The sequence below is a fragment of the Streptomyces sp. RB17 genome, from assembly GCF_009604455.1.
Taxonomy (GTDB): Bacteria; Actinomycetota; Actinomycetes; order Streptomycetales; family Streptomycetaceae; genus Streptomyces.
The window spans coordinates 57,672-170,785 of sequence record NZ_WEGL01000011.1 but is presented as its reverse complement, the minus strand read 5'-3'; the positions used below and the strand labels follow the sequence as shown (position 1 = coordinate 170,785).

General features: G+C 71.4%; 103 protein-coding genes and 1 pseudogene (2 of these 104 cut by a window edge). 59 read left to right on the top strand and 45 right to left on the bottom strand.

Features of this window, described 5'->3' with window-relative positions; all coding sequences use genetic code 11:
• The 3 genes from SRB17_RS38600 to SRB17_RS38590 all read right to left on the bottom strand — a co-directional run.
• Positions 1–1,308, bottom strand: the 5' portion of a protein-coding gene (locus SRB17_RS38600; protein ID WP_153545862.1) for an ATP-binding SpoIIE family protein phosphatase. Its footprint begins 1,149 nt before the window's first position; only the first 1,308 of its 2,457 coding nucleotides appear in the window; its start codon is at positions 1,306–1,308; the stop codon falls past the left edge of the window.
• A gap of 166 nt (positions 1,309–1,474) precedes the next feature.
• On the bottom strand, positions 1,475–3,898 hold the full coding sequence (locus tag SRB17_RS38595; RefSeq protein ID WP_323377243.1) for an MFS transporter: 2,424 nt from the start codon (positions 3,896–3,898) through the stop codon (positions 1,475–1,477).
• Between the two features lie 161 nt (positions 3,899–4,059).
• On the bottom strand, positions 4,060–4,503 hold the full coding sequence (locus tag SRB17_RS38590; protein ID WP_153545860.1) for an SRPBCC family protein: 444 nt from the start codon (positions 4,501–4,503) through the stop codon (positions 4,060–4,062).
• Positions 4,504–4,664: 161 nt separating this feature from the next.
• On the opposite strand from SRB17_RS38590, the gene SRB17_RS38585 reads away from it, so the two are divergent.
• The 4 genes from SRB17_RS38585 (at position 4,665) to SRB17_RS38570 (ending at position 8,452) form a co-directional block, all read left to right on the top strand.
• Positions 4,665–5,705, top strand: a complete 1,041-nt coding sequence (locus SRB17_RS38585) for an Rv2578c family radical SAM protein (RefSeq protein WP_153545858.1) — start codon at positions 4,665–4,667, stop codon at positions 5,703–5,705.
• 183 nt (positions 5,706–5,888) lie between these two features.
• The gene (locus SRB17_RS38580; RefSeq protein ID WP_153545856.1) at positions 5,889–7,442 is read left to right on the top strand and encodes an alpha/beta hydrolase; all 1,554 of its coding nucleotides are present in this window, start codon (positions 5,889–5,891) and stop codon (positions 7,440–7,442) included.
• Positions 7,443–7,538: 96 nt separating this feature from the next.
• Positions 7,539–7,937, top strand: a complete 399-nt coding sequence (locus SRB17_RS38575; protein ID WP_153545854.1) for a RidA family protein — start codon at positions 7,539–7,541, stop codon at positions 7,935–7,937.
• The gene (locus SRB17_RS38570; protein WP_153545852.1) at positions 7,934–8,452 is read left to right on the top strand and encodes a GNAT family N-acetyltransferase; all 519 of its coding nucleotides are present in this window, start codon (positions 7,934–7,936) and stop codon (positions 8,450–8,452) included. The genes SRB17_RS38575 and SRB17_RS38570 overlap by 4 nt, the downstream gene beginning before the upstream one ends.
• Before the next feature lie 7 nt (positions 8,453–8,459).
• On the opposite strand, the gene SRB17_RS38565 is transcribed toward SRB17_RS38570, so the two are convergent.
• On the bottom strand, positions 8,460–9,044 hold the full coding sequence (locus tag SRB17_RS38565; protein ID WP_323377239.1) for an adenylosuccinate lyase: 585 nt from the start codon (positions 9,042–9,044) through the stop codon (positions 8,460–8,462).
• Positions 9,045–9,438: 394 nt separating this feature from the next.
• Here SRB17_RS38565 and SRB17_RS38560 point away from each other — a divergent pair, with 394 nt between their 5' ends.
• From SRB17_RS38560 to pssA, 9 genes are all read left to right on the top strand, one after another.
• Positions 9,439–11,244, top strand: coding sequence for a 3-hydroxyacyl-CoA dehydrogenase family protein (locus SRB17_RS38560; protein WP_153545848.1), 1,806 nt, complete (start codon positions 9,439–9,441; stop codon positions 11,242–11,244).
• A gap of 154 nt (positions 11,245–11,398) precedes the next feature.
• Positions 11,399–12,217: a TetR family transcriptional regulator gene (locus SRB17_RS38555; protein ID WP_194294265.1), complete on the top strand. Its 819-nt coding sequence runs from the start codon at positions 11,399–11,401 to the stop codon at positions 12,215–12,217.
• Positions 12,218–12,672: 455 nt separating this feature from the next.
• Entirely contained in the window at positions 12,673–14,010 is a 1,338-nt protein-coding gene (gene ccrA / locus SRB17_RS38550) for a crotonyl-CoA carboxylase/reductase (RefSeq protein ID WP_323377296.1), read from the top strand.
• Between the two features lie 9 nt (positions 14,011–14,019).
• A complete protein-coding gene (locus tag SRB17_RS38545; RefSeq protein WP_153545843.1) occupies positions 14,020–16,047 on the top strand; it encodes a protein meaA in 2,028 nt (675 codons plus the stop codon).
• Complete coding sequence (locus tag SRB17_RS38540) at positions 16,044–17,006, top strand: HpcH/HpaI aldolase/citrate lyase family protein (protein ID WP_153545841.1); 963 nt, start codon at positions 16,044–16,046, stop codon at positions 17,004–17,006. The genes SRB17_RS38545 and SRB17_RS38540 overlap by 4 nt, the downstream gene beginning before the upstream one ends.
• Positions 17,007–17,021: 15 nt before the next feature.
• A complete protein-coding gene (locus tag SRB17_RS38535) occupies positions 17,022–17,549 on the top strand; it encodes a MaoC family dehydratase (protein ID WP_067303517.1) in 528 nt (175 codons plus the stop codon).
• A 4-nt stretch (positions 17,550–17,553) separates the two neighbouring features.
• Complete coding sequence (locus SRB17_RS38530) at positions 17,554–18,759, top strand: acyl-CoA dehydrogenase family protein (RefSeq protein ID WP_153545839.1); 1,206 nt, start codon at positions 17,554–17,556, stop codon at positions 18,757–18,759.
• 169 nt (positions 18,760–18,928) lie between these two features.
• A complete protein-coding gene (locus SRB17_RS38525) occupies positions 18,929–19,585 on the top strand; it encodes a phosphatidylserine decarboxylase (RefSeq protein WP_153546089.1) in 657 nt (218 codons plus the stop codon).
• A gap of 22 nt (positions 19,586–19,607) precedes the next feature.
• Positions 19,608–20,429, top strand: a complete 822-nt coding sequence (gene pssA / locus SRB17_RS38520; protein ID WP_323377294.1) for a CDP-diacylglycerol--serine O-phosphatidyltransferase — start codon at positions 19,608–19,610, stop codon at positions 20,427–20,429.
• Between the two features lie 88 nt (positions 20,430–20,517).
• On the opposite strand, the gene SRB17_RS38515 is transcribed toward pssA, so the two are convergent.
• The gene (locus tag SRB17_RS38515; RefSeq protein WP_323377228.1) at positions 20,518–21,654 is read right to left on the bottom strand and encodes a glycerate kinase; all 1,137 of its coding nucleotides are present in this window, start codon (positions 21,652–21,654) and stop codon (positions 20,518–20,520) included.
• A gap of 164 nt (positions 21,655–21,818) precedes the next feature.
• On the opposite strand from SRB17_RS38515, the gene SRB17_RS38510 reads away from it, so the two are divergent.
• On the top strand, positions 21,819–22,913 hold the full coding sequence (locus SRB17_RS38510; RefSeq protein ID WP_153545837.1) for an ADP-ribosylglycohydrolase family protein: 1,095 nt from the start codon (positions 21,819–21,821) through the stop codon (positions 22,911–22,913).
• A 28-nt stretch (positions 22,914–22,941) separates the two neighbouring features.
• Positions 22,942–23,436: an NUDIX domain-containing protein gene (locus tag SRB17_RS38505; RefSeq protein ID WP_153545834.1), complete on the top strand. Its 495-nt coding sequence runs from the start codon at positions 22,942–22,944 to the stop codon at positions 23,434–23,436.
• Positions 23,437–23,457: 21 nt separating this feature from the next.
• Here SRB17_RS38505 and SRB17_RS38500 read toward each other — a convergent pair whose 3' ends face one another.
• On the bottom strand, positions 23,458–23,985 hold the full coding sequence (locus tag SRB17_RS38500) for an ATP-binding protein (protein ID WP_228396509.1): 528 nt from the start codon (positions 23,983–23,985) through the stop codon (positions 23,458–23,460).
• Positions 23,986–24,152: 167 nt separating this feature from the next.
• Between SRB17_RS38500 and SRB17_RS38495 the strand changes: the two genes are divergently transcribed.
• On the top strand, positions 24,153–24,752 hold the full coding sequence (locus SRB17_RS38495) for a TetR/AcrR family transcriptional regulator (RefSeq protein WP_153545832.1): 600 nt from the start codon (positions 24,153–24,155) through the stop codon (positions 24,750–24,752).
• Positions 24,753–24,755: 3 nt separating this feature from the next.
• Here the strand turns inward: SRB17_RS38495 and SRB17_RS38490 are convergent, their stop codons facing one another.
• The gene (locus SRB17_RS38490; RefSeq protein ID WP_194294264.1) at positions 24,756–26,030 is read right to left on the bottom strand and encodes a helix-turn-helix domain-containing protein; all 1,275 of its coding nucleotides are present in this window, start codon (positions 26,028–26,030) and stop codon (positions 24,756–24,758) included.
• A gap of 197 nt (positions 26,031–26,227) precedes the next feature.
• On the opposite strand from SRB17_RS38490, the gene SRB17_RS45640 reads away from it, so the two are divergent.
• Positions 26,228–26,398 (top strand): hypothetical protein, encoded by a 171-nt coding sequence (locus tag SRB17_RS45640; RefSeq protein WP_194294263.1) that lies wholly within the window; start codon positions 26,228–26,230, stop codon positions 26,396–26,398.
• Positions 26,399–26,606: 208 nt separating this feature from the next.
• Positions 26,607–27,344 (top strand): SIR2 family NAD-dependent protein deacylase, encoded by a 738-nt coding sequence (locus tag SRB17_RS38480; protein ID WP_153545828.1) that lies wholly within the window; start codon positions 26,607–26,609, stop codon positions 27,342–27,344.
• Positions 27,345–27,347: 3 nt separating this feature from the next.
• On the opposite strand, the gene SRB17_RS38475 is transcribed toward SRB17_RS38480, so the two are convergent.
• The 3 genes from SRB17_RS38475 to SRB17_RS38465 form a co-directional block, all read right to left on the bottom strand.
• Positions 27,348–27,839 carry a methylated-DNA--[protein]-cysteine S-methyltransferase gene (locus SRB17_RS38475; protein ID WP_323377218.1) on the bottom strand — a complete coding sequence of 164 codons (492 nt, stop codon included), beginning with the start codon at positions 27,837–27,839 and terminating at the stop codon, positions 27,348–27,350.
• Positions 27,840–27,851: 12 nt separating this feature from the next.
• The gene (locus SRB17_RS38470; RefSeq protein ID WP_153545824.1) at positions 27,852–29,330 is read right to left on the bottom strand and encodes an AlkA N-terminal domain-containing protein; all 1,479 of its coding nucleotides are present in this window, start codon (positions 29,328–29,330) and stop codon (positions 27,852–27,854) included.
• A gap of 166 nt (positions 29,331–29,496) precedes the next feature.
• Positions 29,497–30,384: a methylenetetrahydrofolate reductase gene (locus tag SRB17_RS38465; RefSeq protein WP_153545822.1), complete on the bottom strand. Its 888-nt coding sequence runs from the start codon at positions 30,382–30,384 to the stop codon at positions 29,497–29,499.
• Between the two features lie 902 nt (positions 30,385–31,286).
• Between SRB17_RS38465 and SRB17_RS38460 the strand changes: the two genes are divergently transcribed.
• Positions 31,287–31,988, top strand: coding sequence for a B3/4 domain-containing protein (locus SRB17_RS38460; RefSeq protein WP_153545820.1), 702 nt, complete (start codon positions 31,287–31,289; stop codon positions 31,986–31,988).
• 17 nt (positions 31,989–32,005) lie between these two features.
• On the top strand, positions 32,006–33,811 hold the full coding sequence (locus SRB17_RS38455) for a PLP-dependent aminotransferase family protein (RefSeq protein WP_153545818.1): 1,806 nt from the start codon (positions 32,006–32,008) through the stop codon (positions 33,809–33,811).
• Between the two features lie 61 nt (positions 33,812–33,872).
• Here the strand turns inward: SRB17_RS38455 and SRB17_RS38450 are convergent, their stop codons facing one another.
• Positions 33,873–34,235, bottom strand: a complete 363-nt coding sequence (locus tag SRB17_RS38450) for a DUF488 domain-containing protein (RefSeq protein WP_153545816.1) — start codon at positions 34,233–34,235, stop codon at positions 33,873–33,875.
• Positions 34,236–34,630: 395 nt separating this feature from the next.
• On the opposite strand from SRB17_RS38450, the gene SRB17_RS38445 reads away from it, so the two are divergent.
• Together SRB17_RS38445 and SRB17_RS38440 are read left to right on the top strand one after the other, a co-directional pair.
• The gene (locus SRB17_RS38445; protein ID WP_153546082.1) at positions 34,631–35,434 is read left to right on the top strand and encodes a VOC family protein; all 804 of its coding nucleotides are present in this window, start codon (positions 34,631–34,633) and stop codon (positions 35,432–35,434) included.
• Between the two features lie 141 nt (positions 35,435–35,575).
• The gene (locus tag SRB17_RS38440; RefSeq protein WP_153545814.1) at positions 35,576–36,010 is read left to right on the top strand and encodes a DUF2267 domain-containing protein; all 435 of its coding nucleotides are present in this window, start codon (positions 35,576–35,578) and stop codon (positions 36,008–36,010) included.
• Positions 36,011–36,012: 2 nt separating this feature from the next.
• On the opposite strand, the gene SRB17_RS38435 is transcribed toward SRB17_RS38440, so the two are convergent.
• Positions 36,013–38,013, bottom strand: a complete 2,001-nt coding sequence (locus SRB17_RS38435; protein ID WP_323377210.1) for an aconitate hydratase — start codon at positions 38,011–38,013, stop codon at positions 36,013–36,015.
• Positions 38,014–38,561: 548 nt separating this feature from the next.
• Between SRB17_RS38435 and SRB17_RS45635 the strand changes: the two genes are divergently transcribed.
• Both SRB17_RS45635 and SRB17_RS45630 read left to right on the top strand, forming a co-directional pair.
• Positions 38,562–39,410 (top strand): esterase/lipase family protein, encoded by an 849-nt coding sequence (locus tag SRB17_RS45635; RefSeq protein ID WP_194294262.1) that lies wholly within the window; start codon positions 38,562–38,564, stop codon positions 39,408–39,410.
• An 86-nt stretch (positions 39,411–39,496) separates the two neighbouring features.
• Positions 39,497–40,387 (top strand): GNAT family N-acetyltransferase, encoded by an 891-nt coding sequence (locus SRB17_RS45630; RefSeq protein ID WP_228396508.1) that lies wholly within the window; start codon positions 39,497–39,499, stop codon positions 40,385–40,387.
• Positions 40,388–40,511: 124 nt separating this feature from the next.
• Here SRB17_RS45630 and SRB17_RS38425 read toward each other — a convergent pair whose 3' ends face one another.
• From SRB17_RS38425 to SRB17_RS38400, 6 genes are all read right to left on the bottom strand, one after another.
• The gene (locus SRB17_RS38425) at positions 40,512–41,510 is read right to left on the bottom strand and encodes a hypothetical protein (protein WP_153545812.1); all 999 of its coding nucleotides are present in this window, start codon (positions 41,508–41,510) and stop codon (positions 40,512–40,514) included.
• 141 nt (positions 41,511–41,651) lie between these two features.
• Positions 41,652–42,161, bottom strand: coding sequence for an O-acetyl-ADP-ribose deacetylase (locus SRB17_RS38420; protein WP_153545810.1), 510 nt, complete (start codon positions 42,159–42,161; stop codon positions 41,652–41,654).
• Entirely contained in the window at positions 42,158–43,576 is a 1,419-nt protein-coding gene (locus SRB17_RS38415; RefSeq protein ID WP_323377201.1) for an NAD(P)/FAD-dependent oxidoreductase, read from the bottom strand. Before SRB17_RS38415 ends, SRB17_RS38420 begins: the two co-directional genes overlap by 4 nt.
• Positions 43,577–43,995: 419 nt before the next feature.
• Entirely contained in the window at positions 43,996–44,832 is an 837-nt protein-coding gene (locus SRB17_RS38410; protein ID WP_416237121.1) for an inositol monophosphatase family protein, read from the bottom strand.
• Positions 44,833–44,935: 103 nt separating this feature from the next.
• Positions 44,936–46,783, bottom strand: coding sequence for a gamma-glutamyltransferase family protein (locus SRB17_RS38405; protein ID WP_153545804.1), 1,848 nt, complete (start codon positions 46,781–46,783; stop codon positions 44,936–44,938).
• Between the two features lie 461 nt (positions 46,784–47,244).
• Positions 47,245–47,700: a hypothetical protein gene (locus tag SRB17_RS38400; RefSeq protein ID WP_153545802.1), complete on the bottom strand. Its 456-nt coding sequence runs from the start codon at positions 47,698–47,700 to the stop codon at positions 47,245–47,247.
• A 377-nt stretch (positions 47,701–48,077) separates the two neighbouring features.
• Here SRB17_RS38400 and SRB17_RS38395 point away from each other — a divergent pair, with 377 nt between their 5' ends.
• The 3 genes from SRB17_RS38395 to SRB17_RS38385 all read left to right on the top strand — a co-directional run bounded on the left by SRB17_RS38395 (position 48,078) and on the right by SRB17_RS38385 (position 53,181).
• The gene (locus SRB17_RS38395) at positions 48,078–50,462 is read left to right on the top strand and encodes a hypothetical protein (RefSeq protein WP_194294260.1); all 2,385 of its coding nucleotides are present in this window, start codon (positions 48,078–48,080) and stop codon (positions 50,460–50,462) included.
• 93 nt (positions 50,463–50,555) lie between these two features.
• Positions 50,556–52,463 carry a sialidase family protein gene (locus SRB17_RS38390; protein ID WP_153545801.1) on the top strand — a complete coding sequence of 636 codons (1,908 nt, stop codon included), beginning with the start codon at positions 50,556–50,558 and terminating at the stop codon, positions 52,461–52,463.
• Between the two features lie 478 nt (positions 52,464–52,941).
• The gene (locus tag SRB17_RS38385; RefSeq protein WP_153545799.1) at positions 52,942–53,181 is read left to right on the top strand and encodes a hypothetical protein; all 240 of its coding nucleotides are present in this window, start codon (positions 52,942–52,944) and stop codon (positions 53,179–53,181) included.
• Positions 53,182–53,262: 81 nt separating this feature from the next.
• Here the strand turns inward: SRB17_RS38385 and SRB17_RS38380 are convergent, their stop codons facing one another.
• The 5 genes from SRB17_RS38380 to SRB17_RS38360 all read right to left on the bottom strand — a co-directional run bounded on the left by SRB17_RS38380 (position 53,263) and on the right by SRB17_RS38360 (position 60,457).
• Complete coding sequence (locus tag SRB17_RS38380; RefSeq protein ID WP_153545797.1) at positions 53,263–55,965, bottom strand: WD40/YVTN/BNR-like repeat-containing protein; 2,703 nt, start codon at positions 55,963–55,965, stop codon at positions 53,263–53,265.
• A gap of 152 nt (positions 55,966–56,117) precedes the next feature.
• The gene (locus SRB17_RS38375) at positions 56,118–56,660 is read right to left on the bottom strand and encodes a hypothetical protein (RefSeq protein ID WP_153545795.1); all 543 of its coding nucleotides are present in this window, start codon (positions 56,658–56,660) and stop codon (positions 56,118–56,120) included.
• 118 nt (positions 56,661–56,778) lie between these two features.
• Complete coding sequence (locus SRB17_RS38370; protein ID WP_153545793.1) at positions 56,779–59,292, bottom strand: sialidase family protein; 2,514 nt, start codon at positions 59,290–59,292, stop codon at positions 56,779–56,781.
• A gap of 254 nt (positions 59,293–59,546) precedes the next feature.
• The gene (locus tag SRB17_RS38365; protein WP_153545790.1) at positions 59,547–60,272 is read right to left on the bottom strand and encodes a hypothetical protein; all 726 of its coding nucleotides are present in this window, start codon (positions 60,270–60,272) and stop codon (positions 59,547–59,549) included.
• Positions 60,224–60,457: a hypothetical protein gene (locus tag SRB17_RS38360; protein ID WP_153545788.1), complete on the bottom strand. Its 234-nt coding sequence runs from the start codon at positions 60,455–60,457 to the stop codon at positions 60,224–60,226. The genes SRB17_RS38365 and SRB17_RS38360 overlap by 49 nt, the downstream gene beginning before the upstream one ends.
• A 420-nt stretch (positions 60,458–60,877) precedes the next feature.
• Between SRB17_RS38360 and SRB17_RS38355 the strand changes: the two genes are divergently transcribed.
• The 7 genes from SRB17_RS38355 (at position 60,878) to SRB17_RS38325 (ending at position 65,936) form a co-directional block, all read left to right on the top strand.
• Positions 60,878–62,152 carry a S53 family peptidase gene (locus SRB17_RS38355; protein WP_153545786.1) on the top strand — a complete coding sequence of 425 codons (1,275 nt, stop codon included), beginning with the start codon at positions 60,878–60,880 and terminating at the stop codon, positions 62,150–62,152.
• Between the two features lie 225 nt (positions 62,153–62,377).
• Positions 62,378–62,872 (top strand): Fur family transcriptional regulator, encoded by a 495-nt coding sequence (locus SRB17_RS38350; protein WP_153545784.1) that lies wholly within the window; start codon positions 62,378–62,380, stop codon positions 62,870–62,872.
• Between the two features lie 8 nt (positions 62,873–62,880).
• Complete coding sequence (locus SRB17_RS38345; RefSeq protein ID WP_323377184.1) at positions 62,881–63,093, top strand: hypothetical protein; 213 nt, start codon at positions 62,881–62,883, stop codon at positions 63,091–63,093.
• A gap of 9 nt (positions 63,094–63,102) precedes the next feature.
• A complete protein-coding gene (locus tag SRB17_RS38340; protein WP_153545780.1) occupies positions 63,103–64,125 on the top strand; it encodes a CobW family GTP-binding protein in 1,023 nt (340 codons plus the stop codon).
• On the top strand, positions 64,122–65,183 hold the full coding sequence (locus tag SRB17_RS48260; RefSeq protein WP_323377180.1) for a hypothetical protein: 1,062 nt from the start codon (positions 64,122–64,124) through the stop codon (positions 65,181–65,183). Before SRB17_RS38340 ends, SRB17_RS48260 begins: the two co-directional genes overlap by 4 nt.
• Positions 65,180–65,581: a (2Fe-2S) ferredoxin domain-containing protein gene (locus SRB17_RS38330; protein ID WP_323377178.1), complete on the top strand. Its 402-nt coding sequence runs from the start codon at positions 65,180–65,182 to the stop codon at positions 65,579–65,581. The genes SRB17_RS48260 and SRB17_RS38330 overlap by 4 nt, the downstream gene beginning before the upstream one ends.
• Positions 65,568–65,936, top strand: coding sequence for a metalloregulator ArsR/SmtB family transcription factor (locus SRB17_RS38325; protein ID WP_323377174.1), 369 nt, complete (start codon positions 65,568–65,570; stop codon positions 65,934–65,936). Before SRB17_RS38330 ends, SRB17_RS38325 begins: the two co-directional genes overlap by 14 nt.
• On the opposite strand, the gene SRB17_RS38320 is transcribed toward SRB17_RS38325, so the two are convergent.
• On the bottom strand, positions 65,929–66,309 hold the full coding sequence (locus SRB17_RS38320) for a hypothetical protein (RefSeq protein ID WP_153545776.1): 381 nt from the start codon (positions 66,307–66,309) through the stop codon (positions 65,929–65,931). The two genes, SRB17_RS38325 and SRB17_RS38320, sit on opposite strands and share 8 nt — an antisense overlap.
• Positions 66,310–66,476: 167 nt before the next feature.
• Here SRB17_RS38320 and SRB17_RS38315 point away from each other — a divergent pair, with 167 nt between their 5' ends.
• The 7 genes from SRB17_RS38315 to SRB17_RS38285 all read left to right on the top strand — a co-directional run bounded on the left by SRB17_RS38315 (position 66,477) and on the right by SRB17_RS38285 (position 72,230).
• Positions 66,477–67,436: an adenylyl-sulfate kinase gene (locus tag SRB17_RS38315; protein ID WP_153545774.1), complete on the top strand. Its 960-nt coding sequence runs from the start codon at positions 66,477–66,479 to the stop codon at positions 67,434–67,436.
• Positions 67,437–67,489: 53 nt separating this feature from the next.
• The gene (locus SRB17_RS38310) at positions 67,490–67,882 is read left to right on the top strand and encodes an SCO5389 family protein (RefSeq protein WP_153545772.1); all 393 of its coding nucleotides are present in this window, start codon (positions 67,490–67,492) and stop codon (positions 67,880–67,882) included.
• 183 nt (positions 67,883–68,065) lie between these two features.
• A complete protein-coding gene (locus SRB17_RS38305) occupies positions 68,066–69,043 on the top strand; it encodes a metal ABC transporter solute-binding protein, Zn/Mn family (protein WP_153545770.1) in 978 nt (325 codons plus the stop codon).
• Between the two features lie 9 nt (positions 69,044–69,052).
• Positions 69,053–69,994 carry a metal ABC transporter ATP-binding protein gene (locus SRB17_RS38300; RefSeq protein ID WP_153545768.1) on the top strand — a complete coding sequence of 314 codons (942 nt, stop codon included), beginning with the start codon at positions 69,053–69,055 and terminating at the stop codon, positions 69,992–69,994.
• A complete protein-coding gene (locus SRB17_RS38295) occupies positions 69,981–70,892 on the top strand; it encodes a metal ABC transporter permease (RefSeq protein WP_153545764.1) in 912 nt (303 codons plus the stop codon). The genes SRB17_RS38300 and SRB17_RS38295 overlap by 14 nt, the downstream gene beginning before the upstream one ends.
• On the top strand, positions 70,889–71,758 hold the full coding sequence (locus SRB17_RS38290) for a metal ABC transporter permease (protein ID WP_153545762.1): 870 nt from the start codon (positions 70,889–70,891) through the stop codon (positions 71,756–71,758). Before SRB17_RS38295 ends, SRB17_RS38290 begins: the two co-directional genes overlap by 4 nt.
• Positions 71,759–71,771: 13 nt before the next feature.
• A complete protein-coding gene (locus tag SRB17_RS38285; protein WP_153545760.1) occupies positions 71,772–72,230 on the top strand; it encodes a Fur family transcriptional regulator in 459 nt (152 codons plus the stop codon).
• A gap of 35 nt (positions 72,231–72,265) precedes the next feature.
• Here SRB17_RS38285 and SRB17_RS38280 read toward each other — a convergent pair whose 3' ends face one another.
• Positions 72,266–72,988 (bottom strand): cation transporter, encoded by a 723-nt coding sequence (locus tag SRB17_RS38280; RefSeq protein ID WP_153545758.1) that lies wholly within the window; start codon positions 72,986–72,988, stop codon positions 72,266–72,268.
• 2 nt (positions 72,989–72,990) lie between these two features.
• Positions 72,991–73,326 carry a metalloregulator ArsR/SmtB family transcription factor gene (locus SRB17_RS38275; protein ID WP_323377154.1) on the bottom strand — a complete coding sequence of 112 codons (336 nt, stop codon included), beginning with the start codon at positions 73,324–73,326 and terminating at the stop codon, positions 72,991–72,993.
• A 129-nt stretch (positions 73,327–73,455) separates the two neighbouring features.
• Here SRB17_RS38275 and rpmF point away from each other — a divergent pair, with 129 nt between their 5' ends.
• Positions 73,456–73,626: a 50S ribosomal protein L32 gene (gene rpmF / locus SRB17_RS38270; RefSeq protein ID WP_153545756.1), complete on the top strand. Its 171-nt coding sequence runs from the start codon at positions 73,456–73,458 to the stop codon at positions 73,624–73,626.
• A gap of 126 nt (positions 73,627–73,752) precedes the next feature.
• Positions 73,753–74,231, top strand: a pseudogene (locus SRB17_RS38265) (GTP-binding protein); the annotation flags it as partial.
• A gap of 101 nt (positions 74,232–74,332) precedes the next feature.
• On the opposite strand, the gene SRB17_RS38260 reads toward SRB17_RS38265, so the two are convergent.
• The 3 genes from SRB17_RS38260 to rpmG are packed head-to-tail and all read right to left on the bottom strand — an operon-like array spanning position 74,333 to position 75,935.
• On the bottom strand, positions 74,333–75,511 hold the full coding sequence (locus SRB17_RS38260; protein WP_323377150.1) for a GTP-binding protein: 1,179 nt from the start codon (positions 75,509–75,511) through the stop codon (positions 74,333–74,335).
• The gene (locus SRB17_RS38255; protein ID WP_323377144.1) at positions 75,508–75,765 is read right to left on the bottom strand and encodes a type B 50S ribosomal protein L31; all 258 of its coding nucleotides are present in this window, start codon (positions 75,763–75,765) and stop codon (positions 75,508–75,510) included. Before SRB17_RS38255 ends, SRB17_RS38260 begins: the two co-directional genes overlap by 4 nt.
• A gap of 5 nt (positions 75,766–75,770) precedes the next feature.
• Positions 75,771–75,935, bottom strand: coding sequence for a 50S ribosomal protein L33 (gene rpmG, locus SRB17_RS38250; RefSeq protein ID WP_014150502.1), 165 nt, complete (start codon positions 75,933–75,935; stop codon positions 75,771–75,773).
• Between the two features lie 82 nt (positions 75,936–76,017).
• Between rpmG and rpmB the strand changes: the two genes are divergently transcribed.
• Entirely contained in the window at positions 76,018–76,254 is a 237-nt protein-coding gene (gene rpmB / locus SRB17_RS38245; protein ID WP_153545752.1) for a 50S ribosomal protein L28, read from the top strand.
• Positions 76,254–76,559 (top strand): 30S ribosomal protein S14, encoded by a 306-nt coding sequence (gene rpsN, locus SRB17_RS38240; protein WP_153545750.1) that lies wholly within the window; start codon positions 76,254–76,256, stop codon positions 76,557–76,559. The genes rpmB and rpsN overlap by 1 nt, the downstream gene beginning before the upstream one ends.
• 107 nt (positions 76,560–76,666) lie before the next feature.
• Here rpsN and SRB17_RS38235 read toward each other — a convergent pair whose 3' ends face one another.
• A complete protein-coding gene (locus SRB17_RS38235; RefSeq protein WP_153545748.1) occupies positions 76,667–78,733 on the bottom strand; it encodes a putative Ig domain-containing protein in 2,067 nt (688 codons plus the stop codon).
• A gap of 413 nt (positions 78,734–79,146) precedes the next feature.
• On the opposite strand from SRB17_RS38235, the gene SRB17_RS38230 reads away from it, so the two are divergent.
• The 8 genes from SRB17_RS38230 (at position 79,147) to SRB17_RS38195 (ending at position 86,095) form a co-directional block, all read left to right on the top strand.
• Entirely contained in the window at positions 79,147–80,694 is a 1,548-nt protein-coding gene (locus SRB17_RS38230; protein ID WP_416237123.1) for a YibE/F family protein, read from the top strand.
• A gap of 108 nt (positions 80,695–80,802) precedes the next feature.
• Positions 80,803–81,867 carry a biotin/lipoate A/B protein ligase family protein gene (locus SRB17_RS38225; RefSeq protein ID WP_323377137.1) on the top strand — a complete coding sequence of 355 codons (1,065 nt, stop codon included), beginning with the start codon at positions 80,803–80,805 and terminating at the stop codon, positions 81,865–81,867.
• Between the two features lie 422 nt (positions 81,868–82,289).
• Complete coding sequence (locus SRB17_RS38220) at positions 82,290–82,562, top strand: SAV_915 family protein (protein WP_153545744.1); 273 nt, start codon at positions 82,290–82,292, stop codon at positions 82,560–82,562.
• Positions 82,559–82,864, top strand: a complete 306-nt coding sequence (locus SRB17_RS38215) for a DUF6317 family protein (RefSeq protein ID WP_323377134.1) — start codon at positions 82,559–82,561, stop codon at positions 82,862–82,864. The genes SRB17_RS38220 and SRB17_RS38215 overlap by 4 nt, the downstream gene beginning before the upstream one ends.
• Positions 82,864–84,162: a WXG100 family type VII secretion target gene (locus SRB17_RS38210; RefSeq protein ID WP_153545742.1), complete on the top strand. Its 1,299-nt coding sequence runs from the start codon at positions 82,864–82,866 to the stop codon at positions 84,160–84,162. The genes SRB17_RS38215 and SRB17_RS38210 overlap by 1 nt, the downstream gene beginning before the upstream one ends.
• A complete protein-coding gene (locus SRB17_RS38205; RefSeq protein ID WP_194294259.1) occupies positions 84,140–84,676 on the top strand; it encodes a hypothetical protein in 537 nt (178 codons plus the stop codon). Before SRB17_RS38210 ends, SRB17_RS38205 begins: the two co-directional genes overlap by 23 nt.
• A complete protein-coding gene (locus SRB17_RS38200) occupies positions 84,673–85,185 on the top strand; it encodes a hypothetical protein (RefSeq protein ID WP_153545740.1) in 513 nt (170 codons plus the stop codon). Before SRB17_RS38205 ends, SRB17_RS38200 begins: the two co-directional genes overlap by 4 nt.
• Positions 85,186–85,405: 220 nt before the next feature.
• Positions 85,406–86,095, top strand: coding sequence for a hypothetical protein (locus SRB17_RS38195; protein WP_323377128.1), 690 nt, complete (start codon positions 85,406–85,408; stop codon positions 86,093–86,095).
• A gap of 15 nt (positions 86,096–86,110) precedes the next feature.
• Here the strand turns inward: SRB17_RS38195 and SRB17_RS38190 are convergent, their stop codons facing one another.
• From SRB17_RS38190 to SRB17_RS38150, 9 genes are all read right to left on the bottom strand, one after another.
• Positions 86,111–87,637 carry an NCS1 family nucleobase:cation symporter-1 gene (locus SRB17_RS38190; protein WP_153545735.1) on the bottom strand — a complete coding sequence of 509 codons (1,527 nt, stop codon included), beginning with the start codon at positions 87,635–87,637 and terminating at the stop codon, positions 86,111–86,113.
• A gap of 119 nt (positions 87,638–87,756) precedes the next feature.
• Positions 87,757–88,779: a TIGR03842 family LLM class F420-dependent oxidoreductase gene (locus SRB17_RS38185; RefSeq protein WP_153545733.1), complete on the bottom strand. Its 1,023-nt coding sequence runs from the start codon at positions 88,777–88,779 to the stop codon at positions 87,757–87,759.
• 20 nt (positions 88,780–88,799) lie between these two features.
• A complete protein-coding gene (gene hydA, locus SRB17_RS38180) occupies positions 88,800–90,203 on the bottom strand; it encodes a dihydropyrimidinase (RefSeq protein ID WP_153545731.1) in 1,404 nt (467 codons plus the stop codon).
• 28 nt (positions 90,204–90,231) lie between these two features.
• Positions 90,232–91,074, bottom strand: coding sequence for a nitrilase-related carbon-nitrogen hydrolase (locus tag SRB17_RS38175; RefSeq protein ID WP_153545729.1), 843 nt, complete (start codon positions 91,072–91,074; stop codon positions 90,232–90,234).
• A gap of 155 nt (positions 91,075–91,229) precedes the next feature.
• Positions 91,230–92,795, bottom strand: a complete 1,566-nt coding sequence (locus SRB17_RS38170; RefSeq protein WP_153545727.1) for a PucR family transcriptional regulator — start codon at positions 92,793–92,795, stop codon at positions 91,230–91,232.
• Positions 92,796–92,819: 24 nt separating this feature from the next.
• Positions 92,820–94,103 carry an aspartate aminotransferase family protein gene (locus SRB17_RS38165; protein WP_323377118.1) on the bottom strand — a complete coding sequence of 428 codons (1,284 nt, stop codon included), beginning with the start codon at positions 94,101–94,103 and terminating at the stop codon, positions 92,820–92,822.
• Positions 94,100–94,942, bottom strand: a complete 843-nt coding sequence (locus tag SRB17_RS38160) for a nitrilase-related carbon-nitrogen hydrolase (RefSeq protein ID WP_153545725.1) — start codon at positions 94,940–94,942, stop codon at positions 94,100–94,102. The genes SRB17_RS38165 and SRB17_RS38160 overlap by 4 nt, the downstream gene beginning before the upstream one ends.
• Before the next feature lie 206 nt (positions 94,943–95,148).
• Positions 95,149–97,176 carry a hypothetical protein gene (locus SRB17_RS38155; RefSeq protein ID WP_153545723.1) on the bottom strand — a complete coding sequence of 676 codons (2,028 nt, stop codon included), beginning with the start codon at positions 97,174–97,176 and terminating at the stop codon, positions 95,149–95,151.
• A gap of 138 nt (positions 97,177–97,314) precedes the next feature.
• Positions 97,315–97,566 carry a helix-turn-helix domain-containing protein gene (locus SRB17_RS38150; protein WP_153545721.1) on the bottom strand — a complete coding sequence of 84 codons (252 nt, stop codon included), beginning with the start codon at positions 97,564–97,566 and terminating at the stop codon, positions 97,315–97,317.
• 61 nt (positions 97,567–97,627) lie between these two features.
• On the opposite strand from SRB17_RS38150, the gene map reads away from it, so the two are divergent.
• Both map and SRB17_RS38140 read left to right on the top strand, forming a co-directional pair.
• Positions 97,628–98,404, top strand: coding sequence for a type I methionyl aminopeptidase (map, locus tag SRB17_RS38145; RefSeq protein WP_153545719.1), 777 nt, complete (start codon positions 97,628–97,630; stop codon positions 98,402–98,404).
• 197 nt (positions 98,405–98,601) lie between these two features.
• Complete coding sequence (locus SRB17_RS38140) at positions 98,602–101,145, top strand: ATP-dependent Clp protease ATP-binding subunit (protein WP_153545717.1); 2,544 nt, start codon at positions 98,602–98,604, stop codon at positions 101,143–101,145.
• 21 nt (positions 101,146–101,166) lie between these two features.
• Here the strand turns inward: SRB17_RS38140 and ggt are convergent, their stop codons facing one another.
• On the bottom strand, positions 101,167–102,969 hold the full coding sequence (ggt, locus tag SRB17_RS38135; RefSeq protein WP_153545715.1) for a gamma-glutamyltransferase: 1,803 nt from the start codon (positions 102,967–102,969) through the stop codon (positions 101,167–101,169).
• A 163-nt stretch (positions 102,970–103,132) separates the two neighbouring features.
• On the opposite strand from ggt, the gene SRB17_RS38130 reads away from it, so the two are divergent.
• Both SRB17_RS38130 and SRB17_RS38125 read left to right on the top strand, forming a co-directional pair.
• Positions 103,133–103,876 (top strand): hypothetical protein, encoded by a 744-nt coding sequence (locus SRB17_RS38130; RefSeq protein ID WP_153545713.1) that lies wholly within the window; start codon positions 103,133–103,135, stop codon positions 103,874–103,876.
• 108 nt (positions 103,877–103,984) lie between these two features.
• Positions 103,985–105,607 (top strand): CocE/NonD family hydrolase, encoded by a 1,623-nt coding sequence (locus tag SRB17_RS38125; RefSeq protein ID WP_153545711.1) that lies wholly within the window; start codon positions 103,985–103,987, stop codon positions 105,605–105,607.
• Positions 105,608–105,808: 201 nt separating this feature from the next.
• Here SRB17_RS38125 and SRB17_RS38120 read toward each other — a convergent pair whose 3' ends face one another.
• From SRB17_RS38120 to SRB17_RS38100, 5 genes are read right to left on the bottom strand one after another with little or no spacing between them, the layout of a single operon-like run.
• Positions 105,809–106,228, bottom strand: coding sequence for a DUF6278 family protein (locus tag SRB17_RS38120; protein ID WP_153545709.1), 420 nt, complete (start codon positions 106,226–106,228; stop codon positions 105,809–105,811).
• A 15-nt stretch (positions 106,229–106,243) separates the two neighbouring features.
• Entirely contained in the window at positions 106,244–107,023 is a 780-nt protein-coding gene (locus SRB17_RS38115; RefSeq protein WP_153545707.1) for an exodeoxyribonuclease III, read from the bottom strand.
• A gap of 35 nt (positions 107,024–107,058) precedes the next feature.
• Positions 107,059–107,694 carry an MBL fold metallo-hydrolase gene (locus SRB17_RS38110; protein ID WP_153545705.1) on the bottom strand — a complete coding sequence of 212 codons (636 nt, stop codon included), beginning with the start codon at positions 107,692–107,694 and terminating at the stop codon, positions 107,059–107,061.
• A 51-nt stretch (positions 107,695–107,745) separates the two neighbouring features.
• Positions 107,746–109,035 carry a 4-carboxymuconolactone decarboxylase gene (gene pcaC, locus SRB17_RS38105; protein WP_323377116.1) on the bottom strand — a complete coding sequence of 430 codons (1,290 nt, stop codon included), beginning with the start codon at positions 109,033–109,035 and terminating at the stop codon, positions 107,746–107,748.
• 32 nt (positions 109,036–109,067) lie between these two features.
• Entirely contained in the window at positions 109,068–110,096 is a 1,029-nt protein-coding gene (locus SRB17_RS38100) for an IS110 family transposase (protein WP_323377115.1), read from the bottom strand.
• Positions 110,097–111,265: 1,169 nt separating this feature from the next.
• Here SRB17_RS38100 and SRB17_RS38095 point away from each other — a divergent pair.
• Entirely contained in the window at positions 111,266–112,456 is a 1,191-nt protein-coding gene (locus SRB17_RS38095) for an SDR family oxidoreductase (protein ID WP_153545701.1), read from the top strand.
• 87 nt (positions 112,457–112,543) lie between these two features.
• Positions 112,544–113,114 carry the 5' portion of a type I polyketide synthase gene (locus SRB17_RS38090; RefSeq protein WP_228396505.1) on the top strand. The gene runs 6,839 nt beyond the window's last position, so 571 of the gene's 7,410 nt are visible here — the first part of the coding sequence; its start codon is at positions 112,544–112,546; the stop codon falls past the right edge of the window.

Sequence of the window (113,114 nt, the reverse complement as noted above, 5' to 3'; positions counted from 1 at the left end):
TTCGGCGCCGGTGGTGCGGTCCATGTCGTCGAAGGCCGGGCGGTCCGGGCGGCGCATCAGCACCATGAAACCCAGGACGACGTTACGGGCCTTGAGCGGGACGATCAGCAGGGAGCGCCCGCCGATGAGCGGCCTGAGGTCCCGCTTCTCGAACTCGCCGGCGATGCGCTCGCTCAGCTCCTCGGTGACCCTGGGGACGAGGACCGGTTCGCCGGTGACCATGCACTTGTAGAACGGGGTGTGCTCGGGGAAGGCGAAGGCCTCGCCGACGGGCACGGTGTCGTCCCAGCGGCCCGGTTCGTCGTTGTGCTCGACCCACACCCGGAACATCACCGTCTGCGCGTCCGGCGGCCCGTCCGGGAAGCCCTCGCCGGCGAGGACGGCCGCCCGCAGATGGGTGCCGGCGAAGTCCGCGAACCGGGGCACGGCCGCGCTGGTGACCTCGCGGATGGTCTCGCCGAGGTCGAGGGAGGAGCCGATGTCGGAGCTGACCTCGTTGAGGAACTCCAGCCGCTCGCGCACGGCGGCGTACTCCAGGTCCTGCTCGGCGCCCTGCGGGACCACGACGACCGGCGTGGTCCGCTGCTGGGGTACGACGGCCTCGGTCCGCTTGCGTCCGGGGCGGCGGGGCACGCCCCAGTACGGGGTGACGGGCACCCGGTCGAACTGGCTGAACTCCAGGACCGGGTAGCCCAGTTCCAGCATCTGGGAGACGATACGGCCGCTCAGGCCCGGGCCCATGTTGGGCAGGATCTCGGGCAGCCGGCGTTCGAGTTCGTCCGAGGCGGGCAGCTCGGTGTGGCGGGCGAAGCCGGGCGAGATGCGTTCGGCGGTCTCGTCGTCGTAGCCGCGTTCGTCGCGCAGCCGGGTGGCGTCGGCGGCGAGCACGAGCAGCCGGGACGGGCCGGGGCCGACCAGCGGGTAGGCCCACCACAGCACGTCGAGCCGCTCGGCTTCGGGCTCCTGGCCGCCCGGGGCGACGCGGGCGCGGCCCGCGGTGGGGTAGGCGGTGCGGCCGCCGAGCGAGGCCTCCAGGTCGGGGCCGAGCCCGTCGTACCCCTCGTAGGCGTCCGGCATCGCGTCGCCGTGCAGCTCCTCGGGGAGGGCGCCGGAGACGGGCAGCAGGTCGGCCGCGGCACGCCCGACGGCCCCCTCTCTGCCGACGCCGAACAGGCGCCGTGCGCCGCTGCTCCAGTGGGACACCAGGCCGTCGCGGTCGACAACGACCACGGCCAGCGGAATCCGGCCCGCCGGCGCGTCGCCGACGCCGCGCCCGGGAGGTGTGTCCCGCTCGCTGCCACGGTCCATGGCCCCGGCCCTCTCTCCCCACGGCTGTACGCAAACGATCTGTGCCGCCCGCCACTACGGTACGGCGGCGGCCGGTCGCGATGTGTGGCAATCCTGGAATTGGTTTCACCGGATCGCACCGGCGCGCAGCTCAGCGCCCCTGCGGGTGCCCTCGCTCCCGCCCTCTTCAGTCCTCGTGGCCCAGCTGCAGGTCCCGTTCGGTACGGCCGCCGCCCGCGACCTGGAGCACGGTGGCGACCGGCGGGTAACCGGCGGCGATGACGGTGTACTCGCCGGAGGAGAGGTCGACGAACCGGAACGTTCCGTCCGCTCCGGTCGTGAGGGTGTCGACCACGTTGCCGGCGGCGTCGAGCAGCGTCACGCGCGCGTCCTCCACCGGCCGGCCGCCGCTCGCCCGGACCGTGCCCCGCAGCACGGCGCCGCCCGCGAGTTCGACGTCCTGCCGGGTCTCCCGGGCGGCCTGCACGCTGACCGGGAGCGCGGCCGGGCGGAAGGCGGGGGCGCTGGCGGCGAGGGTGTACTCGCCGGCGACCAGTTCGGTGATGACATAGCCGCCCTCGCGGCCGCTGCGGGTGGCGGCGACGACCTCGCCGTGCACGTTGGTGAGGGTGACGGTGGCGTCGCGCACGGGGCTGCCGTCGGCGGTGAGGACGCTGCCGGCGAGACGTCCGGCGCCACCGAGGACGACGTCGAGCTCGACGGGCCGTTCGCCGACGGTGACGGAGACGGCCTGCGGCTGGTGGCCGCCCGCCGCGGCGATCAGCACGTACGACCCCGGGCCGGGCGTGCTGAGCGCGTACCGTCCGTCCTCGCCGCTCGCGCCGCGCCCGATCTGCTGCCCGGAGACGTCGATGAGGGTGAGCGCCGCGCGGGGTACCACGGTGCCGTCGGGGTGCTGGACGGTGCCGCAGACGGGGATGCCGGCGGCATGGGGCGACCGAAGCGAGGTGGGGGTCCCCCCGGCCGGAGGCTGGGGACGGGCCTGCGGAACCGAGGGGTTCACGGGCTCGGGCTCTGTTTCGGCGGTGTGGTGGGACACCAGTGGTTTCTCCTTGAGGAAGAAGGCGATGAGCAGGCCGAGGGCGAGCACCGGGACGAGGTAGAGGAAGATCCGGGGCATCGCGTCGGCGTAGGCGCGGATGTAGGCGTCGCGCAGGGGCGGGGGCAGCGCGTGGACGAGCTGCGGGGTGATGGACTCGGGGTCCGGCAGCGCCGCGCCCGCGCGCGGGGGCAGCTCCTGGCGCAGCGAGGAGGCGAGCCGGTTGGCGAACAGGGTACCGAAGACGGCGGCGCCGACGCTGCCGCCGATCTGCCGGAAGTAGTTGTTGGCGCTGGTGGCGGTGCCGAGGTCGGCGGGCCGTACGGAGTTCTGCACGGCGAGGACGAGGACGGGCATCACCATGCCGATGCCGGCGCCCAGGACGGCCATCCAGATGCTGTAGTGCAGCCGGGGCGTGTCCACTTCGAGCCGGGACAGCAGCCACATGCCGACGGCGGAGACGGCGCCGCCGAGCACGGGATAGATCTTGTAGCGGCCGGTGTGGCTGATGAGCTGCCCGCCGATGATGGAGGCGCCGACGATCCCGGCCATCATCGGCAGCATCAGCAGCCCGGACTCGGTGGCGCTGGCGCCGTCGACCATCTGCAGGAAGGTCGGCAGATAGCTGGCGGCGCCGAACAGGGCGACGCCGATCACGAGGCCCACCAGACCGCTGACGTTGAACACGGAGTCGCGGAACAGCCGCAGCGGGATGAGGGGTTCGGCGGCGAACCGCTCGGCGACGAGGAAGAGGACGACGGCCGCGAACGCGCCGGCGCCGAGGCCGATGATCTGCCGGGAGCCCCAGGCGTACTCGGTGCCGCCCCAACTGGTCAGCAGGACCAGGCAGGTGGAGGCGGCGGCGAGCAGCAGGGCACCGAGGACGTCGAGGCGGCCCCGGCTCTGCGGCTTCGGGAGTTTCAGGACGAGGGTGACGACGGCGAGGGTGACCAGTCCGAAGGGGACGTTGACGTAGAAGCACCAGCGCCACGAGAGATGGTCGGTGAAGTAGCCGCCGAGCAGCGGCCCGGCGACGGAGGCGAGGCCGAAGGCGGCGCCGATCAGGCCCATGTAGCGGCCGCGCTCCCGGGGCGGCACGACGTCGGCGATGATCGCCTGCACGCCGATCATGAGCCCGCCCGCGCCGACGCCCTGGACCGCGCGGAAGGCGATCAGCTGGTCCATGGACTGCGCCCGGCCGGCGAGCGCGGAGCCGACGACGAAGACGGCGATGGCGAACTGGAAGACGCCCTTGCGGCCGAAGAGGTCGCCGAGCTTGCCGTAGAGCGGCAGGCCGATGGTGGAGGTGAGCAGGTACGCGGTGATCGCCCAGGACATCCGGTCCAGGCCGTGCAGTTCGCCGACGATCTTGGGCAGCGCGGTCGCGACGATCATCTGGTCGAGCGCCGCGAGGAGCAGGGCGAGCATCAGCCCGAAGAACACCAACCGCACGCGGGGCGCGCCGAGTTCGGCGCTCTCGGCCGGTGGGGCCGCGGGCGCCCCCGGGGGCGTCGTGAGCGGCTCGTCCCGCACCAGAGTCGTCCCGCTCACGTACCGCTCCCCTCGTCACACCTGTCACATTTCCCGCGTTACGCGTCAACTGTGAACAACTGCGGCGAGTTACGGAATCGTTCCGGAGGAGAGGGACATCCACTCGAACCGGTGAAGGGGGAAACCGGAGGGCAACCCCCCTTCACCGGCGGGTTCTTGGCCTACTTCTCGACCTCGGCGGCGAGCCGGGCGAGGACGGCGTCGTAGATCCGGCCGAGCCCCTTGGGCGCGAAGGTCTTCTCGAAGAAGCCGCCGATGCCGCCGGCACCCTTCCAGGTGGTGGTGACGACGACCCGGGACTTCCCCTCACCGGCGGGGGTGACGCGCCAGGTGGTGACCATGGAGGAGTTGCGGTCCTTCTCGACCAGCTCGCCGTCGGTGGGCTCGCTGACCTCCAGCAGGCAGTCGCGCACCCGCTTGCTGGTGGCCTGGAGCTTCCAGTGGACGAGGGTGCCCTCGCCGTCGCCGCCCTCGCGCACCTCGTACTCGCTGAAGTGCTCGGGCAGCAGCTTCTGCCGCGTGCCGCGGTAGTCGGCGAGGGCGTCGAACACCTTCTCCGCGTCCGCCGCGACGACCCGCTCCGTAGTGGCCTCGACCTGCGCCATTGCGTTCCTCCAGGACCTGGTTTCTCGGGGTTGGGGAAAGCCAACCACCCCGGTGCCCGGCCACCCAAATCGGGGGCCTGCGACAGGGGTCCTCACCTGGAGTCGCACGATCATGGGAACACATGTTCTATTGTGTGCGCAGTGCTAGCGAGGAGGGCGTCATGCGCTGGGAGAACCTCACGGACGAGAGCGAACACAGCCGGGCCGGAACCGCGCTGTTCGGCGCCGACGCCGTCACCACCCGCACCTTCGACACGCCGGAGTTCAGAGGGATCACCTTCCACGAGGTCCGGGCGCGCTCGGTGCTCAACCGGGTGCCGGGGGCCTCGCGCATGCCGTTCGAGTGGACGGTCAACCCGTACCGCGGCTGCTCGCACGCGTGCGTGTACTGTTTTGCGAGGAAGACGCACAGCTATCTGGACCTCGACACCGGCATCGGCTTCGACACCCAGATCGTCGTCAAGGTGAACGCCCCCGAGGTGCTGCGCCGGCAGCTCGCCTCCCGCCGCTGGCAGGGCGATCACGTGGCGATGGGCACGAACGTCGACTGCTATCAGCGCGCGGAGGGCCGTTACCGGCTGATGCCGGGCATCATCTCCGCCCTGACCGAGCACGCCAACCCGTTCTCGATCCTCACCAAGGGCACCCTGATCCTGCGCGACCTGGACCTGCTGGTCCGGGCGGCCGAGGTGACGGACATCGGCATCTCGGTCTCCGTCGGCTTCCTCGACCCCGAGCTGTGGCGCACGGTGGAGCCGGGCACGCCCGCGCCGGAACGCCGTCTGGACGTCGTGCGCGCCCTGGGCGAGCACGGTATCGGCTGCGGGGTGCTGATGGCCCCGGTCATCCCGTTCCTGAGCGACGATCCGGCCCAACTGCGCGCCACGGTACGGGCGATCGCGGCGGCCGGGGCCACCTCCGTCACACCCTTGGTGCTGCATCTGCGGCCCGGGGCGCGGGAGTGGTTCATGGCCTGGCTCGGGCAGCACCATCCGCACCTGGTGCGGCGTTACGAGCGGCTGTACGCGGAGGGCGCCTACGCACCCAAGTGGTACCAGCGCCGGATCACCCGTCAGGTGCACGAGCTGGCACAGGAGTACGGCATCGGGCCGACCCGTCCGGGCCTGGTCCGCCGGATCCACCCGGCCCGGCCGGCCGAGCCCCCGGCCGCGGCCGAACCGACCCAGCTCACCCTCATGTGAGAGCGGCGCCCGCCCCGGGGGTGAGGGCGTTGTCCGGCCGCGGGCGTGGGCGTTGGCGGGCTCCAGGCACCCCAATTGGGTCAACTATGCCTATAACGCGCTCTTCGGAGCGCCGATTCCGGGACGATGCGGCGGAAGATGTGACCCTCGCAATCCGCCGACACCTCCGTCCCGGGAGAACGCATGAGAACACGCGCAGCCGTGCTGTGCGCAGCCGTCGCCGTGCTGGTGGGCTCGGTCACCGCCGTTCCCGCGGGGGCCGCCCCGTCGGCACACCTCAGCTGGAAGAAGTGCGGCTCCGACGACTATCCGACACTGCAATGCGCCTCCCTGAAGGTGCCGTTGGACCACGCGAACCCGTCCGGCCGGCAGATCACGCTCGCCCTCTCGCGCGTCCCGCACACCGCGAAGACCTCCCAGGGACCGCTGCTGGTCGACCCCGGCGGGCCCGGCGGCAGCGGACTGACGCTGGCCGGGTTCGTCGCCTCGGCACTGCCCCGGAGCGTGGCCGCGCAGTACGACGTCGTCGGCTTCGACCCGCGCGGGGTGGGCAGGAGCAGCCCGGCCCTGGACTGCGCGCCGGGCCACTTCAGGACGGTGCGCCCGGACACCCTGCCCGCCACGGCCGCGCTGGAGCGGACCAACCTCGCACGCGCCAAGTCCTTCGCCGCCGCCTGCGACCGCAAGTACGCCGACGTGCTGCCGTACATCGACACCGTCAGCTCCGTACGCGACCTGGACTCCGTCCGCCGGGCGCTGGGCGCGCCGAGGATCAGCTACTTCGGCTACTCCTACGGCACCTATCTCGGCGCGGTCTACGCGAAGCTGTACCCGACGCGGGTCCGTCGCCTGGTGCTGGACTCGGTCGTCGACCCGGCCGGCGTCTGGTACGAGGACAACCTCGGCCAGGACCATGCCTTCAACGACCGCCACCGCGCGCTGATGGCCTGGATCGCGCGGTACGACTCCACCTACCACCTGGGCAAGGATCCCGCGGCGGTCGAGGCCGAGTGGTACGCGATGCGGGCGGCCCTGGCGAAGAAGCCGGCCGACGGCAAGGTGGGCGCCTCCGAGCTGGAGGACACCTTCATCCCCGGCGGTTACTACGACGGTTACTGGCCCTATCTCGCCGAGGCGTTCGCGGCGTACGCGCGCGAGAAGAACACCGGGCCGCTGCTGGAGGCGTACCAGAACTTCGGTGCGGTGGACGGCTCGGGGGACAACGGCTACAGCGTCTACACGGCGGTGCAGTGCCGTGACAGCTCGTGGCCGGGCAGCTGGAACCGGTGGCGCGCGGACACCTGGGAGGTGTACGACAAGGCGCCCTTCATGGCCTGGAACAACGCCTGGTACAACGCGCCGTGCGCGTTCTGGCCGACCGCGAAGCGCAGGCCCGTGAACATCGCCAACGCCAAGCTGCCGCCGGCGCTGCTCTTCCAGGCGACGGACGACGCGGCCACGCCGTACGCGGGCGGCGTCCGGGCCCACCGGCTGCTCGCCCGCTCCAGCCTGGTGGTCGAGGAGGGCGGCGGCAACCACGGCGTCACGCTGAGCGGCAACGCCTGCCTGGACCGGTACCTGGCCGCGTATCTGACGGACGGCACGGTGCCGCGGGGTGCGGGTGTCGCCGACGCGGTGTGTGCGAAGTCGCCGGACCCGAAGCCCCTGGCGGCGAAGGCGGCGTCGACGTCGTCGCGCGGCTCGGCGCTGCACGGCCTGCTGGGCTTCCGTCGATAGGACGGGTCCGGCGGCAGGCGACAGCGACGGGGGCCGGCGGCAGGACGACTCCGCGACCCCGTCGGGGTTGTCAGTGGCGTGCTCCATCATGGAGCCATGACCGAACCGACCCGCATCCCCGCCCCCGACGGCGTGGCCCCCGCGACCCAGTACAGCCACGTCGTCTCGGCGACCGGCCGCCTCGTGGCCGTCTCCGGCCAGCTCGCCCTGGACGAGAACGGCAAGCTGGTCGGCGAGGGCGACCCCGCGGCCCAGGCCCGCCAGGTCTTCGAGAACCTCAGGCGCTGTCTGGCGGCGGCGGGCGCCGGCTTCGAACACGTGGTGAAGCTGACCTACTTCGTCACGGACACGGCCCACCTCCCGGCCGTCCGCGCGGCCCGCGCCGCCCACATACCCGACGACCGGCTCCCGGCGTCCTCCGCGGTCCAGGTGGCCGCGCTGGTGGCCCCGGAGTTCCTGATGGAGATCGAGGCGCTCGCGGTGGTGGCCGAATGACCTCCCTGGTCGTCCGGGAGATGGCCCTCGCCGACTGCGACCGCGTCTCCGAGATCCGGATCCGCGGCTGGCAGCACGCGTATCAGGGGCTGATGCCGCAGTCGTACCTGGACGGACTCAGCGTCGCGGCGGACGCCGAGCGGCGGCGGGCATGGTTCACCCAGGGGGACGGCTCCGTCGTGAACCTCGTCGCCGAGCGCGCGGGCAAGGTCCTCGGCTGGGCGGCGTACGGACCGTACCGGGACGGTGAAGTGCGCACCGGGGAAGCGGAGTTGTACGCGATCTACGTGGATCCGGCGCACCTCGGCAGCGGGGTCGGGCGGGCGTTGTTGTCGGCGTCGGTCGAGCGCTGCTCCTCCCACCCCCGCATCCTGCTGTGGGTCCTGAAGGAGAACGCCACCGCCCGCCGTTTCTACGAGCGCGCCGGTTTCCGTCCGGACGGCGCCGAGGAGCCCTTCGACGTGGACGGGGTGCCCGTGCCCGAGGTGCGCTATGTCAAGGCGCTGAACTACTGACCCTCCGTCAGGCCTCTTCCTTCTGCTGCGGGATCCGCGCCAGCGCGCGCACCGCCGCCTCCGCGAGCGCCGGATGGGCCAGGGCCTCGTTCAGGACCCGGCGGGCGCGGGGGTCGCCGAGGGTGCCGAGGCCCTCCACGCAGGCGAGGGCGACGCGACGGTAGGGATCGCGCGGGCGCAGGCGGCGTTCCAGGGTGGTGATCAGGGCGGGCACGGACTCCGGGGCGCGCAGGTCGGTCAGGAGCCGTACCGGGTGCAGGGCGTAGGCGACGCGGAGTTCGTTGGTGGCGAGGGCCGCCGCGGCGCGGGCCGTGCGGGGGTCGCCCAGGCGGGCGAGGGCATGGGCGGCGGAGACGCAGCGCGGGGGGTCGCGGTGGTTGAGGAGGAGCACCAGGGACTCGAAGGCGCGCCGGTCGCCGGCGAGGCCGAGCCGGAAGGCGGCCAGCTCCCTGGCCCACAGCGGCTGTCCCGGCGCGGTGAGCACCTCCGCGAGTGTGTCGTGGTCCTCGGTCGCCAGCAGCCGGTCGAACGCCGCCGAGCCTCGCGACTCCTGCCGTAAGCGCTCCGTGAGCGATCGCAACTCTTCGTCCACGAAGTCCAGCGTAGGCGGGTGGCGAGGCCCGAGGGAGCTACATCACAAAGTCCGGCCGGACCCAGCTCTGGCGCGCTCGTTACTCACGGGTTAAGCTCAGACGAGCGAGTTACCCACTCGCTCTTCCGCTGGCGACGGTTTGGTGACGCGGCCGTCGCGAGCTCTGGTCGGTTCGGTACGACGTACCGCAGTACGACCCGGCTCCGGGACAGGGCCGGTCGGATTCCCTGCCGCTTGCCGCTCGTGGGCGTGTGCATCGCCCCTGGCACCCGGCAGCACCCGGGCGTGTGCGCTCAGCAGCCCGGCAACACCCGCACTCCTCTCCGCTCCGCGGTGCGCCCCTCGGCGCACCCGGCGCGCTCCTCGTCGTCACCCTCATTTCTGGAGTCCCGCGATGGCCACTCCCCTTTCCGACTCAAGCCTGTCCCCGCTCAAGACGATCGCCGTCGTCGGCCTCGGCACCATGGGCACCGGTATCACCGAGGTCCTCGCCAAGGCGGGCCGCGAGGTGATCGGCATCGACATCAGCGAGGCCCAGGCCGCGAAGTGCGTCGCCGCCCTGGAGGCCCGCACCGCCCACTGCGTGGAGCGCGGCCGGCTCACCGAGCAGGAGCGTGCCGACGCCCTGGCCCGGGTCCGCACCGCCACCGACCTCGCGGCGGCGGCCGACGCCGACCTCGTCATCGAGGTGGCCCCGGAGTCGTACGAGGTCAAGCACCAGATCTTCCGCGAGCTGGACGGCGTCGTCCGCCCGGAGACGATCCTCGCGACCGGCACCAACGCCCTGTCCGTCACCCGCCTCGCCGCCGACTCGGCCCGCCCCGAGCGCGTGCTCGGCCTGCACTTCTTCAACCCGGCCCCGGCCATGAAGCTGGTCGAGGTCGTCTCCTCGGTGCTGACCGCGCCGGGCGCCGTCGCCGCGGTCACCGACCTCGCGATCGAGCTGGGCAAGGAGCCGGTCGCGGTCGGCGACCGGCCCGGTTTCGTCGCGGACGGCCTGCTCTTCGGCTACCTCAACCAGGCCGCCGCGATGTACGAGGCGCGGTACGCCTCCCGCGAGGACATCGACGCGGCGATGCGGCTCGGCTGCGGCCTGCCGATGGGCCCGCTCGCGCTGCTGGACCTGATCGGCATCGACACCGCGCGTACGGTCCTGGAGGCCATGTACGCCGAGTCCCGCGACCGGCTGCACGCCCCGGCCCCGATCCTGAAGCAGCTCAGCGAGGCCGGCCTGACCGGCCGCAAGTCCGGGCGCGGCTTCTACACCTACGAGGCGCCGGGCAGCGCCACGGTGGTGCCGGACGCGCTGACCCCGGCGACGGACGGTGCGGCAGCCCGGGGGCGCGAGGTCCGCTCGGTCGGCGTCGCCGGCTCCGGCACCATGGCCTCCGGCATCGCCGAGGTCTTCGCCAAGGCGGGCTACGACGTCGTGCTGGCCGCCCGCAGCGAGGAGAAGGCCCAGGCCGCCAAGGCCCGGATCGGCAAGTCGCTTTCGCGCTCTGTCGACAAGGGCCGGCTGACCGCCGAGGCCGCCGCGCAGATCCTGGACCGGATCGCCCCGGCCGGGTCCTACGACGCCTTCGCCGAGGTCGACCTGGCCGTCGAGGCGATCGCCGAGGACCTGGAGATCAAGCGGCAGCTGTTCGCCACGCTGGACAAGATCTGCAAGCCCGGCGCGGTCCTCGCCACCACCACCTCCTCGCTGCCCGTCGTGGCCTGCGCCCGCGCCACCTCGCGCCCGCAGGACGTGATCGGCATGCACTTCTTCAACCCGGCGCCGGCGATGAAGCTGGTCGAGGTCGTGCGGACCGTGCTGACGGCCGACGACGTCCACACGACCGTCCGCGAGGTCTGCGCGAAGATCAAGAAGCACGCGGTGGACTGCGGCGACCGGGCCGGCTTCATCGTGAACGCGCTGCTGTTCCCATACCTCAACAACGCGGTCAAGATGGTCCAGGAGCACTACGCGTCCCTGGACGACATCGACGCGGCGATGAAGCTCGGCGGCGGCTACCCGATGGGCCCCTTCGAGTTGCTGGACGTGGTCGGCCTGGACGTCTCGCTGGCCATCGAGAAGGTCCTGCACCGCGAGTTCCGCGAGCCCGGTCTGGCCCCGGCCCCGCTGCTGGAGCACCTGGTGGCCGCGGGCTGCCTCGGCCGCAAGACCGGCCGCGGCTTCCGCGAGTATGCCCGCCGCTGACGGCGCCGGCGACTGGTCCCACGCGGAGACGGACTGGGGCGGACTGCTCGACCCCGCGGATGTTCCCCCGCCCTCCTGGGGCGGGGGAAGCGCCCCGGACGGGAGAAGCCCCTCACCCGCGCACCGAACTGCGCACATGCAGTACGTTCGGGTCATGTCCCAGCCCGCCAAGTCCTCACGTACACCAGCTACGCCCGACGCGCCGGAAAGTGCCGCAGGCAGTCGCGCCGCCGCCCAGCGGCTCAAGATGCGCCGAGAACTGGCGGCCGCAGCCATGGAGCTGTTCGCGACCAAGGGGTACGAGGCGACCACCGTCGACGAGATCGCGGCCGCCGCGGGAGTCGCCCGCCGCACCTTCTTCCGCCACTTCCGCTCCAAGGAAGAGGCGATCTTCCCGGACCACGACGACACGCTGATCCGCGCCGAGGCGGTGCTCAACGCCGCCCCCGCGCACGAGCACCCGCTCGACACCGTGTGCCGCGGCATCAAAGAAGTCATGAGGATGTACGCGGCCGCCCCGGAGATCTCGGTCGCCCGCTACAAGCTGACCCGCGAGGTGCCGACCCTCAGGGAGGCCGAGATCGCCTCGGTGGCCCGCTACGAGCGCCTCTTCACCCGCTATCTCCTGGGCCACTTCGACGAGCACGCACACGCCGACGACGCCAACGACGACCCGTTGCTGGCCGAGGTGGCCGCCTCCGCCGTCGTCACCGCCCACAACCACGTCCTTCGGCGCTGGCTGCGCGCGGGCGGCCAGGGCGATGTCGAGGCGCAGCTGGACCACGCCTTCGCGATCGTCCGGAAGACGTTCGGCACCGGCATCGGCGCCGGACGCGGCTCGGCCCCCAGGCCGGCCACCACCGCCCCGGCGACGGTCTCCACGCACGGCGAGGTGCTGGTCACGGTCGCCCGTACCGACGCCCCGCTGGACGAGGTCATGCGGACCATCGAAGAGGCACTGAAGGAGCGCTGAGCCCGCTCGCGCGCCGCTCCCGGCCGCGCTCACCGCTGTGACAACGGCCACCCGACCGGGTGGCCGTTTTGCCATGTCAGGGCCCGTTTCCGAGCAGATTTCAGGGCACGTTCGATCGATCATCGCTCATTTGTTACGTAAAGATTTCACCTGAGCCCCATTTCTGGCACTCAGTGCCTTGCCGCCTGACACGCGGTGTCATACCTTGATGGTGTCCGGGCGGCCGGCGAGCAGAGACCGTTCGCTCGCCGGCTGTCCCCAAGGGCCCACGTGGCCCGCGCGCCCGGACGCCTGCGTCACAGGCAACCTCCCGCGCCACAAAGCGCTGCCGAAGCACCACCGAGCCGAACCGACGGCAATCCCCAAAACCCTCAGCAGCACTCATCGCAGCAGCACCGACGAACCCTCAGCGCCCCTCCCTCAGGGCGCTCACCGCCGGAGGCAACAACGTGACCGTGAAGGACATCCTGGACGCGATCCAGTCGAAGGACGCCACGTCCGCCGACTTCGCAGCCCTGCCGCTCCCCGAGTCGTACCGCGCGATCACCGTGCACAAGGACGAGACGGAGATGTTCGCGGGCCTGCAGACCCGCGACAAGGACCCGCGCAAGTCGATCCACCTGGACGACGTTCCCGTGCCCGAGCTGGGCCCGGGCGAGGCCCTGGTGGCCGTCATGGCCTCCTCGGTCAACTACAACTCGGTGTGGACCTCGATCTTCGAGCCGCTGCCGACGTTCGGCTTCCTGGAGCGCTACGGCAAGCTCTCCGAGCTGACCCGCAGGCACGACCTGCCGTACCACATCATCGGCTCCGACCTCGCGGGCGTGGTCCTGCGCACCGGCCCGGGCGTCAACGCCTGGAAGCCCGGTGACGAGGTCGTCGCCCACTGTCTGTCCGTCGAGCTGGAGTCCTCAGACGGCCACAACGACACCATGCTCGACCCCGAGCAGCGCATCTGGGGCTTCGAGACCAACTTCGGCGGCCTCGCCGAGATCGCGCTGGTCAAGTCCAATCAGCTGATGCCGAAGCCGGCCCACCTGAGCTGGGAGGAGGCCGCGGCCCCTGGCCTGGTGAACTCCACCGCCTACCGCCAGCTGGTCTCCCGCAACGGCGCCCAGATGAAGCAGGGCGACAACGTCCTGATCTGGGGCGCGAGCGGCGGCCTCGGCAGTTACGCCACCCAGTTCGCGCTCGCCGGCGGCGCCACCCCGATCTGTGTCGTCTCCAGCGAGCAGAAGGCCGAGATCTGCCGGAAGATGGGCGCCGAGCTGATCATCGACCGCAACGCCGAGGACTACCGGTTCTGGAAGGACGAGCACACCCAGGACCCGAAGGAGTGGAAGCGCTTCGGCAAGCGCATCCGCGAGCTCACCGGCGGCGAGGACATCGACATCGTCTTCGAGCACCCCGGCCGCGAGACCTTCGGCGCGAGCGTCTTCGTCACCCGCAAGGGCGGCACCATCACCACCTGCGCCTCGACTTCGGGCTACATGCACGAGTACGACAACCGCTACCTGTGGATGTCCCTGAAGCGGATCATCGGCTCGCACTTCGCCAACTACCGCGAGGCCTGGGAGGCCAACCGCCTCATCGCCAAGGGCAAGATCCACCCGACGCTGTCGAGGACCTACTCCCTGGAGGACACCGGCCAGGCGGCCTACGACGTCCACCGCAACCTGCACCAGGGCAAGGTCGGCGTGCTCTGCCTCGCGCCCGGGGAAGGCCTCGGCGTGCGCGACGAGGAGATGCGCGCCCAGCACATCGACGCCATCAACCGCTTCCGGAACGTCTGAGAGCCATAGATGACAGAGCGTCAGAAGGACCGTCCCTGGCTCATGCGGACGTACGCCGGCCATTCCACGGCCGAGGCGTCCAACGAGCTGTACCGGCGCAATCTCGCCAAGGGGCAGACCGGTCTGTCGGTGGCGTTCGACCTGCCGACGCAGACCGGCTACGACCCCGACCACATCCTCGCCCGCGGCGAGGTCGGCCGGGTCGGGGTGCCCGTCGCGCACCTCGGTGACATGCGCCGGCTGTTCCAGGACATCCCCCTCGAGCAGATGAACACCTCGATGACGATCAACGCCACCGCCATGTGGCTGCTGGCGCTCTACCAGGTCGTCGCCGAGGAGCAGGGCGCGGACATCACCAAGCTCCAGGGCACGACCCAGAACGACATCGTCAAGGAGTACCTGTCCCGCGGGACGCATGTCTTCCCGCCGGGGCCGTCGCTCCGCCTGACGACGGACATGATCGCGTACACGGTCTCCCACATCCCGAAGTGGAACCCGATCAACATCTGCAGCTACCACCTGCAGGAGGCCGGCGCCACGCCGGTCCAGGAGATCGCGTACGCGATGTCCACCGCGATCGCCGTCCTCGACGCCGTCCGCGACTCCGGCCAGGTGCCGCGGGAGCGCATGGGTGACGTGGTCGCCCGCATCTCCTTCTTCGTGAACGCCGGCGTCCGCTTCATCGAGGAGATGTGCAAGATGCGGGCGTTCGGCCGCATCTGGGACAAGGTCACCCGTGAGCGGTACGGCATCGAGGACCCCAAGCAGCGCCGGTTCCGCTACGGCGTCCAGGTCAACTCGCTCGGCCTGACGGAGGCCCAGCCGGAGAACAACGTCCAGCGGATCGTGCTGGAGATGCTCGCCGTGACCCTCTCCAAGGACGCACGCGCGCGTGCCGTACAGCTGCCCGCCTGGAACGAGGCCCTGGGCCTGCCCCGGCCCTGGGACCAGCAGTGGTCGCTGCGCATCCAGCAGGTGCTGGCGTACGAGAGCGATCTGCTGGAGTACGAGGACATCTTCGAGGGCTCGAAGGTCATCGAGGCGAAGGTGGACCAGCTGGTCGCCGACGCCCTCGCCGAGATCGACCGCATCCAGGAGATGGGCGGCGCCATGGCCGCCGTGGAGTCCGGCTACTTGAAGTCCCAGCTGGTCTCCTCGCACGCCGAGCGCCGGGCCAGGATCGAGTCCGGCCAGGAGAAGATCATCGGTGTCAACGCCTTCGAGGGCACCGAGCCGAACCCGCTCACGGCCGACCTGGACACCGCGATCATGACGGTCGATCCGGCGGTCGAGGCCCGGGTCATCGCCTCGCTGCAGAACTGGCGCGACTCGCGCTACCAGCCCCCGTTCAACCACCCGCGCCCCTGCAAGGCGCTGGAGCGGCTGAAGGAGGCCGCCAAGGGCACCGACAACCTGATGGAGGCCACGCTGGAGTGCGCCCGCGCCGGAGTCACGACCGGCGAGTGGGCGGCGGCCCTGCGCGAGGTGTTCGGCGAGTACCGGGCGCCCACCGGGGTGTCCTCGGCGCCGGTGGCCGTCGCCGCCGAGCCGGGCTCCGCGCTCGCCGAGGTGCGGGCCAAGGTGGACGCCACGGCCCGTGAGCTGGGCGTCGCCCGCTTGCGCTTCCTGGTCGGCAAGCCGGGTCTGGACGGGCACTCCAACGGCGCCGAGCAGATCGCCGTACGCGCGCGTGACGCCGGCTTCGAGGTGGTCTACCAGGGCATCCGGCTGACGCCCGAACAGATCGTGGACGCGGCCGTCGCGGAGGACGTCCACGCGGTGGGCCTGTCGATCCTGTCCGGCTCGCACGCCCAGCTGGTGCCGGACGTACTCCAGCGGCTGCGTGTGGCCGGTGCCACAGATATACCCGTGATCGCCGGTGGCATCATCCCGAATGGTGACGCCGAACAGCTCAGGGCCGCCGGTGTGGCCGCCGTGTTCACCCCGAAGGACTTCGACATCACCGGGATCATCGGCCGCATCGTCGACGAGATCCGGAAAGCGAACAAGCTCGACCCTCTGGAGGTCCCCGCATGACGACCGTCAACCGCCTTCGCCCGCGGCGCTCCTGCCTGGCCGTGCCGGGCAGCAACCCGCGCTTCCTGGAGAAGGCGCAGGGCCTCCCGGCGGACCAGGTCTTCCTGGACCTGGAGGACGCCTGCGCGCCGCTCGCCAAGCCGGAGGCGCGGCACACCATCGTCAAGTTCCTCAACGAGGGCGACTGGACGGGCAAGACGCGGGTCGTACGGGTCAACGACTGGACGACCGAGTGGACGTACCGCGACGTCGTGACCGTCGTCGAGGGCGCGGGCCAGAACCTCGACTGCATCATGCTGCCGAAGGTCCAGAACGCCGAGCAGGTCGTCGCACTCGACCTCCTCCTCACCCAGATCGAGAAGACCATGGGCTTCGAGGTCGGCAAGATCGGCATCGAGGCGCAGATCGAGAACGCGCAGGGCCTGAACAACGTCAACGCGATCGCGCAGGCCTCCCCGCGCATCGAGACGATCATCTTCGGCCCGGCCGACTTCATGGCCTCCATCAACATGAAGTCCCTCGTCGTGGGCGAGCAGCCGCCCGGCTACCCGGCGGACGCCTACCACTACATCCTGATGAAGATCCTGATGGCCGCCCGCGCCAACAACCTCCAGGCGATCGACGGCCCCTACCTGCAGATCCGCAACGTCGACGGCTACCGCGAGGTCGCCCAGCGCGCCGCCGCGCTCGGCTTCGACGGCAAGTGGGTGCTGCACCCGGGCCAGGTCGAGGCCTCCAACGAGATCTTCTCGCCGTCCCAGGAGGACTACGACCACGCCGAGCTGATCCTGGACGCGTACGACTACTACACGTCCGAGGCGGGCGGCAAGAAGGGCTCCGCGATGCTCGGCGACGAGATGATCGACGAGGCCAGCCGCAAGATGGCCCTGGTCATCGCGGGCAAGGGCCGCGCCGCCGGCATGCAGCGCACCACCACGTTCGAGACCCCCGTCGACTAAGGAGCCCTGAGCGCGATGCAGTTCGGACGCACCTACGAGGAGTTCGAGGTCGGGGCGACGTACAAGCACTGGCCGGGCAAGACGGTCACCGAGTACGACGACCACCTGTTCTGCCTCCTCACCATGAACCACCACCCGCTCCACATGGACACCAACTACGCCGAGAAGACGACGGACTTCGGCAAGAACGTGGTGGTCGGGAACTACATCTACTCCCTGCTGCTCGGCATGAGCGTGCCGGACATCTCCGGCAAGGCGATCGCCAACCTGGAGATCGAGTCGCTCAAGCACGTGGCGCCGACCTTCCACGGCGACACGATCTACGGCGAGACGACCGTGCTGGACAAGTGGCCGTCGAAGTCGAAGAACGACCGCGGCATCGTCTACGTCGAGACCAAGGGCTACAAGCAGGACGGCACCCTGGTGTGTGTCTTCCGCCGCAAGGTCATGGTGCCCACCGAGACCTACATCAAGGAGCGCGGCGGCGAGCAGCCCGGCCGCCCGGAGCTCACCGCACCTGCGGAAAAGAACACGGAGAAGTAGAGCCATGGCCCGTCTCGCCCAGACCGCCGGTCTGACCGACGTCCAGCAGGAGATCCTCTCCACCGTCCGGGACTTTGTCGACAAGGAGATCATTCCTGTCGCGACCGAGCTGGAGCACCGCGACGAGTACCCGCAAGCGATCGTGGACGGCCTGAAGGAACTCGGCCTGTTCGGTCTGATGATCCCCGAGGAGTACGGGGGCCTGGGCGAGTCGCTCCTGACCTACGCGCTGTGCGTGGAGGAGATCGCCCGTGGCTGGATGTCGGTGTCCGGCATCATCAACACCCACTTCATCGTCGCGTACATGCTCAAGCAGCACGGTACGCAGGAGCAGAAGGACCACTTCCTGCCGAGGATGGCGGCCGGCGACATCCGGGGCGCCTTCTCGATGTCGGAGCCGGGGCTGGGCTCCGATGTGTCGGCGATCACCTCGAAGGCGGTCAAGGACGGCGACGAGTACGTCCTGAACGGCCAGAAGATGTGGCTGACGAACGGCGGCACGTCGTCCCTGGTGGCGGTTCTCGTCCGGAGTGACGAGGGTCACCCCGAGGGCACCGCTCCCCACAAGTCGATGACGACCTTCCTGGTCGAGAAGGAGCCGGGCTTCGGCGAGGTCCGCCCGGGGCTGACCATCCCCGGCAAGATCGACAAGATGGGCTACAAGGGCGTCGACACCACCGAGCTGATCATGGACGGCCTGCGGGTACCGGCCGATCGGGTGCTCGGCGGCGCCACCGGCCGAGGTTTTTACCAAATGATGGACGGCGTCGAGGTCGGCCGGGTCAACGTGGCGGCGCGTGGCTGCGGCGTCGCCCAGCGTGCCTTCGAGCTCGGCGTCCGGTACGCCCAGCAGCGACACACCTTCGGCAAGCCGATCGCCCAGCACCAGGCCATCCAGTTCAAGCTGGCGGAGATGGCCACCAAGGTCGAGGCCGCCCATGCAATGATGGTCAACGCAGCGCGCAAGAAGGACTCCGGCCAGCGCAACGACCTGGAAGCCGGGATGGCGAAGTACCTGGCCTCCGAGTACTGCAAGGAGGTCGTGGAGGACGCCTTCCGGATCCACGGCGGCTACGGCTTCTCCAAGGAGTACGAGATCGAGCGCCTCTACCGGGAGGCCCCGATGCTGCTCATCGGTGAAGGTACCGCCGAGATCCAGAAAATGATCATCGGCCGCAGACTGCTCGAAGAGTATCGGTTCCAGGGTTGATTGTCCGGATACGGGGTGTTTTCTTCGAGAAGAAGATCACACCCCGTAGACGTTCTTCGGCCGCCGACTCGGCAGCCTGGCTTGCCCAGTTGTGGCCCGCGACCGGTACGATCCCGGGAAAGCCGCCGTCCCCCGTCTTGCGCGGCATCATCCGCTACGAAGGTCATCCATGCCCCACAGCCAAACCTCTGCACCTCGCGACAGCCGAGCCGGCGTACGCCTCGCGCGCGGAGCATCGCCGTGGCTTCTCCCGACCGTCGCCACCGCAGCCCTCGGCCTGGCCCGCGCCCGCCGCTCCGGCGCGGCGAAGGCCGTGGCCGTGCCCGCCACCGCGCTCGCCGCGGGCATGCTGTGGTTCTTCCGCGACCCCGAGCGCGAGATCGGCTCCGGCCGGGTGATCTCGCCCGCCGACGGTGTGGTGCAGAGCATCATGCCGTGGAAGGACGGGCGCACCCGCGTCGCGATCTTCATGAGCCCGCTGAACGTCCACGTCAACCGCGCGCCCCTCGCGGGCACGGTGACGTCCGTCGAGCACATCCCCGGCGGCTTTGTTCCGGCTTTCAACAAGGAGAGCGAGAACAACGAGCGCGTAGTCTGGCATTTCGACACCGAACTCGGCGACATCGAGATGATCCAGATCGCCGGCGCGGTGGCCCGCCGCATCGTCCCCTACATCCCTCAGGGCACGAAGGTCGAGCAGGGCGACCGAATCGGTCTGATCCGCTTCGGCTCGCGTGTCGACCTCTACCTGCCCGAGGGCGTGGAGGTCGCGGTCGAGGTCGGACAGAAGACCGTGGCTGGGGTGACTCGCATTGACCGTGATTGATCCGGAGACCCAGGCGGGCTGGGTGCCCGAGGCCGACGAAGTGGACGACGAGGAGGAGATGCCCCTCTCGCTCCGCCTGTCGATAGCGGACACCCTCACCCTGGGCAACGCCACGTGCGGGTTCATGGCGGTGTACTTCACCACCACCGGCATCCTCATCCCGCATCTGACGGGGAACGACGAGTCCGCGGGCATGGCGCGGCACAGCGCCGCCACGGCCGTCATCCTGATGCTCTGCGCGGCCGTCTTCGACCTGTTCGACGGACTGGTGGCCCGCAAGCTGCGCTCGTCGCCGATGGGCGCGGAGCTGGACAACCTCTCCGACCTGATCAGCTTCGGGCTCGCGCCCGCGTACTTCGTCCTCGTCTACGGCATGGTCGCGGACGACGCGCACCAGCGGATGGCGGCGCTGGGGGCAATCGTGGTGCTCCTCGCGGTCGTCCTCCGTCTGGCGCGCTTCTCCTGCGTGACCATGAAGGACGGCATGTTCCAGGGCATGCCCTCGCCGTTCGGCGCGCTGACGGTGGTCTCCATCGTCCTGCTGGAGCTGCCCTTCGTGGCGACGCTGCTGGCGATCCTGGGCACGGCGTGGCTGATGGTGAGCCGGGTGGAATATCCGAAGCCGAGGGGACGCCTCGCCGGCGCGATGCTCGCCTGGATCGTCCTGTCCATGGGCCTGCTGGCGGCGTGGGCCTTCGACGCCCCGAGCGGTCAGCTGCTCCTGCAGACGGGCTGCGCGCTCCAGCTGGTCATGGGCGCGGTGATTCCGTTGTTCGCCACGGCTCGACGGGTGAACAACTTCCGCGACAACCGGCGGGAGGCGCGGGCGGCGCAGTTGCCGTAGCGGCGCTTCGGCAAGGGGCCCCGGACCAGGCAATGGTCCGGGGCCCCTTGCTTGTGTGGCCCACCTGGGGGCGGAGCCCCCAGGGGCTTCAGCCCAAGTAGTCCTCGGCAATGCGCACGGCGACCCGCTCCAGAATCGGCCCGGCGTCCGCGATGCACCTGGCCACGTCGGGCTCGACGGAGGTCAGGGGGTAGGCCTGCTCGATCCCGGCGCGCACCAGCGCCTCCGGCGAGAGAGCCAGCCGCCCGCACACCGCCACCACGACCTTGCCCGCGGCCCGCGCAACCGCGGCAACCCCCGCCGGCGCCTTCCCGTGCAGTGTCTGCTCGTCCAGGGAGCCCTCACCGGTGATCACCAGCGTGGCACGCTCCAGCGCGGGCGCGAAGCCCAGGACGTCCAGCATGACCTCGATACCGGGCCGGAAACGCGCGCCCAACAGCAGCGCGCCGAACCCGATGCCGCCCGCCGCCCCCGCGCCCGGCGACGCCGCGTACTCCGCCGCCCGCGGCCCGACCTCGGCCTCCAGCACCTTGGCGAGGTGGGCGAGGGCCGCGTCCAGGGCGTCCACCTCGTCCGGCGAGGCGCCCTTCTGCGGGCCGTACACCGCCGGCGCGCCCTTCGGCCCGGTCAGCGGATTGTCGACATCGCTGGCCAGCACCAGCTCCACCGAGGACAGTCGCGGGTCCAGTCCGGACAGGTCGGCGCGGGCGAGTTCCGCCAGCCCGCCGCCGCCCGGCGTCACCGGATCGCCGTCCTCGTTCAGGAAGCGCGCGCCCAGCGCGGACAGCATGCCCGCGCCGCCGTCGGTCGTGGCGCTGCCGCCGACGCCGAACACGATCGTCCGCGCGCCGGCGTCGAGCGCGGCCCGCAGCAGTTCGCCGGAGCCGTACGTCGAGGCCGTCAGGGGTGCGAAGACCCCGGCCGGAAGGCGCTGCAGGCCGCTCGCCTCGGCCATCTCCACGACCGCGGTCCCATCGCGCAGCGCGAACGCGGCGGTGACCTCCTGGCCCAGCGGCCCGGCGACCCGTACCTCGCGGCGCTCGAAACCGGCCGCGACCGCCGCGTCCACGGTCCCGTCGCCGCCGTCGGCCACGGGCAGCGCCTCGACCGTCAGGTCCGGCACGACCCGGCGCAGCCCGGCCGTCACCCGCTCGGCGACCTGTACGGCCGTCAGCGAGCCCTTGAACTTGTCCGCGGCGATGAGCACCCGACGGGTCTCGTTCACTGCAGCGTCCGCCACCTTGCTTCCCCTTGCTCTCCGGGCCCCGCGCACGTCAGGGCCAGTCGCGCCGCTGCGACCTTAACCGGAGGACACCCCCGTCGTCATGCCCCGACCGAAGGCTGGGAAGCGGCTGGGAGGAGCCCGGGGAAAACGGGTAGATCCCCGCCATGACCAGCCAGCGCCCGCAACCCGCCGACGCCGCCGACGCCGCCGTCCTCGCCGACCGCATCCACGGCGGCTGGCTCGGCCGGATCGCGGGCAACATGCTCGGCAAGCCGGTGGAGCAGGGCGAGGTGTGGACCCGCGAGCGCATCGACCGCTACCTGCGCAAGGCCGAGGCGCTGCCGCTCACCGACTACCTGCCCGAGCCCGCCGACCCGGCCGACGGCGCCGTACTGCGCCCGGAGTGGCGAAGCTGCGTGCGCGGCCGGATCCACGGCAGTGTGCGCGACGACGACGTCGACTACGCGATCCTCGGCCTGCACCTGCTGGAGACGCACGGCTTCGGCTTCAGCACCGAGCAGGTCGGCGAGCTGTGGCTGCTGCGGCTGCCGTACCTGCAGACCTTCACCGCGGAACGGGCGGCGTACCGCAATCTCGCCAACGGGCTGAAGCCACCGCTGACGGCGACGTACGACAACCCGTACCAGGAGTGGATCGGCGCGCTGATCCGCGCCGACGTGCACGGCTGGACCCGCCCCGGCGACCCCGTGGCCGCCGCCGGACTCGCCCGCCGGGACGCGGTGCTGTCGCACACCGGGAACGGCGTGTACGGCGCCATGTGGGCCGCCGCGCTGATCGCGGCGGCGTTCACCGCACCGACCGTGCGGGACGCCCTGGAGAGCGCGCTCGGCGTGATCCCGGCGAGCAGCCGGCTCGCCCGGACCGTACGGCGGGTCATGACCCTGCACGAGACGCGGCTGCCCTGGGAGGTGACCCTGGCCACCCTGGCCGCGGAGACCGCCGGGCTCGGCTGGATCCACACCGTCCCGAACGCCGCCGTCCTGACCGCCGGGCTGCTGTACGGCGACGGCGACTTCACCCGGACCATCGCCCTGACCGTGCGCGGCGGTCTGGACACCGACTCCAACGGGGCGACGGCCGGCTCGGTGGCCGGGGTGCTCACGGGCGCGGACGCCATCCCGGAGCGGTGGAAGGCCCCACTGCAGGACACGGCCCGGAGCGCGGTGTTCGGCTTCGACGGCGTACGGATCAGTGCGCTGGCGGAACGCACCCTGCGCCTGGCGACGGCGGCCCCGTAGCCGTGCCGCGGCTGGTTACCCTTCCCCAATGACCACCACCCCTGACTTCGCCACGTACATCGCCGGCCTGCCCCGTGTCCTCGCCGGCGCGGCCGTGCTCTGCCGGGACGCCGAGGGGCGCGTGCTGCTGGTGGAGCCCAACTACCGCGAGGGCTGGACGCTTCCGGGTGGCACGATCGAGTCGGACGACGGGGAGACCCCGCGTCAGGGCGCGCGCCGGGAGACGCTGGAGGAGATCGGGCTCGACCGGGTGCCGGGCCGGCTGCTGGCCGTGGACTGGGTGCACGGCGCGGGCCGGCCCCCGCTGGTGGCGTACCTGTACGACGGTGGTGTGCTCACCGAGGCCGACCTGAAGGCGATCCGCCTCCAGGAGGAGGAGCTGCTGTCCTGGCGCCTGGTCCCGCGCGAGGAGATCACCGACCACCTTCCCGGTGCCCTCGGCCGCCGCGTCCTGACCGCCCTGGACGTCCTCGTGGACGGCTCCGGCACGGCGGAACTGGAGAACGGCCACCGGGTGGCATGACCACGCCTCGGCCGAACCGCCTCAGGACACCATCAAGGCGTCCTCGGCGTCCTCGGTGCTCACCACAGCCTGGTCCGGCGCCCGCAGTTCGAACCAGATGGTCTTGCCCGTGGGCGTCTCCGTGCTGCCCCAGGCGTCCGCGAGCAGGTCGAGGAGGTCCGTCCCGCGCCCGCCTTCCGCGTCGGTGTCGACGACGCTGCGCAGAGGGCCGGCGGACTCGGTGTCCTCGACCTCGCACGCCAGACGGGAGTCACGCACCCGCAGGTTGAGCCTGAGCGGCCCGCGGGTGTGCCGCAGGGCGTTGGTGACGACCTCGCTGACCAGGAGCTCGGCGGTGTCGGCCAGGTCGGACAACGCCCACTCGCCCAGCTGAGCGGTGACCAGCCGCCGGGCCCGGCCCGCCGAGGTCAGATCCCGCGGCAGGGGCCAGGAGGCGTCCCATTCCGTGGCGCGCCCCCGGGGCGCGTCCAGCGGTCGTACCGGGGCGAGCGCACGGGACCACAGGGCCCACTGCCGGGTGGCCCAGGAGAGGGCGGCGTGGGTGGCCATAGGAATCAGTCCTTCTGAGCGAGTCCGTACATGTAGCAGGCGCTACACCTCAAATATAGACGTAGCGGGTGTTACAGTAAAGGCATCATCAAAAGAATCTATAACCAATAAAAATCCCGCAACGGGCGCATAGTCACGGAGTCCCCTCACCACCTTCAGGAGTCCCCATGCCCCGGCCGCCCGACCCGGCCAAACGACGCGATCTGCTCGACCAGGTCCGCGCATACGTCCTCCGCAACGGGCTGACGGACCTCTCCCTGCGGCCCCTGGCCCGTGCACTGGGCACCAGCGACCGCATGCTCCTGTACTACTTCGGCTCGAAGGAACGGATGGTGGCCGAGGCCCTCTCGGGCTACGAGCGCCGGCCTCTCCTGCGCAGCCGCGAACTGCTGGAGAGGTTCGGCTCACCGAAGGACGCGGCAGGACTGCGCCGCTTCATGGAGGAGGTGTGGCGTCAGTTCAGCGACCCCGACGTACGTGCCGCGCTCCCCCTGTATCTCGAGGTCATGAGCGCCAGCGTGCTCCACCCCGACTGGTACGGGCCCGTCCTGCACGACATCCTCACCGAGTGGACGGACCTGCTCATCTCCGTCTTCCGCGATCTCGGCATGGACCAGGACCGGGCCGGCATTCAGGCCGCCCTGCTGGCCGACGCGACCTTCGGCCTCTTGATCGCCCCGCTGGCGAACGGCCACTGGGACCGGACGGACAAGGCCTTCCACGCCCTCCTCGACACCCTGGAACCCGGGTGGCGGCCCGCGCCGTGACGCTCACCGGGCCTGCCGCAGGCCACGCAGCGTGGGAAGCAGCGCCAGGGCCACCCGCAGGTCCAGCGTGCCGGTGTCGATGCCCCGGCCGAGGATCCGCTTGGCCTGCTGCACCCGGTAGGTCACCGTGTTGGGGTGGATCAGGAGCCGCTGCGCGGTGCGGGTGCGGCTGCAGTTCTCGTCCAGGTAGCCGGCCAGCGTCGTCGCCAGCCGGAAGGTGCTCTCGTCGTCGTCGGCGAGGCGCCCGAGCACGCGGACGACGAACGCGCGGGCCTGCTCGGCGTCCACGGTGCCGAGCGCGGCGACGGCCACGGTGCGATAGCGGGTGACCGGTGTGGTGTGCGGCTCGGCCAGCATCACCACCCGGCGGGCGTGCGTGGCCTCGACGTGCGTACGGCGAAAACCCTCCAGCCCGTACGCCGGCTCTCCGGCGACGACCCGGATGCCGTCGGGAACGGGGAGCCGCGCCGGGTCGAGGTCCGGCTCGGCGAACGCCGTCGTACGGCTGAGCCACGCGGCCTGCGTCTGCGGGCCGAGCGGATGCGTCAGCGTGGTGTCCGCGCCGAACGCCCGCGCTGCCGCCGCCACCGCCTGTTGGACGGCGGAGTCCGCCTGTCCGTCGGACGTGGTCTCGACGGCCCAGGCGAGCAGGCCGAGGTGGTGGCGGTTGAGCTCATGGCGTAGCCGCGCGCTCGCCCGGCTCTGATCGCGCTCACGCCCGTCCACGATGGACTCGATCGCCTCCGCTCGGGCCGCGGCCGCGCTGCGCAGCCAGGCCTCCCGCTCGGCCGCGTACCGGGATTCCGCCTGTGTGACCGCCGTGTCGATGTACGCGAACAGCCACCCCGAGGCCAGATCGAGAGCGGCCGCCTGCTCGGCCGCGTCGGCGGCTCGCGCGATGATCCGGTCGAACATCCACTGCCACAGCATCTCGTGGCCGAGGCGGTAGGTGCGGAGCACCGCCCCCATCGCCAGTTGGCGGTGCACCGCCGAGCGCGCCGCCTCGAAGGTGGCGGCCGGCAGGTCGGCCAGGCGTGGATCGCCGCCCTGCTCCAGCATCCGTGCGAAGAGCCGGATGTGGGCCTCGTTGCTCTTGGCGGTCGCGGCGACCGACTCGGCGTCCGGGAACCAGTCCGGCTGCTCGGCCCGCAGGGTCGCGATGGTCTGCTGCGCGAGCGCCTCCGCCGCCGCGGCCAGCTCCGTCGCGACCGGCCGAAGCACCGCCCGCCACGCCTTCCGAGCGGCCGGCTTGCGGGCAGGCGCCCACTCGATCTCCACCCCGCGAGTCTATCGAGGAGGCCGTGCGCGGGCGATCGGCGGATTGTCGCCGGACGCCGAGATCGACGGCAGGGCCGGCAGTCCGGTAAGCCCCTACAAGCACGCGACGACCGGCGCCGCACACAGTCCTCGCCGGGAACGCGCTCGGCCACGACGCCCATCGCCGCCGCCGGCTGAGCAAGGTCGTCGACGGCTCCGTGGCCGGCGCGTTCGCCACGACGGCGCTCGAGGCGTCCAGCGACCTGCCCCCGCGGACCGTGCGCAAGGAGGCGGACCGGACCGCGTCCGGCCGGGTGCTCGACGGACACGGCTCACCGGCGACGACCTGCTCGGCGGCATCGAGGAACAGGAACTCCGTCATGCGCTGAGCACCCTGGCCCACGGCCGGATCGGCTTCGGCACGGCGGGCGTGGCAATGGCGCAGGCGACGTTCGACCACACGGTTGCCCAGCTGCCGGAACGACGGGCGTTCGGCATGCCGGTCGCTGCCCATCCGCACCGGCCGTTCCGCCCGGCACCGGCCGGCGCCCCCGATATCCGCTCGCCCCGACCGAACGGGCGTCCTACTCTCGGCCCATGAACAGGCCTCTCCTTGCCCTTCTCAGTGGCGCGGGTATCTCCACCGACTCCGGCATCCCGGACTACCGCGGGCCGAACGGGCTGTGGCGGCGGGATCCGGAGGCCGAGAAGCTCGTCACGTACGAGTACTACATGGCGGACCCGGAGATCCGGCGGCGGTCCTGGCAGATGCGGCGCAAGAACCGCACGCTCCATGCCGAGCCCAACGCCGCGCACCGGGCCGTCGCCGAGCTGGAGAAGTCCGGCGTCCCGGTGCGGGTCATCACGCAGAACGTGGACGGACTGCACCAGCAGGCCGGAATGCCCGCCCGGAAGGTGCTCGAACTGCACGGCAGCGCACGCAGTGTCGTGTGCACGCAGTGCCATGCGCGCGGGCCGATGGAGGGCGCCCTCGCCCGCGTCGAGGCCGGCGAGGAGGACCCCGCATGTCTGACCTGCGGCGGCATCCTGAAGTCCGCGACGGTGATGTTCGGCGAACGGCTGGACCCGATGGTCCTCGGTGAGGCGGTGTCCATCAGCAAGGCGTGCACCGTCTTCGTCGCCCTCGGCAGCAGCCTTCAGGTACAGCCCGCCGCCGGCCTGGTCGGCATCGCCGCCGACCACGGCGCCCGCCTGATCATCGTCAACGCCGAGCCGACGCCGTACGACGAACTCGCCGACGAGGTCGTACGGGAGCCGATCGGCACCGCCCTGCCCGCGCTGTTGGACGGGATCCGGGCCGAGAGCGGCGCCTAGCGGCTACAACAGGACGGTGCCCCGTTCGAAGTCCAGCAGGCGGCGCTTGCGGGGCAGGCCGCCGCCGTAGCCGGTGAGGCTGCCGTCGGAGCCGATCACGCGGTGGCAGGGGACGATGATGCCGACGGGGTTGCGGCCGTTGGCGAGGCCGACCGCGCGCGAGGCCTGCGGATTGCCGAGGGCGTCGGCCAGCTGGCCGTAGGTGCGGGTCTCGCCGTAGGGGATGCGGGTGAGCTGGTGCCAGACGGTGCGCTGGAACGGCGTTCCCTTCAGCGCGAGTTCGACGGTGAACTGCCTCAACTCGCCCGCGAAGTAGGCCGTCAGCTGCTCCTGGGCCTCGGCGAAGCAGGGCAGGCCGTCGTCCCGGGGGCCGAAGCTCTCCTCGGGCGGGCGGTGCCGCTGGCCGGCCATGTAGAGGCCGCACAGGGTGCCGTCGGCGTCGGCGACCAGGGTGAGCGGGCCGTACGGGCTGTCGATCACGGTGTGGGACATCACGGAGGAACCTTCTTACACGGGCAGGAAGTTGATCGGGTGACCGTCGGTCGCCCACAGGTACTGCACGGCGTACGCCCGCCAGGGCCGCCATGCCTCGGCGCGGGCGGTGAGCGCGGCCGGGGTGGAGGGCAGGCCCAGCTCCTGTGCCGCGCGCCGGATGCCGAGGTCGGTGGGGAGGAAGGCGTCGGGGTCGCCGAGGGCGCGCATGGCGATGACGTCGACGGTCCAGGGGCCGAAGCCGGGCAGGTCGAGGAGCCGGGCGCGGGCCTCGGCCCAGTCGGACTCGACGCCCAGGTGGAGGGTGCCCTCGGCGAGTTCGCGGACCAGCGTGGTGAAGGTGGTGCGCCGGGTGCGGGGCATCGCCAGGGTCTCGGGGTCCACGGCGGCGAGGGCTTCGGGGGAAGGGAAGAGATGGGTGAGGCCGCCCTCGGGGTCGTCGAGGGGTTTGCCGTGCGCGGTGACCAGGCGGGCCGCGTGAGTGCGCGCGGCGGCCGTGGACACCTGCTGTCCGAGTACGGCGCGAACGGCGAACTCGGCCTCGTCGACCGTGCGCGGCACCCGACGGCCGGGCGCCTTGTCGACCAGCGGCGCGAGCAGCGGGTCGGTGCGCAGCCGGTCGTCCACGGCGACGGGATCGGCGTCGAGGTCGAGCATGCGGCGGCACCGGCTGATCGCCACGGGCAGGTCGCGCAGATCGCTCAGGGTGAGGCGGCAGGCGATGTGGTCGGGGCGGGGCGTGAGGGAGACGATCCCATGGGCGTACGGCAGGCGCAGCGTGCGCCGGTACGCGCCGTCGCGCCACTCCTCGACGCCGGGTACGGCGGTGGCGGCGAGGTGGCCGAAGAGGTTGGCCGGGTTGAGCGGGGCGCGGAACGGCAGCCGCAGGCTGAGCACGCCCGGCGTACCGGCCCCGGACTTCGGCGCGCGGGCGCGCAACTCGCTCGGGCTCAGGGCGAAGACCTCGCGCACGGTGTCGTTGAAGGTGCGGAGGGAGGAGAAGCCGGCCGCGAAGGCGATCTCCGTCATGGGCAGCGGGGTGGTCTCGATGAGCAGCCGCGCGGTCTGGGCGCGCTGGGCGCGGGCGAGCGCGAGGGGGCCCGCGCCGAGTTCGGCGAGCAGTTGCCGCTCCACCTGGCGGGTGCTGTAGCCGAGCCGGTCGGCGAGTCCGGGCACGCCCTCGCGGTCCACGACACCGTCGGCGATGAGCCGCATGGCGCGGGCCACCAGGTCGGCGCGCTGGTTCCACTCCGGGGAGCCGGGGCTGGTGTCCGGGCGGCAGCGCTTGCAAGCCCGGAAACCGGCCTGCTGGCACGCGGCCGCGCTCGGGTAGAACGTCATGTTCTCGGGCTTCGGCGGGACGACGGGACAGCTGGGGCGGCAGTAGATCCGGGTGGTCAGGACGGCCGTGAAGAACCACCCGTCGAACCGCGCGTCCTTGGACTGCACGGCGCGTACGCAGTGCTCCCGGTCGAGATGCGTCGCTGTCTGCATGCGTCCAGCATCCGCCACCCGGGGCGGCAATCGCTGGCGGAAATCCGACACCAGCGTTCGCGGGCCTGGTGGGGTTCCGATCCGGCCGGCCGTGCGTGCGTGCGTGCGTTCGTGGGGGGCGGGCCGGGGTGCGGGGTGCGGGTGACCTGGCCGGCCCGCGGGTGCATCACGGCGCGGGCGTGCCCAGGGCGGTGGCCTGCCGGAAGCCGGTGATCCACTCGGCGGTGTGGCGCAGCCCGCCGAACGTGTAGAAGTGCAGCTTCACGACGCCGTGCAGTTCGGGGTCGTAGCGGCGGGCGAGCGCGTGCAGGAAGCGGTCCGGGCCGGTCGTGCCCATGAGGTTGGTCAGCGAGAAGCCGTACTTGCGGGCGACGGAGGCGCTGGTCGCGACGCCGAACCGGGTGGCGTAGCCGAGCAGCCGGCGTACGCCCGCCGGTCCGGGCACGCCGATGCGTACGGGCAGGTGTACGCCCCGGGCGCGGGCGGCCTCCAGCCAGCCGAGGACGGGGTCGACGTCGAAGCCGAACTGGGTGATGACGTCACCGCCGAACCGGTGCGCCCCGATGGCCGCAGCCTTGTCGGTGAGCGCCGACCACAGCGTGCCGTCGGCTATCGCGGGGTGGCCCTCCGGGTAGCCGCTGATGCCGATGTGCCGGACGCCGTGGCGCTGGAGCAGGCCGGTGCGCAGGACGGCGAGGGCGTCCGGGTAGGGACCCTCGGGGCGGGCGGGGTCGCCGCCGACGACGAAGACGTTCTCGGCGGTGCCGTCCTCGGCCAGCCCGGACAGGAACTCCTCCAGGGCGGCGCGGGAGGGCAGGCGCCGGGCGGAGATGTGCGGCACGGGGACGAACCCGAGCCGTTTGACCGCGCGGGCGGCCGCCAGCCGCATGCCGAGGTCCTCGCCGGCGAGGAAGGTGATGTTGATCCGGGTGCCCCGCGGGATGCTGCCCTGCGCCTCCTCCAGCCGGGGGACGTCCTTGCCGGTCATCTCCAGCGAGAAGTCGTCCAGCAGCGCGGCACCGACCGCCGGGGTGACGGTGAGAGCGGGGTTCATCGTGTTCCTCGTACGACGGCGTTCGGACCGCGGCCGATGATGTCACGCGGGACGCGGGGGCCACGGCCCGGGGTCCGCCGGCGGGGCGACATCCGGCAAGTCCCACCGCCCTGCCGAGCAGGCGCACCGGTCGGCCCCCTGCTCGGCAGGACGGGCGGATGGCCGACCGTTTGACCGGATGACCCGGGTAACCCGGTGGCCGCGACTCGGTGGCCGGGCGGCCGCGTGGTTCGGGCGGCCGGATGACCCGACGGCCCGGGTCCGCCGGTGCCCGGATGACCCCGTGGCCGGATGGCTGGTGGCCGGATGACCCGATGGCCCGGACCCGATGGCCGGATGACCCGGTGGCCGCCCGATGGCCCGGACCCGATGGCCGGATGACCCGGTGGCCGCCCGATGGCCCGGACCCGATGGCCGGATGACCCGGTGGCCGCCCGATGGCCCGGACCCGATGGCCGGATGACCCGGTGGCCGGGCGGCCGCGTGGCCCGGGCGGCCGGATGACCCGATGGCCCGGGTCCGCCGGTGCCCGGACGACCCCGTGGCCGGATGACTGGTGGCCGGATGACCCGATGGCCCAGTGACCCGATGGCCGGATGACCCCGCGGCCGGATGACCGGGGCCCAGGATGACCCGGTGGCCGGATAACGCGGTGGCCGGATGACCCGATGGCCCGGGTGACCCGGTGGCCGGATGACCCAGGTGACCCCGTGGCCCGGGTGGCCCGGGTGGCCCGGGTGCCGGGTGGCCCGGGTGCCGGGTGGCCCGGGTGCCGGGTGGCCCGGGTGCCGGGTGGCCCGGGTGGCTGGTTATGGACCGGTGGCATGTGCCGGCTTTGGCTCTGGTGACTGGACCACCGGCGCGGCAAGGTGGTGCTCCCGAACCCGAGGAGGTCCCTGACCATGCGATTCCGGCACGCGGACACCGTCTGGGCCACGTTTCCCGAACTGGCCTCCGGCGCGCTGTACGCCGACGGCGTGAGCGCCGGTGTGGACACCGGGCCGCGCGCCGCCGAGTACACCGCCCGCGCCCTGGCCCGGCTGACCGGCGCCACCGAGGGCGAGTTCCCCGAAGTGCTGGCCTGGCGGCGGACGTTCAGCCGTACGGGAGTGAAGCCGACGCAGTACCGGTGCGCCTCGGAGTCGCTCCTGCGGCGGCTGCGGAAGGAGGGGACGCTGCCGCGCATCCATCCGCTGGTCGACCTGTGCAACGCGCTGTCGGTGGCGTACGCGATCCCGGTGGCGGTCCTCGATGTCGACCGGATCACCGGGCCGCTGCTGGAGGTGCGGCCGGCCGGCGGGGACGAGACATACACGGCGTTCGGCGGCGGTGTCGAGCATCCCGCGCCCGGCGAGGTGACCTTCGTCGACTCCGCGGGCCGCGCGCACGCCCGGCGCTGGACTCACCGGCAGAGCGGCCACTCGGCGGTCGGCGAGCACACCCGCCGGGTGCTGGTGGTGGCGGAGGCCATGCACGACGGCGGGGCGGAGAGCGTGCCGGAGCTGCTGAAGACGGTCGAGGCGGAGGTGGCGGCGCACTGGGGGGTCGTCACGGAGACGGCCGTGCTCACCCAGGCCACGCCGGACTTCGTCTTCGGCGGCTGAACCCGGCGCATGACAGCATGAGCACGGTGGACGAGAAGCGAGCGGTGCCGGCCGGCGCGGGTGAACTCCCGGGCCGGGGCTCGGACTTCCTGCAGCTCGCGGCCGGTGACGTGCCCGCCGGCGGAAAGGCCGAGTGGCTGGCCGGACGGCTGCGGCAGGCGATAGCGGACGGCCGTCTGGCGGTCGGCACCAGACTCCCGCCCACCCGGGTGCTGGCCACCGAACTCCATGTCTCCCGTGGGGTGATCACCGAGGCGTACCGCCGCCTCGCCGAGGACGGCCATCTGGAGGGCCGCCGCCGCGGGGGCACGGTGGTGGTGGCGGCACCGTTCGCTCCGGCACGGGGCGTTCGCGGCGGCGGGGCTGCGGAAGGCTGGGCGTCGGCGAAGGTGCCTGGGGACGCGGCACTCGGCAGAGCCCTCCCCAGGACGTCAGCGGCTCCGCCGGCCGACGCGTCCCGGACACCGGGCACCGGCATGGCCGGCGTGGCCGGCACCGTAGCGTGCGGCCCGCTCGGGACCATGTCTCACCCCGCACCCGGGACACCGTCCTCGCGTGCCCCCGGCACAACGTCCCGACACACCCCCGGTGCACCTCCCGCCACCGGGCAGTACCCCCCATCGACCCCGCACGGACCCCGCCCCCTGCCCCCTGCCTCCGCCCCCACACGCCGCTCCGCACCCTCGACGCCGTTCCTCCGGGCCCCGGGGGCCGACGCCTTCGACGCGTTGCGGGAGGCGCCGGCCGACGTCGATCTCACTCCGGGGCGGCCGGACCTCGCCGCCTTTCCGCGTACCGCCTGGCTGCGTGCCGAGCGTGCCGTGCTCGCGGCGCTGTCCGCCGAGCACCTCGGCTACGGCGACCCCCGTGGCGCTCCCGCGCTGCGACGGGCCGTCGCCGACTGGCTCGCGCGGATGCGGGGCGTACGGGTGGAGCCGGACGAGGTGCTGATCGTGGCCGGCACCGCCCAGGCGCTCACGCTGCTGCACCAGGTGCTGCGGGCGGACGGGATCGACGCCGTCGCGGTGGAGGACCCCGGCTCGCTCGGCGGCCGCCAGCATCTGCGCAACGGGGGCCTCGACACCCCGCCGGTGCCGGTCGACGGGGACGGGGTGCGGGTGGACGCGCTGCGCTCGACCGGCGCCCGCGCGGTGCTGCTCACACCGGCCCACCAGTTCCCGACCGGCGTGGTGACCAGCGGCGAGCGCCGGCGTGAGCTGCTGGGCTGGGCACGGGACGGCGGGCTGATCCTGGAGGACGACTACGACGCCGAGCACCGCTACGACCGGCCGCCGGTCCCCGCGCTGCGGGCGCTGCTGGCCGACCGCGTGTGCTACATGGGCAGCGTGTCGAAGCTGCTCGCTCCGGCGCTGCGCATCGGCTGGCTGGTGGCCCCGCCCCGCTATCGCACGGACCTGGTCGACGCCAAGCGGTTCAACGACCTGGGCAACGCGGTGCTGCCGCAGCTGGTGCTCGCCCAGCTGATGGACTCCGGTGGGCTGGAGCGGCAGCTGCGGCTGTTGCGGCGCCGGCATCGCGACCGCCGCGACGCGATGATCGCCGCGCTCGCCCGGCATCTGCCCGGCGGGACCGTGCACGGCGCCGCGGCGGGCCTGCATCTGACGGTCACGTACACCGCGGACGTCCCCGACACCGAACTCGCCGCCGCCGCACTGGCCCGGGGCGTGAAGTGCCAACCGTTGTCCTGGCACCGGCAGTTGCCCGGCCCGCCCGGCCTCGTCCTCGGCTACGCGGCCACCGCGCCGGGAGTCATCGCCGAGGGCGTGGCCCTGCTCGGCAGGGCCCTGCGCGACCTGTCCTGACGGCTTCTCCTGCCCGACGGCTGCTTCCGGCGGCGCGCGTCCGCCCGGCCGGAGGTGTTGATCACTTTTTCCCGGTCAGCCACTCGGCCAGGACGGCGGCCTGGCTGTGGTCCAGGTCCTTCGTGGCGGTCAGCAGCAAGAGCTTGTCGTGCGCCGCCAGGGCCCGCAGATGCCCGGCCGCCTCGCGGTGCCCGGCATCACGCAGTTCCGCCAGGTAGCGGCGGCGGAACTCCGTGAAGCGGCTGGGCTCGTGGCCGTACCACTTGCGGAGTTCGGTCGACGGGGCGATGTCGCGCAGCCACTCGTCCAGGTGCGCATCGTCCTTGCGCATGCCCCGGGGCCAGACCCGATCGACGAGCACACGCTTCCCGTCCTGCGGCTCGGTCTCCTCGTAGACCCTGCGGTAGGCGATCTGTTTGGCCATGGCGGTGCCCTTCCAGATCGGTCGGCCGCCCAGGCCGTGACCGGGTGGACAGCTCTCCCGCGGCGAAGGCGGTGCTCTTCCGGCCTGCCCATTTTATGCGTCCGCCCCGACGAGCAGCAGGCCGATGCTGCCGCTCGCGCCCGTCGAACGCCGTCGGCGACAGTGGGTGGACGATCGCGGGCGCGAGCACGACCACCCTCACCCGTGCGTCACCGTCGCGCAACCGCACGCCGGCGCGCCCGGGGCGTCCTCGCGGTTCGGTTCCGGCGAATGGGCCGAACGGCTCTCTCCATGGTGCGCGGCCGCCGCGGAACCGGCGACAATGGACACTGCACTCACAGCAGCCGCCCGTCAGAGCGGTGGCTGCCGGTGTACGAGACCTGGGCGCGATGGCCATGAACCACGGCACGACTCATTCCTCCGGTGCGGCGGACGTCGTCGACACACGTTCCGTGTTCGGCGTGCCGTGCTGGGTGAGCCTGACCAGCCGCGATCTCGACGCCACGCAGGACTTCTACGGGGCCGTGATGGGCTGGCGCTGGCGCAACGCCAGACTGGGCGAACGGTTCCGGACCGCGTTGGCGGACGGAGTGCCCGTCGCGGGGATCGCGGGGATGGCCTCCGTGTGGCAGATGGCCGTGGCCTGGACGCCGTACTTCGCCGTACCGGACGCCGACGTGGCCGTGGCCCGCGTCCGCGAGCGCGGCGGGACCGTGGCGGTCGGGCCGATCTCTCTGCCTCCCGGAAGGGCGGCGCTGCTCGCCGACCGCGACGGGGCCCGGTTCGGGATCTGGCAGGGGCAACTCGTCACCGGGTGGGAGGCGTGGCGGCGGGCGGCATCCACCTTCGTCGCCCTGCACACCCGTGACGCCTTCGACGCGGCGATCTTCTACGGTGAGATCCTCGACTGGGCCTCGGGCCTCCCGGGCTGCTGCGAGGTCGAGTACACGGGTGACGAGGTCCGGCTGCGCAGCCGGGGCGACGTCGTGGCCCGCATCGGGTCGGGCGCGGTGGATGTGCCACCCGATCCTTCGGTCCGGCCGCACTGGCAGGTCCACTTCGCCGTGCCCGAGGTGGGCCCCTGTGTCCGGGCCGCGGAGAAGCACGGGGGCAGCGTCCTGGCGGAGGGCGAGCGGGAGGCCGTACTGCGCGACCCCGACGGCGCCCAGTTCACGGTGGTGTCGCGTCGGCGGCACTGACGTCCCGCCGGCCGGTGGCCCGGCCGCCGACCGGTTTCGTCCGCACCAGCAGGGAAACCCAGGGCAGGAAACTTCAGCCACGCGTGCACCTCGTGTGCACCCCGCGCCGGACACCCGCGAAGGCCAGGAAAGGCAAGAACGATGCGTCAGACACATCCACCCGACTTCGAGCACGCCATCCACAGCGCCAACATCTGGCTGAAGGCGGTGTGCGAAGCCCTCGGGACCGAGGACCGCCACCTGGCCCACCGGGTGCTGCGCACCTGGCTGCACACGCTCCGCGACCGGGTCACCGTCGACGTGGCCGCCCATTTCGCGGCGCAGCTCCCCGAGCTGCTGCGGGGCGCCTACTACGACGGCTGGAACCCCAGCACCGTACCGGTCAAGTACGACCGCGAGGCCTACGTGAACCGGTTCGTCCAGGAAGCGAAGGTCTCCGCCGAGGACGTGCCGCGGATCGTTCCCGCCGTCACCGCCGTCGTACGCGCACACGTCTCGCCCGGGCAACTGGAGTCGGCACTGGAGCAACTCCCCCACGACATCCGCACGCTCCTCCTCCAGCCGACCACCGCCTGAGGTCAGCCGCCTCCCGGGTTCTGTTGCTCCTCCCGGGCGAGGGCCGCGATGGTGCCGCCGGCGAGTACGGTGCGCCGGCGGCCGTCGGAGAGGTGATGGCGGACCAGGTACGTCTCGTCCTTGGTCGTGTTGTGCAGCCGCAGACGGGGCTCGGTTCCCGGGGCCAGGGCGGTGTGGAGATGCTCCAGCCGTAGCCGGTCGCCGGTGTCGATGCGGTCGTAGTCCCCCGGGTCGTCGAATTCCAGCGGCAGCACACCGAAGTTGGTCAGGTTCTGCCAGTGGATGCGGGCGTAGGACTTGGCGACGACCGCGCGCAGGCCGAGGTGGCGGGGGGTGATGGCGGCGTGCTCGCGGGAGGAGCCCTGGCCGTAGTTCTCGCCTCCGACGACGAAGTGCGCGCCGGGACGGCCGTCGCCGGCCAGGTCGGCGGCGCGCCGCGGGTAGTCGGGGTCGATGCGGGTGAAGGTGAACTCGGCCAGTTTGGGGATGTTGGAGCGGTACGGCAGCGCTTTCGCCCCGGCCGGGGAGATCTCGTCGGTGGAGACGTCGTCGCCGCACTTGAGGAGGACCGGGCCGGTCAGTTCGTCGGGCAGCGGGTCGAAGTCGGGCAGACCGGAGATGTTGGGGCCGCGTTCCAGCCCGGCCCGGGCTGCCTGCTCGGGCGGCAGCGGGGGTTCGAACATCGCGCGGTTGACCGACGCGTGTCCGGGAAGGCCGAGCCGCGGGTAGGGGACGCCTTCCTCGGCCGCCCAGTCGCGGGGGTCGGTGATCTCGCCGGTGAGGGCGGAGACGGCTGCCGTCTCCGGGGAGCACAGCCAGACGGCGTCCTGTTCGGTGCCGGAGCGGCCGGGGAAGTTGCGCGGGAAGGTGCGCAGACTGTTCCGGCCGGGAGCGGGGGCCTGGCCCATGCCGATGCAGCCGAGGCAGCCTGCCTGGTGGATCCGGGCCCCGGCGGCGATCAGGTCGAAGGCGGAGCCCGTTCTGGTGAGGTCGGCGAGGATCTCCCGGGAGGCCGGATTGACGTCGAAGCTGACCGCGGGGTCGGTCTGGCGGCCCGCGACGATCGCGGCGGCGACGGCGAGGTCGCGCAGCCCGGGGTTGGCGGAGGAGCCGATGACGGCCTGTCCGATCGGCTCGCCCGCGACCTCGTGCACCGGTACGACGTTGCCGGGCGAGGTGGGCCGGGCGATGAGCGGTTCCAGCGTGGCCAGGTCGATCTCTTCGGTCAGGTCGTAGACCGCGTCGGGCTCGGCGGCGAGCGCGCGGAAGTCGGCTTCCCGGTCCTCGGCGCGCAGGAAGGCGCGCACCGCGTCGTCGGCGGGGAAGACGGAGGTGGTCGCGCCCAGTTCGGCGCCCATGTTGGCGATGACATGCCGGTCCATGGCGGTCAGGTGCGCAAGGCCCGGGCCGTGGTACTCCAGGATCCGGTTGACGGCTCCCTTGACGCCGTGGCGCCGCAGCAGTTCCAGCACCACGTCCTTGGCGCTCACCCACTCGGGCAGCCGGCCGGTCAGGCGGACGCCCCAGATCTCCGGCATGGTCAGGTGCAGGGGCCGTCCGGCCATGGCGAGCGCCACCTCCAGGCCCCCGGTGCCGAGCGCGAGCATGCCGAGCGAGCCGGCGGCGCAGGTGTGCGAATCGGATCCGGCGAGCGTCTTGCCGGGGACGCCGAAGCGCTGCATGTGGGTGGGGTGCGAGACGCCGTTGCCGGGCTTGGAGTACCAGATGCCGAAGCGGCGGCAGGCGGAGCGGAGGAAGGCGTGGTCCTCGGCGTTGCGCTCGTCCGCCTGGAGCAGGTTGTGGTCGACGTACTGGACGCTGACCTCGGTACGGACCCGGTCCAGGCCGAGGGCCTCCAGCTCCTGCATCACCAGGGTGCCGGTGGCGTCCTGGGTGAGCGTCTGGTCGATCCGCAACCCGATCTCGCGGCCCGGCACCATGCGGCCGTCGACGAGATGAGCGTCGATGAGCCGGTGTGCCAGCGTGCCGTGGGACCGCGTCACCCTTCCAGCCTGCGTCCGCCGCCCCGCGGACGGCAAGCCGCCGCGGCCGGCCGCAAACACCCCGGCTGTCCATTGCAGAGGCCCACGAGCCGCTCGGTCCGCTCCCGGGGTGCTTGGCGACGAACCGGCTGCCGATCGCGACGCACGCCGGAAGACGCCCTGGTCACCCGCCTGAGCAGGGGAGTCCCGCGGATCCGGGCGGGAACCGGCGGGACATACGCCACGAGGAGTTCGCCGGCCGGGTAGGGGCCCGGGCGCGGCCGGCCGTTCGTGGTGCCGGGGAAAGGGCGACCCACGCGTCCGCGCAACCGCGCAGCCGCGCAAAGGCGCGAATTGGCCGACAGCACGCTCGTGGGGCCTCTACCAGCACTGACGCGGCGGGAGGACGGCGAACCGGAGCGACCGGTGTGACATGGAGGCACCGCTGCGGTGGTACAGGAATTGCATCAGCGCGCACAATGTTGTCCACAGAGGGCAAGTGGGGGCATATCCGGGGAAGGTGAACGGCCACGGGTATTCCTTTTGGACCCCATCTGTCGGTGCCGGGCATGTCACCGGTGCGCGGCGTGGGTGTCGAGGCGAGCAGGGCCGCAGGGCGGCTCGTGCGGCTCCCGCTCGACATGGCCGCGGGAGGCCTCGGACAGCTTGCCGGGCACTTCGGTCGTACCGCGCCCGGGCTGGACACGGGCGAGGACGATCCGCCGCCCGCGGAGGGCGACCTCCCGGTGCTGTTGGTGCACGGGCTGGGCGACGGGGAGTCGATCGTCGCACCGCTGCGGCAGGGACTCGACGGCCTCGGTGCGGGGCCCTTCATCACGGTGAGCTACCACGCGTTCGGCCCGGACATCCGCGCGGCGGCCCAGGTCCTGGGCGAGCAGGTGGAGGTGGCGCGCGAACTGGGCGCCGGGCGGGGCGTGGTCGTGATCGGGTACAGCCTCGGCGGGCTGATCGCCCGCTACTACACTCAGGTGCTCGGCGGGGACACACATGTGCCGCTGGTGATCACGCTGGCGACGCCGCACGGCGGCACGGCGGCAGCCCTGCTGGCACCGCCCCACCCCCTCATGCGCCAGCTACGGCCGGGAAGCCCGCTGCTGGCCGAGCTCGCCGAGCCGGCCGCCGGATGCCGTACCCGGTTCGTGGCCTTCTACAGCGATCTCGACGAGGTCGTCGTCCCGGCCTCCAGGGGCCGTATCGACCATCCCGACCTCACGGCCCGCAATGTGCTCGTGCCCGGCGTCGGCCACCTGACGCTCCCCCTGCACCGGCCGGTCATCGACCAGGTCCGCTCGCTGCTGACCGCGGCTCAGCAGGCCACGTCCGCCCCGCACCTGCCGCATCACGACACCCGGCGGCGAAACGGGCAGCTCCCGAAGCGCGGCCGGCCTTCCCCGTGACAGGGGGCCCGAAACGGAGGACGCTGAAACGGGGGACGCTGAGAAGCAGCCGACCAGGAACGCCGGTACGTGTGCGGACGGACAGCATGACCTCCTCGCCCAGCCCCGAGAGCGGGACGACAGTACGCCCCTTTCGCCCCGAGGACGAACCAGGGGTGTGTGACCTCATCGATGCCGACCGCCTTCCGGGGCAGCCGCACTGCGTCTGGGAGAGGCTGGCCGCGGCCTGGTACGGCCTCGCTCCGCTGGTCGGCCGGGCCGTTCCGGCTCGGCGGCGGATCAGCGTCCTGGCCGATACCGAGGACCGCCCGCGCGGGACCATCGCGTACCTGTCCTGGGCCGATGTGCACACCGGTCATCTCTGCTGGGTCCACGCGTACGAGGATCCCCCCACCCTGCGCGCCCTGATCGGCCACGCTCTCGGTGCCCTCGCCGGCTGCCCGCGGATCGAGGCATTCGTCGGCGGCCCGCCCAGTCTGCTGGGGCCGGGCGGCCTGCCCCGCTCCCGGCGCGCCGCCACCCACGACGCACTGCTGCAGACCGGCTTCACCGGCCGCCGCCAAGGCTGCTACCTGCACCGTGCGCTCTCCACCGAGCCCCCGCCGGCCAAACTGGTCGCCGACGTCTTCCCCTCCGAATTCCCGCCCGGTCACCGGCTGATGATCCGTGAGGACGCCGAACCGGTCGCCGAAGCCGTGGTCAGTGTGGGACCCGACCGCACCGGGACGCTGTACTGGATCGAGACCACGCCCACCTGCCGGTGCCGTGGCCTGGGCCGCGCGCTGCTCGACCAGGCCCTGTCCCTGCTGGCCGAGCAGGGCGCCACCGAGGTCGCCCTCGTCCTCGACGGCGCCCAGGCCTCCCCTTGTGAGGAGCAGGCCGCCTACCGGCTGTTCCGCTCCTTCGGCTTCACCCTGGTCGACGAGCTGTGGACCTACCAGCACCGGCACCCCGAGCACCTGCGGCCCGGCGCGTGACCCGAGGGTCCGACGGCGTTCCCGACCGACAGGACCTTCAGGCGCCGACAGGGACCGACAAGGAGCGCGGGGACCGCAAGGGCCGGGTGTCCGGTTGGGCCATCCGGTGGACCGGGCGGCCGGTTCAGGCGTGGACCCGTTCGGCCGCCGCGAGGATGGTGGAGCGTGCCTGATGGCGGCGCTCGTAGTCCAGCACCCGCCGGGTGAGGCCCTCTCCGGCGTCGGCGAGCCGCTTGCGGATGTCGCCCGCGTTCATGCTGTCGTAGCCGGGCCAGGGCTCGGGCCCGAGCAGGTCCGCGATCCTGTTCAGCACGGCGGGTCGGGCCGCGTGGGAACGCTCGTACGCGCCGACCATGGCGAGATCGGTCTGCGCCAGCTGCGGGAGCCGGTCGAGGATCATCTTGGTGCCGAGCCTGCGGTACTCCGGGATCGGCAGCTCGTCCTCCGTGATGAGAGCCCCCTCCGGCGCGCCCTGGAGCCGGTCCACGCCGGGCATCCGCTCGGCGGTCTCCCGCAGCCAGGCGCTCCAGTCCCGGACCGCCTGGGTGGCACCGCCGCCGCTCAGGGCGTCGGTGACCGTCACCTCCGCCTCGGCGGCCATCACCACGGCCTCGGCCTGCTCTTCGAGACAGCCCGCGAGTTCTTCCAGCATCTCTTCGCCGTCGCGGCGGACGGCGCCGAGCAGGTCCGCGGTGGAGACGTCCTCGGCCTCCTGGGCGATACGCTCGGCGGCCCGGCAGATGGCCACGGCGAAGGCGGTGGCCGCGTACTCCTCCTCGACGTTCCTCAGCAGCCGCTGCTCCGTCGCCCTGCCCTGCTGGCTGCGCAGCAGCGCGCCCGGTGCGACCATCGCCGCGTCCAGCGGCAGCCGGACCGCATGCCGCGTGATGTCCCAGGCGTTGCCGAGCACGTCCTGCACCAGCCGGCGCGGTTTCAGTGCGGTCAGACGCTCGTCAAGGGCGTACACGTGCCCCCGGGCGTCGCCGACACGGCGCTCCAGGAGCTCCCGGTACTCCCCGGGGGGTGTGACGGCGAGGTCGGCTTTGAATCGGTCGGCGAGCGCGGCTTGGGCCTCACGGACCTCGCGCAGCGCGGGAACGAGCATGTCTGTGGCTACGGCCATCATGTTTCCTTCGGCTAGGGAGGTGCTCGCATGACTTCGGACCAGAGCGGCCCCGCCCCCCTCGTTCCCTAAGGTGCCCCGAAACTCCCTGCCTCGCATCTCCCCGACGGCACCCGTGCCGGTTCTCCGTCGGTCGCCGCGTCAGCCGACTTGCCGGGCGAACGCCTCGTACGCCCGGTCGTCGAAGAGGACGAACCGCACCTCTTCGACGGCGGTCGGTGTGTTCCGGACCGTCTCCACCGCGATACGCGCCGCGTCGTCCATCGGCCACCGGTAGACGCCGGTGGAGATCGCCGGGAACGCGACCGTCCGGGCACCCAGCTCGTCGGCCACCCGGAGCGATTCCCGGTAGCAGGAGGCGAGCAGCGAAGGATCACTGCCCGAAACCTGATACACCGGGCCCACCGTATGGATGACCCAGCGGGCGTCGAGTTCGCCCGCCGTCGTGGCGACCGCCTGGCCGGTGGGCAGGCCCTTGCCGTAGCGGGAGGCGCGCAGGGCGCGGCACTCCTGAAGGATCGCGGGTCCGCCGCGCCGGTGGATCGCGCCGTCGACCCCGCCACCGCCGAGGAGCGAGGAGTTGGCCGCGTTGACGATCGCGTCGGCGCTCTGCCGGGTGATGTCGCCCTGGACGAGGGTGATGGTGGTCATCTCTGCCTCAGTCTTCGCCATACGGCCTTGGCCGCGTTGTGCCCCGACATGCCGTGCACGCCGGGTCCCGGCGGGGTGGCCGAGGAGCAGATGAAGACGGCCGGATGGGGGGTGTGGTACGGGAACAGGGACAGTCTGGGGCGCAGCAGCAGCTGGAGTCCGGACGCCGCGCCGCACGCGATGTCGCCGCCGACGTAGTTGGCGTTGTGGGCGGCCAGCTCGGCGGGGCCGGCGACGGCGCGGGCGAGCACGCGGTCGCGGAACCCGGGGGCGAAGCGCTCGAGTTGGCGCTCCATGGCGTCGGTGAGGTCGCCGGACCAGCCGTTCGGGACATGGCCGTAAGCCCAGAAGACCTGCTTGCCCTCGGGGGCGCGAGTGGGGTCGACGATGCTGGGCTGCACGGTGATCAGGAACGGCCGGGCGGGGGCCCGGCCCTCGCGGGAGGCGGCGCGCAGGGCGGTGGAGATCTCGTCCTTGCTGGCGCCGATCTGCACGGTCGTGGCGGCGCGGGCCTCGGGCGCGGTCCAGGGCACGGGGCCGTCCAGCGCGTAGTCGATCTTGAAGACGCTCGGGCCGTAGCGGTAGTGCGCATACGTGTCGCCGAAGCCGGCGATGCGGGCCAGCGCGGTGGGCGAGGTGTCGAAGACGTACGCCCGCGCGGGGGGCAGGTCGTCCAGGCGCTTGACCTCGTAGTCGGTGTGCACGGCGCCGCCGAGGTCTTCGAGGTACGCGGCGAGGGCGTCGGAGATGGCCTGGGAGCCGCCGCGGGGCACCGGCCAGCCGCGGGCGTGGGCGGCCAGGGCGAAGACCAGTCCGACGGCGCCGGTGGCCAGGCCGCCGAGCGGCGCGATCACATGGCCGACCAGGCCGGCGAAGAGGGCCTTGGCCCGCTCGTCCTTGAAGCGTCGCAGCAGCCAGGTGGCCGGCGGCAGCCCGGCCAGGCCGAAGCGGGCCAGGGTGACGGGGTCGCGCGGCAGCGCGGTCAGCGGCAGGGACATGAAGTCCCTCACCAGGGTGTCCCAGTGCGGGAGGAACGGCTCGACCAGCCTGCGGTACGCGCCCGCGTCCCGGGGTCCGAAGGAGGCGGCCGTCTCGGCGACCGAGCGGGACAACACGGCGGCGGTGCCGTCGGGGAAGGGGTGCGCCATCGGCAGCTCGGAGTGCAGCCACTGGAGGCCGTAGCGGTCGAGGGGCAGGGCGCGGAACGCCGGTGAGTTGACGCCGAGGGGGTGGGCGGCCGAGCACGGGTCGTGCCGGAAGCCGGGCAGGGTCAGCTCCTCGGTGCGGGCGCCGCCGCCCACGGTGGACCTCGCCTCGAACAGCGCGACGGAGAAGCCGCGGCGGGCCAGCTCCACGGCAGCCGTCAGTCCGTTCGGCCCCGCACCCACCACGACCGCATCGAGCATCGACGGCACCTTCGGACCCCTTCGTCAGCCGATGGCCACTCCGGGTCAGGATATGCCGGACGACTGACATCCCCTCGGGCCGGGTGGCCTGGCACCGGGTGACCGGGGGCGGCGCCGGGTGGGCGTGAGTCGCCGCCGGGGACGGGGACGGGGACGGGGTGGCTGGGGGCCGGGGCCAGGTGACCGGCGGCCGTGCGGACCGATGGCTGCCGCCGCTCGGGCACTGTCAGGGCCGCCGTCGGGTGGGACGGGTGCCGGGCCGATGCGCCGTCGGAGCGCGGACCGTTGCCCGGTCCGGGTCCGCTCCGGCTGGGCGCGCCCACGCGGCGGAGCCGCATGCCGGACACACCCCCGCACTGGGAATGGCGGTCACCGCACGCGCGGAGCCGCCGTGGCCTCCGCCGAACCGGACACGCCCCCCGTGGGCCTCAGGCCGCCGTACGCAGCAGCCCTATGACCCGGCGGGCGGTCGTGGTGTCCCGGGCCGCGGTGAAGGGCAGGGCGTTGCCGCCGGTCACGCGGAAGGGCTCGCCGTCGCGGGTGAGATGCGTGCCGCCCGCCTCCTCGACCAGGAGCAGGCCGGCCGCGTGGTCCCAGGCCGCCTCCCAGGAGAACCCGACGGCGTCCAACTCGCCCCGGGCCACGGCGAGATACTCCAGACCCGCCGAACCGCAGGGGCGGGGGGCGAGGCCGTCGGTCCACAGGGGGCGCAGGGCGCGCTTCTGCTCGTCGGTGGTGTAGTCCGGGTGGGACGTGGCGACGACGAGGTCCCGGCCGGGCACGGGCGAGCCCGCGAACAGCCGCTCGCCGTCGAGGAAGGCGCCCTGACCGCGGACCGCGGTGGCGAGCTGGTCGCGCGCCGCGGCGTAGGTCCAGGAGGCGAGGACGACGCCCCGGTGGGCGAGGGCGACCAGGGTGCAGAACCCGTCGTCGCCGTGCACGAACTGGCGGGTGCCGTCGACCGGGTCGACGATCCAGACCGGTGCGTCGCCCTGGAGCGCCGCGTAGGTCGCCGGGTCGGCGTGCACCGCCTCCTCGCCGACGACGACCGAGCCGGGCAGCAGGGCGCCCAGATCCTCGGTGAGGCGCAGCTCGGCGAGCCGGTCGGCGTCCGTCACCAGGTCGTGGGGGCCGCTCTTCTGGTCCACCTCGTGCGCGGCGAGGCGGCGGAAGCGGGGCAGGATCTCGGCCGCGGCGGCCTTGCGGACCGCCTCCTCCACGTCGGCCGAGCAGCGGGTGAGAAACTCGTCGATGGTTTCCGTCATTGCGTCGATCATGCCTCCATGAGAGCACGTCCCTCTGACAATCCCCGCCCGCGCGGTGCACAGCGGGTGGAATCGGGATGAACAGCGGGTGCCCCTTGATCGGTCAGCGGCCCACCGCGTACCCCTGCGTCCCGCGCGGGTTCGCCGCCGCCGACAGCACGCCGGTCTCCGGGTCCTGGGCTACCGCGCACAGGCGCCCCTCGGACCAGGCGGGGCCGACGGTGACGTCATGGCCGCGCCGCCGCAGTTCCTCGACCACCTCGGGGTCCGTGCGGGCCTCCACGGTCACGCTGCCGGGGCGGCGGCCGCGCGGGTAGAAGGAGCTGGGGAAGCTGTCGTTGTGCCAGTTCGGGGCGTCGATCGCACCCTGGAGGTCGAGGCCGCCGCGGACCGGGGCACGCAGGGCGACGGCGAGGAAGAAGTGCAGCTGCCACTGGTCCTGCTGGTCGCCGCCGGGCGTGCCGAACGCCAGGACGGGCACGCCGCCCCGCAGTGCGAGGGACGGGGTGAGGGTGGTGCGCGGGCGGCGGCCCGGGGTGAGGGAGTTCGGCAGTCCCTCCTCCAACCAGGTCATCTGCAGGCGGGTGCCGAGCGGGAAGCCCAGTTCGGGCACGACCGGGTTGGACTGCAGCCAGCCGCCGCTGGGCGTGGCGGCGATCATGTTGCCCCAGCGGTCGACGACGTCCAGGTGGCAGGTGTCGCCGCGGGTCGTACCGTCGGCGGCCACCCGCGGGTCGCCGGAGCGCCCGGCGACCGACGGCTCACCGGGGATCTCCGCGACCGTCGGCTCACCGGCGCCCATCGGGTCGAAGCCGCGGTGGTCGCCGCTGTCCACGCGCGCGTACGCCTGCGCAGGCAGCCGCGGGGTGCGTCCACCGGGGCTGCCGGGCCGCAGCTCCCAGGAGGCCTTGGCCCCGACCAGGGCCCGTCGCCCGGCGTTGTACTCGTCCGACAGCAGCTCGGCGACGGGCACTTCGGCGGCGTCGCCGTACCAGGCCTCGCGATCGGCCATGGCGAGCTTGCAGCCCTCGATCAGCAGGTGGACGTAGTCGGCGGAGCCGTAGGCGGGCAGCTCGGGCGGGAGCAGGGCGAGTTGCTGGAGGAGGGCGGGGCCCTGGCTCCAGGGGCCGGCCTTGCACACGGTCCAGCCGTTCCAGTCGTAGGTCACCGGGGTCTCGTAGGTTGCCGACCAGCCGGCGAGGTCGGCCTCGGTGAGCGTGCCGGTGTGCCGGGCGCCGCTGGTGTCCATCGTGGGCCGCCGGGACTGCCGTACCAGGGCCTCGGCGATGAACCCGCAGCGCCACACCTCGCGCGCGGCGTCGATCCGGGCCTCCCGGCCGCCCGCACCCGCGGTCTGGGCCAGCAGCCGCTTCCAGGTGGCGGCGAGGGCGGGGTTGCGGAAGAGCTCGCCGGGCCGGGGCGCCCGGCCGCCGGGCAGGTACACCTCCGCGGACGAGGTCCACTCGGTCTCGAACAGCTCCCGCACGGTCTCCACGGTCGCGCCGAGCTTCTCCACGGGCGCGTGCCCGTGCTCGGCGTATCCGATGGCGTACTTCAGCACGTCTTCCAGGGACTTGGTGCCATGGTCGCGCAGAAGCAGCAGCCAGGCGTCGAAGGCACCGGGCACGGCGGCCGCGAGCGGCCCGGTGCCGGGTACGAGGTCGAGGCCGAGCCCCCGGTAGTGGGCGACGGTGGCGCCGGCCGGGGCCACGCCCTGGCCGCACAGCACGCGCACCTCGCCGCCGGCCGGGGCGAGCAGGATCGGCACCTCGCCGGCCGGCCCGTTGAGGTGCGGCTCCACCACGTGCAGCACGAACGCGCCGGCCACGGCGGCGTCGAAGGCGTTGCCGCCGTCCTCCAGGACCGCCATCGCCGACTGGGAGGCCAGCCAGTGGGTGGAGGACACCATGCCGAAAGTGCCCTGCAGGGTGGGTCGGGTGGTGAACTGCATCTCTCACCTCGGTGTTTGTGCGCGTCGGGCGGCCTGTCCAACATCAAAACCTCACAGCACAGGCTTACCGGGACCACCCCGTCCTCGGAAGTGGCCCGGCACCACTTCCAGGTTCAGTAGCCTCGGCACGTGGCATACGGCGAGGCAAGGCGGGTGGACGTGGTCCACCGCCCCGGGGAGCGGCCAGGGTCGCCGCTGCAGGTGCAGGTGGGGGACGAGATCGTCGTCACTCTGCACGGATCAGCCGTCTATGGGTGGACACCGGTCGAGGTGGTGGCAGGGCCCTTGACGGTGATCGCGGCGGAAACGACAGAGGGAACCGTACGGGCCACGGTCAGGGCTGCGGGTGTCGGTGCGGCGGAGCTGCGCTCGACGTCGTCGTACCGCGGGGATCGGTTCGGGCCGCAGACGCGGCTCTGGCGAATGCTGGTGTACGTCGAACCGTCGTAGGCGTACGGCCGTTACCGGACCACGGTGAGGGTCAGTTGCCAGGCCCTTGAGGGAGGACCGTGTGGGTCGGGGGTGTAGGTGTCGGCCGAGCCGAGTGTGGCGGTGCCCGCAGAGGCGGCGCGCGCGGTGGCGGACCGAGTGCCGTCGGATGCGGCGTGGTCGTCGAGCAACGTGACGGTGTCCGGGTCGGAGCTCCTGACCGGTGCCCAGCTGTAGTTGGCCGACGGCTCCAGGGTGAGGTGGATCGTCGTGCCGACCTGGAGGCAGGCGGTACGCAGGGGGTTGTCGGCCGGCGGGTAGCGGATCGTGACGGTGCCGCTGAGGCACGGTCGGGTGGAGCTGGAGGCGGACGAGCCTGCGGGGGCCGGGGTCCCGTGGGACGACCCGGTCGAGGCGAAGGCCGAGGGGCTCTTCTTGGCGGGCGCGGTGGCCCCGGTGCCGGATGCGCAGGCGGCGGCTGAAACCATGAGGGCGCCCACGAGGAGTGAACGGACGCCGGTTCGGCGTTGCCTCACGATGCCCCCAGGCGTAGTCCGGACAGTCCGACGGTGGGACGCGGCTGAGGCTGGATCCGTTCCGCGGTCCCGGCAGGGACGCGCGCTCCCCCTACGGGCGATACAGGGAAATCCCTTGTGCCGATGCAGAGGAAGCCCTGTGTTTTTACTGTGAGTTGACTGAACTCTGTAAATTCTCGGTTGCTTCGCGCCACGCAGGCTGCATCTCTCTTGTTGCGTGACATGTCCGGTGCAACCATCCCGGATTGCGAACACGCGCTCTCTCGGCGTGAACGTCCTTCTTCTCCCCCAGATGCCGGGCGAACTCCGGCTGGCCGAAAGGATGTTCCGTGGCCCGATCCAGACGCAGGCGCGGCCGCATGGCCGCGCTCACCGCGATCCTGACCGCAGTTCCGGCTCTCTGGCTCGCCGCCCCCGCGGCTCAGGCCGACCCCGCACCCCACACCCCGGCGGCCCACCACTCGGCCGACACCGGCCCCGCCGTCCGCCACGACACCTCCCCCACCCTGCGCTCCATGGCCGCCCACGCGCACCACGGCCACCACGGCAAGAAGCAGCAGGACGACGACCCCGGCGAGGAGCGCCTCCCGCACCCGCCCGCCTCCCACATTCCCGACCCGGTCGTACAGTCCAGCCCCGGCGGCCCCTCCGCCCCCTCGACCGGCACGAACTTCGAGGGCATCGGCGCCGGAAACTACTCGATCACCGGTGTCCCGCCGGACCCGAACGCCGCCGTCGGCTCCAGCCAGATCGTGGAGACCGTCAACACCGCCTACGCGGTGTACTCCAAGAGCGGCGCCACCCTCCTCGCCCCGACCGACACGAGCACCCTGTGGTCCGGCTTCGGCGGGTCCTGCCAGTCCACCAACGACGGTGACGCGGTGGTCCGCTGGGACACCCTGGCCGGCCGCTGGGTGGTGACGCAGTTCGCCAACGTCTCCTCGTCCTCCGGCCCGTACTACGAGTGCGTGGCCGTCTCCAGCAGTTCTGACGCGACGGGCAGCTACTACCGCTACTCCTTCCAGTACTCGAACTTCCCCGACTACCCGAAGCTTTCGGTGTGGCCGGACGCGTACTACGTCACCTACAACATGTTCACCGCCTCCGGCAGCTTCCTGAACGCAGAGGCCTGCGCGCTGAACCGGTCGGCCATGCTCACCGGCGCGAGCGCCGCCCAGCAGTGCTTCACCACCTCGTCCTCCTACGGCGGCCTGCTCGGCGCGGACCTGGACGGCTCCACCGCGCCCCCGTCCGGGGAACCGGAGCTGATGGCGGGCCGCGGCACGACGAGTACGACGCTCGCGTACTGGAAGTTCCACGTCGACTGGACGACGACCTCCAACTCGACCTTCACCGGCCCCTCCACGCTGACCGTCGCGTCGTACACCACCGCCTGCGGCAGCTCGGGCACCTGCATCCCGCAGAGCGGGACCAGCACGCAGCTCGACTCGCTCTCCGACCGGCTGATGTTCCGGCTCGCCTACCGCAACTTCGGCGACCACGAGTCACTCGTGGTCAACCACGCGGTGACGGCGGGCAGTTCGGTGGGGGTGCGCTGGTACGAGCTACGCATGTCCGGCGGCAACCCGACCGTCTACCAGCAGGGCACCTACGCCCCCGACTCCACCTACCGGTGGATGGGCTCCATCGCCGAGGACAAGGTCGGCAACATCGCCCTCGGCTACTCCCAGTCCTCCTCCTCGGTGCACCCCTCCATCCGGTACACCGGCCGTCTGGCCGGCGACACCCTGGGCACGATGACGCAGGGCGAGGTCACCGCGATCACCGGCGGCGGCTCGCAGACCAGCTACAGCCGCTGGGGCGACTACACCTCGATGTCCGTGGACCCGACGGACGACTGCACCTTCTGGTACACGAACGAGTACATCCCCGCCAACGGCAACTTCAACTGGCACACCAGGCTGGCCTCGTTCACCCTGCCCAACTGCGGCTCCACCGCGAGCAACGACTTCTCGATCGGCGTCAGCCCGGCCGCCTCCAGCGTCGCCGCAGGCTCGTCGGCGACCACCACCGTCTCGACGGCCGTCACCTCCGGTTCGGCGCAGTCGGTGAGCCTGTCCGCGTCCGGGCTGCCGAGCGGGGCGACCGCGAGCTTCAACCCGACCTCGGTCACCGCGGGTGGCTCGTCGACGCTGACGGTGGCCACCTCCTCGTCGACGCCGGCGGGGACGTACAACATCACCGTCACCGGCACGGGCGCCTCCGCCACCCACACCGCGACCTACACCCTGACCGTCACCTCCGGCAGCGGCGGCGGTGGGATCACCAACGGCGGCTTCGAGACGGGCAGTCTGTCCGGCTGGACCTCGGCGGGGACCACGTCGGTGGTCAGCTCGGGGGCACACAGCGGTACGTACGCCGCCCGGGCCGGCAGCACCTCGCCCACCAACGGGGACTCCTCGATCACCCAGACGTTCACGGCACCGTCCGGGACCAGCACGCTCGGCTTCTCCTACAACGTGACGTGCCCGGACACGCTCACCTACGACTGGGCCACCGCCACCCTCAAGGACAACACCTCGGGGACGACCACCACGGTGCTCGCCAAGACGTGTGTGTCGTCCTCCGGCTGGATCCAGAAGACGGCTTCCGTCACGGCCGGGCACAGCTACACGCTCACGCTCATCAGTCATGACGACAACTACACGGGTGACGCCACCTACACCCGCTACGACGACGTGACCCTCTCCTGATCCATCACCGTCGTCCTCGGGGGTGGACCGCAGGCCGCACGCCGACGGTCCACCCCCACCCGAACCCCCACATCGACGACAAGGGGTCTCCTCATGTCGCGCACCGCTTTCCGCAGATCCGTCGCGACCGCCACCACCGCCCTCCTCTCGTTAGGCGGCCTGCTCCTCGCCTCGCACCCGGCGCTGGCGGACGTCTCCAACGGCGGCTTCGAGTCCGGCAGCCTGACCGGATGGACCGCCACCGGCACCACGGCCGCCGTCAACTCCGGTGCTCACAGCGGCACCTACGCCGCGCGAGTCGGCGGGACGTCACCGACCAACGGTGACTCCTCCGTCGCCCAGACCTTCACCGCGCCGACCGGCGCCAACCAACTGTCGTTCTGGTACGACGTCACCTGCCCCGACACGCTCACGTACGACTGGGCCACCGCCACCCTCACCGACACCACGACCGGCACCACGACGACCGCGCTGGCCAAGACCTGCACCAACGGGCAGGGCTGGAAGCAGGTCACCTCGTCCGTGACCGCCGGTCACAGCTACACCCTCAAACTCGTCAGCCACGACGACAACTACACGGGCGACGCCACCTACACCCTCTACGACGACGTCGCCTTCACCACCGCGGCCCCACCGCCCGGACTGACCCAGGTCAGCAGCGACCCGTTCACCAACTCCTCCAGCCAGCACGCCACGGAGCTGGAACCCGACACCTTCGCATACGGCAACACGATCGTCGCCTCCTCGCAGGTCGGCCGGTTCACCGACGGCGGCGCCTCGGACATCGGATGGAACACCTCCACCGACGGCGGCACCACCTGGCAGCACGGCATGCTCCCCGGCATCACCACCTACCAGGGCGGCGGCACCTGGGCCCGCGTCTCCGACCCGGCCGTGGCCTACGACGCCAGGCACGGCACCTGGATGGTCGCCGGACTGGTCATCGATTCCAACGTCAACGGCGCGGGTGTGACGGTCAGCCGCTCGACCAATGGCACGACCTGGCAGAACCCGGTCATGGCGGTCGGCAACGACGGCCAGGGCTACGACAAGGAATGGATCGTCTGCGACAACTCGGCCACCAGCCCGTACTACGGCAGCTGCTACGTCGAGGTGGACGTCACGTCCTCGGGCAACGCGGTGGTGATGAGCCGCTCCACCGACGGCGGCGCGACCTGGTCGGCGCCGGTGGCACCGTCCGGCGGTCCGACCGGCCTGGGCGGCCAGCCCCTGGTCCAGCCGAACGGCACGGTCGTGGTCCCCTACTCGGCCAACGGCAGTGCCGTGCGTGCCTTCAACTCGACCAACGGCGGCTCCAGCTGGTCGTCCACCACGCTGATCGCCAACGTCTCCAGCCACGGCGTGGCCGGCAACCTGCGCGACGGTGAGGGACTGCCCTCCGCGGAGATCGACGGCTCCGGCAAGATCTACGTCGCCTGGCAGGACTGCCGCTTCCGCTCCGGCTGCCCGGCCAACGACATCGTCTACGCCACCTCCACCAACGGCACCACCTGGTCGGCCGTGACCCGCGTCCCGATCGACGCCACCACCAGCAGCGTCGACCACTTCATCCCCGGCATCGGCATCGACCCGGCCACCTCCGGTACGACGGCGAAGATCGGCCTCTACTACTACTTCTACCCGAACGCCAACTGCACCGCCTCGACCTGCCAGTTGGAGGTCGGCTACATCTCCTCCGCCAACGGCGGCAGCACCTGGAGCAGCCCGACCACCGTCGCCGGCCCCATGTCCCTGTCCCAGATCGCCGGCAGCACGCAGGGCAGCATGGTCGGCGACTACATCTCCACCTCCGTCATCAGCGGCAAGGCGGTCTCCACCTTCGCCGTCGGCAAGGCCCCGGCGGGCGGGCAGGCCTTCGACGAGGCCCTCTACACCGCCGGCCCGCTCACCGTCACCGGCGGCAGCGCACGCTCCACGGCCCACGGCGCGGCGACCGTCCCCTCACCGCACCTCACCAGGCCCCTGCCGACCCGGCACTGACCTGAGACGGCACATGGTGCGCTCCGGCGACGACGCCGGGGCGCACCCTTGGGTATGGGCACAGGAACCATTGGCCCAGGAACCGGGCGCCGGACCAGGACGTCACAGTGGCGTGCGGCGACGCGAGGAGGCAGTGGTGGCGCTGGAGCAGCAAAGACGCAGGCCGTGGCTCGGGGCCGCCGTGGTGGCGGTCGCCTGCCTTCTGACCGCCTGCGGAAGCAGCGGCAGCAGCTCACACTCCGACTCCACGCCCTCGCGGCCTTCCACCGACCCGCACCCCCCGACACCGTCGACAAGCGGTACGGGGACGACAGGTCATCCAGCCTCGCCATCGGCGACAGCACCTCCCGGGAGACCGTCGTCGCCCCCGCGGCACACCGCCACGCCCCCTGCCACGGCCTCCGCGTCGCCTGGCTGCCTGGCAGGCTCCGCCACGATCACCCACAGCGCCGGGGACGCCGCCGTCCAGAGCCTGTGTGTGCGATCCGGCACGACGGTGACCGTCGTCCTGGAACCCCGCGCCCACGGCACCTGGCCACAACCGCGCAGCAGCAACCCGATGCTGGCGCTGGTGACCTCTTCCGCCACCGACGGCAAGGGCGTCACCCGGGTCACGGTGCGTGCCGCGCGCATCGGATCGGTATCCGTGACCTGGGGTCCCGAGAACGCGCCGCTCTTCACGCTGCGGCTGAGTGTCGCGGCGTATCCGGTGCAGTGAATCCGAACGCCGGACGGCCGGTGCGCCCCGTCAGCGGGGCCGCACCGGCCGTCGTCGTACTACGGAGCGTACGGGTGGTGATCAGTCCTTACGGCCCTTGAGGCGCCGTACGTCGAAGGACCAGATGCCGCGTCCGTGCGTGGCGGCGTAGAGCTTGCCGTCGGGGCCGAGGCGCAGCTGCATCACGGCCGTGGTGGGCAGGTTGTGGCCCAGGACCTGCCACTTGGTGGCGCCGGCGGGCCGGTAGAAGGTGGCCAGGTCGGTGCCGAGGGCGAGGCCGCCGTTCGGGAGGAGTTTGACCGTGTCGGCGGGGACGTCGGGCAGGTTGGCGGAGATGTCCGTCCAGCTCGCGCCGCCGTCCTTGGACTCGAAGACATGGCCGACGCCCGCGCCCGGGCCCTCGGTGAACCGGCGGGAGAAGCCGTTGATCGCCACGAAGACGTGCTGGGCGTCGGCCGGGTCGATCTCGAAGCCGGAGACGTACCGGTTCGGGATGGTGCCGTCCACCGGCAGGTTCAGCTGGTGCCAGCCGGTGCCTCCCCCAGACTCCGTCCGGGAGGTGCCCCCAGCGTTGCCGACCGCGATGCCGCGGGTGAAGCCCTGGTTGTTGCAGGGGCCGCACCAGCCGACGTAGACCGTGCCACCCGAGGACGCCACGGCCGTGGCCACGTGGCCCTCGCCGAGGTCGTAGGCGTTCGTCCATTCCTTGCCGGAGCGGATGGCGAAGCCCTTGGTGTTCACCCACACGTGCCGGCCGCCCGCCACCCAGGTGTTGGTGTCCTTGGCGTCGGCGGCGATCGGGGCGATGAAGCGGGCGCCCGCACCGCCCTGGTCCTTGTCCGGCGGGGCGACCTCGTACTCGGTGGCCTTGGACGGGTCCGTCGACCAGGAGCCGTCGTTCACGCCGCAGTTCTGGGTGACCCACATGTCGAGGTAGACGTACTCGGCGGCGATGTTGCAGCCGTTGGCCGGGTCCGTGATGGTGTCGCCACCGTCGCCGCCGAAGTTCGAGCCCATGACCTTGTCGTGGCCGCGCAGGATCGACTGTCCGTTGTCCTGGAGGCCGCCGGTGACCGAGACACCGCCGTAGGTCAGGTCCTTGCCGACACCCACCGAGTAGTACTGGAGGGTGTCGAGGGTGCCGTCGCTCAGGGACTGCCAGTCCTTGGCGTGACCGCCGGAGTCGACGGCGCCGTTCAGCGGACGCCGGTAGATGCCGCCGTCGTTGCCTACGTAGGCCCAGGTCTTGCCCTTGTGGCTGCCGATCGCGACCGCGTGCTGGTCGGAGTGGGTCGTGGGCGAGCAGTCGCCGGTCTGCTTGGCCGGGTCGATGCTCCAGCACGGGAAGGGGAAGTTCCAGTACGGGCCCGGCACGGTCCAGCTCTGGCCGCCGTTCTTGGTCTCGAAGACCTCTTCCAGACCGAGGTAGACGTGGTCGGCGTCGGCCGGGTCGACCTGGAGGAACTGGTTGTACCAGGACTGGATGCCGGGCATGTAGCCGGCGCCCTGCAGGGCGGAGCCGGACGCCTTCAGCTTGGTGTAGTCCGCGATCTGCGTCCACGGCCCGAACGGCGAGCCGTTCTTGGACACGTACACGCCCTTGAGGCCGCTGTCCGGGTTGGCGGCCGTCTGGGCCGGCGACTGGTCGATGGCGTACAGGCGCGAACCGTCCGCCGCCGCGGCGAACGTCATGTTGCCGACATCGGCACTGCTGGTCGGCAGGTCACCGAGCCCGCTGACCGGCTTCCAGCTGCCGTCGTCCGTCTTCGCGTACAGCCCGTTGTAGGTGTCGGCGCCGCGCCAGCCGACCGCGAGGAGCACCTTGGACGGGTCCTTGGGGTCCACGGCGATGTCGTTGGCGATGTTCTTGTACGGCGCGCTCGGGTCGTCAGCCTTCGAACCGCCCGGCAGATAGTCCGGGTTGGGGGCGAACTCCTGCTTCCACGGCCCGGACAGGGTGGTCGTGGAGTGCGACCAGACGCCGGTGCTGGTGGCCGCCCACACCGTGGTGCCGGCGAAGCGCAGCGCGTGGATGACGGTGGACTCCAGCTCGGCGCCGCCCACGCGGTCGCCGGGCTGGAACTGGCCGTGGCGCGGGTCCTTCAGGACGTACACGCCCGTACCGACGAAGGACGTGGCCCCGGTGTTGGACTCGCCGGTGGCGTACCAGAGCCGGTTCTTGCCGTCCAGGGAGAGGGTGCCCGTCGACAGGGAGGGCAGCTTGTCGGAGATCGGCTTCCAGTGCCCGCCGCCGGTGGTGGAGCGGAACACACCGCCGTTGGCACCACCGGCGTACACATAGCCGTGGTCGTCGGCGGCGATGCCGGTGATCCGGCCGGTGACATCGCCCGCGCCACCACTGGAGTTGGAGTTCACATCGCGGTAGCGGGAGTCGTCGGAGTTGTACGCCTTCCTGGTGACGTGGTCCCAGCTGCCGCTCGTGTGCCTCATCGACTGCAACTGCTGCCAGGCCGCCCCGTAGGCGCCGGGCGCGACCACGCCGGGTGCGGTGCGGGCCTCGGTGAACTGGGCGGTGGCCTCGGCGGAGTTCTCCGCCTCGTCGGCGCCGTCGTCATCGCCGCCCTCTGCGGCGAACGCGGACATGCCGTGGCCCGCGTGCACCGCCTTGATGTGCTCGCGGCCCATGGCTGCCTGGTGGCGCGCCTGCCAGGGCCGCGGTCTGGTGCTGTTCGAGGCCGCGAACGACTGGGCGCTTACCAGTCCGAACGCGGCCGCCACGACGGTGCAGGTTATGAACCGTCGTTGGTGCTTCGGGGGCAACATGCCCTCTCCTCCCTGCACCGGGCATATGGGGGTGTCCCGGCACAGAGGGGATCTTGGCGTGAGCACAACAGCCACACAAAGCACTCACGGGAAAAAATGGCGCGGTGTTTACCTTCTGGCTCACATGACCCCGAACTTCCCCCTGATCTCGGCTATTTCGGGCCGTAGATGGTGACGTCGGCAACCTCCGCCGCGTGCTGAGCCGCCCAGGCCGACGCCCCGCCCGCGCGGACGACGGTGAAGGTGAGGTCGCGCTTGCCGGGCAGCATCTTGTCGAGCGGAATGGTCACCGTGCCGGTGGGACCCTTGATGGGGAGATCCAGGCTGTACGAGCCCGAGCCACCGAGCGTCAGGTGCAGCCGGTATCCGGCTGAGGCGGCGAAGTGCGCGCCGGTGACGGCGTAGCCGATGGTGGCAGGCAGGCTGATGGTCGCTCCGGCGTGCAGTGTGGTGATGCTGAGTTCAGGGGTGGTCGCGGTCCGCGACGGTACGGCCGTGCTCGGTGTCCCTGTCTCCCCGGGCGTCGTGTGCGTTGCCGACGGTTCCGTTTCTGCCGGCGACGGCGTGGGGGTCGTGGTCGTACGGGAAGGGGTCGGCCCCGCGGAGTCGTCGCCGGAGGAGCAGCCGACGAGCAGGAGTGCGGCGGCAGAAGCGAACGCGACCGACGTGCGCAGGAGTGGGTGGCGGTCAGGCATCGGTTCCTCCTTGTCCGGACTCACCTGGGGCATGCCGGACCATATGGCGTTGTCGGTTCGACGTGGGGGTGGTGCCCGGCGTTCCGCTGCCGTGCACCACCCCCACGCACCGGCGGAATCAGACGCAGTTGTGCGCGTCGCTGGTGGCGGAGCCGACGACGACGTCGACCAGTCCGCCGGCGGCGGTGAGGTGGACGGCGTTCACGGTCAGGCCGAAGTCCGCTCCGGGAACCGGCGTCTGCTCGTTGACGGTCAGCTTGGCGCCGCCTCCGAGATCGATGGAGCTGTTGGGCGCGGTGGGCACCTTGGTGGGTACGCCCGCGATGGTGAGGGTCAGGGTCGCGCTCCCGGTCGTCTTCTGGCAGGTGCTGGTGGAGGAGGCGGTCAGTCCGCTGATCCCGATGACCGGCAGGCCCGGGACGCCGATGGACGCGTCCTTGACGGTGGTGGCGGCCGTCGAGGTTCCCGGTGCCAGTGAGGTGACCACCTTCGGGCACAGGGCGTGCGCCGTGATGATCAGCGCGTCGACGGATGCCGCGCACGGCGTGTCGGTGCTCGACGCCTGGGCGGTGCGGATGGCGCCGGTGTCCGGGGTCGGCTTCAGGTCGAGCTGGGTCAGCAGCAGGTCGACCTTGCCGGTGATCCCGTAGGCGCGTCCGGTGTAGTACTCCAGCTTGAGCTGGGCGGTGGCGCTGGAGGGCCGGTAGTAGGCGTCGCCGTCGAAGGACGCCGTCATCGGGACGGTCGCGGTGTCGTTGAGCGGCTGGTTCGCCTTGTCGATGGTGCAGGACGCATGGCCGGCGGAGTCAGTGGTGCCGGTGCAGGACTGCTGGGTGGCGCCCGTGCCGAGCGCGAAGGAGACCGTGCGGCCGGCGATCGGGGCCGTGGCGTCCTCGGTGAGGGTGCCCGACAGGTGTACCGGCGTCCCGTTGGCGATCTTGGCGGGGCCGGTGTAGGCGAGGGCGGTCTCCTCCTTGGTGATGGTGAACGCCACGGAGGTGCTGCTCGGGGCGGTGCCGGCGTTCCCCGCGAAACTCGCGGCGATCGTGGTCTGGCCGGGGACGTTCTGCGGTGTCAGCGAGCAGCTCGCGTTCCCGGAGCCGTCGGTGGTGCCGGTGCAGCTCTGGCTGCCGAGGGTGAAGTCGACGTCCGCGCCGGCCACGGGGCTGCCGCCTGCCGTGAGTTGAGCGCCGGCGGTGAAGGCGTCGTGGTAGTCGGCGGTGGCGGGGCCGGTGTAGGTCAGCTTGCTCGCGGTGGGCGGTTTGACCAGCTGGACCCGGGCTGTGTACATGTCGAAGCGGCTGTTGGCACCGTCCGGGTTGTCGCCGGTGCTGTTGGAGTTGTCCGCCCAGTACGGGTAGAAGCTGCCGTCCTCGTAGGCGAGACCCGAGTAGTCGCCGAAGTCGATGCCGTTGTGCGCCTGGGAGGCGTTCGACGTGCCGTCGCTCACCCGGTCGTTGGCCGCGAAGGCGGTGCCGTCGTTGCTGGTGGCGGCATACAGCTGCGCCGTGTCGTTCGCCGAGCCGGCGTTGCGTGCGTCGAGCCAGGAGACCGCGATCTTTCCGGACGTCTGGTCCAGGGCGATCTTCGGCAGGAACTGACTGTTGGTCCCCGTGTCGTCGTTCACCCGGACCGGGGAGGTCCAGTGCGCCCCGGAGTCGTCGGAGTACTTCACGAAGACGTCGGTGTCCGCGCTGCCGTTGGAGGGGGCGTCGGTGTAGAGGAAGTACAGCCGCCCGTTGTGCGCGCCGCCACTGCGGTCCCAGGCCAGACCGGCCTCCGCGTCGATCGTGCGCCGGCTCTGCGCCGGGATCGGGTAGAAGGCGCCGATGTTCAGGTCCACGGCCGTTGCCTCGGCCTGGAAGCCTCCGCCGGCCAGGCCGTCGGGGTCAAGGGCGGTGTACAGCTTGCCGGCGGCGCTCCCGCCCTGCGGCCGCTGGTACGTCACCATCACCGCGCCCGTGGGCCCGACGGCGATGTCCCCGTAGTCCCCGGACCCCGCCGCCTGTGGCGCGGAGAAGGCACCGACTCCGGAGGCGCCGGCACCGGTGACCTTGGCGCCGACCGCGGTGATCGCGTTGTTGTGGCCGCCGTCGGTCCACACCGCCCAGACGCTGCCGTCCCCAGTGGTGATGGTGGGCTGGTCGGGCTGGTCACCAGAGGCGAAGTCGGCCAGCCGGGAGAAGGTCTTCCCGCCGTCCGTCGACAGGACGATGTGGACAGCGCCGGACTTCGTGTCCGCGTCCAGGTAGACCAGGAACAGATTCCCGAAGGAGTCCCAGGACAGGCTGGGATCGCAGCATGACTTCGCCAGGCCGTCGTTGCCGTCGGTGATGGTCCGGTGCGTCCAGGTCGCCCCGTGATCGGTGCTGTACGCGGCCGTCATCCCAGCGCCCGCGCCGTCGCCGTTGTTGGACACCGCCGCCAAGCGGCTCGGGTCCTTCGGATCGACCGCGATGGACCCCTCGGCCTGATTGCCCGCGCTGCGCGTGACATTGACGACCGTGCCGACCGTCGCCGCCTGCGCCGGTGCTGCCAGCGCCGCCGACAGCCCCAGCCCCCCGGCTAAGAGCAGCAGGCTCGTGGCCAGAGCCGTACCAGCACGCCTGATGGAGCCACGTCTCTTGCGCATGCGATCCCCTCCCCGTTGGCGGCGTTCGCCGCCTGAATGGCATGATCGCGACAAATGAATCGCGATGTCCGAGGCTAGGTGCCTGGGATCGTTGCGGAAGGGGTGCAGCAGTGAACGTTCTGTGCGGCCCTGCTCGTTAGCGGAACCACTGGGATCCACTTCTCCGGCTTGCTGCCGCCCGCTCCCGCAGGGTCGGGCGGCAGCGCGGAGGTACCGGCGGTCAACGGTGGGCGCCGGCCGTCAGCGGCCCGCGATCACCGAACGATCCGGTGCGGCTGGGCAGACTGAAGGGCCGTCGCGTGGGGAGCGGTCGTGGGCGCCGCGAGGGGACCGTAGCCAGTGCTCGTGGGGACCAGTCCGCTGGAGGCGTCCGCGGAGTCCTGGGGCGCGTCGACATTGGCCTCGATGAACAGCGGCCGTACGGCGGAGCGGCCATCCGTAGCGAGGCCCTCGTGGTCCTCGAGGAAGTGGCCTCCGGCGTACGGAGCCTGAAGCCAGTCGAAGACGCCGGAGACACGACGGTCGGTGGCACGGTTCTCCGCGCCGTGGGGGAAGGTGAGCAGCCAGGCGGCGGTGGGCAGCGTGGTGGTGTTCCCGGCGGTGAGGTACCGCAGGTCGTAATACGTGATCGCGACCGTGCCGCAGGCGTCCACGCTGATGGAAGGCGTGAAGGCGGGTGCGGAAGCGACGGAGTTGACCCGCCTGGGCGCAGACCAGGCGCGGCCGCCGTGGGTGGAGTGAGTCACTTCGACGGAGTTGTAGGCGCCACCGCTGAAGTCGGAGCCCTCGTAGGCGACGTACAGCTCACCGGTGCGCCGATCGATGGCGACGTCGGGCAGGTCTCCTCCCGCGCGCAATGATGCTCGCGTCGGAGGAGCGTTGGGGTCGGCCGCGGCAGCGGCCGTGTCCTTGGCGATGGCGACCGGCACGATCAGGTCGCCGGCCGCAGGCAGGCCCCGCAGACCGGCCAGTGCCCGCATCCCACGGCGGTGCCGCCACGCGGTGCGCACCAGCCGGCGAAGAGGACCAGGCCGATGTCCTGCCCGGCGTGACCGCACACCGGATGGACGACGGGCGGTTGGAACGTGCCGCCGTGGACCACGTCGATACAGACGTGGACACCCCTGCGAGCGCCCTCCATCGGGATCTCGTCGGCGGCACTCAAGGGCCCAGCCGGCCAGGCTGAGCCGGAATGGCAGGAACGGGCGATCGCCCGCTGGCGGGCCGGTACGGTGACGGCTCCGGACACCGGCAGCACCGGTGTAACGCGATCCCGCAGGTGGCGCAGAAGCTGTCGTGGCCCCGTGGTGAGTGCCGGCGCGGGACACACGAGCACCAACGACGGTTCACTCGCTCACCGCGGCAGCCTCACAAGACCTGCATTGGCATGGCCTTGACCAGCGCAAGAGGGCGGCCGCATGGTGAACCAACCGGCCCGCAGCTGACCTGACATGCCGTCTGTCCATGCTGCTTCTCGTCAGGCCTGGCCCTTCCGAACCGCCTGAAACCGCACGGAGGCTTGATGCACCGACGCGAAATACCCTCCGGATCCCTGGTGATCCACCGCCACCAACCGAGAGGCCGGATGCGGAGGATGGCAGCCGGGCTCACGGCGATGCTCACACTCACCGTCACTGGCCTTACCGTCGGCCTGGCCACCGGCGTCCAGGCCGCAGCTCTCTCGTCCGCCCCGCGCGCGACCGCCTCAGGTACGACGGACTTCGGCTGCGCCCATCCCACGCACGCGGGACAAGCCCGCTGTTTCGGCGCCATGAAGGCCCACCGCACCCCCTCGGGCCACATGTCACCATTCACCACCGGATCCCCGACCACGATGGGGTACATGCCGTCGGATCTGCGTTCCGCCTACAAACTGGGCGGTACCTCGGGATCCGGTCGAACGGTGGCGATCGTCGACGCCATGGACGATCCGAACGCCGAGTCCGATCTGGCCGCTTACCGCAGTGCCTACGGTCTGCCGTCGTGCACCACCGCCAACGGCTGCTTCCGCAAGGTGAATCAGAGCGGCAACGCGTCGCCGATGCCGTCCGGTGACTACGGATGGGCCGAGGAGATCAGCCTCGACCTCGACATGGTCTCGGCGACATGCCCCGGCTGCCACATCCTCCTGGTCGAGGCGAACTCGGCGAACGTCCCGGACCTCATGAGGGCCGAGGACACCGCCGCCACCACATCGGGTGTCGTCTCGGTGTCCAACAGCTGGGGTGGGGCCGAGGACAACACCGTCACCTCCGTCGACTCGCACTTCAACCACCCCGGCGTCGCGATCACAGCGAGCTCGGGCGACTCCGGTTACGGCGTCTCATGGCCGGCCTCCTCCCCGTACGTCACCGCCGTAGGTGGCACCTCGCTGAGCAAGGCGTCCAACTCGCGCGGCTGGACCGAGTCCGCCTGGAGCGGCGCGGGCTCGGGCTGCTCGGCGTACGAGGCCAAGCCGTCCTGGCAGCACGACTCCGGATGCGCCAGGCGCACCGTCGCCGATGTGGCCGCGGTCGCCGACCCCAACACCGGGGTGGCGGTCTACGACACGTACAACAACTGCGGCGGCGGAATGTTGTGCGACACCGAGCTTCAACTCGGTCTCGCACAGGGTGCCGACGGATGGGTCCAGGTCGGAGGCACCAGCGCCTCGTCGCCGATCATCGCGAGCGTCTACGCACTGGCCGGAAACACCTCCCAGGTCACGGGCGGCTCGTACCCGTACAGCCACACCTCGGCGCTCAACGACGTCACTTCGGGCAGCAACGGCTCCTGCGGCGGCAGTTACCTGTGCACCGCGGGTCCGGGATACGACGGGCCGACCGGCCTCGGCACGCCGAACGGCACCAGCGCCTTCTGAGGGGAGCGTCCTCCGGCCGACAAGGGCTGGGCTCGCGTCGCACCGCTGCGGCGCGAGCCCAGCCCTTGCCTTGTCCCGGCCGTCCAGCCGGCCGAAGACCACAGGCACCATGCCGTGCCCGGCCGGCCGGGTAACACATGACCAGGCGTTCATGTGGACATGGATTTCATTTCCATCTACGGTGGGGCGTGCCGACCCGGCACGAGCCACAGGGGGTGATGCGCCATGGGCGGCCGGACGACCCGACAACGCAAGGCCGTCACGCACGCACTCGCGGGCTGCCAGGACTTCGTGTCGGCCCAGGAGTTGTACGCCCTCCTGGTGGCCGGCGACCACGCGATCGGCCTGACCACCGTCTACCGCGCCCTGCGCGAGCTGGAGGCCGAGGGCGGCGTGGACGTCGTACGCGACGAGACCGACGGGCGGCTCTACCGGCTGCGCCCGGCCGACGGGCACCGTCACTACCTGATGTGCCGCGACTGCGGCCGCAGCCGGCCGGTGGACTCCGAGGTCGTCGAGGACTGGGCGGGCCGGATCTCCGCCGAGACCGGCTTCACAGCGGTGGAGCACACCGTCGAACTCACCGGAGTCTGCGCCGACTGTCTGCCCCGCGCCGAGGGAGGCCGGCCGTCCGGGGACCGAGATGGAGGAGAGGAACAGCCATGCCACTGGGATCGCGGCCCGGGCCTCCGGGACCCAGCCCGCAGCTGCGCGAGCTGAAGGAGACCGTGCGCTCCCTGCTCGGTCTCGACGACGACACCGCCGTCATGATCCGCCAGCTGGCCTGCACCGAACCGGGCTGCCCGCCGCTGGAAACGGTCGTCGTCGTGCTGCCGATGGAGGGCGCAGCCCGCCGCTGGACCCTGCACCGCCCCGCCGACCGGATCACCGAGGACGACCTGCGCGCCGCCCTCCTCGCCACACCCGAACAGCACGACTAGGAGACTGAATTGACCTCCCCGGAACCCGCCGATCCCCGCGATGAGCGTGTGCCCGTCACCGTCCTGACCGGCTTCCTCGGCTCCGGCAAGACCACCCTCCTCAACCGCATCCTCACCGAGAACCACGGCCTGAGGATCGCCGTGATCGAGAACGAGTTCGGCGAGGTCGGCATCGACGACGCCCTCGTGCTCGACGCCGAGGAAGAGATCTTCGAGATGAACAACGGCTGCATCTGCTGCACCGTGCGCGGGGATCTGATCCGCATCCTGGGCGCGCTGATGCGGCGCCGCGAGAAGTTCGACCACATCCTCATCGAGACCACGGGACTGGCCGACCCCGCGCCCGTCGCGCAGACCTTCTTCATGGACGACGAGATCGCCTCCCAGCTGCGGCTGGACGCCATCGTGACGCTCGTGGACGCCGCTCACGTGCTCCAGCACCTGGACGAGGTCAAACCCGAGGGCGTGGAGAACGAGGCCGTCGAGCAGATCGCCTTCGCCGACCGCCTCGTGCTCAACAAGACAGACCTGGCCGACGAGGAGACCATCGGACGGGTCGTGCGCCGCATCCGGGCCATCAACGGCGGAGTGCGGATCATCCCCGCAGCGCACGCGCGCATCGATCTGCACGAAGTATTGGACGTGGGCGCGTTCGACCTGGAGCGGGTGCTCGCCGACGATCCCGCCTTCCTCACCGAGACCGAGCACCAGCACGACACCACCGTCACCTCGGTCGGCATCGAGCTGGCGGGCGAACTCGACGAGGACCGCCTCAACGCCTGGCTCGGCCAGTTGCTGCGCACGAAGGGCGTCGACCTGTTCCGCTCCAAGGGCATCCTGGCCATCGCCGGAGCGCCCAAGCAGTACGTCTTCCAGGGCGTGCACATGCTGCTGGACGGCACCTTCGGACGCGACTGGCGGGAAGGCGAACCCCGCACGAACAAACTGGTGTTCATCGGCCGCGACCTCGACCGCGACACCCTGGAGCGCGGCTTCGCCGACTGCCTGGCGACGGCGGGAGCGGCCGCGTGAGTACGACGGTTCAGTCCCCGCCCACCTGGGAGGCCGGCGTCGATGACGCGCCTGTCGCCCTCAGCGCGCGGGGCGATCTGGTCGCCGTCGCGGGCGCCGACGGGACGGTGAAGATCCTCGACGCGGCGATGGCCGCCGAGATCGGCGCGTTCGAGCTTCCCGGGGGCGCACTCTCGGTCGAACTCGCCCCGGATGCCGGACACGTGGTGGCGACCGGCCCCATGGGGTACGCGCTGTGGCGCCGCTCCGACGGGCGTACGACGGTGCGGGAGACCGGTGCCTGGTCGGCGGCCGCCGCCTGGGCCGACGGCAAGGGGGTCCCCCCGGCCGAGCGAAGCCGAGGCTGGGGGAGGGTCGCGGTCGCCTCCGGCCGTCGCGCGCTCGTACTCGACGCGGACGGCGGCGAGTTGTGGCACACGGAGCCCGCCGCGTCCACCGTCACCGACCTCGCCTGGATGCGCCAGGGGCGGCGCCTGGCCGTGGCGGCGTACGGGGCCGTGCGCTGTCACGAGCGGCACACCGAGAAGCCGGTCGCCACCTACCCCTACGTCGGCTCGCACCTCGCGCTCGCCGTCGCGCCCACGGGGAGGTGGATCTGCAGCGGCAACCAGGACGCCTCCATCCACATCTGGCGCGCCCGCGACGGCGGCGAGCTCACCATGTCCGGCTATCCGGAGAAGGTCTCCCGCCTCGCCTTCGACGACACCGGTTTCTGGCTGGCCGCCGACGGCGCACCCGACGTGACCGTGTGGGACTTCTCCGGCAAGGGCCCGGAGGGCACGGCACCGCGCTCGCTGCGCTGCCACGAGACGATCACCGCGCTCGCCTGGCGGCCGGGCGGCGCCGGACACCTCGCCAGCGGCGGCGCCGACGGCACCGTAGCCCTGTGGCACGCCACGACCGGGCGATCACAGGCACGTCTGCGCCCGGCGCGCGAACTGGCCGGCACCGGTGCGGCGGTCGCGGCGCTGGCCTGGGCGGGCCCCCACCTGCTGGCCGTCGCCTGGCGGGACGGCCGGATCCGGACGTACGGCGTCCCGTCCCGGACCGCGCTGTGAACCGCTCCGTGATCCGGGCGGCAACTCCCCGCCCCTGCACGCTCGTCGTGTGCCGGGGCTGCTGCTGCGGCAACCCCCGCAAGCACCGTGGCACCGACCACGCCTGGCAACTGGACCGGCTGCGCGCCGGCGCGGCAGAGCACGGCTTCCAGGTCCGTACGACGGACTGCCTCGGCCCCTGCGACCAGGCCAATGTCATCGTCGTCCAGCCCTCCACCGCCGGGCGCCGGTCCGGGGCCCACGCCGTCTGGGTGGGCTTCGCGCTGGACGACGACAGCACGGACGACCTGCTGCGCTGGGCAGCGCAGGGCGGACCGGGCATCGCCGAACCGCCGGCCGCCCTGGCCCTCCAGTTCATCCGCCCGCCGCGCGAGGCCCGCGCCCGTGCACGCCGATGACCTCGACGCCGGCGGCCGCGACGTCCTCGCGGCCGCCCGGCTCGACGAAGCCACCGCCGCCTCCGTCGCCACCACGCTCCAGGCCCTGGCCACCCCGTCCCGCCTGCTGATCCTCACCACCCTCCGGCAGCGCCCCCACCCCGTCGGCGAACTCGCCTCCGCCGTCGGCATGGAGCAGTCCGCCGTCTCCCACCAACTGCGCCTGCTGCGCGCCCTCGGCCTGGTCACCGGCCGCCGCGACGGCCGCCGCATCGTCTACAGCCTCTACGACGACCACGTCGCCCAACTCCTCGACCAGGCCGTCCACCACATCGAGCACCTGCGCCTCGGCGTGCGCGACCAGCCCGTCAGTTGAGGCGGGCGACCTGCTGCGGCGCCGGGGCCGCGCGGAGCCGGTCCGGCAGCGTGCCGTCGTCGGGCATCCCGGCCCTCAGCCACGCCCCGACCGCCTCGGCGTCGGCTTCCGTCACCAGCGGCCCGAGGCGTACGACGGCCCCAGTGGGCGCGCGGTCGACCCCACACGGCTGCACGGCGGCGTGCAGCCCGCGGCCCCTGCGGCAGTGCAGCACCCTCCCGAGGCAACCGGTGGAGACCATCACCCCGTGCGGGCACTCCCGGACCGCACGTCGCAGCCCGTCCATCACCCGCCCCCTCGCGGCGGCACGGCATGAGCCGCAGACCACGAGGGTGAAAGGGCAGCTCTGACGGCCACCTGCGGTATCGCTCATCTCCGCGTCTCCTCCGTATGAGTGAAAGGGATCCCCTGTCTGCCGCCGAGGGAGCCCCAACACGCCGCAACAGTCGGCAAGTTGACGCTCCGCTGATTTGACAGCACCCGGCCGCACCACCAGCCTATGCTCATGACATCCATTTTCAATACAGGGAGTGGCTAGCCATGCGTGTTGCCTTCGTCGGCAAGGGCGGCAGTGGCAAGACGACCCTGTCGGCCCTCTTCTCCCGTCACCTGGCGCACTCGGGCGCGCCGGTCGTCGCGATCGACGGCGACATCAACCAGCACCTGGCCCACGCACTCGGCCTCGACGAGGACGAGGTCTTCGCCGCGCCGCCGCTCAGCGCGCGCACGGGCGAGATCAAGGACTATCTGCGGGGCAGCAACCCACGGATCCCGTCCCGCGAGGCCATGGTCAAGACGACCCCGCCCGGACGTGGCTCCCGGCTGCTGCGGCTGCTCGGCGACGACGAGGTCCACGGCCCTCACGTCCAGGAGGTCGGCGGCGTCCCGCTCATGGTCACCGGCGCCTTCGACGAGAGCGATCTCGGCGTGGCCTGCTACCACTCCAAACTCGGCGCGGTCGAGCTGTATCTCAACCATCTCGTGGACGGCCCCGGCGAGTACGTCGTCGTCGACATGACCGCCGGCGCCGACGCCTTCGCCTCCGGCCTGTTCACCCGCTTCGACATGACCTTCCTGGTCGTGGAACCGACCCGCAAGAGCGTCTCGGTATACCGCCAGTACCGGGACCACGCGGCCGAGTTCGGCGTCCCGGTCGGCGTGGTCGGCAACAAGGTCACCGGCGAGGACGACCTGCTCTTCCTCAAGGAGCACGTCGGCGAGGACCTGCTCGCCCACTGCGAGCAGTCCTCCTACGTACGCGCCCAGGAACAGGGCCGCGGCCACGGGGAGTTGGAGGCGCACAACACCCGCACCCTTGACCTGCTGCGCACGACCGTGGACGCCCGCCCCAAGGACTGGGCGGCCTTCCAGAAACACGCCGTGGAGTTCCATCTGCGCAACGCCGCCGCCTGGGCCGACGAGGCCACCGGCCAGGACCTCGCCACCCTGGTCGACCCGGACTTCCGGCACGGCCCGGCAGCACTGACCGCCCACGCCTGATCCCCACCCCCTCACGACCAGAACCCCAGAGCAAGAGAACAGGACAGCCCTTCATGTCACTCGACGTCTCCCCGCAGCTGCTCGCCGAAGCCGAGAACGGCGAGGTACGGGAGCGGGACTTCGTGGAAACGGTGCGCACCTCCCTGCCGTACGCCTACGACCTCATCGCCCGCCTGGCGGATGAACTGCGGTCCAGCACCGCCGAGTTCGCCGACAACCAGACTCCGCCTCCCTCCGAGAGGGAGCGCGGCCAGCTGCTGCGCGCCCTCTCCAGCGACGCCATCCGCGGCAGCCTGGAACGGCACTTCGGCATCGCCCTCGCCTTCCAGAACTGCCACCGCGTCGCCGCCTTCCGCCCCGAGGCGCGCGGCGGCGCCACCCACACCCGCTTCACCTCCCTGCGCGCTCAGATCCTCAACCAGTCGCCGGAGTTCCGCGACTGCTGAACCACTGACGGCGGGGTCGGTGGATCGCGCCCACGCTCCCGAGCGGTCGTACGCACGGTCAAGAGATGGCAACGGTTTTCATGTGGGATTGATCTGAAAATCATTTCCATCTAGCGTCGAAGGTGTCGCCACACGGCCGACGCGTGTGCAGCGCGCGTCCGGCATCGCCCTAAGGAGTTCCGCATGTCCACCGCTCCCGCCTCCCGTTCCGCCCGGCCGTCCGCGAGGATCGCACTGGTCACCGCGACGGCCGCCCTGACGGCCGTGACGGCGACGGCCTGCTCGACCTCCTCCTCGCACACCACCGACACCGCCGCGACCGGCAGCGGCAGCGGCTCGGGCAAGACGATCCAGGTGGCGGCGGCGGAGAACTTCTGGGGCAGCATCGCCTCCCAGCTCGGCGGCAGCCACGTGAAGGTGACCAGCATCATCAACAACCCGGATGCCGACCCCCACGACTACGAGCCGACGGCGGCCGACGCCCGCACCGTGGCCGGCGCCCAGTACACGATCGTCAACGGCATCGGCTACGACGCCTGGGCCGACAAGCTGCTGGCCGCCAACCCCGGCAGCGGACGCACCCAGCTCAAGATCGGCGACCTGGTCGGCATCAAGCCGGGCGGCAACCCGCACCGCTGGTACTCCCCGGACAACGTCCACCAGGTCATCGAGAAGATCACCGCCGACTACAAGAAGATCGACCCGGCCGACGCCTCCTATTTCGACCAGCAGAAGACGACCTTCGAGACCAAGACGCTCGGCGATTACAACAAGCTCATCACCGACATCAAGGCGAAGTACGCCGGAACCCCGATCGGTGCTTCCGAGTCCATCGTCACCCCGCTCGCCGACGGCCTGGGGCTGAAGATGCTCACCCCGGAGACGTTCCTGGACGCGATGAGCGAGGGCTCCGACCCCACGGCCAAGGACAAGGCCACCATCGACCAGCAGATCAAGAACAAGAAGATCAAGATCTACGTCTACAACTCCCAGAACTCCACACCGGACGTGCAGGCGCAGGTCAAGGAGGCCAAGGCACAGGGCATCCCGGTCGCGACCGTCACCGAGACCCTCACCCCCGCCGGGGCCACCTTCCAGCAGTGGCAGACCACCCAGCTGCAGGGCATCGAGCAGGCCCTGGCCAAGGCCACCGGGAAGTGAGCTGAAGCCATGAACCCGATAGCGAAGGCCCGCGAAGCCGTCACACACACCAGCGGCCACCCCGTCCCCGGCCGCCGAAGCGGGGGGCACGACACGGCCACAGGAACGGGGAGCGATCCGGTGGTCGCCCTGCGCGGGACCGCCGTGCGGGTCGGCGGCCGGACGCTGTGGTCGGGCGTGGACCTTCGCATCGGGGCCGGCGAGTTCACCGCCGTGCTCGGCCCCAACGGCGTCGGCAAGTCCACCATGATCAAGGTCCTGCTGGGCGCGCTGCCCGCGGCGGCCGGTGAGGTTCAGGTGCTCGGGGCCCGCCCCGGGCAGGCCAACGACCGCATCGGTTATCTGCCGCAGCGCCGCAGCTTCGACGCCAACCTGCGGATCCGCGGCGTGGATGTGGTGCGCATGGGCCTGGACGGCGACCGGTGGGGGGTGCCGCTGCCGTTCCCGAGTGCGCGTCGGCGGGCCGCCCGCGCGCGGGTGGACGAGGTGATCGAGCTGGTCGGGGCGTCGGCGTACGCACACCGGCCGATCGGGCAGTGCTCCGGCGGCGAGCAGCAGCGGCTGCTGATCGCCCAGGCACTGGTCCGCAGGCCCGAACTGCTGCTGCTGGACGAGCCGTTGGACAGTCTCGACCTGCCCAACCAGAGTGCCGTCGCGGCGCTGATCGGGCGGATCTGCCACCACGAGGGTGTCTCGGTGGTCATGGTCGCCCATGACGTGAACCCGATCCTCCACCACCTGGACCGGGTGGTGTACCTGGCCGAGGGCGGGGCCGCCACCGGCACTCCGGTGGAAGTCATCACTTCGGAGACGCTGACCCGGCTGTACGGCACACCGGTCGAGGTGCTGCGGACCTCGGACGGACGGCTGGTCGTCGTGGGCCAGCCGGAGGCGCCCGCCGTGCACACCGACCGGCACGAGACCCCGGGGAGCGGTCATGACGCTCGCTGAGACGGCGGCACCGGTCTGGTCGTGGAACCTCCTGGCCGACTTCCAGGAGATGTGGTCGTACCCGTTCATGGTGAACGCGTTCCGCGCGGGCGCGGTCGTGGCCGTGGTCTCCGCGGTCGTGGGGTGGTTCGTGGTGCTGCGCCGGCAGACGTTCGCCGCGCACACCGTCTCCGCGGTCGCCTTCCCCGGCGCCGCCGGGGCGCTCCTGCTCGGGTTCAGCGCGGTCTACGGCTACTTCACGCTGTGCGTGGCCTCTGCACTGGTCATCGCGGCCCTGCGGGGCGGCGGTGAGCACGAGGAGTCGGCGCTGACCGGGACCGTACAGGCGTTCCTGCTCGCGTCCGGGTTCCTGTTCACCGCTCTGTACCGGGGGCTCCTGGAGGGTCCCCAGACCATCCTCTTCGGCACCTTCCTGGGGATCACCTCCTCCCAGGTGACCGTGCTGACGGTGGTCGGCGCGGTGGTGCTCGCGGTGCTGGCACTGATCGGACGGCCGCTGCTGTTCGCGTCCGTCGACCCGCAGGTGGCCGGGGGGCGCGGGGTGCCGGTCCGCGCCCTGTCGGTGGTCTTCCTCGTCCTGCTCGGTGCGGCCACCGCCGAGGCGAGCCAGATCACCGGGACCCTCCTGGTCTTCGCCCTCATGGTGATCCCGGCCGCCACCGCGCAAGTCCTCACCGCCCGCCCGGCGTTGAGCCTGACCCTGGCCATCGTGCTGGCCTTCGCCGCCACCTGGCTGGGGCTGACGGCCGCCTACTACTCGCCCTACCCCCTGGGCTTCTTCGTGACGACCATCGCCTTCGCCGGCTACCTGCTCGCCCTGGGCCGGCGCTCGCTGCGCGAGGTACTCGGTCGCTCCCGGGCCGGCGCCGTACCCACTGCCAAGGAGGTGGTCGCATGACCGTGCTGCTCGCCGCCTCCCCGTTGTCCCACCCGTTCTTCCTGCACGCCTTCCTCGCCGGTACCGCCATCGCCGCGGCCTGCGGACTGGTCGGCTACTTCCTGGTGCTGCGGGCCCAGGTCTTCACCGGCGACGCGCTCAGCCATGTCGCCTTCACCGGTGCGATGGCGGCTCTCGCCTTCGGTGCCGACCTGCGCCTGGGCCTGTTCGCCGCCACCATCGGCATGGCGCTGCTCTTCGGCACCCTCGGCCGCAAGGCCCGGCCCGACGACGTGGTCATCGGGAGCGTCTTCTCCTGGATCCTGGGCCTGGGTGCCTTCTTCATCACCCTCTACACGACCTCGCGCAGCACCACCAACGGCACCGCCGGCGTCAGCGTCCTGTTCGGCTCCGTCTTCGGCATCTCCCGCGGCAGCGCGGTCGTCGCCGCCCTGGTGGCCGCCGGGGTCGGCCTGCTGGTGGTGCTGATCGCCCGGCCGCTGCTGTTCGCCACGCTCGACGAGGCCGTGGCCGCGGCCCGCGGGGTACCGGTCCGGCTGCTCGGGTACGGCTTCCTCGCCCTGGCCGGGATCAGCGCCGCCGAGGCCACCCAGGCGGTCGGCTCCCTGCTCCTGCTCGGCCTGCTCGCCGCCCCCGCCGGCGCCGCGATCCGGCTCACCGACCGCCCCTACCGGGCGCTCGCCCTCTCCGCCGGCCTGGCGGTGCTGGAGATGTGGGCGGGGCTGTTCGCCTCGTACGCGGTGCCGAAGATGCCGCCGAGCTTCGCCATCATGGCCGCCGCCACGGCCGTGTACGCCGCCACCTTCCTGATACGACGGCCCTCCCCCGGTCCTCGTACGCGAACCGCCGTCCCCACCGGCACATGAGCGAAGGCACCCGATGGCACCCGACCACCAGTGCACCCCCACCCCGTCGCACGACGTCACGCTGATCGGCCGCCTCACCCAGCAACGCACCACCGTGGTCGAGGCGCTCATCCGGGCCGACGGCTTCGTCGGCGCCCAGTCCCTCCACAACCAGCTCGCCGCCGCCGGCTCACCGGTCGGCCTGTCCACGGTCTATCGCACGCTGACCGCCCTGGCCTCCGCCGGCCGGGCCGACATGGTGCGCGACACCAGCGGTGAACGCCTCTTCCGCTACCGCCCGGGACCCGAACACCGCCACTACCTCATCTGCACCGACTGCGGCCTGAGCCGCCCCGTCGACTCCGGCCCGGTGGAGGACTGGGCCGACACCATCGCACAGACCTCAGGGTTCGCGAACGTCCGGCACACGGTGGAGCTGTCCGGGGTGTGCCCGGACTGCACCCGACGGCAAGCGGCGGACGAGCACCGGTGAACGTCGACGCCACTCCCTTTCCGGAGTGATCTCCATCAAGGGCAGCAGTCGCACCCAGGAGCACAGCCGCAGGCATCCGCCTCCCGCCGGCCCGCACCCGGCGCGACGGCCGCCGGGGCCGCACAGCACCCCTCCCCACGCCACGCGTCGCGCCCCTCCTTCACCGCGACAGCGGCGATGACCAGGGCCGCGAGCGGATCGGCCCACGACCAGCCGAACACGGCGTTGGCTACCAGGCCCAGCAGCAGCACCGCCGACAAGTACGTGCACAACAGTGTCTGCTTGGAGTCGGCCACGGCGGACGCCGAGCCGAGTTCCCGCCCGGCGCGGCGCTGGGCCGCCGACAGGACCGGCATGACCACGAGCGAGAGGGCAGCCAGCACGATCCCGGGCAGGGAGCGCGTGGCCTCACCCGTGGCGGTCAGGGCCCGTACGGCATCGACGGTGACGTAGGCGGCGAGCGCGAAGAACGACAGCGCGATGATCCGCAACGCGGTCTTCTCCCGGGCCTCGCGCACCGCGTGCTCGCGCGCGGAGAACTGCCAGGCGACGGTGGCGGCCGAGGAGACCTCGATGACGGAGTCGAGGCCGAAGCCGATCAGTGCGGTGGACGAAGCCAGGGTCCCGGCCGTGAGGGCGACGGCCGCCTCGACGGCGTTGTAGGTGATGGTCGCGGCGACCAGCAGCCGTATCCGCCCGGCAAGCGTGCCGCGCCTGGCCGGGTCGGGGCCGACGGACAGGGGCATCTCCGCACTCATGGTCAGCAGCACCCCTTGTCGTGGGCATCGGCGCACGTCCGGTCGCCCTCGACGGCGACCACGGCGGTGCGCAGGTCGTCCAGCGCGTGGCCGAGGCGTTCGTCGGCGAGCTCGTAGCGGGTGCGTCGGCCGTCGGGGACCGTGACGACCAGACCGCAGTCACGCAGGCATGCCAGGTGGTTCGACAGCCTGGTGCGGGAGACGTTCAGCGCGTCGGCCAAGTCGGCGGGGTAGGCGGGCGCTTCGCGCAGGGCGAGCAGGATGCGGCAGCGGATCGGATCGGCGAGCGCCCGGCCGAACCGGACCAGGACCTCGATGTCGGAAGCGACAGTCAGCACATCGCCAACGGTACACAGTTTCCTGAATTCAGGGAAGCGTGAACTAAACTGGTGAGCCCCTGTTCATAATGGTGTTCATTTTCATGTAGCCTCTACTCGCTACTCACCACCCCATCCAGGAGGACTCCCATGGCCGTTCCCAAGCGGAAGACGTCCCGCAGCAACACCCGCCACCGCCGTGCCCAGTGGAAGGCGACCACGCCGGCGCTCGTGCCGGTCACTGTCGACGGAGTGTCATATCTGGTGCCGCAGCGGCTGGTGAAGGCATACGAGCGCGGCCTGCTGCGCCCCGAAGGCTGAACGTTGATGCCGTCCGCCCCCTCCGCCCGACTGCCCGTCACCGTCCTGTCCGGATTCCTCGGCGAGATCGCCCGCCTGGACACCATGGTCACGGTCGTGGACGCCGCCGGCTTCCTGCCCGAGCCGCTTGAACGCGCCCAACAGGCGCCCGCCGGGTGAGGGAGCTCAACGGCGACCACGTCCCCGAGACGGAGGAGTACGGCATGTCCTCGACCGTCTTGCGCTCCGAACTGCCCTTCCATCCCGGCCGGTTGTGGACGTTCGTGACCGACGAACTCGACAGCGGCGCCTACGGGCAGATCCTGCGCGCCAAGGGCTTCTTCACCCTCACCGGCCGCCCGCACGTGACGGGCCTGTGGTCACAGGCCGGCTCCGTCGCACGCTTCGAGCCGTCCGCGGTTCGTGACACCGACGGCTCCGAGCGCCAGGAACTGGTCTTCATCGGCACGCACCTGCACGCGGACGCCCTGCACACCGCACTGACCGACTGCCTGATGACCGACGGCGAGAACCCGCCGCTCACGGACCCGTTCCCCACCTGGGACACCTACGGCAGCGACGACACCTGCGACCACGAGCGCCCCCGACTGGCGGCGGGCGCCTGAAGACCCCGGGCCGGGCGGCGAACGCAGCCACGGCGCCGCCCGGCCCGGCACGGGCACCACGATGCTCGTGCGTCGGGTCACGGTGAGGTCGGTCCTCTCCTTCAGCTCACCGGGTCGAGCAAGTCGTCAAATACGTGCGGGAGTTGTTTCCAGAGGTCCCTGCCCGCCGCGTACTCGTCGTCAGTGAGCAGGCATGAGTCGAGCAGGGCCGGCAGACCGTCGCCGTCCAGACCGGGCGAGGTGAAGGTGAGGTACTGGCAGCGGTCACCATGCTCCGGGTGCCAGTCCACGGAGGCGGCGAGGCGGCGCTCTGCGGGCACCAACTCCCAGGCGGCATCGGGCAGCGCGGCCAGCCAGGGCCCGGCCGACTCCACGCAGAGCGCGCCACCGGCGGCCTCCCACGACAGCAGGGTGTCGGGGCGGTCCGCCAGCCAGAACCGCCCACGGCTGCGGACGGCCGCGCAGGTCAGGTCCTCCAGCGCCGCATGGAGGCGCTGCGGGTGGAAGGGGCGTTCGCGCCGCCAGACGAAGGTGCTCACACCATGCTCGTCGCACTCCTGCGGCAGCAGCGCGCACGCGGGATGCACACGGGCGGCGGCCGCTGCCACGTCGAAGCCCGCAAGCAGAGCTGCCCCCAGGGCGCCGTCGGTCTCCACGCGTACCCTTCGCGCGCCCGGCGTGAGCTGGGCGAGCAGCGCGTGGTCGGTGTCGTCGGCGACCTCGCCACCCTCCTTGCCGGGACCGTCCGCCACGAGGGCGATGACGGTGGGGTATTCCAGTTGCCGGGCGAAGGTGTCGGAGATGGTGCGCTGGTCGGTCGGGGCCGCGGCGAGGCCGGCATCGGCCAGGTCGTCGCCGTTGGACAGATACGGCAGCACGAGTGCGGGTTCGACCGCGGTGGCGACCCCGGTCAGGGCCAGCGGTGCGCCGGCGGCGGCGATGGCTCCGGCCATGGCCTGGGGCTCGACGGAGTCCCACAGTTCCACGACGGCCAGCCGGTACCTTCCCTCCTCCGCGAGCCGCAGCAGTTCGGGCACCAGGTCCTCGCGCAGCGCACAGCACGCGCAGTCGTTCACCAGGGGTGCGTCGCCACTGCCCAGCAGGCCGCCGGCGTCGCGCACCGTCCGGTGCACCGCGCTGTCGACGGCGGACGTCAGATCGTGGTGCAGCGCGACCGAGCCGGGGACCGTACGCAGGATCTCCTCGACGGCGGCCCGGCGGGCGTCGGCGTGCAGCCCGCCGACGATCGCCACCGGCAGCCGCGCCTCGACCCCGTTCACTGCTCGCTCCGTCCGCGTCCGTACCGCCGCTCGAAGCGCTCGACCCGTCCCGCGGTGTCCAGGACCCGCTGGGTGCCGGTGTAGAAGGGATGGCTCGCCGAGGAGATCTCGACGTCGATGACCGGGTAGGTGTTGCCGTCCTCCCATTCGACGGTCTTGTCGCTCGTGGCCGTGGACCGGGTGAGGAAGGCGAAGTCGGCGGCCCGGTCACGGAAGACGACCGGGCGGTACTCGGGGTGGATTCCGGGCTTCACGGCTCTCAGCGCTCCTCACGGAAGTCGACGTGGCGGCCGGCGACCGGATCGTACTTGCGCAGCGTCAGCCGGTCGGGGTTGTTACGGCGGTTCTTGCGGGTCACGTAGGTGTAGCCGGTGCCGGCGGTGGACCTCAGCTTGATGATCGGGCGGAGTTCGTTACGGGCCATGGACAGCACCATACAAGAGATTGGTTTTCATTTTCATCAAGCGCTAGTGTGCTGCTGCATCCGCCCCCAAGGAGGAACGACCATGTCCGCCCACTGCCAACTCACCGGCCGACAGCCCGGCTTCGGCCATCGCATCTCCCACTCCCACCGGCGCAGCAAGCGCCGCTTCGATCCCAACGTCCAGAGCAAGCGCTACTGGCTGCCGAGCGAAGGCCGGCACGTCCGGCTCACCCTCTCCGCCAAGGGCGTCAAGACGGTCGACTCCATCGGAATCGAGGCCGCGGTGGCGCGCATCCGCGCCCGGGGAGGGAAGGTCTGATGGCGAAGAAGAGCAAGATCGCGAAGAACGAACAGCGGCGCCTTGTCGTGGCGCGCCATGCAGTGCGCCGCGCCGAGCTGAAGGCGATCATCTCGTCGCCCCGGACATCCGATGACGAGCGCGCCGCCGCCCAGCGGGAACTGCGCCGACAGCCCCGCGACGCCAGCGCCACCCGCCTGCGCAACCGCGACTCCGTGGACGGCCGCCCCCGCGGCCACCTGCGCACCTTCGGTCTGTCCCGCATCCGGGTACGCGAGATGGCCCACGCGGGCGAGCTGCCCGGCGTGACGAAGAGCAGTTGGTGATCCGCCCGCCAAGGGCCCCACAACAACGGCACGGGTAACGGCGTGTCCCGCACGCGGACGGCTTCCGCGTGCGGGACTGGGGTGTACAGCTCGTACCGGTCAGACGGTCAGCTGGTCGTCACGGCGGTGTCGTCCACGACGAAGCTGGTCTGGAGGGAGGAGTCCTCCACGCCGTTGAACTTCAGGGTGACCGTCGAGCCCGCCAGCGAGGACAGGTCGAAGGTCTTCTGGCTGTAGCCGGAGGCCTTGTTGAGGTTCGAGTAGGTCGCGAGGGTCTTCGAGCCCGCGGTCACCGTCAGCTTGTCGTACTGGGTGCTGGTGGTGGTCTCCGAGGTGTCGATGTGCAGGTAGAAGGTGAGCGTGGCCTTGCAGCCGGCCGGGATCGTCACCGACTGGGACAGCGTGTCGGTGTGCGTGGTGCCGTAGCCGTCGAGCCAGGCCTTGTAGGAGCCGCTGTGGGCGGCCTCACCGGTGTCGTTGGTGATGACACCGCTGGTCGCGCTCCAGCCGGTGTTGCCCGACTCGAAGCCCGGGTTGGCCAGCAGCTGGGAGGAGGTGCAGCCGCCCCCGCCGGAACCGACGGTCCACGTGAAGGAGGTCGAGCCGGAGGCGCCGGTGGAGTCCTTCGCGGTGACCGTGACCTGGTAGGTGCCCGCGGTGGACGCCGTACCCGAGATCAGGCCGGTGGAGCTGTTGATGGACAGCCCCGTCGGCAGGCCGGAGGCGCTGTAGGTCAGGGCCGCGCCCGCGCTGTCGCCGGCCTGTATCTGCAGGCTGACCGAGCTGCCGGTGGTGGTCGACTGGCTGCCGGGGTTGGTGACGGTCACCGTGTTGCCGCTGGAGCTGCCGGAGGTGAAGGCGGCGGTGCCGTTCGGGGTGCCCCAGCCGGTCGGGCCGTCGTAGCCGGTGCCCGCGGTGCAGAAGTACGAGGTGGAGCAGGAGCCGTTGTTGCCGCTGGTCACGTCGTACAGGTTGCTCGTGTGGGAGTACGGGTACTTCGCCGGGTAGTCGCTGGAGCCCGGGGTGCCCGCGAGGGCGTAGACGCTCGCGATGATCGGCGAGCTGGCGCTGGTGCCGCCGTAGACCGCCCAGCCGGAGCCGCCGTAGGTGTCGTAGACCGCCACACCGGTGGCCGGGTCGGCGACGGCGGAGACGTCGGCCTCCATGCGCTTGGAGCAGCCGGTGTCGGTCTGCCAGCTCGGCTTCGGGTCGTAGGCCGAGCAGCCGGAACCGGTGCCCTCGGTGGAGTTGGTGTGCCACACCGACTCGCTCCAGCCGCGGGAGTTGGAGGCGGTGGTGAGGGCGGTGCCGCCGACGGCGGTCACGTACTGGGAAGTGGCGGGGTACTCGGCGCCGTAGGCGGAGTCACCCGAGGAGACGGTGATCGCGACGCCCGGGTGCTTGAAGTACGAGGTGTCGTCGCTGGTCTGGGAGGAGGACTCGGAGCCGCCCCAGCTGTTGGAGACGAACTTCGCGCCGAGTGCCACGGCCTCGTTCTCGGCGGCACCGAGGTCGGCCATGCTCGCGGAGTTGGCCTCGACCAGGATGATGCTGCAGTTCGGGCAGACCGCGCTGACCATGTCGATGTCGAGCATCTCTTCACCGGCCCAGCCGGTGTCGTTGGTCGGCAGCGAGGTGGTGGAGCCGGTCTGGCTGACCTGCTTGAAGCAGCCGTTGGCCTTGGTGCAGGACGACAGGCCGTACGTGGAGCGGTAGGTGGCCAGGTCCGACTCGGCGTTGGGGTCGTTGTAGGCGTCCACGATGCCGACGGTCATGCCCGAACCGGCCGCGGTGGGCAGGTTGTAGGCGCTGTGCAGGTTGGCCGGGGAGAGGCCGGAGGGCGCGGCCGCGAGCGCGGCGGTCAGGCGCTGCTTGATGTCGGTGCGGCGCTGGGCGAAGCAGGACGCATGACCTGGCTCGGCGGTGGCGCAGAGGTGCTGGGTCGGCACCTTCTGGCCGGCCTTGCCGGTGGCGTGGTAGGTCTGCCGCTCGGGCGCGGTCAGCGCCTTGGCGTTCTGCGTGACCTTCGAGGTGTGCGGGTGGGCCGCTGCGGTCTGCGCGCCGGCCGTCGGTGCGGCGGTGAATCCGGCGACGGTGAGGGCGAGGGCGGGGAAGGCGACGGCGACGAGTCTTCGCAGACTCCGTCTCCGCCCGCTCGGGTGTGACTCACGCATGGGTACTGCCTCCGGTAGACGTGGGGATTCGCACTGGATGGGCAGGCCCGTGATTGCGCGTAGCGGCGGCGGAACCGCGCAGTCATGAGCATGAAATTCACCCCACATGCCGAATGAACGTGACATGACAGGGCGCGGGAGGAACATACGACCGAAGCGCGCGAACCGGCAGCGCCGCAGGGATTTCTTTGCCTCTCCATAGGCGGGAGTTGGCCACTCCGTTGGAGAGAAGCGAGATCTTCTGGCGATGCCGGGCTGAGACCACGGCACAGCCGTTCCCGTACTCTTCCTCAGAGCCGCCGCGCAGGACCGGCTTCGGAGGGGGCACGGACAACCGCGAGGGAGACGGCATGGGAGCCGCTGACCGGCACAGAGCCGGAGACTGGAACCGGGTCGGCGACCCGTCGCGGCCCATGGGTGGTCGTGCGAGCGAGTACGGCCACCATGACTACGGGTACGGGACTCCTCCCGAGTCGATACCTCACCCCGGCTACGGACCCGATGCCGGCGGGGGCCATATCCCCTCCCCGGCCATGGACCACGGGCACACCCCCGCGATGGGCGACGGGCACGCCACGGTGACGGGCACCCGGCATGGCCCCGATCACGGCCCCGGAACGGGCCCGGGCGGTCACGGACACCCCCACAACACCCACGGCCACAGCCACAGCCACGGGCCCGCCGCGCCGGTCTCCCGCCACCTGCGCAAGGTCATCGCGGCGATCCTGATCCCCTTCACCGCCGCCGTCGTGGTGGGGCTCGTCGTGCTGTGGCCGGGCGGAGCCCCGCCGCACAAGCGCACGGGTGTCGGTTTCGACCAGCAGACCCAGCAGGCGACGGTCACCAAGGTCGTCGAGGTGAACTGCAAGTCGGTGAACGCCTCCGGCGAGACACCGACCGGCGACACCTCCACCGCCGAGGGCAACTCAGCGCAGCAGGAGGCGAAGGGCACCTGCCACAAGGCGACGATCCGGATCGACACCGGCAAGGACAAGGGCCGTACCTTCACCGAGATCGTGCAGCCCGACCAGGCGCGGCAGCTGCACCAGGGCGAGAAGGTCGTCACCGCCTACGAGCCCTCCGCGCCCAAGGACCTGCAGTACTCGGTCACCGACGTCAACCGCCGCTTCCCGATGGGCCTGCTGGCCGGCATCTTCGCGCTCGCCGTGGTGGTGGTGGGCCGGCTGCGCGGTGTGATGGCGCTGGTCGCGCTGAGCATCAGCTTCCTGGTGCTGAACTTCTTCATCCTGCCGGCGGTCCTGCAGGGCTCGAACCCGCTCCTGGTGGCGGTGATCGGGTCGAGCGCGATCATGCTGATCGCCCTGTACATGTGCCACGGCCTGTCGGCCCGCACCTCGGTGGCGGTGCTCGGCACCCTGCTCTCGCTGGCTCTGATCGGCATCCTGGGATCGGTGTTCATCGGCTGGGCCGCCCTCACCGGCAACACGGACGACAGCACCGGCCTGATCCACGGCCTGTACCCGAAGCTCGACATGAGCGGCCTGCTGCTCGCCGGCGTCATCATCGGCTCCCTCGGCGTGCTCGACGACGTCACCGTGACGCAGACATCGGCCGTCTGGGAACTGCACGAGGCCAACCCGACGATGGGCTGGCGCGGGCTGTACCGGGCAGGCATCCGCATCGGCCGCGACCACATCGCCTCCGTGGTCAACACCCTCGTCCTCGCCTACGCCGGCGCCGCACTGCCCCTCCTGCTCCTCTTCTCCATCGCGCAGAGCGGCGTGGGCACGGTCGCCAACAGCGAGCTCGTCGCCGAGGAGATCGTGCGCACGCTGGTGGGCTCGATCGGACTGGTCGCCTCGGTGCCGGTCACCACGGCACTCGCCGCCCTGGTGGTGGCAGCCGACCGGCCCGGTCAGCAGGCGGCGACAGCGACAGCGGGCGCGGGTGCGGTCGGCGCAGTGAACACGGGCCGGGGCGGGCGTCGGCGGAAGCGCTGAGATCGCTCCTCGGTCGGGCCGGCCGCAGGTCGGCACTGTCCCGGGAACACGGCGACGACCCGCGCCGTTGATCTCCTGCGAAGGGCGGCAGGGACGGAGGGCCAGGCAGTGCACGGTGAGTACAAGGTGCCCGGCGGCAAGCTGGTCGTGGTGGACGTGGACCTCGAGGACGGCGTGCTGCGGCACGTGCGCGTGGCGGGCGATTTCTTCCTGGAGCCGGACGAGGCGCTGGACGCGGTGAACCGCGCACTGGAGGGCGCCCCGGCGGACACCGACGCGGCGGGCCTGGCCGCGCGGATCGATGCGGCGCTCCCCGCGGGGACCGTCATGTACGGGCTGACCTCGGAGGGCGTGGGGATCGCGGTGCGCCGGGCCCTCGCACACGCCACGGACTGGACGGACTACGACTGGCAGCTGATCCACGAGGGCCCGCAGCCGCCCGCGCTCCACATGGCGCTGGACGAGGTGCTGACCGCCGAGGTCGCCGTGGGCCGCCGGCCGCCGACCCTCAGGGTGTGGGAGTGGGGCGCCCCGGCGGTGATCATCGGCAGCTTCCAGTCGCTGCGCAACGAGGTGGACCCGCGGGGCGCCGCGCGGCACGGCATCGAGGTGGTGCGGCGGATCTCCGGCGGCGGCGCCATGTTCGTGGAGCCCGGCAACACCATCACCTACTCGCTGTCGGTGCCCGAGTCCCTCGTACAGGGCCTGTCCTTCCAGGACAGCTATGCCTATCTGGACGACTGGGTGCTGGGTGCGCTCGGCGACATGGGCATCCGTGCCTGGTACCAGCCGCTGAACGACATCGCAACCGACCAGGGCAAGATCGCGGGCGCGGCGCAGAAGCGGATCGTCGGCCCCGGCGGGGGCCCGGGCGCCGTACTGCACCACGTGACCATGTCGTACGACATCGACGCCGACAAGATGACCGAGGTGCTGCGCATCGGGCGGGAGAAGCTGTCCGACAAGGGGACGAGATCCGCGAAGAAGCGGGTCGATCCACTGCGGCGGCAGACCGGTCTGCCGCGTGAGGCGGTGATCGGCCGGATGATCGAGTCGTTCCGCGCGCGGTACGGACTGGCGCCGGGCAAGATCACCGACGAGGAGCTGGCGCGGGCGGAGGAGCTGGCCCGGACGAAGTTCACGTCGGCGGAGTGGACGGCCCGGGTGCCATGACCGACAGCCGGGCCGAAAGCCCTGGTTCAGCAATGGGTCAAGGGCTGTCCTGGCGTCGGCCAAGCGGGCGTATGGGTTCCGTGTGCGGCCGCAATATCACCCCGACATAGCCGGATTTGCCCCCTTGACTGCTGGCTACGGTGGTGGGGCCTGATCGGCCACGCAACCACGGGGAAGAGGTGACGGCGATGGGGGCGCCGATGCGTTCACGCCTGCTCGATTTCGCTGAGCCGGATCCGCCGGGAGGGGCTCGCCCGGAGCGGGAACCGGATACGCCTCGATCGCATCTGACGGACCTCGTCGAGGCGGCACCTCCCCCGAGCCCGGCCACCGACGACCGGCCTCGTCCCAAACCGGGGATCCCTCCCTACAGCACGCCTGTGTTCGTCCCGGCACATCCCAGGTCCGTCGCTGCGGCGGGGATGAGCGGGCGCCCGGCACGGGTGCCGTTCATCGTCTGCGAGCTGTTCGCCCACCCCGCGCACGGCACCGTGGCCTTCGCCTTCACCACTCCGGACAAGCTCGTGGAGGCGCTCGGCGAGGCACAGCCGTGGGTCGCCGCCTCGATCGGCCCGCTTGCCGAGGCGATGGACGAGCAGGGCGTCACCGTCCTGCTGGATCCGCGGGTCGCGCCGGGAGAACCCAACTGGCGGCCGGAGGACCTGGCCGCCTACGCAAGGGAGGTGCGCCGGTGACGGCCGACTTCAAGGTCATCTACGACGACCTCGCCACACTGGCGAAGACCTTCCACGACCAGGCCAGCGACTACCGGAAGCTGAAACCGGACGTGACACCGCCCGTGGTCAGCGGCGGCGACCCGGGGCTGGACAGCGCGATCAAGGAGGTCGCCGACCTCATCGAGAGCCTGCACCTCCTTCTCGCGGACCGGCTGGACGAGCACGGGGACAAGGCCGCGTACGCGCGTGACTCCTTCCACCGGCACGACGTGGACATCCACGGTGTCTTCGAGGACCTCACCCCGGAGGACTGGCACTGATGGGCGACAGCTGGGTCGGTGGCGACATAGGCGGCCTGCACACGATGGCCGACACGTACAAGAACGCCAAGGACAAACTCGACGGTGTGGTGAAGCCGCTCAGCGGTGCCGTCGAGAAGCTGGCGGGTGACGCGAGCTGGAAGGGCGACGCGGCGGAGACGTTCCGCGGCAAGTGGAGCGAGGACGCGATCACGGCCGGCGGTTTCGCCGAGCTGGTGCACCAGGCGGGCACCATCCTGGGCACCCTCGCCGACGCGCTGTCGACCTGTGAGACGTCCCTGCAGAACGCGCAGCACATCGCGGCCGGCAAGGGGGTGGCGACGGATGCCAAGGGAGCACCGCAGCCGATCATGACGGCGAATCCGCCGAGCGCGCAGGACCAGAAGACGATCTCGGCGATGAACGAGTACGCCACGGCGCGCAACGAGATCCTGCACACCGCCCAGCACGCGCGGCTGACCGCGGCACAGCAGTTGCAGGGCCTGTACGACCAGGTCACGTCGAAGGACGGTGCTACCTCCGCCGGGGACAAGGCCACCATCGCCGACTACCTCCGCGGCCTGTACGCGTACGACGCCGAGGACGCCCGCGCGGGGGGTATCGAGGCCCGCAAGCACATCGATGCGGCCAAGGCCGAGGCGCAGGCCGCCAAGAAGGAACTCCGGGCGGAGCGCAAGGCGTACCAGAAGGCGGGCAAGGCACTGCCCAAGGACCTGCCCGCCAAGAGCGCCTACCGTGATGCGGTCACCAAGGTCGACGCGCTGGAACAGGACCTTGCGCGTGCCGACCACGGCAGCACCGCACTGCCGTACGACCGTGCGCTCAACGTGAAACTGGCCGATGCGGCTGAGGCGTTGCGTGTGGGCGAGGGCCTGGAGAAGGTCCCGGACTTCCTCAAGGAGATACCGGTCCTGGATGTGGCCGCTGCGGGTGCGTGCGGGCTGCTGGAGGCGTCCGACGACCATGACAAGGGCTGGTCCTGGCAGCACTCGATCGCGGTCGACGGCGGCGCGAACGTCGCGGGCCTGGCGGCCGGCACCGCCATCACGGCGGGTCTCGTCGCGCTCGCTCCCGTCGATGTGCCCGTAGCCGTGGTGGCCGGGGTCGGCGGCGGCATCGTGATCGGCGCGACCGGCATCATCGACCACTCCTTCCACGAGCACTGGAGCGAGGACATCCACGACCACGGAGTGGTCGGCGGCATACTCCATGGCTCGGGTCACGTCCTGTCCGAGACCGGGGACGACTTCGTGCGACTGAAAGACGATGTGTGGCATGGCATCAAGAGCATCTTCTGAGGGCGCGGCTTCCGCGGCCCCCGTCCGGATTCCCGCTGTGCAGGGGCTCGGCACCACGTGGTACGAGCGCGGCCCGCGCTACTGGCTGCGCCGTTCCCTGACCGCCCTGCTGTGGCTCGCGGTGCTGGCCTTCTGCTGCTACATCGCCCTGGTTCTCTACGGAAGCTTCCGCGCCGAACTGCCGTCGGCCGTCCGTACGGTGTGGGACTGGGCGCAGGTGGCGGCATCCGTCGTGGCCCTGGTGTGGGGCTGGCTCGTACAGCGCCGGGACCATCGCAGAAAGCTCCTCGACCCGCCCGCCCCCGACGAGTTCCGCGCCGCCAAGCGCGACCAGGTCCGCCGTACGACCGGTCTGGTTGTCGCCGGTCGTGTCCTCTGGCTGATCGCGGCACCCGTCATGCCCGCGCTGGCCGCCTGGGTCGTCGGCTGGACCATCGCCATGCTCACCGTCCCCGAGTACCCCAGCGAGATCGGCGCCCGCCGCTGGCTGGAGGAGCACCCTGCCGGATCATGACATCGACCGTGCCCCGGACCGAGATCCCGTCCCTGCCGAAACTGGGCAGGACGTGGTACGAGCGCGGCGCGCTCTACTGGCTGTCCCGGGCGCGTACGACTGTCTTCATCGTCCTGGTCATGGCCATGTTCTGCCTCTTCGCGCTGGGCCTGTACTCGGGGTTCCGCGACATCCTGCCGCCCGCCGCACGTGTCGTGTGGGACGGCTTGCAGGTGGCCGCGGCCGCCGTGGCGCTGGTGTGGGGATGGGTGAAACAGCGCCGAGGTCATCGGGAGGGGCTGCTGAATCCGCCCACTCCCGAAGAGACACTCCAGGCCAAACGCGACCACAACAGCCGCGTCCCAGGCCGGATCGCCATGGGCCGCGGGCTGGTGCTGCTCGCCGCTCCGGTCATGCCGGCCTTCGCCGCGTACATCCTCGGCTGGCTTGCCGCCTGGCTCACCGTCCGCGAATACCCCAGCGAAGTCGGTGCCCGCCGCTGGCTGGAGCAGCACCGGTCCGGAGCATGACCACGGCCTCGACGCGCGTCGGCATCCCGTCGAGGTCGGCGCCCGCCGCTGGCTGGAGGTGCAAAACGGGCAGATCCGTACGTCGTGACCGCACCGCCGTAACCGCCCGCGCACGCTGCGAGTTTCCGCTTCCGCCCCACAGGGAGTCGTGTGACACTGGCGTCCCACGTCCACCATGCGGACCCCTTCCGTAGCCCCTCCCCCACACGAGAAGTGCGCCGTGCGTTCTCTTCCTCTGCCGCTCGCCCTCACCGCGCGGATCTCGCCGGTCGCGGTCCTCGCCTGTGCCGGCTGGGCGCTGACGTCCGGCCCGGCCGCGCCCTCGGCCGCCGCCGGGCATGACACGGCCCAGAAGACGTCCACCCAGTCCTCGTCCTCTTCCTCGTCCTCCGACCCGTCGTCCGCCGCGACGGCGAAGGCGTACGGCACCGCACCCTCCCCCTGCACCGGCGTGCCCGCGGCGACCGTCAAGTCCCTGGTCCCGGGGGCGAAGACGGCCGGCAAGGAGATCCCGTCGACGGACACCAAACTGCGCCGGACCTGTTCCTGGAACGCCCTCCAGGGTTACAGCTACCGCTGGCTCGACGTGTCCTTCGAGATCAGCAAGTCGGACCAGGCGGCCACGCAGGAGTACCAGCAGCGGGTCAAGGAGAAGAGCGGCGGCGGCGACGTGCCGGGGCTCGGGAACAGCGCCTACTCCGTCGTCAACCTCACCACGGAGGACAAGCAGCAGACGCGCGAGGGCGTGGTGATGGTCCGGGTGTCCAACGCCCTGGTGATCGTCACGTACAACGGCAGCGACTTCGACACGAAGAAGGCGCCCGGCACGGACGAGATCAACAAGGGCGCCATCAAGGCGGCCCGGGCCGCGGTGGGCGCGCTCGGGGGCGGGCAGTCGCAGTCCGGCTGACCGCCCCCGACTCCGCTACGCGGCGGTCTCCTTGCGGCCGGTCAGCAGCGTGAGGGCCAGGTACAGCACCAGGGACGTGCCCAGGCCGACCGCCCAGCCGTAGTCGGCGAGGGAGGACAGGGCGGGGATGGGGCGGCCGTCGATCAGGGGCTTGAAGCTGGCGCCGCCGATCGCCAGGACACCGCCCACGAGGAAGGCGACGACGGCCCGCCAGTTCCAGCCGCCCGCGTACCAGTAACGGCCGCCGGTGCGGTACAGGTCCGCGAGGTGCAGGCGGGTGCGGCGCAGCAGCCAGTAGTCGGCGACGAGGATGCCCGCGACCGTTCCGAGCAGACCGCCGACCAGGCCGAGCCAGGTGAAGATGTAGCCCTGCGGGTCGGAGTACAGCTTCCACGGGAAGATCAGCACGGCGAGGACCGCGGTGATCAGGGCTCCGGCGCGGAAACTCACCTTCCGCGGGGCCACGTTGGAGAAGTCGAACGCCGGGGAGACCAGGTTGGCCGCGATGTTCACCGAGAGGGTGGCGACCAGGACCGTCACGAGCGCGTAGAGCAGTCCGACCACGTTGTCCGTCTTCGCCGCCAGCTGCACCGGGTCCCAGACCGGCTTGCCGTAGACCGCCTGGGAGCCGGAGGTGACCAGGACGGACAGGAACGCGAACAGGGTCATCGTCGTCGGCAGACCGAGGGCCTGGCCCCAGGTCTGGGCCTTCTGGCTCCTGCCATAGCGGGTGAAGTCAGGGATGTTCAGCGACAGCGTCGACCAGAAGCCGATCATGCCCATCAGCGAGGGCCAGAAGATCTTCCAGAAGCCGCCGCCCCAGCCCAGCGTGGAGGGCTGGTCGAACAGCGGGCCGACGCCGCCGGCCTTGCTGCTCATCCACCACAGCATCACGAAGGCGCCGACGAGCACGAAGGGCGCGGCCCAGTTCTCGAAGCGGCGGATGGTGTCCATGCCCCGGTAGATGATCGCGATCTGGAGCACCCAGAAGATCGCGAAGGACAGCCACATGGTCCAGGCGTAGCCGCCGATGTGCGCCGCGTTCGACCAGCTGTCGCCGATCAGCTTCCCGGCGAGGAAGTAGATCGCCTCGCCGCCGATCCAGGTCTGGATGCCGAACCAGCCGCATGCCACCAACGCCCGTACGACGGCGGGGAGGTTGGCGCCGCGCACACCGAAGGAGGCGCGGGCGAAGACCGGGAAGGGGATGCCGTACTTGGGGCCGGCGTGCCCGGTCAGCAGCATCGGCACCAGCACGATCAGGTTGGCGAGGGCGATGGTGAACACCGCCTGCTTCCAGTCCATGCCGACCGCGATCAGACCGGAGGCCAGGGTCCAGGAGGCCGTGTTGTGGGCCATGCCGACCCAGAGCGCGGAGAAGTTGTACGTGGTCCAGGTGCGCCTCTCGGCCGGGACCGGGAGCAGGTCCTCGTTGGCGTACGGACCGGTGGGCGGCGGGGTGCCAGGAGCGAGTTCCACGCGCCCGTCGGGGAGGGTGACTTGGCCGGACAGAGGTATGGCCGTGGGAGCGGTGTCGGTCATGGGCTGGCCAATCGGGTGAGGTGGGTCGGGAGTGGCCGTGCGGGCACCAGCCCCCTCCCCGGGGAGGTGGGGAGGGGAGACCAAGAGGGGCGTGGGGGGCTCGAACCAAGGGGGCCGGGTCAGGAGTTGACGGCCGGGATCACCTTCGTGCCGTAGGCGTCGATGGTGGCCTCCTGCGCGTCGTGCATGTCGTACACCGCGAACTGGTCGACGCCCAGCGCGCGGAGCGCGTTCAGTTTCTCGATGTGCTTCTCGGCCGGCCCGATGAGGCAGAACCGGTCGACGATCTCGTCGGGCACGAACTGGGTGTCCGGGTTGCCGCTGCGCCCGTGGTGGGCGTAGTCGTAGCCCTGCCGTGCCTTGATGTAGTCGGTGAGTTCCTCGGGGACCTGGGCGGAGTGCTCGCCGTACTTGGCGACCAGGTCGGCGACGTGGTTGCCGACCATGCCGCCGAACCAGCGGCACTGCTCGCGGGCGTGCGCGAGGGCCTCGGGCGAGTCGTCGGCGGTGACGTACGCGGGGGCGGCCACGCAGATGGTGACCTCGGACGGGTCGCGTCCGGCGGCCGCCGCCGCGTCCTTCACGGCCTTCACCATGTACTCGGTCAGATACAGGTCGGACAGCTGGAGGATGAACCCGTCGGCCTCCTCGCCGGTCATCTTCAGTGCCTTCGGGCCGTACGCGGCCATCCAGACGGGGAGCCGGGCACCCGGCTTGATCCACGGGAACTGCACGACCGTGCCGCCGCCGAGGTCTGCGGAGTCGCCCCGGGCGAGGGCCCGGATGACCTTCATCGCCTCGCTGATGCGCGCGAGGGTGTTGGGCTTGCGGCCCGCGACCCGCATCGCGGAGTCGCCGCGGCCGATGCCGCAGACGGTGCGGTTGCCGAACATGTCGTTGAGGGTGGCGAAGGTGGAGGCGGTGACCTCCCAGGTGCGGGTGCCCGGGTTGGTGACCATCGGGCCGACCTTCAGCTTCGTGGTGTTGGCCAGGATCTGGCTGTAGATCACGAACGGCTCCTGCCAGAGCACGGCGGAGTCGAACGTCCAGCCGTACGTGAAACCGTTGCGCTCGGCCCGTTTCATCAGGCTGACGACACGGGAGGCCGGCGGGTCGGTCTGCAGGACGAGTCCGAAGTCCATGGGCACCGCTCCTCGTTCGATTAGTTGAGGTACTGACAGGTGGAGCGCGGGGTGAAGGCGCCGTGCCCGGCGTGCCCGGTGTACTCCCGCTCGGTGATGACGGGTTCGCCGCGCGAGAGCACGGTCTCGACCCGGCCGGTGGTGCGCCTGCCCTCGTAGGCCGAGTAGTCGACGTTCATGTGGTGGGTCCGGGCCGACATGACCTGCTCGGCGTGCGGGTCGTAGATCACGATGTCGGCGTCGGCGCCCGGGGCGATGGTGCCCTTCTTCGGGTACAGCCCGAACATCCGGGCCGGGGTGGCGCAGGCGATCTCGATCCAGCGGCGGCGGGAGATGTGCCCGTCGACGACGGCCTGGTGCAGCAGGTCCATACGGTTCTCCACGCCCGGCAGCCCGTTGGGGATCTTGGAGAAGTCCCCGCGGCCCAGCTCCTTCTGGCCCACGAAGCAGAACGGGCAGTGGTCGGTGGAGACCACCTGGAGGTCGTTGGTGCGCAGACCCTGCCACAGCCTGGCCTGGTGTTCGCGTGGCCGCAGGGGAGTCGAGCACACGTACTTCGCGCCCTCGAAGTCCGGCTCGGCGAGGTTGTCCGTGGACAGGAAGAGATACTGCGGGCAGGTCTCGCCGAACACGTTCAGCCCCTCGTCCCGGGCCCGGGCCAGCTCGGCCACCGCCTCCATGGCCGAGACGTGCACGACGTACAGCGGGGCGCCCGCCACCTGGGCGAGCCGGATGGCGCGGTGGGTGGCCTCGGCCTCCAGCAGGGCCTTGCGGACCTCGCCGTGGTAGCGCGGGTCGGTCTCACCCCGGGCGAGGGCCTGCTCGACCAGGACGTCGATGGCGATGCCGTTCTCGGCGTGCATCATGATCAGCCCGCCGTTCTCGGCGGAGCGCTGCATGGCGCGCAGGATCTGTCCGTCGTCGGAGTAGAAGACCCCGGGATACGCCATGAACTGCTTGAACGAAGTCACGCCCTCCTCGATCAGGAGGTCCATCTCCTTGAGCGTCTCGTCGTTCACATCGGAGACGATCATGTGGAAGGCGTAGTCGATCGCGCAGTTGCCCTCGGCCTTGGCGTGCCAGGTGTCCAGACCCTCGCGCAGGGTGTGGCCGACGCTCTGCACGGCGAAGTCGACGATCGTGGTCGTACCGCCCCAGGCGGCGGCCCGGGTGCCGGTCTCGAAGGTGTCGGAGGCGAAGGTGCCGCCGAACGGCAGCTCCATGTGGGTGTGCGCGTCGACGCCGCCGGGGATGACGTACTTCCCGGTGGCGTCGACGACCCGGTCGGCGCCGAACGCCTCGGCGGCGCGGGTCCCGGAGGCGGCGAGGGCGGCGACGCGGCCGTCCTCGATCAGGACGTCGGCGTGGATCTCGTCCGACGCGGTGACGACGAGACCATCACGGATGACGGTACGGCTGCTCATGCTGCTCCCTCGGTCAACTCGGTTGCGGTCAGGGTGCGGTCAGCGGTGTGTACGCCCCCGGCGCCCGGTCCCGGTAGAACTGCCAGCGGTCGCGGACCTCGCGGAGTTTGGCCAGGTCCAGGTCGCGGACGACGAGTTCGGTCTCCTTGTCGCTCGCGACCTCGCCGACGAACTGGGCCTCGGGGTCCACGAAGTAGGTCGTGCCGTAGAAGTCGTTGTCGCCCAGGTCCTCCACGCCGACCCGGTTGATCGCGCCGACGAAGTACTCGTTGGCGACGGCCGCCGCCGGCTGCTCCAGCTGCCAGAGGTAGCGGGACAGGCCGCGGGAGGTCGCCGAGGGGTTGAAGACGATCTCGGCGCCGGCGAGGCCGAGCGCCCGCCAGCCCTCCGGGAAGTGGCGGTCGTAGCAGATGTAGACGCCGATCCGGCCGACGGCGGTGTCGAAGACGGGCCAGCCGCTGTTGCCCGGGCGGAAGTAGAACTTCTCCCAGAATCCCTGCACCTGGGGGATGTGGGTCTTGCGGTACTTGCCGAGGTAGGAGCCGTCCGCGTCGATCACGGCGGCGGTGTTGTACAGGACGCCGGGCTGCTCCTCCTCGTACATCGGCAGCACCAGGACGATGCCCAGCTCGCGGGCGAGGGACTGGAAGCGCTGGACGGTCGGGCCCTCGGGGATCCGTTCGGCGTACTCGTAGAAGGCCTTGTCCTGCACCTGGCAGAAGTAGGGGCCGTAGAACAGCTCCTGGAAGCAGAGGACTTGGGCGCCCTGCGCGGCCGCGTCGCGGGCCGCCTGCTCGTGGACCTGGATCATGGATTCCTTGTCGCCGGTCCATGCGGTCTGGAACAGGGCGGCGCGGATCACTCGGCTCATCGGGACCTCCGGTAGCTCGGTGTGCCGTGAGCGTAGGAAGCCCGCGAGGAGGGTTCGACGGGCAGCGTGTCACGTCTGCGGGCGTCGCGCGTGCCACCGTGTCACGAATGCCGAGGCCCATGTTTCACCGCCGTATTCCCAGGTCGTCGCATGTTTCACCCCTGTTGCGCGTCGTGCGCGAGGAGCGCGATGTGCACGGAGGCCGCCTGTTCGAAGTCGTCCAGGTCGACGCCGAGGCGGGCCTGTATGGCCTCCAGGCGGCGGTAGAGCGCGGGACGGGAGACATGGTGGAGCTGGGCGGTGCGGGACTTGTTGCGGCCGGTCGCGAGAAACGTCCGCAGGACGTTCAGCAGCTCCGGTTCGGACGCGCACAGCAGCCCGTCCAGCTCACGCTCGGCGAAGGACTGCACCTGCGGGTCGTCGCGCAGCAGGCGGATCAGCCCGCGCAGGTGCACGTCCTTCAGGCGGACCACGGGCGGCAGGTCGAGGGCGGCCGAGGAGTCGGCGACGGCGTCGGCGACATGCCGGGCCTCGCGCAGCCCGGCGGGCACGTCGTCCCAGCCGGTACGGGGGTCGCTGGCCGCGATCACGGCCGGTGACCCGGCACGCAGCCGGGCCGCGAAGTGGGCGGTGAGGGCCTCGGCGTCCTGGTCGCGGGCGAGGCTGAGCAGCACGGCTGCCCGGCCGTCGGCGAGTTCGGCGACCAGCCCGGACATCCCCAGCAGGCGCAGCACACGGTCGAGTTCGTCGGCGGCGCGGCCGAGGACGACGAGCGGGACGAAGGTGCGCCGGTTGACCGGCAGCCCGGCCGCGCGCGCCCTGGGCAGCAGCCGGAAGGCCGGTACGACACCGGAGAGCAGGTCGGTCAGCAGGCCCTGCGCGGACTCCTCCTCCCAAGAGTGCGCGGAGCCGCCGCCGAGCATGCGGTGCAGGACCAGTGCCTCGGCGGCCCGGTCGGCGAGCAGCCGCCCGGTGGCCGCGTCGCCCCGGTAACCGCACAGCAGCAGCCGGCCCCAGCGTTCCCCGCGGCCGCCGAGTTCGGCGCTGATCCAGCCGCCTTCGGCCCCGGCGCCGGCCTGCCGGGCGATCCGCTCCCAGTCGCGCAGCACGTCGTCCACCGCGGACCGTTCGCCCGCGGTGGCGAGGACGCGGTGCGCGAGGTTGGTGAGCACGACCGGGCAGGCGCTGTGCCGGGCGACCTCGTCGAGCAGGCGCTGCAGGGGCGCACCGGCCGTGATCAGCGCGGTGAGTTCGGTCCGTACGGTCTCCGAGAGGCTGACGGCGGCGAACTTCCGCCGTACCAGCCGGGACTGGACCTCCTCGGTCAACTCGGCGAAGGGGAAGGGACGGTGCAGGACGACCATGGGCAGCCCGCACCGCTCGGCGGCCCGGCGCATCACCTCGGGCGGCGCAGGGAAGGCCCGCCCGAGGCCGAGCACGACGGCGGAGGCCTCCGCCCGGTGCAGCGACTGGATGTACTCGGCCTGCTTGGCCTCGTCGCCGGCCAGCAGCACACCGGTGGTGAGCACCATCTCGCCGCCGCTGAGCATCACCCCGACGTCGGCGGCCTCGGCGACGTGCACCCAGCGCACCGGCCGGTCGAGCTGCCCGGCACCGGCGACCACCTCGGGCTCCCCGGCGAGCACCCGTTCCAGGGTGAGCACCTGGCGGACGGAGAGGGCGGGTTCCCAGCCGTACCGGGACTCCAAGGCGGTTGTCATGGCCGTACACCGTTCTCTCGTTCTCTAGTGCGTGCTCCTGAGTGCCCGTTCCAGGATCGCCGCGCCCTCCTCGGCCTCCGCGACGGTGAGCGACAGCGGCGGTGCGATGCGCAGGGCGCTGGTGTTGTGGCCGCCGCCCTTGCCGATGAGCAGCCCGCCCTCGCGAGCCGCCTCCAGTACGGCGGCGGCCGCCTGCGGATCGGCCTCGTCGGTGCCCGGCTTGACCAGCTCGACGCCGATCATCAGCCCGCGCCCGCGCACCTCGCGCACGCCGGGCAGCTGGGCGGCGACCGCCCGCATCCGCTCGATGAGCAGGCCGCCGACCCGGCGGGCGTTGCCCTGGAGGTCGTGTTCGACGAGGTAAGTGAGGTTGGCGAGGCCGGCGGCCATGGTGAGCTGGGTGCCGCCGAACGTCGAAATGCTGTTGGCGTCCAGGCAGTTCATGATCTCGGCGCGGGCGATCACTCCGCCGATCGAGGAGCCGTTGCCGATGCCCTTGGCGAAGGTGACGATGTCCGGCGGGCCGCTGCGGGCGTGCGCCTGCCAGCCCCAGAAGTGGTCGCCGGTGCGGCCCCAGCCGGTCTGCACCTCGTCGGCGATCCACAGGATGCCGTGCTCCTCGAGGACCTCGCGGAAGGCGGCGTAGAGCCCGTCGGGCGGGGAGGTGAAGCCGCCGACGCCCTGAATCGGTTCGGCGATCAGCGCGGCGGGCGGCCGGGTGTGCCCGAGGACGTCCTTCAGGTCGTCGACACACGCGTCGATGAACGCGCGGTCGTCCAGCTCGGCGAACGGGCCCCGGGTGCGCACGCCGCCGTGGACGTACAGGGTCTGCAGCGGGGACAGCGAGGTGGGCGACCAGCTGCGGTTGCCGGTGATGCCCACGGTGCTGAAGGAGCGGCCGTGGTAGCTGTTGCGCATCGCCAGGATCGTGTTGCTGCGCCGGTGGGCGGTGGCGAGCAGCAGGGCGGTGTCGTTGGCCTCGGTGCCGGAGGTGGTGAAGAAGACCCGGGCGTCCGGGATGCCGCTCACCTGGGCGATGCGCTCGGCGAGTTCGACCATCGGCCGGTTGAGGTAGAGGGTCGAGGAGTGGATGATCCGGCCCGCCTGCTCGCCGACCGCCTTGGCCACCTCGGGCAGCGCGTGCGCGGTCATGGTCGTCAGGATGCCGCCGAAGAAGTCCAGGTACTTGTTGCCGGCGGAGTCCCAGACGTGGCGGCCCTCGCCGTGGGTGATCTCGATCGGCTCGTCGTAGTAGAGGGCGAGCCAGTCGGGCATGACCTGGCGGTGACGGGAGTAGAGGTCGTTCACGGCTGCACCAGTCCTTCGTAGGCGTCGGGGCGGCGGTCGCGGTAGAAGGCCCACTGCTGCCGCACTTCCTCGATCAGGTCGAAGTCGAGGTCGCGGACGAGGAGTTCCTCGGACTTGTCGCTCGCGGTCTCGCCGACGAACTGCCCGCGGGGGTCGACGAAGTAACTGGTTCCGTAGAAGTCGTTGTCGCCGTACTCCTCCCGCCCGACCCGGTTGATGGCGGCGATGAAGTACTCGTTGGCGACGGCGGCCGCGGGCTGCTCCAGCTGCCACAGGTAGGCCGAAAGACCGCGGTGGGTGGCGGAGGGATTGTAGACCAACTGGGCCCCGTTGAGCCCGAGTTGCCGCCAGCCCTCCGGGAAGTGCCGGTCGTAGCAGATGTACACACCCACCTTGCCCACGGCGGTGTCGAAGACGGGCCAGCCGAGATTGCCGGGCTTGAAGTAGTACTTCTCCCAGAAGCCCTTGACCTGCGGGATGTGGTGCTTGCGGTACTTGCCGAGGTAGGTCCCGTCGGCGTCGATCACGGCGGCGGTGTTGTAGTAGAAGCCGGACTGCTCGACCTCGAAGACGGGAACCACGACGACCATCCCGGTCTCGCGCGCGAGGGCCTGCATCCGCCGCACGGTCGGCCCGTCGGGCACCGGCTCGGCCCAGCGGTAGTGCTCGGGCTCCTGGACCTGGCAGAAATAGGGCGAGTTGAAGACTTCCTGGAACCCGATGACCCTGGCACCCTGCCGGGCCGCCGCACGGGCGTGCTCCTCGTGTTTCGCCACCATGGACTCGGTGTCGCCGGTCCAGGTGGCCTGGACCAGGGCGGCTCGTACGACGTTGGCCATGAGCTGCTCCTTCGACGGGACCGTCAGAGCCTCTACGCCCGTAGAGGAGGCCGTAGAGGGACGAAAGTAAGCCTCCGGGAGGCCCTTGCCAAGACCATCGTCGTCAACCCGCGGAGTCGATCACGTTTCACACTCCTGTGGGTGAGCGAGGACGTCACTCGAAGGGGTGAAACGGAGCATACCGGGACAAGGTGAGGGATGGCCGGTCACGTCGCGTGTCCAGCCACCCGCAGGGCGTGCACGAGATCCCAGTGCCGCTCGTCGGAGACGCCCTGCGCGGCGTTCAGCAGCAGCGGCACCAGCCGGGACGGATCGGGTACGACACTCCGGGCGGCCTCCTCCGCCGTACGGACCCGCACACAGGCGTCGAGCAGCGCCTCCGCCTCCCGTCGGCGCCCCTCCTCCTCCAGCCGCAGCACGGCCGTGCCGATCTGTTCCGCCGGACGGTCCACGCCCTGCCGCAGCATCTGCCGCCCGTCGGCCTCCCGTCCGGCTGCGGTGAGCGCGTCGGCGGCGGCGACCAGGCGCTCCGCGGGCAGCGAGGCGGTCTCCCACAGCAGCGTCGCCCAGTCGGCGCCGAGCCCGGCGCGGTGCAGCGCGTCGGCGAGCGCCGGGAACCGCGCGACGGGGCCCTGCACGACCTCGACGAGCAGCGCATGCGCCTCCCCGCTACGCCCTTCGGCCCTGAGCCGCGCGAGCCGCTCCACGACCCCGGCCACCGCCGCCCCCGCCTCGGCGTCCACCACCTCGACGGGGGCCACCGCGACCTCGCCCTCCTGCCCGACCCCGGCGAACCGCGCCCCACGCGGAGTACGCCGCGCGGGCACCTCCGGCACGACCACCTGCGGCGCCCCGACCACACCGGCCGCGTCCCCCTCCACCCCCATCCCGGCGAACCGGGCACTGCCCCGGCGACGTTTGCGGGACTTGGCGGTGGCATCAGGAGTCGCGGGCGCGGCGGCTCCGGGGGGCGGGGAGGGTGGGGTGGCGGCTTGGGTGTGGGGCGGGGGCGGGGTGGTGGTACGGGGCGCGGGTGGGGTGGCCTCCCAGCCAGGTGTGGTCGCACCGGGAGCGGGCGAACCGGCTTCCGGAGGCGATGTGGTGGCGCCGGGAGTGGGCGCGGGGACGTCGAAGGTGGGGGCGTGCGGGGTGTGGGCGTGCCCGACACGAGGCGGGGCCGAAGCAGTGGTGTCCAGAACGGGAGAGGTCGCTTCCGTCGCGTGCGCGGCAGCGTCGGACAGCGGGACGTGGGGCGCGCGGGCGTGAACGGTGGACGCGGGACGGACACCGGGCGGGGCCGGGGCGGGCGCCGGGACGTAGGGCGGGCGATCGGCATCCGTGGAGCGCGGTGGCACCGCCGCGGGCTGCCGCTGCCCCACCGGGCCGGCGTCTTCGCCGGCCCACGGCGGCCCGGACTCAGCCCCGCGCAACCCCTCGGACCGCGCTCCCCGCCACACCCCTTCCCCGTCTCCGTCCGCCGAGCGGTCCTCACCATCGGCATCCCGGAAGGCCGCAGGCACCCCGGCGGACGCCACCTGTCCCGCCGCCTCCGGACCCCCGCCCTCGGCCCACCGAGGCCCCCGCACCCCCCGCCACTCCCCCTCCACCGACCGGCCCTCACCATCGGCATACCGGGAGGCCCCCGGCATGTCCTCCCGGGCCCCGCCCTCGGGCCACCACGGCCCGGGCTCGCCGGCGCGTCGCGCCGTACCCGCGGACAGCGCGCCGCGCCGGTCCAGTTCGGTCAGTCTGGCGCGGAGTTCGGCGCACCTCGCCGTGGCGCGCTCGTGGTCGTCCTGGGCCCAGGCGAGGTCGAGGCGGAGGGACGCCGGGTCGTAGGCGGCGGACGGGGTGGCCAGGAGGCGGGTGAGTTCCGACCGGCGTTCGGCGGCGTAGCGCTGTTCGCGGAGCATCACGTCGAGGCGGTCGAGCAGTGCGTCCCGCGCGCCGGGGCGGGCGTCGTACGCCGTCAGCGCGGCCCGGTACAGGGCGCGGGCCCGTTCCCGCTCGGCGGCAGCGGCGGCGGGTCCGTACGCCGTGGCGAAGTCCTCCAGCAGCGCCTCCACCACGTCCCACGGCAGCACCTCGCGACCGTCCAGGCAGGCCCGCATGCCGTCGGGGTCGCGCTGCCAGAAGACCCCGCTCCATCCGCCGCCCTGGTCCAGGCGCGCCAGCAGGCCGTCCAGGTAGCTCGCGAACTCCCGCACCCCAACGGGGAGTCGATCCACCGTCATCGCTCAGCTCCCGCCCAACCGCCGGCACTTCCGCCGGGTAGGCAACACGAGTCGTGTTACGGCGCTGCTACACAGAGTTTTCCGGGAGAGCGCGGGCACCTCATCGCGGGCCCCCGGCCGCTGCGCGGACCCGGCACCTCACACGGGCACGAGGACGCACCGCGTGACCAGCTCGTCCATCGACAGCCCGAGGACCCCGGCCAGCGCGGCCACGGTGAAGAACGCGGGTGTGGGCGCCCGGCCCGTCTCGATCTTGCGGAGCGTCTCGGCGGACACGCCCGCCCGCGCCGCGACCTCGGTCATGCTCCGGCCGCCGCGCGCCTCGCGCAGCAACTTCCCGAGCCGCTCGCCGCGTTCACGCTCTTCGGGGGTGAGAGGGGTGCGCACCATGCACCCATTCTAATACCGGCCCGGACACAGCCCCCATTAAAATACCGGTATAGTAATTGGCATGGTGGAGCTGAAGACGGACACATCGATCGACGCGATGCACGCGGCCGGCCAGGTCGTCGGGCGAGCCCTGACGGCCGTACGACACGCCGCGGACGTCGGCGTCTCCCTGCTGGAGCTGGACGAGGTGGCGCGGGAGGTGCTGCGCGAGGCCGGCGCGTCGTCGCCGTTCCTCGGCTACCGCCCCTCCTTCGCCCCCACCCCCTTCCCCGCCGTGATCTGCGCGTCCGTGAACGACGCGATCGTGCACGGCATCCCCACCCCGTACCGGCTCCGCGACGGCGACCTCGTGTCGATCGACTGCGGCGCCGTCCTGGACGGCTGGGCCGGCGACTCGGCGATCAGTTTCACGGTGGGCCGCGCGCGCCCGGCGGACCTCCGCCTGATCGAGACGGCCGAGCGGGCGCTGGCGGCGGGCATCGAGGCGGCCGTCGCCGGCCACCGCATCGGCGACATCGCCCACGCCGTCGGCCGGGTCTGCCGTACGGCCGGTTACGGCATCCCGCACGGCTTCGGCGGCCATGGCGTGGGCCGCCGTATGCACGAGGACCCCGACGTCCCGAACGAGGGGCGCCCGGGGCGGGGGCTTCCGCTGCGCCCCGGCATGGTCCTCGCCATCGAGCCCATGCTGATCGCGAGCGGCAAGGACGCCTACCACGAGGCGGCCGACGGCTGGACGCTCCGCACGTCCGACGGCTCCCGCGCCGCCCACGTGGAGCACACGGTGGCCATCACGGACTCGGGCCCCCGGATCCTCACGGCGCGGGAAGCGCCCTGACGGGGCGCGGGGCTCGATGTGCGGCTCCGCCGCGTGGGCGCGAGCGACCGCAGACAGCCCACGTCCGCCGGACGGACAGCGAGCCCCTCCCCCGCAGGCGAACATGCCCACCTCACCGGTTCGTGTCATCGTGGGCATGAACAGCCCCCACCCGGTTACCCGGCGGAGCCAGTCGTCAGCGAAGGAAGCGCATCGCCATGACCAACGGCTACCCTCCTGACCCCTTCGGTGAATTCCTGGCCCGCTTCTTCGGCGGAACCGGCGGAGCCGGCGGCGCACCTCGCCACATCGACATCGGCCGCCTGCTCAGCCAGCCGGCCCGCGAGCTGGTCAGAGGGGCCGCCCTGTACGCCGCCGAGCACGGCAGCCGGGACCTGGACACCCAGCACCTGCTGCGCGCCGCCGTGGCGGCCGAGCCCACCCGGAGCCTGCTGAGCCGGGCGGGCGCGGACCCGGACTCGCTCGCCTCGGAGATCGACGACCGGGCCGGCCCGGCCCAGCACCAGCCCGGCGAGGCGCCGCCGCCGACCTCGCTGTCGCTCACCCCGGCCGTCAAGCGCGCCCTGCTGGACGCGCACGACTTGGCGCGGGCGAGCGGCGCCGGGTACATCGGCCCGGAGCATGTGCTGAGCGCGCTGGCGGCCAACCCGGACTCGGCGGCCGGCCACATCCTGAACGCGGCCCGGTTCTCGTCCGGCTCCCTGCCGCCGGAGGCGCCGGAGGGCGGCACCCCGGTCCGTGTGGAGCGGCAGCGCGCCACCGGCACGCCGACCCTGGACAAGTACGGCCGTGACCTCACCGACCTGGCCCGGCAGGGCCGGATCGACCCGGTCATCGGCCGGGAGTCCGAGATCGAGCAGACCATCGAGGTGCTGTCCCGGCGCGGCAAGAACAACCCGGTGCTGATCGGCGACGCGGGTGTCGGCAAGACGGCCATCGTCGAAGGACTCGCCGAGCGCATCGCCGACTCGGACGTGCCGGACGTCCTGGCGGGCCGCCGGGTCGTGGCCCTGGACCTGACCGGCGTCGTCGCCGGCACCCGCTACCGGGGCGACTTCGAGGAGCGCCTGAACAACATCGTGGAGGAGATCCGCGCCCACTCCGACCAGCTGATCGTGTTCATCGACGAGCTGCACACCGTCGTCGGCGCGGGCTCCGGCGGCGAGGGCGGCTCGATGGACGCGGGCAACATCCTCAAGCCCGCACTGGCCCGGGGCGAGCTGCACATCGTGGGCGCGACCACCCTGGAGGAGTTCCGGCGGATCGAGAAGGACGCGGCGCTGGCCCGGCGGTTCCAGCCGATCCTGGTGCCCGAGCCCACGACCTCGGACACCATCGAGATCCTGCGCGGGCTGCGCGACCGGTACGAGGCCCACCACCAGATCCGGTACACGGACGAGGCGCTGGTCGCCGCAGTGGAGCTGTCGGACCGGTATCTCACCGACCGGAGGCTGCCGGACAAGGCGATCGACCTGATCGACCAGGCGGGCGCGCGGGTCCGGCTGGGTGCCCGGACGAAGGGCGCGGACGTGCGCGCGCTGGAGCGCGAGGTGGACCAGCTGGTCCGCGACAAGGACCAGGCGGTCGCGGACGAGGACTACGACAAGGCCAAGGAGCTGCGCGACCGGATCGGAGAGCTGAAGCAGCGCATCGCCGAGGCGAGCGACGACGACAAGGCCGACGAGGGGCTGGACCTGGAGGTGACGGCGGAGGCCATCGCCGAGGTGGTGTCCCGGCAGACCGGCATCCCGATCAGCCGGCTCACCCAGGAGGAGAAGGAGCGGCTGCTCGGCCTGGAGGAACACCTGCACGAGCGGGTGGTCGGCCAGCAGGAGGCGGTCGCGGTGGTCTCGGAGGCCGTGCTGCGCTCCCGTGCGGGGCTCTCGAGCCCCAACCGGCCGATCGGCAGCTTCCTGTTCCTCGGTCCGACCGGCGTCGGCAAGACCGAACTGGCCCGGGCGCTCGCCGAGGCACTGTTCGGCAGCGAGGACCGCATGGTGCGACTCGACATGAGCGAGTACCAGGAGCGGCACACCGTCTCGCGGCTGGTCGGCGCCCCGCCCGGGTACGTCGGCCACGAGGAGGCCGGTCAGCTCACCGAGGTGGTGCGCCGGCACCCGTACTCGCTGCTCCTGCTGGACGAGGTGGAGAAGGCGCACCCGGACGTCTTCAACATCCTGCTGCAGGTCCTGGACGACGGCCGGCTGACCGACTCCCAGGGCCGCACGGTGGACTTCACCAACACGGTGATCGTGATGACCAGCAACCTCGGCTCCGAGGCGATCATCCGGCGCGGTGCCGGGATCGGGTTCGGGCCGGGCGGCGCGGACGCGGACGAGGAGGCGCGCCGCGAGCAGATCCTGCGGCCGCTGCGCGAGCACTTCCGGCCGGAGTTCCTCAACCGCATCGACGAGATCGTGGTCTTCAAGCAGCTGTCCGGCGAGCAACTGCGGCAGATCACCGACCTGTTGCTGGAGAGCACCCGGCGGCTGCTGGACGGGCAGGGCGTCTCTGTCACGTTCACGGACGCGGCCGTCGACTGGATCGCCGAGCGCGGCTACCAGCCGGAGTACGGCGCCCGGCCGCTGCGCCGCACCATCCAGCGCGAGGTGGACAACCAGCTGTCCCGGCTGCTGCTGAACGGCACGATCTCCGAGGGCAGCCGGGTGACGGTGGATGTCACGGACGGGCGGCTGGACTTCCGCGCCCAGGGAACCCAGCCGCCCGCACCGGAGTTGTAGGCCGTACAGGCCCGCGACACGCTACGGCGCCGGGTCCACGACCATCGCCGAGCCGCCGCCGCGCCGTACCTTCTCGGCGGCGGCGAGCCACTTGCCGCCCGGCAGCCGTTGCACACCGGTCGCCGCGCCGATCTCGGGGTTGAGCGAGAAGGAGTGCCCGATGGCCTCCAGCTGTTTCCTCAGGTCACTGTTGTAGAGGGCGGGTTCGAGTTCGGTCTTGGCCGCGTTGCGCTGGCTGGCCCGCGGTGCGGCGATGGCGTCGACCAGCGGCAGATGCCGGTCGAGGAACCCGGTGAGGGTCTGCAGCACGGTGGTGATGATGGTCGCGCCGCCGGGCGAACCGAGCGCCACCACGGGCCGGTTGCTGCTGTCCAGCACGATCGTCGGGGAGATCGAGGAGCGCGGCCGCTTGCCCGGGCCCGGCAGGTTCGGGTCGTGCACGGCCGGGTTGGCCGGGGCGAAGGAGAAGTCGGTCAGCTCGTTGTTGAGCAGGAAGCCCCGGCCGGGCACGGTCATGGCGCTGCCGCCGGTCTGCTCGATGGTGAGCGTGTAGGAGACGACGTTGCCCCACTTGTCGGCCACGGTCAGATGCGTGGTGTTCTCACCCTCGTACGTCGTCGGGGCCGCCGTACCGCCCTGGCCGCAGGCCGCCGGGTGGCGCGGGTCGCCGGGGGCGAGCGGGCTGGTGAGGACCGCGTCGTCCTTGATCAGGCAGGCGCGCGAGTCGGCGTACCGCTGCGACAGCAGCTCTTTCGTCGGCACGTCCTCGAAGGCGGGGTCGCCGACCCAGCGCCCGCGGTCGGCGAAGGCGATGCGGCTCGCCTCGATGAAGTGGTGCAGGTACTGCGCCTCGCTCGCCTTGGACAGGTCGGTGTTCTCCAGGATGTTGAGGGCTTCGCCGACCGTGGTGCCGCCCGAGGAGGAGGGGGCGATGGAGTACACGTTCAGGCCGCGGTACGACGTCCTGGTGGGTGCCTGCAGCTTGGCCCGGTAGACGGCGAGGTCCTTCTCCTCCAGCTTGCCGGGGCGGGCGTTCCAGCCGGAGGCGGGGTCCACGGGCGGGTGTTCGACCGTCTTGACGATGTCGTCGCCGATGTCCCCGCGGTAGACGGCGCCGACGCCCTCGCGGCCCAGCTCCTCGTAGGTGCGGGCCAGTTCGGGGTTCTTGAGCGTGGAACCGACGACCGGCAGCTGTCCGTTCGGCAGGAACAGCTTCGCGGTGTCCGGGAAGTAGCGGAACCGGGTTTCGTTGGACGCGGTCTGCGAGCGGAAGGTGTCGTCCACCGTGAAGCCCTCACGGGCGATCCGCTCGGCCGGCTTCAGAACGGTGCCGAGCCGCTCGCTGCCCCACTCGTCCAGCGCGGTCTGCCAGGTCGCGGGTGTGCCGGGGGTGCCGACGCTCAGGCCGCTGCTGACGGCGTCGGCGAAGGACAGGGGCTTGCCGTTCTCCAGGAACAGGTCGGAGTCGGCGCTGAGCGGTGCCGTCTCGCGGCCGTCGACGGTGTGCACCGTGCGGGACTTGGCGTCGTAGTAGACGAAGTAGCCGCCGCCACCGATGCCGGCCGAGTAGGGCTCGGTGACGCCGAGCGCGGCGGCGGTGGCGACGGCCGCGTCGACCGCGTTGCCGCCGTGTCTGAGCACCTCGATGCCGGCGGCGGAGGCGTCCGCGTCGACGCTGGAGACCGCTCCGCCGTAGCCGACGGCCACGGGAACCTTCGCAGGGCTTTCGCTCTTCGTCGCGGCGGGCGGCGCCGCCGCTCCCACCGACACCAGCGCGGCCGAGACCGCCAGAACCGCAAGTTTCCGCGTGCCAGGACGCCTCATCCGCACCTCCCGTAGCGAACGTCCAGCCTAGCGCCCCAAGGGGGCGCGCGGCAGTGTTTGATAATGCGGCTACCGCCGCGTGGGCGCGACCAGCCACGACGGCGCTGCACACGATCCACTGCGCATAGCGGCACTCACAGTGCAGCGCATAGCATGCGCGGCCATGAACGACGACGTCCGCAACATCGTCCTGGGCCTGGTGGCGACCGCGATATCGGCCTCGCTGGGCTGGCTCGCCCGTACGCATCTGTGGCGCCGCAAACTGCGCCGCAAGCAGGCGTTCTTCGGGCTGCCGGACAACTCCGAGACCCTGCTGGTGGTCAACCGTGACGCGGGCGGTCCGGAACTGACGGTGACACGGCAGGATGTGTTCGCGCTGCTGGAACTCTCGGCCCTGATCAAGGACTGCCGTGCGCACGCCCGGGTCGTCGCGCACGACGCGGCACAGCAGGGCTTCGGCGAGCGCACCGAGTTCTGCCTCGGCGGTCCCGCCTCCAACCGCCGGATGGCCGCCCATCTGTCCTCGCTGCTGCCGGGTGTGCGGGTGAACACGGACGCCGAACCCGGCCCGGACCGCGGCGCCTTCCAGATCGGCGGCGAGAGCTACCGGCTCGGGAAGGGCCAGAGCGAGTACGTGCTGCTCGCCCGGCTCACCATGGGCCGGGACGCCCGCCCGGTGTTCCTCTTCTGCGGCCAGCGAGCCATCACCAACCAGGCCGCCACCCGCTATCTCGCCCGCCACCACGAGCGGCTGGCCCGCAAGTACGGCACCGGCTCCTTCGTGCTGCTGCTGAAGGTGGTCAACTCCCAGGCGTACGGCCCGGATGTGGTGGAGCTGGTCGCGGACGTGACGCGGGCGGCGCGCACTCCCCTGCCCGAGCCGACCTCGGCCGACACGGCCGCTTAGCGGTTCAACAAACTTTACTGGCACGTAACTTACCGACGGGTTACTTGCGGTAAGGACGTCCGGTTACCGTCGGGTCACTTTGCACTGCAACAGTTGAAGGAGTGACCCATGATTCAGGGGGTCGGCGCGAAGCGCCGTCGAACAGGGCGGTGGCGGGCGACGGACGGGCATGGTCGCACCGCTCTGCGCACCGCCGCCGCAGGAACCGTCTCGGCTGCGCTCGTCGCCGGCAGCGTCGTCGGCCTCGCGCCCGCCGCCCAGGCCGCCACCCCGGGCGTCCGGTTCGTCGACATCACCGGCGACGGCGGCACCGTACTGAAGGCGAACGTCGTCACACCCGCGGGCGCCGACGGCTCGCACAGCCACCCCCTCATCGTGCTGCCCACGAGCTGGAGCCTGCCGCAGGTGGAGTACCTGGCGCAGGCTCAGAAGCTCGCCGACGCCGGCTACGTGGTGCTCACCTACAACGTGCGCGGATTCTGGCAGTCCGGCGGCCAGATAGAAGTGGCCGGTCCGCCCGACATCGCGGACGCCTCCAAGGTCATCGACTGGGCCCTCACCAACACCCCCGCCGACCCCCGGCACATCGGCATGGCCGGGGTGTCGTACGGCGCCGGGATCAGCCTGCTCGCCGCCGCGCACGACAAGCGCATCAAGGCCGTGGCCGCGCTCAGCGGCTGGGCGGACCTGGTGAACTCGATCTACTCGGGCCGCACCCAGCACGTCCAGGCGCTGGGCGTGCTGGACGGGTCGGCCACCCTCACCGGCCGCGAGAGCCCCGAACTGCGGCAGATCTTCGACAACTTGTACTCCTCGAACCTGTCGAAGGAACAGGAGATGATCGACTGGGGGCGGAAACGTTCCGCCGCGACCTATGTCGACCAGCTGAACAGGAACGGCGCGGCCGTCATGCTCGCCAACGCCTGGGGCGACACGGTCTTCCCGGCCAACCAGTTCGCCGACTTCTATCAGAAGCTGACCGTGCCCAAGCGGCTCGAACTGCGGCCCGGCGATCACGCGACCGCCGAGCTGACGGGCCTGTTCGGGCTGCCCAACGACGTCTGGACGGACACCGAGCGCTGGTTCGACCACTATCTGAAAGGCGCCGACAACGGCATCGACCGTGAGCAGCCGGTCCAGCTGAAGTCCCGTAGCGCGGGGGGATACGAGGGCTACCCGGACTGGAAGTCGGTCGAGGCGACACGGAGGAAGTTCGCGCTCGCGGGCTCCACCACGATCCACGCCAACGTCGACTCCGGCGCGGACGGCGGGATCGTCTTCCTCTCCAGCATCCTCGACCAGGTCGCCCAGCTGCCGCCCATGGCCGCGATCCCGCTGCTGCCGCGCCGCTGGGCGGCCGTGTGGCAGTCGGAGCGGTACGGCAGCACCCAGAAGGTGCGCGGCACCGCCGGCCTGCACACCACGCTCACGCCCAGCGCGGAGAGCGGCACTCTCGTCGCCTACCTGTACGACGTGGGGCCGCTCGGCATCGGCAAGCTCGTCACGAACGCGCCGTACACCTGGCACGCGCGGACACCCGGCGAGCCGTTCGACGTCGACCTGGACCTGTTCTCCACGGCGTACGACGTACCCGCCGGGCACCGCCTCGCGATGGTGGTCGACACGGTCGACCCGCTGTACATCGAGCACAACCCGTCCGGCGCGCAGCTGACCTTCTCCTCGCCCTCGGACGACCCGTCGTACGTGTCCGTCCCGCTCGGCGAGCAGTGATCTCCGGCTGCCGCCGGACGAGCCTGGCCCGTGTGAACTGCCGCCCCCTGGGGTCTCGCAGCATGCAGAACGGCACATCTTAGTCGAGATCGGCGGCGATGAGCTGCCCGGCGGGGAGGAACTCCTCCCCGCACAACGGGGCATCCACCAGGTGTGCGTCAACCGGCCGGTACCGAAAAGGAGATGGAGGGGGACGCGGGCTCAGGTCTCGGCGATCTCCGCGTACAGCTGGGACAGCTCGGGCACGCCGCTCGCGGCCCAGTCCTGCCCGGCGCCGGTCACCTCGACCTCACGGCCCGAGGCCAGCCGTACGACGGGCTCGCCGTCGGGACGGATGAGCCAGGCGGCGCCGGGCACGGTACGCACCACGACCGTGCCCAGATACAGTCCCGCGTCGTTGCCCAGCCGGGGCAGGAACTCGGCGTCGTCGCGCCAGCGCGGGACCAGCTGGTCCAGGGCCTCCAGGGAGGCCGGGGTGTCGTCGAGGCGGACGCCGGCCCGGGCCGCCTGCGAGCGGAGCAGTTCGCACTCGGAGAGCAGCGCGGCGACCGCCTCCGGGTCGGCGGGCGGCGCCGTCTCTCCGCTCTTCTTGTGCCGGTGGCCCAGGAACGGAAGGTTCATGGACCCAGCGTGGCATCAGACGTCGAGGTCGACCACCACCGGAGCGTGATCGGAGGCACCCTTGCCCTTGCGCTCCTCGCGGTCGACGTAGGAGTCCTTGACGGCCTTGGCGAACGGTGCGTTGCCGTACACCAGGTCGATGCGCATGCCGCGGTTCTTCGGGAAGCAGAGCTGGCGGTAGTCCCAGTACGTGAACGGGTGGTCGTACTTCAGCGGGCGCGGCACCACGTCGTTCAGACCGGCCTCGCGCAGGGCGGCGAGGGCGGCGCGCTCGGCGGGGGTGACATGGGTGGAGCCCTCGAAGGCGGCCGGATCGTAGACGTCGTCGTCCGTCGGTGCCACGTTGTAGTCGCCCATGACGGCGAAGGGGCGGCTGCCCTGCGCGTCGCCGTACACGGCCGCCTTCAGGGCCTCGAACCACTGGAGCTTGTAGGCGTAGTGCGGGTGCTCCACCTCGCGGCCGTTCGGCACGTACACCGACCAGACGCGGACCGGGCCGCAGGTCGCCGAGATGGCGCGCGGCTCGGTCACGCCCTCGAAACCGGGGTCGCCGGGCAGGCCCTTGACGACGTCCTCGATGCCGACCCGGGAGAGCACCGCCACTCCGTTCCACCGGCCGGTGGCGTGGACCGCCGACTCGTAGCCCAGCTCGCGCAGCTGGTCGGACGGGAACTGCTCCTCGGCGACCTTGGCCTCCTGCAGGCACAGCACGTCGGTGCCGCTGCTCTCCAGCCAGGCCAGCAGCCTCGGGAGGCGGGCGGTGATCGAGTTCACGTTCCAGGTAGCGATGCGCATGCCTGACAACCTACCCGGAGCCACTGACAACGGACTCAGACCTCCGCCGACGCCCCCGGGGTCAGCCGCTGGTGGTCCGTGCCGCCCAGGGCGCCGATCTGGCGGTCGTAGATCGGCCGGGCCAGGTCCGTCAGCAGGGCGTCGTGGACATCGTAGGCGCGCTGCGGCCGCACCTCGCGGACGTAGTCGATGACCTCGGAGATCTTGTTCCAGGGGGCCATCACCGGCAGCATCAGCGTCTCCACCGGGTGGCTGGGGACGGTGAGGGCGTCGCCGGGGTGGAAGACCCTGCCGCCGTCGATCAGATAGCCGACGTTGGTGATCCGCGGGATGTCCGGGTGGATCACTGCGTGCAGTTCGCCGTGGACCTGCACCTCGAAGCCGGCCGCGGTGAAGGTGTCGCCGTGGCCGACGGTGTGCACCCGGCCCGGGAAGGCCGCCGTGATCCGTTCGGCGACGGACTTCAGCGTCCAGATCCGGGCCGCGGGGTTGTTCTCCATGGCGGCCCGGAGCCGGAACTCGTCGAAGTGGTCCGGGTGCTCGTGCGTGATCAGGATGGCGTCGGCACCGAGCGCGGCGTCCTCCTCGCTGAACCCGCCGGGGTCGATGACGAGCGTCTGACCGCCCTTGTCGAGGCGGACACAGGCGTGGGACTTCTTCGTGAGCTTCATGACACACCATCCTGCCGAAACGGCGGCCCGCCGTGCGCGAGGCGGCACGGCTCACTCGGCGGGCGTGGTCTCCTCCTGGACGACCTGCCGGGCCACCCGGAGCGCGCTGTGCGCGGCCGGCACCCCGCAGTACACGGCCGCCTGCAGCAGCACCTCCTTGATCTCGTCCGGGGTGAGCCCGTTGCGCAGGGCGGCCCGCGTGTGGACGGCCAGCTCCTCCAGATGGCCGCCCGCGACCAGCGCGGTCAGCGTGACGCAGCTGCGGGTACGGCGGTCCAGACCCGGCCGGTCCCAGATCTCACCCCAGGCGTAACGGGTGATGAACTCCTCGAACTCCCCGGAGAAACCGTCGGCGTCGGCCAGCGCCCGGTCCACGTGCGCGTCGCCGAGCACCTCCCGGCGGATCTTGAGCCCGGTCCCGTACCGGTCGGTCTGCGCGGCCGGCCGCGCCGGCACGGCGGCCGGGGCTATCGCGGCGACCGGCGCGGCCTGCGGCGGCACGGCCGGGAGCGGGACGGCCAGGGCCGCCGGCAGGACCGTCTGGCCGGTGTCGTACGGCTGCTGCCAGGCGGTGGAGAAGTGGTGCACCAGCAGGTCGGTGACGGCCGCCGGCTGCTCGACCGGGACCAGGTGGGAGGCGCCGGGGACGACCGCGAGCCGGGCGTCCGGAATGCCGGCGACCAGGGTGCGGGCCTCGGCGGGCCCGGTGACCTGGTCGTCGGAGCCGACGAGCACGAGCGTCGGCACGCCGACCCGGCCCAGCTCGGTCCGCACGTCGAACGCGGCGAGCGCCTCGCACGCGGCGATGTAGCAGCCCGGGTCGGTGGTGCGGACCATCTGCACCGCCCACTCGGTGATCGCCGGCTGGGCCGTGGCGAAGGAGCCGGTGAACCAGCGCTCGGGCGAGGTGCGGGCGATCGGGTCGAGCCCGTTGGTACGGACGATCACCCCGCGCTGGCGGAACTCGTCGGCGGTGCCGAACCGGGGCGAGGCCGCGACCAGCGCCAGCGAGGTGAGCCGCTCGGGGTGGCGCAGGGCCAGCTCGATGCCGAGGGCACCGCCGAGCGCACAGCCCGCGTAGCCGAACCGCTGCACGCCGAGCGAGTCCAGCATGGCCAGCAGCCGGCCGGCCAGCTCGGCGACGGACCCGGCCGGGCGGGCCGGGGCACCGCCGTGCCCGGGCAGGTCGAACCGCAGGACCCGCCACTGCCTGGTCAGCTCCGGCACCTGGCGGTCCCACATGTGCCATGTGGTACCCAGTGAGGGACCCAAGATCAGGACCGGAGCGTCTTCTGGCCCGTCAAAGCGGTATTGCAGGGTGTTCGGGGGTGTCTCACTCACGCCCCAGACCCTCTCACGTCTCACGGACGCCCCTATAACGCGGGATCGGTAGATACTGTCCTGACCAGGTTGAAGACCTCTCGGGCGGCATATCGCTTGAGGCATCGGATGATCTCACGCCGGGTCTTGCCCTCCTGGGTGCGGCGTTCGTAGTACGCCTGGGTGCGCGGGTCGTGGCGCAGGCGGGTGAACACGATGCGGTGCAGGGCGGCGTTCGCCTGCCGGTCGCCGCCGCAGTTGAGCCGGCGCGTGCTCCGACGGCCCGACGAATACTCGACGGGGCTGACTCCGCAAAGCGCAGCAAAGGACGCCTCAGTGTTCAGCCGCTCGGGGTTGTCTCCCATAGTGATCAGCAAGGTGACTGCGCTGTCCGGGCCGATGCCCACCGGCACGAGCAGCTGTGGGGCATGGTGTTCGACGAGCTGGGTCAGGCATTGGTTCAGCTCATTGATCTGCCCGGTGAGCTGTTCAATCCGCTCCGCGAGCATTCTCAGAGTCATATGGGTGGCCTGGACCACCACGTTCTCGCCCTTCTCGCCGTCGCCTGGCCCGAGGCGTGCGCAGGTGCGGAACAGCTCGCGGTTGCCCAGGCTGGACAGCCGTTCCCGCAGTGCGGAATCGGCGATGACCAGGACGGCTTTGAGCTGGTTGATCGCCTGGGTACGGGCCTTGACCGCGGAGTCCTTGGCGAGCTTGAAGATCCGGGCGCTGTGCACCGGTCCGTCGCCGGACTTGGCCCGGGCCCGGGCGCGGCCACTGAGCACAGCTCGAGCAGCGGCCTGAGCGTCGAGCGGGTCCGACTTCCCGAGCAGTCGGCGGGCTGACCGGTCGGGCCGATTCACTTCGAAGACCTGAACCTGCTGGGCCAGCAGGTAGCGGGACAGGCCCGCGCCGAACGTGCCGGTACCCTCTACCCCCGCTCGACGCACCGTCCCCCGCTTACGGGCCCACACAAGCATCTGCCGGTAGCCGGCCGCCGTCGCCGGGAAGGACTCGGTTCCCAGAACCTTCCCCAGCGGGGAGATCACGGCGGCGACATGCACCTCGCCGTGCGTGTCCACGCCCAGGACGATCTCGCGCCGAACGGGCGGATCCGTGCTCGATGAGGTGCTGCGCTGTTGGGTCGTCACGATGGTTCGCCTCCCACATGCTGACGTGCTGGCTAGGGTGAATGGCACCGGCCTGCTGGGGCGGTCTGAACCGTGATGGCGCCTGAACTCGGCAAGACCCCTATCGGGACACGCCCTGTGGCTCGGTGGCAGGCAGCATCCCGCAACGGCAGTCGACAGGTCCGTGACTGGACACTTCGGTCATAGATCTCACGAGTCAGACCCCCGCCCGGGACGGCACTGCGCAACCGTGCCATCGATCCCGGCGCACCGGTACGTCCGACCACAACCGGATGGCTTTTCGCCCGAACCAATGCCCAACCTGGCCGAAGCAGGCTGATGATGAGTTGACTCCCGGCCCACTCGTGACCGGCCGTGGCGGACAGCCGTCCGGCCCGCCTTACGGTCGCCTTTCATCGAGCATCGCTCGGAGCATCGAACGAGTGTCACGGTCCGGCCTGCCCGCACTCCCACGGACCGCGCTGAAAGGAAGCCTCCGCTGGACCGGTGATGTGTTCGCTCACTGGGACGCGGGCCGCCTGGTGCCATCGGCATGGGTGCGGGCCTCATCGAGGAGCTGACGGAGTCCGGCGAGGGTTGGCGCGACGGCGGTGGCGAGGAGCGCAACGTCGTCGGCGAGGGGCGACAGCACAGCAGTGCCCTCGTAGTGGGTCGCCGAGGAGCAGGGGTGCCGGTGGCGGGTCGAGGTCGGGGGTGACGAGGAGGAGTTGGCCTGTCGCGCGGTGGCGGCCCAGTACGGCGGGTCCGTCCCATGCGGGGGCCCGCGGGCCGTAGACGGTCTGCTGGTCCAGGGTTGTACTGTCGGCGCGGAGCACGGTCAGCCGTGTGGCCACGTGGCCCGGGGGTTCGGCGGAGCGTCCGAGGAGCTGTTCTTCGCGCAGGAGCAGGTGGGACGTCTTGCACCGGGTGCTCGGGTACGACCTGACCTTCATGGAACCCATAGCCGCGCGCAGCATCGACGGCCTCACCGAACGTCTCTCCCGCGCCCTGCACCGGGCATCCTGAACAGACAAGGCACCGCACACGGCCGAACGCTGAAGCTGTAACTCACGTGAACGGAGACAGATAGCAATGCGATGCCAATTGGGCAGTATTTTTGGATGATTACTCTGCGTTTTGATCTTTCTTACGCATTCGTCCATGCTGACGCTGTGACCGTTTTGATTACGGGTGCCACCGGGTTCGTAGGTTCGCGTATCGCCCATGCCCTGCTGACGACGCGGGACCAGCGTGTGATCGCGTTGGGCCGGGGTGACCTTGTCGCCCTGCGGCGACGGGTCGTGGCCGCGGTCAGCGTGCACGGCGATATGGGCGCCGATGCGCTGCGGCGGCTGCAATGCGTCACGGGTGATGTGACGCTGCCGTGGTTGGGGTTGTCGCCCGGGATGCACACACGGCTGGCGGATCAGGTCGATGCCGTATGGCACTGTGCGGGTGACATCGCGCTGGCGGGTGAGCGGGACCGGCTCTTTCGGGTGAATGCCCACGGTACGGCCCAGGTGCTCGCCTTCGTCGACCGGACCCGGCCAGGCTGCCGCCTGGTGCACGTGAGCACGATGGCGGTTGCCGGGGACCGGCCCGCCGGTGTGGTGCGCGAAGACGACCTCACCGACGCTCATGGTTTCGTGACGCATTACGACGCCTCCAAGTACGAGGCGGAGCAACTGGTCCGCGGTTGGAGTGCTGATCGTGGCCGTCCGGCGGTGGTGCTGCGGCCCGGCGTCGTCGCCAGTGACCGACCGCTGCCGGAGACTGCGGCCGGGCACCCTCTGGCGCTGCTGGGGCGCATGATCGAGGCTGTTGCCAGCGGCGGGGCCCCCGGTATCCCGGCCGTTGCTGAACGTTCCTCCGGTGCACAAGTCCGGCTGAGGCTGGAGGCGTCTTCCTCCGCAACGTTCAACATCGTGCCGAGTGACTACGCGACGGAAGCGATGGTCCGCATCGGACACGACACACCTCATGAGCGTGCTGCGGTGCACACCTACCACATCGTGCATCACACGCCCACACGGCTGGCAGACCTGCTCAGCGCCTTCGAGGACCACTACCCCGGTCTTCGGCTGGAGTGTGCGGAGCGCTTCGATGACGCCACACCGGCCGAGCAGTTCATCGCCACGCATCTCACCGGGTTCCTCAGCTACTGCCGCCTTCAGCACACCTTCGACCGCACCCGTACCCTGACCGCCACCCCCGGCCTGCCCGAGCCCGCCCCACTCGGGGCGCCGTTCCTCAAGCGGGCGCTCGGGTTCGAAACCCGCCCGGCCGGCAGCCCGGCCATGAGTGCCTCCTGACCCACCGCCCTCCCACCGGCTCTGGAGGCTTGCCCCCACACGTAAGCGCTCCGACTCGCCACCTCTCCGTCTCTGCCTGGAGCACCGTTGTCTCTGCGTACGTCCATGCTGTCCGAGGACGCCATTGCCGTAGTGGGTTCCGCCTGTCGGCTGCCCGGCGGGATTCATCATCTGGACGACCTGTGGGCGGCCCTGGCAACCGGCGCCGACCTGGTGACCGAGGTACCCCCGGACCGCTTTCCGGTCGCGGACTTTGTCGACTCCAGCCGCCGTCCGGGCCAGTCGTACACCGCGGCGGGTGGATTCCTCGACGACGTGTCCGGATTCGACACCTCCTTCTTCACCGGCATCTCGCCGAGGGAAGCGGCCCAGATGGACCCGCAGCAGCGGTTGCTGCTGGAGATGACCGTGGAAGCACTGGACGACGCCGGTGCCGACGCCGCGGCACTGGAAGGCTCGGACACGGCGGTGTTCATCGGCTGCTCAAGCCGTGACTACGGCGAACTGCAGTCGGCCTCACCGGAGTCGGGGAACGCCTACACCATGTCGGGGATGGCTGGCGCCATCGTCGCGAACCGGTTGTCGCACTACTTCGACTGGCACGGGCAGAGCGTGACGGTCGACACCGCCTGTTCCTCCGCCCTGACCGCCGTGCACC

What these genes read in the sequence shown, in the direction of transcription:
- SRB17_RS38410 (WP_416237121.1), bottom strand. Translation starts at nt 44,832, where the DNA reads ATGACGGAAACCATCGACGAGTTTCTCACCCGCTGCTCGGCCGACGTG.
- SRB17_RS38130 (WP_153545713.1), top strand. Translation starts at nt 103,133, where the DNA reads ATGAACGACGACGTCCGCAACATCGTCCTGGGCCTGGTGGCGACCGCG.
- SRB17_RS38505 (WP_153545834.1), top strand. Translation starts at nt 22,942, where the DNA reads ATGACCACCACCCCTGACTTCGCCACGTACATCGCCGGCCTGCCCCGT.
- SRB17_RS38510 (WP_153545837.1), top strand. Translation starts at nt 21,819, where the DNA reads ATGACCAGCCAGCGCCCGCAACCCGCCGACGCCGCCGACGCCGCCGTC.
- SRB17_RS38370 (WP_153545793.1), bottom strand. Translation starts at nt 59,292, where the DNA reads ATGCGCAAGAGACGTGGCTCCATCAGGCGTGCTGGTACGGCTCTGGCC.
- SRB17_RS38560 (WP_153545848.1), top strand. Translation starts at nt 9,439, where the DNA reads ATGGCCACTCCCCTTTCCGACTCAAGCCTGTCCCCGCTCAAGACGATC.
- SRB17_RS38470 (WP_153545824.1), bottom strand. Translation starts at nt 29,330, where the DNA reads ATGCAGACAGCGACGCATCTCGACCGGGAGCACTGCGTACGCGCCGTG.
- SRB17_RS38300 (WP_153545768.1), top strand. Translation starts at nt 69,053, where the DNA reads ATGAACCCGATAGCGAAGGCCCGCGAAGCCGTCACACACACCAGCGGC.
- SRB17_RS38495 (WP_153545832.1), top strand. Translation starts at nt 24,153, where the DNA reads ATGCCCCGGCCGCCCGACCCGGCCAAACGACGCGATCTGCTCGACCAG.
- SRB17_RS38120 (WP_153545709.1), bottom strand. Translation starts at nt 106,228, where the DNA reads ATGAACCTTCCGTTCCTGGGCCACCGGCACAAGAAGAGCGGAGAGACG.
- SRB17_RS38425 (WP_153545812.1), bottom strand. Translation starts at nt 41,510, where the DNA reads ATGGCCGTAGCCACAGACATGCTCGTTCCCGCGCTGCGCGAGGTCCGT.
- SRB17_RS38200 (WP_153545740.1), top strand. Translation starts at nt 84,673, where the DNA reads ATGACATCGACCGTGCCCCGGACCGAGATCCCGTCCCTGCCGAAACTG.
- SRB17_RS38280 (WP_153545758.1), bottom strand. Translation starts at nt 72,988, where the DNA reads ATGAGTGCGGAGATGCCCCTGTCCGTCGGCCCCGACCCGGCCAGGCGC.
- SRB17_RS38150 (WP_153545721.1), bottom strand. Translation starts at nt 97,566, where the DNA reads ATGGTGCGCACCCCTCTCACCCCCGAAGAGCGTGAACGCGGCGAGCGG.
- SRB17_RS38220 (WP_153545744.1), top strand. Translation starts at nt 82,290, where the DNA reads ATGAGCGGGCGCCCGGCACGGGTGCCGTTCATCGTCTGCGAGCTGTTC.
- SRB17_RS38365 (WP_153545790.1), bottom strand. Translation starts at nt 60,272, where the DNA reads ATGCGGGCACTGGCCGGTCTGCGGGGCCTGCCTGCGGCCGGCGACCTG.
- rpmG (WP_014150502.1), bottom strand. Translation starts at nt 75,935, where the DNA reads ATGGCCCGTAACGAACTCCGCCCGATCATCAAGCTGAGGTCCACCGCC.
- SRB17_RS38230 (WP_416237123.1), top strand. Translation starts at nt 79,147, where the DNA reads ATGGGTGGTCGTGCGAGCGAGTACGGCCACCATGACTACGGGTACGGG.
- SRB17_RS38125 (WP_153545711.1), top strand. Translation starts at nt 103,985, where the DNA reads ATGATTCAGGGGGTCGGCGCGAAGCGCCGTCGAACAGGGCGGTGGCGG.
- SRB17_RS38585 (WP_153545858.1), top strand. Translation starts at nt 4,665, where the DNA reads ATGCGCTGGGAGAACCTCACGGACGAGAGCGAACACAGCCGGGCCGGA.
- SRB17_RS38525 (WP_153546089.1), top strand. Translation starts at nt 18,929, where the DNA reads ATGCCCCACAGCCAAACCTCTGCACCTCGCGACAGCCGAGCCGGCGTA.
- SRB17_RS38235 (WP_153545748.1), bottom strand. Translation starts at nt 78,733, where the DNA reads ATGCGTGAGTCACACCCGAGCGGGCGGAGACGGAGTCTGCGAAGACTC.
- SRB17_RS38575 (WP_153545854.1), top strand. Translation starts at nt 7,539, where the DNA reads ATGACCGAACCGACCCGCATCCCCGCCCCCGACGGCGTGGCCCCCGCG.
- SRB17_RS38355 (WP_153545786.1), top strand. Translation starts at nt 60,878, where the DNA reads ATGCGGAGGATGGCAGCCGGGCTCACGGCGATGCTCACACTCACCGTC.
- rpmF (WP_153545756.1), top strand. Translation starts at nt 73,456, where the DNA reads ATGGCCGTTCCCAAGCGGAAGACGTCCCGCAGCAACACCCGCCACCGC.
- ggt (WP_153545715.1), bottom strand. Translation starts at nt 102,969, where the DNA reads ATGAGGCGTCCTGGCACGCGGAAACTTGCGGTTCTGGCGGTCTCGGCC.
- SRB17_RS38305 (WP_153545770.1), top strand. Translation starts at nt 68,066, where the DNA reads ATGTCCACCGCTCCCGCCTCCCGTTCCGCCCGGCCGTCCGCGAGGATC.
- SRB17_RS38175 (WP_153545729.1), bottom strand. Translation starts at nt 91,074, where the DNA reads ATGAGCCGAGTGATCCGCGCCGCCCTGTTCCAGACCGCATGGACCGGC.
- hydA (WP_153545731.1), bottom strand. Translation starts at nt 90,203, where the DNA reads ATGAGCAGCCGTACCGTCATCCGTGATGGTCTCGTCGTCACCGCGTCG.
- SRB17_RS38450 (WP_153545816.1), bottom strand. Translation starts at nt 34,235, where the DNA reads ATGGCCAAACAGATCGCCTACCGCAGGGTCTACGAGGAGACCGAGCCG.
- SRB17_RS38390 (WP_153545801.1), top strand. Translation starts at nt 50,556, where the DNA reads ATGTCGCGCACCGCTTTCCGCAGATCCGTCGCGACCGCCACCACCGCC.
- SRB17_RS38350 (WP_153545784.1), top strand. Translation starts at nt 62,378, where the DNA reads ATGGGCGGCCGGACGACCCGACAACGCAAGGCCGTCACGCACGCACTC.
- SRB17_RS38375 (WP_153545795.1), bottom strand. Translation starts at nt 56,660, where the DNA reads ATGCCTGACCGCCACCCACTCCTGCGCACGTCGGTCGCGTTCGCTTCT.
- SRB17_RS38540 (WP_153545841.1), top strand. Translation starts at nt 16,044, where the DNA reads ATGACGACCGTCAACCGCCTTCGCCCGCGGCGCTCCTGCCTGGCCGTG.
- SRB17_RS38155 (WP_153545723.1), bottom strand. Translation starts at nt 97,176, where the DNA reads ATGACGGTGGATCGACTCCCCGTTGGGGTGCGGGAGTTCGCGAGCTAC.
- SRB17_RS38170 (WP_153545727.1), bottom strand. Translation starts at nt 92,795, where the DNA reads ATGACAACCGCCTTGGAGTCCCGGTACGGCTGGGAACCCGCCCTCTCC.
- SRB17_RS38405 (WP_153545804.1), bottom strand. Translation starts at nt 46,783, where the DNA reads ATGCAGTTCACCACCCGACCCACCCTGCAGGGCACTTTCGGCATGGTG.
- SRB17_RS38315 (WP_153545774.1), top strand. Translation starts at nt 66,477, where the DNA reads ATGCGTGTTGCCTTCGTCGGCAAGGGCGGCAGTGGCAAGACGACCCTG.
- rpmB (WP_153545752.1), top strand. Translation starts at nt 76,018, where the DNA reads ATGTCCGCCCACTGCCAACTCACCGGCCGACAGCCCGGCTTCGGCCAT.
- SRB17_RS38380 (WP_153545797.1), bottom strand. Translation starts at nt 55,965, where the DNA reads ATGTTGCCCCCGAAGCACCAACGACGGTTCATAACCTGCACCGTCGTG.
- SRB17_RS38160 (WP_153545725.1), bottom strand. Translation starts at nt 94,942, where the DNA reads ATGGCCAACGTCGTACGAGCCGCCCTGGTCCAGGCCACCTGGACCGGC.
- SRB17_RS38115 (WP_153545707.1), bottom strand. Translation starts at nt 107,023, where the DNA reads ATGCGCATCGCTACCTGGAACGTGAACTCGATCACCGCCCGCCTCCCG.
- SRB17_RS38420 (WP_153545810.1), bottom strand. Translation starts at nt 42,161, where the DNA reads ATGACCACCATCACCCTCGTCCAGGGCGACATCACCCGGCAGAGCGCC.
- SRB17_RS38110 (WP_153545705.1), bottom strand. Translation starts at nt 107,694, where the DNA reads ATGAAGCTCACGAAGAAGTCCCACGCCTGTGTCCGCCTCGACAAGGGC.
- SRB17_RS38285 (WP_153545760.1), top strand. Translation starts at nt 71,772, where the DNA reads ATGGCACCCGACCACCAGTGCACCCCCACCCCGTCGCACGACGTCACG.
- SRB17_RS38140 (WP_153545717.1), top strand. Translation starts at nt 98,602, where the DNA reads ATGACCAACGGCTACCCTCCTGACCCCTTCGGTGAATTCCTGGCCCGC.
- SRB17_RS38460 (WP_153545820.1), top strand. Translation starts at nt 31,287, where the DNA reads ATGCGATTCCGGCACGCGGACACCGTCTGGGCCACGTTTCCCGAACTG.
- SRB17_RS38190 (WP_153545735.1), bottom strand. Translation starts at nt 87,637, where the DNA reads ATGACCGACACCGCTCCCACGGCCATACCTCTGTCCGGCCAAGTCACC.
- SRB17_RS38480 (WP_153545828.1), top strand. Translation starts at nt 26,607, where the DNA reads ATGAACAGGCCTCTCCTTGCCCTTCTCAGTGGCGCGGGTATCTCCACC.
- SRB17_RS45630 (WP_228396508.1), top strand. Translation starts at nt 39,497, where the DNA reads ATGACCTCCTCGCCCAGCCCCGAGAGCGGGACGACAGTACGCCCCTTT.
- SRB17_RS38310 (WP_153545772.1), top strand. Translation starts at nt 67,490, where the DNA reads ATGTCACTCGACGTCTCCCCGCAGCTGCTCGCCGAAGCCGAGAACGGC.
- SRB17_RS38400 (WP_153545802.1), bottom strand. Translation starts at nt 47,700, where the DNA reads ATGGTTTCAGCCGCCGCCTGCGCATCCGGCACCGGGGCCACCGCGCCC.
- SRB17_RS38545 (WP_153545843.1), top strand. Translation starts at nt 14,020, where the DNA reads ATGACAGAGCGTCAGAAGGACCGTCCCTGGCTCATGCGGACGTACGCC.
- SRB17_RS38455 (WP_153545818.1), top strand. Translation starts at nt 32,006, where the DNA reads ATGAGCACGGTGGACGAGAAGCGAGCGGTGCCGGCCGGCGCGGGTGAA.
- SRB17_RS38570 (WP_153545852.1), top strand. Translation starts at nt 7,934, where the DNA reads ATGACCTCCCTGGTCGTCCGGGAGATGGCCCTCGCCGACTGCGACCGC.
- SRB17_RS38535 (WP_067303517.1), top strand. Translation starts at nt 17,022, where the DNA reads ATGCAGTTCGGACGCACCTACGAGGAGTTCGAGGTCGGGGCGACGTAC.
- map (WP_153545719.1), top strand. Translation starts at nt 97,628, where the DNA reads ATGGTGGAGCTGAAGACGGACACATCGATCGACGCGATGCACGCGGCC.
- SRB17_RS38590 (WP_153545860.1), bottom strand. Translation starts at nt 4,503, where the DNA reads ATGGCGCAGGTCGAGGCCACTACGGAGCGGGTCGTCGCGGCGGACGCG.
- SRB17_RS45635 (WP_194294262.1), top strand. Translation starts at nt 38,562, where the DNA reads ATGTCACCGGTGCGCGGCGTGGGTGTCGAGGCGAGCAGGGCCGCAGGG.
- SRB17_RS38580 (WP_153545856.1), top strand. Translation starts at nt 5,889, where the DNA reads ATGAGAACACGCGCAGCCGTGCTGTGCGCAGCCGTCGCCGTGCTGGTG.
- SRB17_RS38295 (WP_153545764.1), top strand. Translation starts at nt 69,981, where the DNA reads ATGACGCTCGCTGAGACGGCGGCACCGGTCTGGTCGTGGAACCTCCTG.
- rpsN (WP_153545750.1), top strand. Translation starts at nt 76,254, where the DNA reads ATGGCGAAGAAGAGCAAGATCGCGAAGAACGAACAGCGGCGCCTTGTC.
- SRB17_RS38320 (WP_153545776.1), bottom strand. Translation starts at nt 66,309, where the DNA reads ATGAGCGATACCGCAGGTGGCCGTCAGAGCTGCCCTTTCACCCTCGTG.
- SRB17_RS38555 (WP_194294265.1), top strand. Translation starts at nt 11,399, where the DNA reads ATGTCCCAGCCCGCCAAGTCCTCACGTACACCAGCTACGCCCGACGCG.
- SRB17_RS38205 (WP_194294259.1), top strand. Translation starts at nt 84,140, where the DNA reads ATGGCATCAAGAGCATCTTCTGAGGGCGCGGCTTCCGCGGCCCCCGTC.
- SRB17_RS38440 (WP_153545814.1), top strand. Translation starts at nt 35,576, where the DNA reads ATGCGTCAGACACATCCACCCGACTTCGAGCACGCCATCCACAGCGCC.
- SRB17_RS38445 (WP_153546082.1), top strand. Translation starts at nt 34,631, where the DNA reads ATGAACCACGGCACGACTCATTCCTCCGGTGCGGCGGACGTCGTCGAC.
- SRB17_RS38210 (WP_153545742.1), top strand. Translation starts at nt 82,864, where the DNA reads ATGGGCGACAGCTGGGTCGGTGGCGACATAGGCGGCCTGCACACGATG.
- SRB17_RS38290 (WP_153545762.1), top strand. Translation starts at nt 70,889, where the DNA reads ATGACCGTGCTGCTCGCCGCCTCCCCGTTGTCCCACCCGTTCTTCCTG.
- SRB17_RS38465 (WP_153545822.1), bottom strand. Translation starts at nt 30,384, where the DNA reads ATGAACCCCGCTCTCACCGTCACCCCGGCGGTCGGTGCCGCGCTGCTG.
- SRB17_RS38530 (WP_153545839.1), top strand. Translation starts at nt 17,554, where the DNA reads ATGGCCCGTCTCGCCCAGACCGCCGGTCTGACCGACGTCCAGCAGGAG.
- SRB17_RS38095 (WP_153545701.1), top strand. Translation starts at nt 111,266, where the DNA reads ATGATTACTCTGCGTTTTGATCTTTCTTACGCATTCGTCCATGCTGAC.
- SRB17_RS38500 (WP_228396509.1), bottom strand. Translation starts at nt 23,985, where the DNA reads ATGGCCACCCACGCCGCCCTCTCCTGGGCCACCCGGCAGTGGGCCCTG.
- SRB17_RS38185 (WP_153545733.1), bottom strand. Translation starts at nt 88,779, where the DNA reads ATGGACTTCGGACTCGTCCTGCAGACCGACCCGCCGGCCTCCCGTGTC.